The organism is Bradyrhizobium sp. CSA112 (assembly GCF_029051645.1).
GTDB lineage: Bacteria > Pseudomonadota > Alphaproteobacteria > Rhizobiales > Xanthobacteraceae > Bradyrhizobium.
Map to the genome: position 1 here is coordinate 168866 of NZ_JAACFS010000002.1, position 111901 is coordinate 280766.

Here is a 111901-nt window from a genome sequence, read left to right on the forward strand (position 1 = left end):
GATACTGGGCGTCTCGGGCTACATCACCAGGGCTTGGGCGGCGGGCGCATTCGCCGTCGGCAAATGCGGCGCCTATGGCCAGGCCTATGATTATCCCGCCGAGGCTCCCGCGCGCGCTGCAGCGTTGAAACAATGCAAGGGCAACTGCACCGCGATCACCATGAAGCGCGCCTGCGCCGCGTTCGCTGTCGACATGACCAACCCCTGCGGTCCCCACGGCTATGCCGTAAAGCCCAACATTTCGAGCTCGCTCAACGCCGCGACCAAGAAGTGCTACGAATTCGGCGGCAAGGAATGTGTCATCCGCGCCTGGGCCTGCGACGCCAAGGGGTGATTTTGCTATCGTTATTCCGGGGCGATGCAACGCATCGAACCCGGAATCTCGAGATTCCGGGTCTGGTGCTTGCGCACCATCCCGGAATGACGAGAAAGAAACAATGCAATTCGACACCAAGATCGCGGTCATCATCCGGACCGATCTCGAAGCGTGGCAGAAGCTCAACGTCGCTTCATTCCTGGCCGGCGGCATCGCGGCCGCGTTTCCCGAATGTATCGGCGAGCCCTATGGCGATGCATCCGGCACGAAATATCTGTCGCTGATCGGCCAGCCGATTGATCTACGGCGCCGACCGGCCGGCGCTTTCGCGCGCGCTCGAACGGGCGCTCGCGAGGAACGTTACGCCCGCGGTCTATACCGAGGACATGTTCAGGACCACGCACGACGCCGCCAACCGCGAGGTGGTCAAGGGCGTGATCCGCGCCGAGCTTAATCTCGTAGGCCTCGCAATGCGCGCCGAGCGCAAGGTGATCGACAAGATCGTCGACGGGCTGAAGTTTCACGGCTAGGCGTTTCGAGCAAGCCTGAGCTGTTGGCCGGCATTGTGCCATGGCTGCATCGTTGAAGGGTGACCTCAAAGCAGCCGCCGCGCTAACTGCCGAGTTGACTTGGTAACTCAATCGTCGGACCGGACATCGTTGGTGCAGTGCTCGCCGCGCCAAACAGTCGAGCTCATCGCAAGATGCTGGTCTGCCCGCCTAATCCGGCGCTGCGCAATTTAAAAGAAGAACCGAGGAACACCGGCCGTGACTGGCTTGTTCGTTCGTCGGGGCAGCACGAGGAGGCTACCATGAGGACACCTCAGCTCTCCGCATTAATGTTAGCTGTTCTTACCTTCAGCGCCGGCGCCGCGGAACCTCAGAAGCTGTGGGAGGCGAGTGGCTTCAAGAACCCCGAATCGGCGGTATTCGACCGAGCTGCGGGGGCCGTCTATGTTTCGAACGTCAACGGCGATCCGATGAAAAAGGATGGCAACGGCTTCGTTTCAAAGCTCGGGCCGGATGGAAAGGTCGTAACAATCGAGTGGGCCAAGGGACTCGACAGTCCGACCGGGCTCGCGCTTGCCAATGGCAAACTGTACGTCGCAGATGTGGACCGGATTGCGGAAATCGACCTCGCCAAGGGCGAAGTCCTGAACCGGTTCGAGGCACCCGGATCGAAGTTCTTGAACGACCTCGCGGCTGACAAGGGTGGACGGATTTACGCTTCCGATATGGTGTCAAACAGCATTTGGGTGCTCGACGGCGGCAAGCTGTCTCTCCTGTTGCAGGATGACGCGCTCGAAAATCCGAACGGGCTCCTCGTCGAAGATGGCCGGCTTGTGGTTGCGTCGTGGGGCAAGATGGCCCCGGACTTCTCAACGAAGGTGCCCGGCCGCATGAAGGCGGTCGATCTCGCGACGAAAAAAGTGTCCGATCTAGGTAGCTCGACACCAGTCGGTAATCTCGACGGCATCGAACCCGATGGCAAGGGCGGCTATCTTGCCACCGATTGGATGACCGGCGGGCTGCTCCGCATCGCGAGCGATGGCACAGCGACGCGCCTACTTCCACTCGCGAAGGGGAGCGCCGACCTCGGGATGGGACCGGATGGCATCGTCATTATCCCGATGATGATGGAGGGCACTATTGTGGCTTACAGGATCGATACACGCTGAGAATAGGAATGCGTCTGGCCTGAGCCGGAGCGCGGCTTCTGAAAACAGCGCCCCGGCCCACGATAGTCGCGACCACGCACGACGCCGCCAACCGCGAGGTGGTTAAGGGCGTGATCCGCGCCGAGCTTAATCTCGTCGGCCTCGCGATGCGTGCCGAGCGCAAGGTGATCGACAAGATCGTCGACGGGCTGAAGTTTCACAGCTAGCCGCGTCCGCACAAGCGCGGAAAGCCGAGCAGTAGCCGCTTTGCTCCTCAACCCTGCAACCCAACAAATCCACGCAGCTTTTTGACCGTTTCGTCGGCGTCCTTGGCTTCCTCGGTCGTGAGAACCGTGATCTCGCCGGTACGCCGGTGCAACACGCTGTGATGGATTGGCGCGCCTGACAGGCCGTCGACGTCCGACTTCACCGCGATGTCGTCGATGTCGTCGAGCGCGAACTCGACGGGTTTCTTTTTCCACAGCAGCATTTTTTGCTGCAGCGTTGCCTTGCCGAACTCCTTGTCGAGCGTCAGCGTCGTCGAGCCAGCTTTCAAAGTGAGCTTGCGTGGGGTTTCTTCGATATGAGTCATGGGCAGGTCCCCTGTCGGTTCCCTTTCACATGCCGATTGTCCGGTAACTCTAATCCAAAACACGGCGACCGAACAGGCTGGACGGCGCGGGCGGATGCCGCACCGGTTGCGGTTCGCTGCGCCGCGGCAGGCCCGCGTCGGGCAGCCTGTCGGCGCGGTCGCCGTTGCGGCCTCTGGCGGTCTTGCGGCACGGCCACGAAACGCAAATACTCCTTGTAAGTTGGGCTTCCGGTGGGAAGCCCGGCCAAGAAAGCCCCGGGAGCGGGTAACAGGAGCAAACACCATGGAGCGGGGAACCAGGCCCAATGCGGCCGACGGCAACAATTTCAGTACCAGCCGGCGCAGACTTCTAGCCAGCTCAGGCCTGGCTGCCATAGGCGCCGTCATGGGAGGCGCCATGCCACTCACTCGCAACGGCGCGGGCATTCCCCAAGCCCACGCACAGGCCGCTCCGCCCGCCGCGCCCCCGTCGGCTGCCGCGCCCGCCGCCGGCAAGGGCCCGCAGCACCTGAAATATCCAGGAAAGCACGAAGGGCTCGTCGTGCTCGGCGAGAAGCCACTGGTCGCCGAGACGCCGGAAAGCCTGCTCGATGACGACACCACGCCGATCGACAAATTCTACATTCGCAACAACGGGCAGATACCCGAGGAGACGAAGAATCCCGACGCCTGGAAAATCACCATCGATGGCGAGGTCAACAACAAGGTCGAGATCACGCTCGGCGAATTGAAATCGAAATACAAGGCGGTGACGCGGCGCATGGTGCTGGAGTGCGGCGGCAACGGCCGCGCGGGGTTCTCGCCGCCGGCGCGCGGCAACCAGTGGGGCAATGGCGGCGCGGGCTGCGCGGAATGGACCGGCGTGCCGCTCGCCGACCTGCTCAAGAAGGCCGGCCTGAAGCCATCAGCGAAATACACCGCACATTATGCGGCCGATCTGCATCTGTCGGGTGATCCGAGCAAGCCGAGCATCTCGCGCGGCGTGCGACTGGAGAAAGCGATGGATCCGAACACGATGATCGTATGGGCCATGAACGGCCAGCCGCTGCCGAACATCCATGGCGGGCCGGTGCGGCTGGTCGTGCCGGGCTGGTCGGGCTCGGCGTCGCAGAAATGGCTGACGCGCATCACCATCCGCGATCGCGAGCACGACGGCCCCGGCATGACGGAATTTTCCTATCGCACGCCGATCAAGCCGATGGTGCCCGGCGGCAAGGGCGATCCGGCGAACTTCCGCATCCTGGAATCGATGCCGGTGCGCTCGATCATCACCAACCCCGCGAACGGCGCCAAGTTCGCGGCCGGCACCAAGGAGCTGAAACTGCGCGGCGCGTCCTGGGCCGGCGATCTCACCGTCAAGCAGGTGGATGTCTCGCTCGATTTCGGCGCGAACTGGCAGCGGACCACGCTGGAAAAGCCGAAGAACAAATATGACTGGCAGCGCTGGACCGCGACCGTCAAACTGCCGACTGACGGCTATTTCGAGATCTGGGCGCGCGCCACCGATTCCAAGGGCGCGATGCAGCCGCATCTGGCCGGCTTCTGGAATCCGCAAGGCTATGGCGGCAATGCCATGCACCGCATTGCCGTGCTGGTCGGATGATGCGGCGTTTTGCGTGGCTCGCATTGGCCGGCATGTTCTTGATATCGCCGGCCATGGCACAGACGAGCTTCACGCCGCGCGACGAAAGCCCGGAGGAATTTGCCGCGGGCACAGGCCGCGATGAAACCTTCTACGCCTGCACCCCCTGTCACGGCTTCAGGCTGGTGGCGCAGCAGGGCATGACGCGCGCGCAGTGGGAGGATTCGATCAACCTGATGATCCGCCGCCACAACATGCCGCCGCTTGACGACAAGGATCGCGAAAAGGTCCTGAACTATCTCGAGACGGCCTATCCGCCGCGCGCGCCGGCGGGCAGGGGAGGCTGGGTGAACCCATTTGCCAAGTGAGTGCTCGTGACTCGCGCCCGGTTCGATGATCTCGAAGCATCAATGATTCGCGCACTGCGGTGACCATGCGTATTTGATGTTGCTGGTATGTGATTGCGCCGGGCATTTTATGCGAGGAGGTTCAAAATTAATGCACAGTGCGGGCTATTTGATCTCGCATTTGCTGGCACCAATACCTATCTGTCGATCAGGAAGGAATTCGCCCAGGGACAACTCCGATAAAGGAGCCATCCATGGCGAACATACTCACCACTGGGGCCGCGTATTCTGCCCCGATCAGCAAGCCTTCATTTTTAACCCGATTGTTGCGCGTTCAAATCGAGGCCCGGCAGCGACAGGCTGACCGAGCGGTCGAGCAGTACCTTGCTACCCGCGGGTTCAAACTGACTGACGACGCCGAGCGTCAGATCGAACGCCTGCTTTCCAACGCGGGACGTCAGCTATGATCACACTCATCATCGTGCAGTTGGCCACTAGGCTCGCGCGCTTCGGAGACGAAGCTCTTGCGACGTGGCACGAAGCTCAGCGACTTCGTCGTCTCCTTCCCGGCCCGACCGAGGAGTAGCGGCCTGGTCGGCGTGAAAAAACGTGTCAAAACGGGAATCCGGAGCTTCGGTTCCGACTGAACCAGAACCGAAGCTCGCTACGCTCTTGACGCAGCCGCACTCCAAGCCAGAATGGTCGGACGCTAGCGCTGGGAGCCGGTCAGATGAGGTTTTTGATTACTGCGCAGGATACCGCGGGAAAAGTCACTCTCAACCGGGAGTCAGTGCCGGCTGCGCTGAAAAAAGCCGAGGAACTGATCTCGGACGGTTGCTGGAACGTCGAGATAATGACGCCCGATGGAGGCACCTATCGCCCGGGCGAGTTCGATGCGTTGAGAGAACGGGTTGGCGCGGCCGGCCCCGATATGTCGCTCACCGCCTAGCTGCCGACGCCTATTTTAGGCCTTCAATGTCACCTTTGCGTCGGAAGCTGCTGATCGAATGCGTGTCCGTCAATCAGCCAGCAAGCAAGTCTGTACGCGATAGCTGCGTAGACTTTTCGCAAGCCGCGCTTTCCCCCATCCCTGCTGTCTCGCCGGAATTTACCCCTCAAGCGTAAATCCAACTCTCAACGTGACCTGATAGTGGCGAACGGCTCCATTCTCGATGTCGCCTCTCGTTTGCATCACTTCGAACCATTTCATGTCGCGAATGGTCTTTGCTGCGCGAGCGAGCGCATTTTGGATGGCGTCCTCGATGCTCTTTTCGGATGAGCCCACGAGGTCCAGGATCTTGTAAACATGGTCTTTGCTTTCGGCGGCGCGTGTTGGCATGGCGAATCTCCGGGTTATGTCGGTGGCAATCAGAGTATGTGACCGTGAGCCAACGCCATGCCCTCATGCGGGTTCCGATGGGAGGGCTATCGCAGATGACGGCGGCGAGCTAGCGAGCGCTCAAGTTTCCGCATCGTCACGGCCGGGCTTGTCCCGGCCATCCACGTCTTTTCGCACGCACGGAGATTAAGTCGTGGATGCCCGGGACAAGCCCGGGCATGACGAGTTTGTGGACACATCGAGCTTGTGATCTCCGCAGTCACATTCGCGGAGATCGAAACGCCGCTGCTACCGCACTGCGATCGGCGACACCGTCGAGCCCGAGCCGCCCTGAATCTTAAGCGGCTGCATCACGAAGGCGAATTCTCCGACGCCCTTTTGCGCGAGCTCATCGAGCTTGAGGTTCTCCAGGAGATGGATGCCGTTCACCACGAGCGCGATCTGGTGCACCGGAAGCGACAATTGCTTGTCGGGGTTGGGCGCGACCTCGACCGGCCAGTTGTCGGCGCCGAGCAGCATAGGGTCCTTTGCGGCTAGCCAGAGCGCGGCGGGCACGCCGATGCCCGGGCAGGATTTCACGTAGCGCGGGTTGTCCCTGCCGTAGAGCTTGCCCCAACCGGTATGGATGATCACGGCATCGCCGGGCTGCAGCGTCAGGTTTTGCTTCTTCAGGGCGCCCTCGAGATCCTCGACCGTGATTTCGTAATTGTCACCCAGCATTTCGACGCCTTTGAAGCCGGCGACGTCGATCAGGACGCCGCGCGTGAACAGCGTGCCCACGTTATGGATACCGAACTTCTTGAAGCCGGTGCGATCTGAGTTCTCGTCGACCTTCTGGCAATTGTACCAGCTATTGAGATGGGTCTGGTGTGCAAAGCCGTCGAACTGGGTGCCGACCTGGCCGAGCTCGGTGATGATGATCTCTTCGTTCGAGCCGCGCATGTTGGAGAACTGGTTCATGAACGTGCGCTTGGCGTGCATGTCGAAGCGCCGCGTTCCGAAGAACGCCATGCTGGAGCCGAGCACGTGGGCGAGCTCGATCACCTCGCCGGTCTTGATCAGCTTCGCAGCGTTCATCACGGCCGCGGGCTTCTGGTGATTGGCCGAACCGCGCTCGTCGGCCGCGCCCCATTTCGACGGACAGCGTTGGCTTTCCGCCGGAACGGTCCAGCTTGGTGCTTGCGCGTAAGCGGCGGTGGAAAACGCAAGCGTGATCACCGCACCCAATGTGAATGCTTTCATCTGTATCCTCCCGAGAGAGGGCGCTCTGGATACGGCACCCCTGGGGCAAATAATGCTGATACGATTGAGGCGGTTTCAAGCGACAATCCGTCAGGTCACGGTGAGGTTGTGCTTCCACGCATGCCTCGAAGTCCGTTATGATGATGTCAAATGGACGCGGGAGGCCCTTTGCCCCCACGCCAATCGACTTTCATTTTTGGGAGCAAGTACATCATGAAACGCCGTACGTTCCTTAAAGGCGGCGCCGTGGTCGGCGCGACGACGCTGGTTGCGGCACCCGCGATCGCGCAAGGCTCGCCCGAGATCAAGTGGCGCCTGACCTCGAGCTTTCCGAAGTCGCTCGATACCATCTTCGGCACGGCGCAGACCTTTGCGAAATACGTGGCCGATGCCACCGACAACAAGTTTCAGATCCAGACGTTTGCGGCAGGCGAGATCGTGCCCGGCCTGCAGGCGCTCGATGCCGTGAGCTCCGCGACCGTGGAGATGGCGCAGACGCCGCTCTATTTCTACATCGGCAAGGAGCCGGCGTTGACTTACGCGACCGGGGCGCCCTTCGGCATGAACCATCGCCATCAGCATTCCTGGTGGAGTTTTGGCGGCGGCGCCGACCTCTGCAACGAGGCGCTGAAGCCTTTCAAGGTGCACGCGATTCTGTGCGGCAACTCCGGTACTCAAATGGGCGGCTGGTTCCGCAAGGAGATCAAGACGGCCGACGATCTCAAAGGCCTTAAATTCCGCATCGCGGGCATGGGCGGCCATGTGCTCGCAAAGCTCGGCATCGTGCCGCAGCAGATCGCAGGCGGCGAGGTCTATTCAGCGCTCGAGAAGGGATCGATCGACGCCGCGGAGTTCGTCGGTCCCTATGATGACGAGAAGCTCGGCTTCTACAAAGTGGCGAAGTACTACTACTTCCCCGGCTGGTGGGAAGGCGGCGCCATGCTGCACATGATCGTGAACGAAGAGAAGTGGAATGCACTTCCCAAGCAATACCAGGCGATCCTCAATCAGGCCGGCTCGGCAGCGGGCGCGTGGATGATCGAAAAATATGACAGCGTCAATCCTGCCGCCCTGAAGCGGCTGGTCGCGGGTGGGGCCGAGCTGCGCGCCTTCCCGCAACCGGTCATGGAGGCCTGCTACAAAGCGACCCAAGACCATCTGAACGAGATCGCCGAAAAGAGCGCGCTGTTCAAGAAGACAAAAGAGAGCCACGACGCGTACATGAAGGAAGTGCTGTTCTACACGCAGATCGCGGAAAACTATTACGATAACTTCCTGCTCGGCAAAATGCGCAAGGGCTGAGGGCGCCTGGGAGCACGTTAGCCCGGATGGAGCGAAGCGCAATCCGGGGAACGGTATCGCGAGAGGATATGATCCCGGGTTGCGCTGCGCTCCACCCGGGCTACTCGGTCATCGGCGCGCTCGTGCAAATCCGAAGCCGCGGGCAGGGACACCGGCGCGGACAATCGCGCTGCGCGAAAAATCTAATTTGTTGAACGGATTCAATCTGATTTGGGCCGTCCAGTTATCGTTGCAAAAATATAGTTCTTCCCTTTCACCCCAAATCAGTGGCTCTTTCCGCCCTGTCCCGCCTCGGCAAGAGGGGCGTATCGCGATCGTCACGAACGCGAGGCGGGATGCGGTGGACGCAGCAGCGTCAGGCGCGAGGCGTGATCGCAGGGCGGGATTTCCCGTGAGCGAGCATAGCGCGCAGGACGTACGGCGCTGACGCGTACGGCAAAACCGTGTGGTCCTGACACCCGTGGCTGGTGCCAAGCTGCCGGTGGCGAATTTGATCCAACCGGATCGATTTGGCCATCAAGCCGGCAGCGATGGAGGCAAGACGAATTCGTCTCCAGGGAGAGCACGGCATAAGCCGTCAACCCATTGCGCAGGGAATGCCGGAGTGCTCCGGCTGTACCTGTATGCTCGTGTGCGCATCTCTCTGCATATTTGCACACGAGACCGCGGGTGCAGCAAGCACCCGGCATTCCCTGCTCCCTCTGTTTGAGGGAAAGGAATTTCAGCAAACCTCGGGCGCAGCGAGCGTCGCGAGAACGCGAATGCACACCCAACTGTCGTCGCCCGCCTTGTGCGCAATTGCGCACTGGGGCGGGTGACCCAGCATTCCAGAGACGTCAATGTTTGAACCGATAGACTGCGGCGTACTGGATACCCCGCCTTCGCGGGGTATGACAGTCGTCGTGGCGCTTCGGTATTTCACCGTCATTGCGAGCGAAGCGAAGCAATCCATTTCGCGGCTTGCGGAGACGTGGATTGCTTCGTCGCTTCAGCGCAAAATTGCTTTGCAATTTTGTCGCGAGCTCCTCGCAATGACGGAGATAGGCCGCCGCGTGCTGGATACCCCGCATGTGTGGGGTAGACGTGCCTTTGGCGAGGTCCAAATCCTGCCCGCCGGCAGCCGGACCGGGGATCTCACCGACATCAGTCACGGCCATGTGAAAGTCCCGGCTTTAGTTCGAAATTGACAATGACTGACCAGTCAGTCATAAATGATTCATGACAAAGGAAGCCGCCAAAAGCGCCCGGAAATCCGTTCCCAAACCGGCCAGCCGCCGGACGGGGGCGAGGGCATCGGCGGCGGGATCGAGCCCGTCGCCCAAGTCGGCCTCCAACCGCGCCGAGCGTGCCGCCGAGCGGCGCGGGGCCATCATCGAGGCGGCGATGGACGAGTTCATCGCGCGCGGATTTGCGGCGACGCGGCTCGACGATATCGCCAAGCGCGCCGGCGTCGCCAAGGGAACGATCTATCTGCACTTCAAGGACAAGGGATCGATGTTTGAGGAATTGATCCGGACCGCGATCGTGCCGCTGGTGACCCGCCTGTGGGCGACGCCGCCGCAGCCCGGAGCTTCGGTGCGCGACATGGTTGAGGGTTTCGCCAAAACTTTCATCGAGGAGGTGGCGACCACGCGGCGCGGCGACCTTGTGCGGCTGATCGTTGCCGAGGGGCCGCGATTCCCTGAAGTGGCCGACTTCTACTATCGCGAAGTGGTGTCGCGCGGGCTGGCCGGCATGCGCGCCCTGATCGAACTCGGCATCGCGCGCGGCGAGATCCGGCAGACGAACCTTGTGCAGTTTCCGCAGATCGTGGTGGCGCCCGCGCTCATCGCCGTGATCTGGCAGAGCCTTTTCAGCAAACACGCGCCACTGGACGCCCTCGAAATGTTTCGGGTGCATCTCGATCTGATTTTTGGCGAACGGAGAACGACATGACTTCGTCGCGAAGGATAGCGGTCCTGGCCGCGCTGGCGCTCGCCGCCGTGCTCACGGGCTGCAATGAGCGCAGGGATCCCGGCTTTCAGGGCTGGGTAGAGGCCGACATGATCTTCGTCAGCCCTGACGAAAGCGGTCGTGTGACAAAACTCAATGTGCGCGAGGGCGACGAGGTCAAGCCCGGCGATCACCTCTATTCGGTCGATGACGATTTGCAACTGGCGGACCTCAATCAGAACAAGGCAACGCTCGCCAATGCGCAGCAGACGTTTGATCGCGCGGCATCGCTGAGCAAGACCGGATCCGGCACGCAGGCGAACCTCGATTCCGCGACCTCGGCGTTGCGCGTGGCGGAAGCCCGCGTCAACACGTCCCAGACGCGGCTGGCGCGGCGGCGGGGCTTTGCGCCGGTCGGGGGCACCATCCAGCAGATCTATTTCCGTGAGGGCGAAATGGTGCAGGCGCAGCGGCCGGTCCTGTCGATCATGCCGCCCGGCAACATGAAGATCCGCTTCTTCGTGCCGGAAACGGAATTGCCGAAGCTTGCAATCGGCGACGAGGTAAAGGTCACCTGTGACAATTGCGCGCCCGATCTCACCGCGAAAATCTACTTCATCGCGACGACGGCGGAATACACCCCGCCGGTTATCTACAGCCTCGATGAGCGCAACAAGCTGGTTTACCTGATCCAGGCGCGGCCGAGCCGGCCCGACGTCTTGCGCGTCGGCCAGCCGATCAGCGTGTTTCTCCATCCCCGAACACCAGTGGCGGACAAGCGATGAGTTTAGCGCCGGCATCTGCGTCCGACATCGCGATCAACGTCGAGGGCCTGTCAAAATCGTTCGGCGGCCGCGAGGTCGTGCATGACCTCTCGATGCAGGTGAAGCGCGGCACGATCTATGGATTCCTTGGGCCCAACGGCTCCGGCAAGACCACCACCATCCGCATGCTGTGTGGGCTATTGACGCCAGACGCCGGCGAGGGGACCTGCCTCGGCTACGACATCCGCCGCGACGCCGACAAGATCAAGCGCCAGGTCGGCTACATGACGCAGCGCTTCAGCCTGTATCAGGATCTTTCGGTGCGCGAGAACCTCGAATTCGTTGCCCGGCTCTACGGCCTGCGCGACGCGCGGGCCGCGGCACGCGACATGATCCAGCGTATTGGCCTGAACGGCCGCGAAGAGCAACTCGCCGGCGAGCTTTCCGGTGGCTGGAAGCAGCGGCTGGCGCTCGGCGCCTGCACGCTGCCCAATCCGCAATTGCTGCTGCTGGACGAGCCGACCGCCGGCGTCGATCCCAAGGCGCGGCGCGATTTCTGGAACGAGATCCACGCGCTCGCCGCCGAAGGGCTGACGGTGCTGGTCTCCACCCATTACATGGACGAGGCCGAGCGCTGTCACGAGATCGCCTATATCGCCTATGGCCACCTGCTGGCCCACGGCACGGTGGACGAGGTGATCGCGAAATCGGCGCTGTCGACCTATACGGTGTCCGGCGATGACCTCAACGGGCTCGCGGCCGAACTCACCGGCAAGCCCGGCATCGACATGGTGGCGCCGTTCGGCACCAGCCTGCACGTCTCGGGGCGCGAAAAGTCCGCGCTCGAAGCGACCATCGCGCCCTATCGCAATACGAGGGGATGGCGCTGGGAGGACAGCGAGCCGTCGCTGGAAGACGTGTTCATCGATCTCATGAACCGCTCAAAGGACAATTTCCAATGAGTGCAACCGAGATGACCAACCAGGATCGCGGCGTCAGCGAGCGGCCCTTCGGCTTCTGGCGGCGCAGCTATGCGATGCTGGTCAAGGAATTCATCCAGCTCCGCCGCGACCGCGTCTCGTTCGCGATGATCGTGATGATCCCGGTCATGCAACTGCTGCTGTTCGGCTATGCCATCAACACTACGCCGCGCCATCTGCCGACGGCGGTACTGATCCAGGAGGACAGCGACCTGGCGCGCTCGGTGCTGAAGGCGCTCGAGAACACCCGCTACTTCCGCTTCACCCGCGAAGTGCACAGCGTCGCTGAGTTCGACGATCTCCTGCAATCCGGCAAGGTGCTGTTCGGGGTCGAGATCCCGCGCGGGTTCGAGCGCGCGGTGCGGCGCGGCGATCGCCCGGCGCTGCTTGTCGCGGCGGATGCGACCGATCCTGTTGCGGCCGGCTCTGCGCTCGGCGCGCTCGGCGCGGTGGTGCAGACCGCGCTCGCACATGACCTTCACATCGGTGATCCGCCGCAGCTCCCGTTCGAGATCAGGGCGCATGCCCGCTACAACCCGGCCGCGGAATCGCGGCTTAACATCGTGCCCGGCCTCGTCGGCACCATCCTGACCATGACTATGCTGATCTTCACCGCGTTGTCGGTGACGCGCGAAATCGAGCGCGGCACCATGGAGAGCCTGCTGTCGATGCCGATCAAGCCGGTGGAGGTGATGTTCGGCAAGATCATTCCCTACGTGATCGTCGGCTTCATCCAGGCCTCGCTGATCGTCAGCATCGGCGTTCTGCTGTTTGGGGTGCCCATCCTCGGCAGCGTGACACTGCTGGCCTTGCTGACGACGCTGTTCATCACCACCAACCTGTCGATCGGCTATACCTTCTCCACCATCGTGCAGAACCAGTTGCAGGCGATGCAGATGTCGATGATGTTCTTCCTGCCCAGCATTCTCCTGTCCGGCTTCATGTTTCCGTTCGCCGGCATGCCGGTCTGGGCGCAGTATCTCGGCGAGGTGCTGCCGCTGACCCACTACATCCGCATCGTCCGCGCCATCATGCTGAAAGGCGCCGCTCCTTCCAATCTGCAGTACGACACGATTGCACTCATTGCACTGATGCTGGTGGCGATGACGATCGCCGTGACGCGCTTCCGTCGCACGCTCGATTGAGGGTATATATTTCGCAGTCATTCCGGGGCACGCGCAGCGTGAACCCGGAATCTCGAGATTCTCAGGTGCGCAATTGCGCACCATAGTTCGATGCTACGCATCGCCCCGGAATGACAAAGGAAAGTAAGCAGTGAGGTTCTGGGGCAAAGGGAAGAGTGACCAAGACACCGGGGTATCGGCTGACTTCCAGCGCGCGTTGATGCACGAGGTCATGACGACCGAGCTGCTGCGGATCAAGGCGTTGATCGCAACAACCGCGCTGCTCGCCGTCATTCTCGGGACGGTCTACCTCTTCGCACCCGAAGCCGTGAGCCGCGTCTGGCACGGCAATTTGAAGCCGGAATATCTCTATTCGATCATCTTGCCGTTCATCCTGTTCGAATTGTGGGTGCATGGCCAGATCACCCGCCACATGCAGAAGGGCCGCGACCTGCCGGTGATCCGGCGCTACCTCGGCGCGCTGATCGAGACCTCGATGCCGACGGTCGCGCTGGCGCTGCACATTAACAGCATGGGCTCGGTGGCGGCGCTCGGCTTCGTGACGCCGATGACCTATTTCATCTTTATCATCCTCTCCACGCTGCGGCTGGACTTCTGGCTCTCCACTTTCACCGGCTCGGTCGCCGCCGTGCAGCTGTTCTGCATGGCAATGTTCTACCACCCGCCGACCGGCGTGGAGGCCGAGCCCAGCATCTACTATCACGCCGCGCGCAGCCTGATCATCCTGATCTGCGGTGTGCTCGCCGGTGCAGTCGGGCACCAGTTGCGGCGGCAATTCGAGGCGAGCATCAAGGCGGCGACCGCGCGCGACCGCATTACCAACCTGTTCGGCCAGCACGTCTCGCCGCAGGTGGTCGAGCGCCTGATGGCGGAGGGGACCAAGACCGACAGCGACATCCGCCGCGTCGCCGTCATGTTCGTCGATTTCCGCAGCTTCACGGCGGGCGCGCGCAGTCGCACGCCGCAGGAGGTCGTGGACCGGCTCGACGGTGCCTTTGCCGTGCTGGTCGATATTCTCGATCGCCACGGCGGCATCGTGAACAAGTTCTTGGGTGACGGATTCCTTGCGCTGTTCGGCGCGCCGCTGCAAGCGCCGGACCCGGCGCACCGGGCGGTCGCCGCGGCGCGCGAGATGCTGGGAGCCAATGAGCGGCTCAACGAAGGGACGAGCTGGCCGCTGCGCATCGGTATCGGCATTCACCTCGGCGAAGTGGTCGCCGGCAATATCGGCTCACCGCGGCGAAAGGAATACACCGTGATCGGCGACACCGTGAACTTCGCATCGCGGTTAGAGGCACTCAACAAGGACTTCAATTCGCAGTTCCTGATCTCGGAGGCGGTTCGCGATGCGCTGGGCGAAGCGTGCGGCGATGCCGTCTCGCTCGGCGAGGTCGAGGTCAGAGGCTATGAGCGGCCGATGGCCGTATGGCGGTTGGGATGATGGAGAATCGAAATGCAGCGGTGTTATATCACTGTGGACGTTTTCACCGATCGCGCCTTCGGCGGCAATCCGCTTGCCGTGGTGCTCGATGCTGGAGGGCTGTCGACCGAACAGATGCAGGCGATAGCCACCGAGTTCAACTATTCGGAGACGACTTTCGTGCTGCCACCGGCCGACAGCGCCCATGATGCAGAGGTGCGCATCTTCACCGTGAACCGGGAGATACCCTTTGCCGGCCATCCCAATGTCGGCACCGCCTTCGTGTTGGCGACGCTGGCGGAAAAACCACCGGCGCGGCTGTTGTTCGAGGAAAAGGCCGGCCTCGTGCCGGTCGAGATCGTGACCGAGCAGGGCAAGGTCGTCAGCACCGAATTCACGGCGCCGCAGCCACTGAAGCGGATGTCGCATCTCGGCGCCGAGCAGGCGGCAGCTCTGCTTTCACTGTCGGCGAGCGATGTGAGAACCAGCCGGCATCCGCCGCAGGTCATCTCGGTCGGGCTGTCGTTCCTGGCGGTCGAAGTCGCCTCACGCGAGGCGCTGCGCCGGGCCAGGCCCGATGCTGCCGCGTTCGCAAAAACATTCCCATGTGACGGCAGCGACGCCGTCTACTTCTATACCCGCGACGTACCGGAAGGCGAAAAACCCTGCGAGCTGCAGGCGCGGATGTTTCATCCCGGCGCCAGCGGCTTGTCGGAAGATCCCGCGACCGGCAGCGCAACCGCGGCCTGCGCGGCGCTGCTTGCCGATCTCGACGATACGACGAGGGACGGTGAACTGAAATTGAAGATCGGGCAGGGCGTCGACATGGGCCGGCCGAGCCTGCTGCTGACGCGTGTCCGCAAGCAGAATGGTGCGGTGGCCTCCATTCATGTCGGCGGCAGTTGCGTGAAGATGATGGAAGGGACGTTCCGGCTTGATGGCAAGGGGTGAGGTGCGATGGCGTCTCCCCGTCATTGCGAGCGAAGCGAAGCAATCCATGGCTCAGCACTGGGATAGATGGATTGCTTCGTCGCTTCGCTCCTCGCAATGACGGCGAGGCTACACCTGCGGGGCGACCAGATTCTCGACCTTCACGCCGTCGCGGTCCTCGATGATCTCGGCGATCCATTGCCGGTGGCAATGAGTGTGGTCGCGCTCATAGCAGAGAATGCAGACCGGCCCCGATTGCTTCACCAGCGCCGACAGCTCGTCGAGCTCCTCCTTGGCCTGAGCGCTCTTCAGGTGCCTGGAATAGATCCTGTGAAGGAGATCGAACTTGCCACTGCGCGCCGCCTCGCGGCCCTCCTTCGGCGTTCCCAGGCCCTTCAGGTGCAGATAGGAAATGCCGCGCTCATCGAGGCCGGCCGCGAGCTGAGTTTTGGAGAAGCCCGGCCGCCGCGAGGAAGCAACGGCGCGCACGTCCACCAAGAGCTTGACGCCCGACGCCTCCAGCTCGTCGAGCACAGCCTTCGCCGGCGTTTGCTCATAGCCGATGGTGAAGAGGCGTTTGGTCCTGCGAGCCATGTCGATATCCGGTGCGTTGATCTGTCATCGGGAAAGCTAGGGTCGTGCGCGGATGATTTCCATATGCCGCGTTGCCGCCGGGCGCGGTATGTCGCATAGTCCCTGCAAAGAGCCTATCGAAGGCCGCATGCACGGGGGACACGATGAACCGATTTTGCCGGACGCTGGCATGGCTAACCGCGCTCTTCGTTTGCGGCATTGCCGCAGCGCAGGCACAGACCGGCTATCCCGATCGGCCGGTGAAGATCATCGTCCCGATCGGTCCCGGCGGCAGTTACGACCTGGTCGGGCGGCAGCTTGCGGATGCGTTGTCGAAGCGGATGGGGCAGGCCTTCGTCGTCGAGAACAAGCCCGGCGCCGGCACTGTTGTCGGCACCCAGGCGGCCAGTCAGAGCGAGCCGGATGGCTATACGCTGGTGGTCGGCGGCCTCTCCAACATGGCCTTCAATTCGGCGCTGTATTCGAAGCTCGGCTACGATCCGCGCAAGGATTTCGTGCCGGTCGCGCTGGTGTACAAATTCGGTTACGTGATGGTCGGCCGCAAGGATCTGCCGCAGGCCAGCCTGCAGGACATCGTCGCCGCCGCCAGGGCCAAGCCGGGCTCGATTTCGGTCGCGACGGCCGGCGTCGGCACCGGCCAGCAACTGGTGGCAGCCGCGTTCATGAAGGCCGCGGGCGTGAAATTCCTCGAAGTGCCCTACAAGGGTTCGCCGCCGGCCTTCACCGATCTGCTCGCGGGCCGCATAGATCTGTTTTTCGATTCGAACGCCGCCGGGCTTCCCTACGTTCAGTCCGGCCAGGCGAAGGGCATTGCGCTGCTGTCGTCCAAGCGTAGCCCGCTGGCGCCCGATGTACCGACAATGTCGGAAGCCGGCGTAACCGGCCTCGATGTCGATTCCTGGCTCGGAATATTCGCACCTGCCAAAACCCCGCTGGAGACAATCGCAAAACTGCGCCGCGAAATCCGCGCCTCGCTGCCCGAACTCAGGGAGCGTTTTGAGAAGAGCGGCGGGGAGGCGTGGGACTTGCCGGACGACAAGCTCGATGCCTTCGTCGCCTCCGAATACGAGACCTGGACAAAACTGATACGCGAGGCCGGGATCAAGCTCGACTGAAGCCGGATTACTTCACGCGCTCGATCAGCTCCATCGCGCCCGCCGGTGCACGCACCTTGCCCTCGTGGATGACATAGGCAAAGACGTCGCGCGGCGCTTTTTTTGGCTTGGCGGCATCGACGCGCGGCAGATCATCGGGCTCGCCGCCGGCGGCCCAGGCCTGAAACCGCTTGGCCCAGGCGTCGAGCTGTTTTGGCGGATAGCAGGTCTTGAGCTCGTCATTGCCCTTCTGCAGCCGCGCATAGACGAAGTCGCTGAGGACATCGGCGATCGCGGGATATTTGCCGTGCTCGGCGAACACGACCGGCGTCTCGAACTTGCGCAGCAATGCGACGAACTCCGGCACGCAGAAACTGTCATGCCGCACCTCGACCACGTGACGCAGCGCGCGGCCGTCGAGTTTGCGCGGCAAGAGCTCGAGGAACTTGCCGAAATCGGCCTCGTCGAACTTTTTGGTCGGTGCGAACTGCCAGAGCACCGGACCGAGCCGGTCGCCGAGCTCCAGCACGCCGGAATCGTAGAAGCGCTTTACGGAATCGCCGGCCTCCGCCAGCACACGCCGATTGGTAGCGAAGCGCGGTCCCTTCAACGAGAATACGAAGCCATCGGGCACTTCACGCGCCCATTTGCGAAAGCTCTCCGGCTTCTGCGAGCCGTAATAGGTACCGTTGATCTCGATCGATGTCAGTTTTGACGCGGCGTAAGACAGCTCCTTCGCCTGCGCGAGCTTCTCCGGATAAAAGACGCCGCGCCACGGTTCGAAGGTCCAGCCGCCAATGCCGATATAGATGTTGCCGCCGCTTTTTGCGGTCGATTTCGAGGGCTTGCTCACGGGACAGCTCGTCGGAAATGAGGGGGAAGGGAGCTCGTGCATGTTAGCCAAGTCGGCCCAGATTGGCCAGTTTGCCATGGCGCCGGCTCATAGGCGTGATCCCGCGAAAAAGGCTCCAGAAGACCGGAGCCTCTTGCTTCTACTCGCCTGCATCACGCCGCTTCGCGTGAACCTCAGGACTTGCCGTGCGTCGTCGGCGCCTTGCCGGCCAGCCCCTTGAATGGGTCGAGCGTCTGCCGCGCAAGCCTGTTGTGGAGATCGCAGATCTTCTGCGACTCGGTGACCGATGTTTCATAGGCCCGCTTCACAAATTCGGTTTGAACCGTCATCGCCTTGTCGAGCGAGCGAACGCCGCTGAGCTGCTCGACAAACGACCCGAACTCCTCGATCGATTTCCTTGTGTAGTCACGATAGGCGTTAGCGATGGTCTGCAGACTCACCGGCGCGGGCTCCGCCGAGGACTCGACTGGTGCAGGCTCGACTGGTGCGGGCTGGATCGACGCGGCCTCGGCGGGCGCGGGCTCGGCCGGCGAGGGGGCCGGGGTCGGCTCCGGCTCGGGCGGCGCAGCTAGGGCATCGACTGGTTCGTCGACAGCCGGCTGATCCACCTTCGGGCTCTCCGCGTGAGCCGGTTCCGGCTGCAGTGGTTGATCTTGACCCGGGCTTTGCAATTCGACCGGCGCCGGGGTCACTGTCGGGCTCTCCTGGGGAGCGGCTTTTTTGGCCCGTTCCCCCTTGCCCTTGCGCCGTCCGGATTTCCCGGTCGGTTTGCCCTGGTCTGTATTCGACATCTTCTTCCCCTATTCCCTGTCAAATCAAAGGTCGAGAGTCCGCCATGTTTGCGATGGAATCGCGGTTCTTGCTTGTCAGTTGCGCGGCACTCGCGTGGTGAGATTTTGGAGGCTGCGCCGGCGGCCCGATTTGTCGATGGCTGACGCCGGGACTATTCCTCGACAAGCTTTTTCCATGATATCAGTTCCCGGTCAGGCGTAGGGGATAATTGAGTATGAATTCGCAGTCAGTCGCCGGTCTTTTGGGAGCCATCGTTGCGTCGATCGTGCTGGTGGTTGCAATCGCCTACGGGCCGATCGGTCAATATGGAAAGCCCGCCAAGCCGGCGAGCATCCAGCAACCCGCGCCGGCGGCTCAGCCGGTTCCCGCGACGCCAGCCCCGCGCGGGCCGGTGATTCGGGAAGTGCCGAATTAGAGGCGGGCAATGCCTCTTGCGGAATGCCCTGGGCATTCGTATCTGGCATCTAACGGCGGCGTTGACGCTTCATAGCTCCGGCGCTGGGACGACCATGAATGGTTTGGCTGCGCCGGATGTACGCGCGCCCTCTGTTCGTGGTCGTTGGCATTTTCAGAGAATTTTCAAGCGAAACAGGCCCCGGACTGATCTTGTGGCGGCCGCCGATTCGCCCGCGTCGGACAGACACCGGCTCGATTTTCGCCCCGTTTTCACCGTCCGGCCACCTCGTTCCCTTAGCTCGCCTTGGCATATCAGCCGGCTGCGGATATACGCTGGCGATCATGAATCAAGTCATCAAGCCGAGCCCCGAAACCCCGTCGCAGGCCGGTTTGCCCGAGCTTTCGGTCGTTGTCCCGACTTTCAACGAGCGCGACAATGTCACGGTCTTGTACCGGCGGCTGGAGGCCACGCTGGCCGGCATTGCCTGGGAAGTGGTCTTTGTCGATGACAATTCCCCTGACGGGACTTGGGAAGTGGTACGGGGGCTGGCGCGGAAGGATTCTCGCGTCCGCTGTATCCGCCGGATCGGACGGCGCGGCCTGTCGGGTGCGTGCATCGAGGGTATCCTGGCATCGAGCGCAGCCTATGCGGCGGTCATCGACGCCGATCTGCAGCACGACGAAACGCAACTGCCGAAGATGGTCAGCCTGCTGCAGAGCGGCGAGGCGGAACTCATCGTCGGCAGCCGCTATATCGAGGGCGGCAGCGCCGACAGCTTCAACAAGCAGCGGGCAGGGGCCAGCGCGCTTGCGACCGAGGTGTCCAGGCGCGTGCTGAACGTCGAGATTGCCGATCCCATGAGCGGCTTCTTCATGATTCGCCGCGACCGCTTCGAGCAACTGGCGTCGCAGCTCTCGACCCAGGGATTCAAGATCCTGCTCGATATCGTTGCGACCGCGCAGGGCAAGCTGCGCACAATCGAAATTCCCTACACGTTCGGCTCCCGCCAGCACGGCGAGAGCAAGCTCGATTCCATGGTGGCGCTGGATTTCCTCGGCCTGGTGCTGGCGAAGCTGACCAATGACGTGGTGTCGCTGCGGTTCCTGCTGTTCGCAATGGTCGGGGGCACCGGCCTTGTCGTGCATCTCACGGCGCTGTTCATCGCGCATGAGATCTTTCAGGCGCCGTTTGCGGAGGCGCAGGCCATTGGCGCGCTGGTTGCGATGACCAGCAATTTCATCCTGAACAATTTTCTCACCTATCGCGACCAGCGGCTGAAGGGATTTGCGATCCTGCGCGGCCTGTTGCTGTTCTATCTCGTCTGCGGCGTCGGGCTGCTCGCCAATGTCGGCGTCGCGTTCGCGATCTTTGATCAGGAACCGATCTGGTGGCTCGCGGGCGCCGCAGGCGCGCTGATGGGCGTGGTCTGGAACTACGCGATGTCCGGACTGTTCGTCTGGCGAAAGCGATGACCGGAAAATGAGTGCCAGCGAGGCGCGGGTTGTCCTCAACACGGGTCTTGCGATCCTGGGGCTGGTCGCGCTGCGCCTGATTGCCGCGGCGTTCACGCCGATCACCTTCGACGAAGCCTATTACTGGATGTGGTCGAAGCATCTCGCCGGCGGTTATTACGATCATCCGCCGATGGTCGCGGTGGTGATCCGGCTCGGGACCCTGATCGCCGGCGATACCGAATTCGGCGTGCGGCTGGTCTCGATCCTGCTGGCGCTGCCGATGAGCTGGGCGATCTATCAGGCCGCCGCCATCCTGTTCGGCAGCCGGCGCGTGGCCGCCTCGTCGGCGATCCTTCTGAACATCACGCTGATGGCCGCGGTCGGCACCATGATCGTTACGCCGGACGCGCCGCTGCTGGTGGCTTCCAGCCTCCTGCTGTTCGCGCTCGCCAAGGTACTGCAGACCGGCCACGGTGTGTGGTGGCTGGCGGTCGGCGCCGCCGCCGGTTGCGCGCTGCTGTCGAAATACACTGCGCTGTTCTTCGGGCCGGCGGTCCTGATCTGGCTGATCGCCGTTCCCAAGCTGCGGCACTGGCTGCTCTCGCCCTGGCTTTATCTCGGCGGGCTCGTCGCGCTCTTGATCTTTGCGCCGGTCATTCTCTGGAACGCCGAGCACCATTGGGTCTCCTTCATCAAGCAGATGGGGCGGGCGCGGATCGAGGAGTTCCGCCCGGTCTTCATCGCCGAACTGCTTCCGACGCAGATCGCATTTGCGACGCCCTTGGTGTGGGTCCTCGGCGCGATGGGGCTTTACGCGCTGTTCCGCCGCCGCGCCGGTGCGCCGCCGGCGCGCGCACTCGTCAACACGATGTTCTGGGTCATCGTTGCCTATTTCGTCTGGCATTCGCTGCATGCCCGCGTCGAGGCCAACTGGTTTGCGCCGGTCTATCCTGCATTCGCCGTTGCCGCGGCGGTTGCCGCGCATCTGGTCCAATGGGAGCCGCGCTGGCAGCGCCTGGTCGATTTCTGCCGGCGCTGGGCGGCGCCATGTGGCGTCCTGATGTTCGTCCTGCTGGTCGTGCAGGCCGACACCGGCGTGCTATCGGGCTATCGCCGCGATGCCACCGTGCGCAGCGTCGGCGTCGGCTGGCGCGAGACGGCCGACGCGATTGAAGCTGTGAGGGCGCGAACGGGAGCCACCTGCGTGCTAGCCTCTGACTACGGCACCACCGGCTGGCTTGCCTTCTATCTGCCGAAGGACACTTGCGTGTCGCAGCAGAGCCAGCGCTTCCGCTGGGTCAATATGCCCGAGCCCGATGCGATGAAACTCGCCGGTCCGTTGCTCTATGTCCGCGAGGTCTTCCGAGGCGATGCTCCGTTGAAGGACAAGTTCGACCGCGTCGAGAAGATCGGCGAGGTCGAGCGCAAGCGTGGGCCCTTCGTGATCGAGACCTATGCGCTGCATCTCATGCAAGGCCCGAAGGGCGACGTGTTCGACCGTACGCCGCCGCCGGAATTGCAATAGGCCGCGAAGCCGGTCACTCCGCGGCGTCGGGATGCGTGCGTTGATCGATCGTGGGATGTTCGCCGTGCCACAGCCACACCGTGAGGGTACCTGACCTACCGCGGATTTGCGCTTCGACGGGGCCGGCAAGGCTTCCAGTTTTCAGCCGGGCGCCGGTGCCTTCGGCCGCGATGCGCAGCGTATCGCTCAGTGCCAGCCTGACATCGTGGCGGGCCGCCACTTCCATCAGACGGCTCGCCACGTTCACGGTGTCGCCGGTTGCCGTGATGTGCTGATGGTTGCGGCCACCGAGCCGGGAGGCGACGATCGGTCCGAAATGAGCGCCGATCTTGAAGCCGATGCGTGCCGCGATCTGTGGCGGCAATGCTGCGATCCAGCGCTCGGTCTTGACGCAGAGTGCGATCGAACATTGCCCCGCGCGCGCGGCATCATCCGGTGCCGCCTCCGGCAAGCCAAACAGGATCATGGCGCCGTCGCCGAGGAAGCTCGTGATCACGCCGCCGCACCGCGTCACTTCCTTGTCGACCAGCGCGTGAAACTCCTTCAGCAGTCCCCTTGTGGCGTCGGGATCGAGCGTTTCGCTGAGTGAGGTAAATCCGGACAGGTCGACGAACACGACGGCGGCATTCTGCCTGACCGGCGCCACCAGGAAGTCGGGATCGCGCGTCAGCCATTCCTGCAGGCCCGGTGTCTGGAATTGTTCGAGCAACTTGTTCTGTGCGGCGAGATGCTGCGCGCTGCTCCGGCCCGACCATAGCTGCAACGTACCGAACAGGACGACCGGCGGCACCGCCGCGGCCATTGTCGTCGCGGCGTCGAGCCATATGCCGTACGCGAGAGCAACCGTGTTCGCGGCCGCCCACGCGAGCATCACGGCGCTGACCGCGAGGAGGCCAATCGCGTTTCGCCGCCACGCCAGCAAACCGACCAGCAGTATCGGGAGCAGGATCGTCGTAATGGCCTCGACGATGCGAACCGGCCGGTCGCGCACGACGCCGTCGCCTGCGACCAGATGCGTAATCGCGGTGGAAATGATTTCCACCCCCGGCATCAGTGAATCGAACGGCGTCGGAAAGAAGTCGCCGGCGCCGGTTGCGGTCGCGCCGAGCACGACGATCCGGCCCTCAATGGCTTCCTTGGCGACATTGCCGTCGATCAGATTTGCGGCGCTGACGGTGCGAATGGTGCGGCGCGGGCCGTAATAGGAAATCGGCAGCGCATAGTCGGAAGCGGTCGCGATCGGCCGGTCGCCGAACAGCAGGCGGTCGGGTTCGATCGTCAGCTTCTGGCCGATCGCAATGGATGCGACGCGAAGCGGAAACGACAACTCGATCTTGTCGTCTGTCCGGAACAGCATCGGGACCGACAGCGGCGTGCCGGTCTGGCCCGTTGCCACATTGGCGATGCCGACTTCCGCGCGGTCGGCAAATGCCGGCAGCGGCAGCAGGAAGCGCTCGGCCTTCGGCAGGCGGGCCAACGGCCCGTCGTCCTCTGCGGAAGGCTGCAGGATGTTTGAAAATACCGCAGCCGCTGCAAGCACAGTCGGACTCGCCGCCAATGATTGCGCGAGCGCGGCATCGCCATCGGCGGATCCCTTGTCGACCAGCAGCAGATCGATCGCGATGACCTTCGGCCCAAGCCGCGCGATCGCCTCGACGATTTTGGCTATCTCCGCGCGCGGCAGGGGATAGGCGCCGCTGAGCTTAACCATGGTGTCGTCGATCGCAACGATCGTGACGAGGTCCGGCGGCGCCTTTACGCCGCGCGCCAGTGTTCGCACATCGGTCAATGCCGACTCGAGCCGGTCGAGAAACCGCAAATGGCCGCTCGAATGGCCGAGCCATATCGCGCCTGCCCACAATCCCGTGCAAAGCAACGCAACCAGAATATGAAGACGTCGATGGCTCATTTGCCTGGCTTCTATTGTCCCAATCTTGCCATCAGGGCCGTAACGCGCGCAGGCGGCCAGCGCTTGACGATCAGGTCGCCTGATGTCTCGACGTCGACGCCGTCGCCGGGGCCAAGCACGACGCTGCCGCGCCCGGCGGATCGCGCGACGCTCACGCGGCCGTCGACGACGAAGACGGAGGTCTTTCCGCCCTCTGCGTCAACGGTCCATTTGGTGCCGCGCACCGCGGCAATCGCCTGCGGCGTCAGCACGTTGAACCTGACACGGCCCGGCTTCTTCGGAACCTCGAGCAGCAGGGCCTTGTTGCTGAGCTCGACGGAATCGACGTGGCCGTCGCGGTTGCGATCCCCGAGCTCGAACTTCGCGCCGCTTTCGGCCACGATCGTGATCGCCTTCTCGCAATGCAGGGTTTGCGTTCCCTGGGCCGTCTGCACGGACGTGCAGCCCAGTTTCGCTGGCTGGGCCAACGCATGTCCAGCCAGAAGGCCGAGGCTTGCGACAGCGATACTTCCGGCGCGTGCCAGCATTGTCATGGCAGCTTCCCCTTCGGGTACGGGCGAAACAGGTGGGTGATACGGTGCCGTATCACAGGGCCGACCTCCAGCGCAGAGCCATCGGCAGGCGATAGTATGTCTGCCTCCGGCGGTTAAGGTTCGGCGATAGCTCCCATGCAGAAAAATCCGCGCAAACGGCTCGAAAAATGGACGGAAACGGCGGTTGTAGACCGAATTTTTTGCCCGCGGCTGTCGGACCCATGACGCCCCGAGCGTCTTGTAACCGAGCAACCAACACCGAGGTCCTCCCATGTCCGGTTCCACACTGAAACCCGCCACTGAGCTCGCACGTGGAAGCAGCGTGCGCTTTCCCAACGAGAGCGCCGAGTATCGCCGCGCCCGCGAGCAATTGCTGACGGAAGAGATCGAACTGCGCCGCCACATCGAACGCGTCGCCGCCTTGCGCCGCGCGCTGCCGCCGGGTGGCGTGGTGACGAAGAACTACCAATTCGAAGGCGAGGGCGGCAAGGCGACGCTGTCGGATCTGTTCGGCAACAAGCAGACGCTCGTGATCTACAGCTATATGTTCGGTCCCGCGCGCGAGCAGCCGTGCCCGATGTGCACGTCCTTCATGAGCACCTGGGAAGCAAAGCTGCCCGATGTCGAACAGCGCGTGGCGTTTGTGTTCGTAGCGCGCTCGCCGATATCGCGGTTGATCGAGGCGAAGAAGGCGCGCGGCTGGACGCGGCACCGGATCTATTCGGATGCGTCCGGCGAGTACACGCGCGACTATGTCAGCGCCACGGATGCAGACGCGCCGGGCTACAATGTGTTCACGCGTCGCGACGGCAGCATCCGTCATTTCTGGGCTGGCGAAATGGGCCCGTCGACCGCCGACCCCGGACAGGACCCGCGCGGCGCGCCCGACATTGATCCGCTCTGGACCATTCTTGACACCACGCCGGAAGGGCGCGGCAAGGATTGGTATCCGCGGCTGAGCTATTAGCGCCCGCGGCGAGCAAAGCCATTCGTGGCAAGCTCGACGTCGTGATATCTCGCTGCGAACCGAACGGATCTATGTTGCGACGGACATGGAATGCTCCGAAGCCTTGAACGGAGCGTTTGCAGTGAAGAAGAAACTGATGCGATCCGATCCTTACCAAGAGCGCGCCAGGGCTTTGGCCGCCGAAGCCGGGCTCGACCCCGACGCGAAGATCGACCGCCCCGGCCAGCGGCCGATGCCGACCTGGTGCCTGTTTCGCGACGCCGCGCGCAAGGAAAAGCTCGCGCGGAACGCGGAGGCTGTTGCCACTGACATCGTCAGCAAGCCGCAGGCGGCGCAATATCAGAACAGCCCGCTGAAAATCTTCGGCAAACACGACGACGCAACGATCGCGCAGATGCGCAATTGCATGTCGGTCGGCAACGTAGTTGCCGGCGTCCTCTGCGCGGACGGGCATCTGGGCTATGCACAGCCGGTCGGCGGCGTGATCGCCTACGAGAAGCAGATCAGCATCTCCGGTGTCGGCTTCGACATCGGTTGCGGCAACATGGCCGTGCGCCTCGATACGCCGTTCAGCCAGATCGAAAGCAATGTCGGCACGATCATCAAGGATGTGCGCAGCGTGATTTCGTTCGGCGTCGGTCGCACCAACGACGAGCGCGTCGAGCATGAGCTGTTCGACGATGCGGACGCCTGGCGCGAATCCGACATGGGCGCCTACCGGCAAAAGGCGGCCTCGCAACTCGGCACCGTCGGATCGGGCAACCACTATGTCGACCTGTTGCGCGACGAGGAGGGCTTTGTCTGGATCGGCGTGCACTTCGGCAGCCGCGGCCTCGGCCATACCAGCGCCACCCGCTACCTCAAGGCTGCGGGCGGCAAGGACGGCATGAACGTGCCGCCCGCCGTGATCGACGAGGACAGCGAGATCGGACGGCGCTACATCGCGGCGATGCAGCTCGCTGGGCGTTACTCTTATGCCGGCCGCGAATGGGTGATCGAGCGCGTGCGCAGGGTCATCGGCGGCGAAGTCACCGACATGGTGCACAACCATCACAATTATGCGTGGCGGGAGAACCATGGCGGCAGGGATTTGTGGGTGGTTCGCAAGGGTGCAACCCCGGCATTTCCCGGCCAGCGCGGCTTCATCGGCGGATCGATGGGCGACGACGCTGTCATCGTTGAAGGCGTCGATAGCGAGGAGGCGAAGGCTTCGCTCTACTCGACGGTGCACGGCGCGGGCCGGTTGTTTGGCCGCAAGGAGGCCAAGCGCAGGTTCACGCGGGCCGAGATGGATGCCTGGCTGCAATCGCGTGGCGTCACGCTGGTAGGCGCCGACCTTGACGAAAGTCCGATGGCCTACCGCCGTCTGCCGGAGGTGCTTGCCGAACACGCCGGCTCGATCAGTGTGCAGCACACGCTGCGTCCGTTCGCGGTGGCGATGGCCGGCGAGAATGAGTTCGACCCGTTCAAGGATTGAGGCCAAACTTGGCCCGATGTGGGACACCCGGCGAGCCATAAGCCGGGTGTCCCTGTTTGGGACGAATCCCCGCCTCATTGCGAGGACAATTTCCTCAATAGTTCCATGGATTTGAGCCCGCCTTATATCCGCCCGCGTTTAAGCCGGATTTAACTAAAAGTCGCCTTAATGACGCTCTGTGCCTCTGCGAGATGCTGCAGGGAACGTCTCCGGACGCGGCATCAATGGGGGACTTGGTGGAATTGTTCTGGGCGTTGTGTGAATGAGTAAGCGTACGCGTGCGTTCGGCCCTGCGGCTCACAACCGCAGGAAATCCTCTCGCAAGGGCATTCCCCAATATTTCCTCGGCGGTGTTGCGATCGCAGGCCTCGTGCTGGGCTGCGCCTGGACCGTTTACACCAACGTGTTCGGCGCCGGCATCTATCCATCCGTGCACAGCGCCGCCTTCGAGGCGCCCGTCGCCAAGGACACGACCACCGTCGCTGCCCGCCCGGTGCAGCCGGCCTTCAACGAAATATTCGCATCGCTGGAGCAACGGCCGCTGGTAATGCCCGCGCCGGAGAATGTCGCGACCTCGCTGATGTTCAACGAACGGTTTGCAGCGGCGGCGGCGCAAGGCGCGCGGTCCAGATCTGTTGAGCCCCAACACGTCGAAACGACGAAGCTGGCCGAAGCTTCGCCGCCGGCCGAAGCGCCGAAGGCCGTTCAGGCGTCGAAGCCCGCCGAAGCGACGAAGCCGAAAGTTGCCACGCCTGCTACCAAGCTCGCCTTGAACGTTCCGGCTACGGCGCCGAAGGAGACCGAAGCCAAGGCTGCGGAGGACAAGACCGCGAAGGCATCCTCCGGCACTTCTGTTCGCGACATGGCGCAGCGCGCCAAGGCCGCCGTGATGTCGATTGCTTCCAGCGAGAAGCAGACCATGGTCGAAAAGCTCTGGGGCAAGCAGCCGGCGGCTGGAGGATTCCTGGCCTATGCATCCGCCGACGCCAGCGTCACCGGCAGCATCATCGATACACGAAGCCAGAACCCGATGATGGGTGGATCTCCGCCCTATGACCGCCAGACCGCGGTCTATGATATTTCCGCGAAGACGGTGTATCTGCCCGACGGCACCAGGCTGGAGGCGCATTCGGGCCTCGGCTCGAAGATGGACGACGTGCGCTATTCGCATGTGCGGATGCAGGGCGTGACGCCGCCGCATATCTACGAGCTGAAGCCGCGCGAGGCGCTGTTTCACGGCGTGCCGGCGCTGCGGCTGACGCCGATCGGCGGCGAGGACAAGATCCACGGCCGCGACGGGCTGCTCGCGCACACCTACATGCTCGGGCCGAGCGGCCAATCCAACGGCTGCGTGTCCTTCAAGGACTACTACGCCTTCCTCGACGCCTACAAGAACAAGGGCATCCGCCGCCTCGCGGTGCTGGCGAAGGTTCAGTAGGCGACGACGCCGCCTCAACGCGGATTCGAATTTCAAACAGCCTGCTGAGGTCATTCCTGGCTCGCGCGATCCAGCGCGCCGCGGACTGACCGCAATAACGGTCCGTTCGTCATTCCGGGATGCGCCACTTGGCGCAGGCCCGGAATCCATTTTGCCACCGGTTCTGCGGCTGGATGGATTGCGGGCTCGCGCTGCGCGCGCCCCGGAATGACGACTGAATATGCGTTCACGATCTCGCGACATGAACTGCCCGAGGTTTGCCTGAAACTTTCCGCCCTCTCCAATCAGAGGGCGCAGGGAAGACCGGGTGCGCGCTGGACCCGCGGTCTCGTGTGCAAATGCGCACAGCAAAAGCGCACAGGTCCAGCGGGGCATCCGGCCTTCCCTGCGCAATGGCTTTACGGCTTACTGCGAGCTCTCTACGGAGCTGGAACGAGACTCGATTGTGATTATATTGCAGAGTGAGTCTCGGCTCGACAACCAATCTGGCGCGAAGCGACATGTGTTCCGCAATGCTCGTCGAAACTCCACCGCCCTATGCGACCGAAGCATTCGTCGATGCCGGTGCGGCCGTTGCCCGTCTCGAAGAGATCTACGAGCGCAATACCCAGTTCCTTCGCGATCGCTTTGAAGCCTACGTCAATGGCGGGGCGTTCACGACGCGCGTGCGAGCCTGTTATCCGTTTGTGCGGATGACGACCTCGACCCATGCGCGGCTCGATTCTCGTCTCGCTTACGGGTTTGTCGCGGGGCCGGGCGTGCATGAGACCAGCGTGACGCGCCCGGATATTTTCCGCACCTATCTTACCGAGCAAATCGAGCTGTTGGTCAAGAACCACGGCGTGCCGGTTGAAATCGGCGAATCGAACGAGCCCATTCCGATTCATTTCGCCTATCGGCGGGACATCAACATCGAGGCGGCGCTGACTATTGCCGACAGCTCGGCCTTTACGCGAACGCTGCGCGACGTGTTCGATACGCCCGATCTTGCTGCCATGGACGATGCGATCGCCGACGGCACATTTGAACTGCCCCCCGGAGCACCCGAACCCCTGTCCCTGTTCCGTGCGGTGCGGGTCGATTACTCGCTGCGCCGGCTCTATCACTACACCGGCACCGATCCTGAGCATTTCCAGAATTTCGTGATCTTCACGAACTACCAGTTCTATGTCGATGCCTTCGTGCAACTGTGCCAGCACCGCCTCGCATTGGGCGAGATAGGCCCCGATGCCTTTGTTGCGCCCGGGAATGCGATCACGCACAACGCGCGGCTTGGCGGCGGCACGACCGGGACTACCCCCGAGCGCGCGCCACAGATGCCTGCCTTTCATCTCGTCGAGCCCGGCTATCGCGGCATTACCCTGATCAACATCGGCACCGGTCCGTCCAATGCGCGGAACGTCACCGACCACGTCGCGGTGCTGCGGCCGCACGCCTGGCTGATGGTGGGGCATTGCGCGGGCCTCAGGAATACGCAGCGGCTCGGCGACTACGTGCTCGCGCATGGCTACGTCCGCGAGGATCACGTACTCGACAATGAGCTGCCGCTCTGGGTCCCGATCCCAGCGCTTGCCGAGATGCAGGTCGCGCTCGAGGAAGCGGTCGGCGAGGTTACCGGGCTGACCGGCTTTGAGCTCAAGCGGGTGATGCGCACCGGAACGGTTGCAAGCGTCGACAATCGAAATTGGGAAATCAGCGGGCCGTCGGTCATTCGGCGGCTGTCGCAATCCCGCGCTGTCGCGCTCGACATGGAATCCGCGGCGATTGCCGCCAACGGCTACCGCTTCCGCGTCCCCTACGGCACTTTGCTGTGCGTCTCCGACAAGCCGCTGCACGGCGAAATCAAACTCGCCGGCATGGCCAGCGAATTCTACCGGCGACGCGTCGGTCAACATCTCGAGATCGGCCTGAAGGCGCTCGAACGGGTCAAGCACCAGGAATCCGAGCGCCTGCATTCGCGCAAGCTCAGAAGCTTTGCCGAAGTCGCATTTCAGTAGGCGATAGCGCGCTCCTTCGCTTGGCCATGGGTCGGGCTCGTTGTGATCCCGAGTGGCGCTACATTCCTCGCTCGTCATTCCGGGGCGGCGCGAAGCGCCGAGCCCGGAATCCACTTATCCAGAATCTCAGACCGATATTTGCGGATATAGATCGATCCACTGTGGATTGCGCTCTTCAATCAATCGGATCTTCCAGTCCCGCCGCCATTTCTTCAATTCTTTTTCACGCGTAATCGCCGTTACGGGATCATCGTAGATTTCGAACCAGACCAGTTTGTCGACGGCGTATCGCTTTGTGAATCCGGGGACGGCTTTGCTCTTGTGTTCATATACACGGCGAACGATGTCGTTCGTCACGCCGAGATAGAGCGTTCCGTATTTGTCGCTGGCGAGGAGGTAGACGTAGTAAGCCATGAGCGAGCGGATCAATGGATTCCGGGCTCGCGCCAAGGCGCGCCCCGGAATGACGAGGGACGCTATTGCCAGCGCTAGACAAAAATCAACATCTACTTCTCGCTCTTGCTCGATATCATCGCGCCGTAGACCAGCGATCGCAGTTCGGCATGATAGGCGGCGCGGACCGAGGGGCCTTGTACGAAGACAAGGCCGACCAGATTTTCCTTGGGATCGATGAAGTAGCGCGGCCCGGTGATGCCGCCCCAGAACAGGTCGCCAACGCTTCCCTGGAAGGGAGCGCCGCCGGCGCTTACCCTGACGGGATTGACCAGGCTCCAGGAAACCATCGCCCGGATGCGCAACTCCCCGCATTGTTCCGATTTGATCGGCCAACGCCCATCGCACGGTCATCGGGGAGAGCAGGTGGGTGCCGTCGAGCGTTCCGCCATTGGCGAGCAACTGCAATAGCCGGAAGTAGTCGCCCGTCGTGGATGCCATTCCGGCGCCGCCGGAAAGCCGCTTGGGCGCCCGCGTGACGTCCAGCCAGTCGAACACCCATTTATCCGGATCCGTCGGCAGCGGCCGTGCGTAGCGTGTGACCGCGCTGCCTTGAACGAAGAACGTGGTCTCGTCCATCTTGAGCGGATCGAGGACCAGTTCCTTCAGCGCGGCGTCGAGCGGCTTCTTGGTGATCCGCTCGACGATGTGGCCGAGCAGATCGGTTGCAATCGAGTATTCGAACGAGGAGCCCGGCGGAAACGCCAGCGGCAGAGTGGCGAGCTTCTGCAGCATCTCGTCGGCGGTCATGTTGTCGACGCGGTCGATGCCGAGCTCCTTGTATTTGGTGCGCAACGGATTGGGCGGGAAAAAGAAATAGGTAAAGCCGGCGCGGTGGGTCATCAGATCGTGAACCGTCGGCTGGCGCGCGGGCGCAACCAGTTCAGTCGTCACATTGCCGCCGGCGTCTTTCTTCTCGACGGATACTTTGAGATCCTTCAGCTCGGGAAGATAGGCCGCGATCGGCGCCATCACGGACAATCTGTTCTGCTCGAACAGGCGGAGCGCAGCCACGGTGGTAATCAGCTTTGTCGACGAGGCGATCGGATGGATCGAATTGCGCTGCATCGGAATGTTCTTGTCCTTGTCGGCCCATCCCACGGCCTCATGAAGGACCACTTGCCCGTCGCGGGCAATCAGGACGACCGCGCCCGGTATTCTTCCCTTGTCGACGTCGGCTTTCAGCCACGTCACGACCGCCTTCAGCTTTGCGGTATCGAATCCCGCGCGGGAAGCGGGTGAGGAGACGACTGCGTCGCGTGCGAGGGAAGGGATTGGCGCCGCCAGCGCGGTGCCCGCCGCCATCACGAGTGCCAAAGCGATGTTGCGCATGGTTGCTGCTCCCCCTGTTTCGAAGCCTGCTTCGGGGCGCAGGGCGCAGCCGGCGGCTTCTTTTATAGAGCGAGGCTAGACTAATTAGTACGACATCGCACTATATACCTTGGAATAGAATGCAGGTGATGCGATGCGGGATTTCGCGAGTGCGATATGGCGATGACAACGAAACGATTGCTGCGGATCGAGGCGGCTGACGGCGAACTGCTCGGCTTGTGGGAGATGGCGCCGGCAGGCGAGGCCGTCTATCCGCCGGTGCTGCTGATGCACGGCGCTTCGTTCGGATCGGCCCTGTTCGATCTTCCCGTTGCCGGATACTCGCTGATGCGGGAGCTCGCGAGCGGCGGCCGCTTCGTCTATGCGATCGATGTTCGCGGCTATGGTGCATCGGTCGCGCACGGTGTGATGAATGCGCCGCCGGACGCGCATCTGCCGTTTTCGCGGGCCCTGCACGCCGTCGAGGACATCGGCGCTGCGGTATCAGCCATTCTGCAACGGCGCGCCGTTCAATCGATCGATCTGATCGGATTCTCGTGGGGCTCGATCACCGCCGGGTGGTACGCCAGCGGACATATCGCCGAAGTACGCAGGCTGGTGCTCTACGCGCCGCTGTTTGCCGAGAAGAACGCGATGTGGCTGAGGCGGATCGGCGATCCCGCCGACACGCGTCGGCTGGCCGGCCATTTCGGCGCCTATCGTCTGATCACCAGGGATGACGTTGTCGCGCGCTGGGACGGGGATGTTGCCGGCGATCCCAGGGATGTGCGCGAGGATGGCGTGGTGGATTCGCTGTTTGAGACGCTGGCTGCGAACGATCCGCGTTCCGGCTTATGTCATCCGCCGGCGTTTCGTTGTCCGAACGGCGCATTTGCCGATCTGATCAAGGTGTTCAATGGCCATCCGCTGTACGACCCGCAGACGATCAGGGCTCGCGTTCTGCTGGCGCGGGGAGAATGCGATACCACCTCGACAAGGACCGATATGCTTGGGCTCGAAGCGGCCATCGGATCGAACGAAAAATCTTGTCTGGAAATAGCCGGTGGCTCTCATTTCCTCTGCATCGAGAAAAATCACATGCACCTATACCGGGCGATAGCGATCTTCCTGGCAGGAAGTTGAGTGGCAGCAATGGCGGGCAGAGCAGCAGCGAAGCGCGGGACCGGCAAGGCGGAAGCGTTGAACGTCGGGTGGCAGCCCGGAGAACGCGTGCTTCACGGATTGCTGCTCGAGGCCATCCTGAAGGACAATCCGATACCCGTTGCGTATCGCATGAACTACATCGCCAATTTCTACGTCGGCCCGCTGGTGGCCATGATGGAGCGGTCGTTCAAGCTGACGCGTTCCGAATGGATCGTCCTGTTTTGCCTGACGCGGCGGCCGCGCCTGAACGCCCAGCAGATCAGCATCGTGACCGGCCGACCCAAGACCAGCATTGCGAGTGCGGTAAAGCTGCTTCAGAAAAAAGGGCTGATCACCCGGAAGACCGATATCGCCGACAGCCGGCGGCGGGTCTTGCACTTGAGCGAATCCGGACAAGCCACCTACGCCGCGATCATAAAGAGCTTTGTCGAACGCGAAAAGCAGATGCTGGAAACGCTCGATCCGGCAGAGCGGCGCGAACTCGTCCGGCTGTTCGGCAAGATCATCGCTGCCGCCGACGCATGGGCCAAGCCGTATTGACCGGTGCGGTTTGCAGGCACGCAGGGTGAGGGGTAGAGCACTTGCCATGCGCCGGAATTGGAACCGCATTACCCCGTACTGTTACCGTATTACCCATGCGTATTTTACGGTTGCGTCCGGCGGCCCATTTGCATCTAACTACTTAAGCTCCCTGTGAGCAGAAGCCGTCTTGCAACCGAGCGGCGGGGTTTATTTGTTAGAGTGAGCGTGTTGACGAGTACGAGTAAAGAGCAGATTCAATTTATGTTAAAACCATCGTTTCGCGACACTCGAAATGGAGCACGCCCCAGACGCGTCACTGCAGGTTCCCCGCAGTGAAGCCTCGCGGCGGAATGGGCAATCGCCTTCTTGCAGCATTGCCTGCATCGGATTTCGATGTGCTGGAACCCGAACTTGAGATGATCGCGCTCGATCAGGATGCGGTCCTTTCGCAGGCGGGTGACGACATCGAGTACGTCGTCTTTCCCCACAACGGCGCGATCACCTTGATGATCGACATGGCGGACGGGCACACGGTTGCCACCGCGGCAATCGGGCGTGAGGGAGCCGTTGGCATGCTTTCGGTGCTCGGGCCATCACCTTCGGCCACGACAGCCGTCGTTCGCGCGGCCGGCACCGCCTCTCGGATCCCTGCATCGCGATTTCTTGGCGTCTTTAACCGCAGTCCCGCGATCCGACGCATGGTTCAGAATCACGTCAAGGCGATGTTGATGCAGTTCCAACTCGGCTTGGCCTGCAACGCGCTGCACCCGGTCGAAGCCCGCATGGCCCGTTGGCTGCTTCAGTTGCGCGACCGCGTCGACCATGATGTGCTGCCGCTCACCCAGCACGCGCTGTCGCAAATGCTCGGTGTGCGGCGTACGACCGTGACGCTCCTGATGCGTAATCTGCGCGCGCGCGGAGCGATCAGATCCGATCGACGAGGCCTGATCGAGATCGACCGGGCGCGGCTCGCGGCGGCGGCGTGCGAATGCCATCGGGCCATGCGTCTCGAAGTCGAGGAGATTCTCTCAACGAATTCGGACCAATCCCGGGCAAGGGGTTTGCTCGAAGTCGGGCGCATCCCCGGAATCAAATCGGGCAACGTCAGGTGAGCGCGTTTCGCGCGACCGATTGACTTTCTACGTCTGACTTTCCACGCACGCGACGTGCGCTGTGGCGTTCCGGGAAAAGCCCTTCAACGAGCGGATATTCCGCTCGATCAGGTTCCCTGCCGCCAATCACGTTCGAGGGCTTGCTCGGATGCGGCCTCGAGTTTCGCAAGCTCGCGCAGCACCTTCGCCGTTTGACGCAGCTCGTTGCGCTCGGGGCCAGGCTTCTGCCGTCGTGCTTCGGCGAGAAAGTCCTTGGCCTGCAGCAGCCAGGTTGAAGTTTCAGATGGGGTTTGCATGCGCGCCATGGTGTCTCTCCATCGCGATCGTCACTCTTGACCTCAGTCGACGATTACGCCGGGACGCCGGCGCTGCGATGCACCCGGATGCTCGGTTCGTCGACCCAGGCTTCGCGCGCAAACCAAGTGTGATCGGTGTGGCAGATCACGCAACGCGTGCGCGAGAAAAACACCGCGCGGCGCCCGAAGCTTTCGCGATCAGTCTTGATGCCCGTGGGAATCGCGTGTCCGGTTTGCGGACATTTGATCATCACCATACCCATGTCGCCCTCCATTGCGATCGTCATTGTAGTTTGTAGTTTCCTGCAAATAAGCACCGGCCGGTTGGATTGCGCCTGTTGTCGGTGCGGGTTACTTGGGGGGCATCGCGCACCTTGTTTGGTCGAGCAAGGCCAGTGGGGGCTGCATGCTCGCCGGGCTTTTTCCAACCGGCCGGATCCCTCCTTGGACCTGAACTGAGTGGATTTTTCAGTCTGCTTGGTGGAGAACCTTGGTGAAGTGCTTCCTGATCGGTTCACCCGTTTCGGTCGCAACCTTCTGGGCAAGCGCCCACAGTTCCCTGTTCTGGTCGGAAGCGGTATCAAACGCCTTGCGCGTTTGCGCCGCCGACAAGGTAAAGACATCAGTCGCTGACTTGCTGCCGCAGAGGTGGATCAAGAAGTCGAGCGCAGAGGCGGTATTGGCGTTTGAGATTTCAAACACCTTCAGCCCGTAGTCGGTCGCGCTTCTGGCGTTACCCGAATAGGTCTCGCGCAGCGCTTCCGTCATCCCCTCCGACGCGGCCCTGATCTTCTCAAAGCCTTCCCGCGCGCGGGCGAGGGCCTGCTCGTTGCCGCCGATGCCAGGCAAGGCGATCTTCGAGAAGTCCAAGAGCGGCATCCCGAAAACATTGGTTCCGTTCAGTGTCACTTTCATTTCGCTTTCACTCACGCAGCATTACTCCTCTCAAGCGAAAGCATTCTCCGCGACGCTCGCAGGCGTCACGAGAGCTCGCGCTCCGTGTTCGACCAGATTTTGGATGAGCTTTGATTTAGCCCCGACCCGATACGACTTTGGCCTAAGAGAAGCGGAGCGTCGGTTCGAATTGCGACTCTCGCAGAAATTTTTTTCGAGATTGTCAACGCATACGATCGTATATTTGCGGAGCGTTGTGCATAACAGGGATATCTCAGGGAGCAGGAAGCCTTTTCTTCAGCGTTGCGTTGCAGGCGAGGCGTCGGCGTTTGCTGTGTTGTGACGGGTATTTACATCGTCTGCCCAAACAAAAACCCCGGCATCGCTGCCGGGGTTTTGCATTCCTTGGATAGTCGCCGGAGTGGCTGGACTTAGAAGTCCATGCCGCCCATGCCGCCGCCCGGAGGCATGCCGCCAGCGCCGGCGCCCTGGTTCTTCTTCGGCAGTTCGGCGATCATGGCTTCGGTGGTGATCAAGAGAGCCGCAACCGACGCTGCGTTCTGGATCGCCGCACGAACCACCTTGGTCGGGTCGATGATGCCCTTGGAGACCAGATTGCCGTATTCGCCGGTCTGCGAGTCGAAGCCGTAATTGTACTGCTCCTTCTCGAGGATCTTGCCGACGATGACGGAACCGTCTTCACCGGCGTTGATCGCGATCTGGCGGGCGGGCGCGGAGAGCGCCTTGCGCACGATCTCGACGCCGGTCTTCTGGTCGTCGTTCTGGGTCCTGATGCGCTTGAGCTGCTCGGAGGCTCGCAGCAGGGCGACGCCGCCGCCCGGCACGATGCCTTCTTCAACCGCCGCACGGGTTGCATGCATCGCGTCATCCACGCGATCCTTGCGCTCCTTCACCTCGACTTCGGTCGCGCCACCGACGCGGATCACCGCGACGCCGCCCGCGAGCTTGGCCAGACGCTCCTGCAGCTTCTCACGGTCGTAGTCCGAGGTGGTTTCCTCGATCTGCGCCTTGATCTGGGCAACGCGCGCCTCGATGTCGGCCTTCTTGCCGGCGCCGTTGACGATCGTGGTGTTTTCCTTGTCGATCATCACCTTCTTGGCGCGACCGAGCATCTGCAGCGTGACGTTCTCGAGCTTGATGCCGAGATCTTCCGAGATCGCCTGACCGCCGGTCAGAACCGCGATGTCCTGCAGCATGGCCTTGCGGCGATCGCCGAAACCCGGAGCCTTGACGGCCGCGACCTTCAGACCGCCGCGCAGGCGGTTGACGACGAGGGTGGCGAGGGCTTCGCCTTCGACGTCTTCGGCGACGATGACCAGCGGCTTGCCGGTCTGCACCACGGCTTCGAGCAGCGGCAGCAGTTCGTTCAGGGAGGACAGCTTCTTCTCGTTGATCAGGATGTAGGCATCGTCCATCTCAACGCGCATCTTGTCGGCGTTGGTGACGAAGTAGGGCGAGATGTAGCCGCGGTCGAACTGCATGCCTTCGACGACGTCGAGTTCGGTGTCGAGCGACTTGGCTTCCTCAACCGTGATGACGCCTTCGTTGCCGACCTTGGCCATCGCTTTTGCGAGGAAGTCGCCGATTTCCTTGTCACCGTTGGCGGAGATGGTGCCAACCTGGGCGATCTCGTCGTTCGAGGTGACCTTCTTGGAGTTCTTGACGAGGTCGGCGACCACGGCTTCCACCGCCAGGTCGATACCGCGCTTCAGGTCCATCGGGTTCATGCCGGCGGCAACCGACTTGGCGCCTTCACGGACGATCGCGGCCGCGAGCACGGTCGCGGTGGTGGTGCCGTCGCCAGCCGCGTCAGCGGACTTGGAGGCGACTTCGCGCACCATCTGGGCGCCCATGTTCTCGAACTTGTCGTCGAGCTCGATCTCCTTGGCGACGGTGACGCCGTCCTTGGTGATGCGGGGTGCGCCGAACGACTTGTCGAGCACGACGTTGCGGCCCTTCGGGCCGAGCGTCACCTTGACGGCGTTGTTGAGGATGTCGACGCCGCGCAGCATGCGGTCGCGGGCATCGACACCGAATTTGACTTCTTTGGCTGACATATTTGGTTTCCCTGAGTTGATGCTTGTCTCTCACCCTGTCGGGGAGGCGCCTTGCGGCGCTCCTCAGGGTGAGCGTTGCAGGCGAAGCGCTTAGGCGGCCTTCTTCTTGGAAGCGGGGACGTCGAGCACGCCCATGATGTCGGACTCCTTCATGATCAGGAGCTCTTCACCGTCGATCTTGACCTCGGTGCCCGACCATTTGCCGAACAGCACGCGGTCGCCGACCTTGAGGTCGATGGGGATCAGCTTGCCGGCTTCGTCACGGCCACCGGGGCCAACGGCGACGATTTCGCCCTGCGAGGGCTTTTCCTTGGCACTGTCCGGAATGATGATGCCGCCAGCGGTCTTCTCTTCGGCGTCGATGCGCTTGACCACGACGCGGTCGTGAAGCGGACGGAATTTCATGCAGTCCTCCTAAGTTTCTGAAAATGTTGTCAGATTCTGGAATTTTGGCAGTCCGGGCCAGCGAGTGCCAGCTCGGCTGCGCAGGACATAGGCCAGACTTGTTCGGGGGACAAGGGCTTCTAGCAGAAAAATTGGCACTCAAATATGTCGCCTGCCAATTTCATTCATCATGATTAATCCGGCCGGCGGAGCCTCCGGATCCGTATTAGCACGTGCGGTAAGCTGCTGCTAACGCGCGAATTTTCAACACATCATTAAACATTTAGGCTTGTGATGGGTTGGTATCGTGCGTCACATTTCTCTCATGTGAGCGCATCTCCGCCGGGGTGGCTCGGTGTGTGGCCACCACGACAATGCGCTCCTGAAATGGAGGTATTGGCATGGTCTCGCGGGTTGGAGTTGCTTCCGACGACTTCCGGAAGCAGGTGCTGGGCTACGGGCTGACGACGGCGCAAATCCTGTATCGGATGCCGGATCATCCCTCATTGCTGCAGACCTATGTCTGGCAGAACTACGATCTCTGTCCGAAATTCCCGGCGCTGAAGGATTTCCTCGCCTTCTGGCAGGAAAAGCTTGATGGCCCGCTGTTTTCCGTAACGGTCGCGCATTCCAGGCTGATCAAGCCGGCCGAGTTGCGCGCGGTGGATGGCGTGTTTCGGCTGCATTGAGAAGGACGGGTAGGGTGGGCAAAGCGAAGCGTGCCACCATTGCAAGCCAAACGCCTGGATAGATGGTGGGCACAGCGCAAGAGCGCCTTTGCCCACCCTACGAAAATGAATTCGTGTTAGCCTCCCGCCACAAACAAAAGGGGAGGTACCCATGGCCAAGAAGAAAGTGGCGTCGCGCGCTGCGGCGCAGCCTGCTGTGAAAAAGAAATGGTCGGGCCACAAGACGGCAGCCAAGTCCTCAGCCCGCAAGACCATCAAGTCGAAGGCGAGGGGCGTTGCGGCGGCCAAGCCCAAACCGGCCAAGAAGGCGCGGCCGAAGCAGCGCATCGCCATCAGCCATTACCGCGAAGAAGATTTCAAAGCCGACGGCCTGCGCACTTACGCAAAGTACCGCGACCTCGGCATCGCGGAGGCGACGCACGGTTTGGCGCAGGCGCATGTGATCCGCCTGCAAGGTCCCTGCAATCCGGCGGAAGTTTCAAAACTGCATTACCATGATGTCGAATTCCAGATGGTCTACGTGCTCAAGGGTTGGGTAAAGACCTACATGGAAGGCCAGGGCGAGACGCTGATGAAGGAAGGCAGCACCTGGACCCAGCCGCCGCGCATCAAGCATCTGATCATGGATTATTCCGACGACGTCGAATTGCTGGAAGTGATTTTGCCGGCGGAGTTCAAGACGGTGGAATTGGCGAGTTAGCTGTCATTTAACTTGCCGTCATTCCGGGGCGCGCGCAGCGCGAGCCCGGAATTCATTTCGCCTCTCGTGCTGCGGCCCGATGGATTCCGGGCTCGGTGCTTCGCACCGCCCCGGAATGACGGCGAGAGTCTTAACTCAAAACCCCTACCACCGCGCCCATCAAACACGTCGTCAGCGTGCCCGATACGATCGACTTCAGCCCCAGCGCATTGATCTCCTCGCGCCGCTCCGGCGCCATGGTGCCGAGGCCGCCGATCATGATGCCGAGGCTGGCGAAGTTGGCAAAGCCGCACATCGCATAGAGCATGATCAGCCGCGAGCGCGGATCGAGCGTATCAGCGCCGAGCTTTGACAGCTCGACATAAGCGATCAGTTCATTGAGCACAGTCTTGGTGCCCATCAGGCTGCCCGCGGTGACTGCCTGCGGCCAGGGCAGGCCCATCAACCAGCACACCGGCGCCATCAGGTAGCCCAGCAGGCGCTGCAGCGAAATTTTGGCGCCGCCGATCTCGGGCAACAGCCCGAGCATGGCGTTGACGAGATAGACCAGCGCCACCAGCACCAGCAGCATGGCGACGATGTTCAGGAGAAGCTCAAGTCCCGCAGTGGTACCCTTGGCGATGGCGTCCATCGTGGAGGATGCATGCATGTCGGGATCTTCCAACGATCCGCCGGTGCGCTTGTCCGAAGTCTCCGGCACCATGATCAGGCTGACCAGGATGGCCGCCGGCGCGCCGAGGACCGAGGCAATGACAAAATGCGCCGCCGCATCCGGGATCAGCGGCGCGAGGAAGGTCGCGTAGAGCACCAGCACGGTGCCGGCGATGCCGGCCATGCCGCCGGTCATCACCAGGAACAATTCGCTACGCGTGAGCTGCGCCAGATAGGGCCGGATGAATAGGGGCGCCTCGACCATGCCGAGAAAGATATTGGCCGCGGTCGACAGTCCCACCGCACCGCCGACGCCGAGCGTGCGCTCCAATAGCCACGCCATGCCGCGCACGATCGGCGGCAGCACGCGCCAATAGAACAAGAGCGTCGTCAGGACGCTCATGACCAGCACGATCGGCAGCGCCTGAAACGCCAGGATGAAATCCGCGCCCGGCGCTTTCAAGTCGAAGGGGAGCGAGCCGCCGCCGAGATAGCCGAACACGAAGGAAGTGCCGGCGCGCGTCGCCGCCGAAATCGTGTTGACGGCGTCATTGATGGCGCCGAACGCCCTTGCCACCGGCGGCAGCTTGATCAGCACCAGCGCCGTGACGACGGTGACGGCAAGGCCAACCGCCATTTGCCGCAACGAAACCGCGCGGCGGTTTTCGCTGAGCGACCATGCGATCGCCAGCAACGCCAGCACGCCAAATGCCGATTGTAGTTGCAGCATGAATCCCCCAAAGCCAATGCTATTATGGGCGTAGGGGCGCCAATGACGCAATGCGTCATCGGCTGACGGCAGCGGCGGTCGCGTTGCTCGGCACCGCTGGTGCGAATAATTTTAGCAGGAGATAGGCGGCGAACGCAGGCGCGACAAATCCGGGTCCTGGAATTTGCAGTGTGCCCAACATCACTTGCAGCGCCGGGACCCAGAAAACGAGCTGGGCAAGGCGGCGTCCGGTTGCGTCGAGTTTTCCCTCCGCGAGCAGCACGACGCTTGCGAATGTCAGCGGCAGCAAATCGTAGGAGCCCAGATAGGGCGAAGCGCTCGCTGTGCAGGCCAGAAACAATGCCTGCAACTGCCTGGCATCGCCGTCTTTACGATAACGGAACGCGGCGGCTACGGCCGCGACGGCCGCAATGGCGAAAGCAAGCTGGATCATTTCACCGGCGCGATTGCCTACAAGCCCGCGCACGTTCATGAAAATACTCGACTGAAACGGCACCGCGGTGCCGGCAGGATCGCGCAGCACTTCGCGCTGCAACGGCATTGCCTTGGTGATGTAGTCATGCCAGCTCTCCGGACCGCCGATGGCGACGCTGATCGTGAACAATACAACCGCCGTCATCGCAGCCCACAAGAAAACCCGCCAGCGCCCAGACGCGATCAGCGCAAACGGAAACAACACGCCAAGCTGCGGCTTCACCGTGAGCAGCCCGATCAGCACGCCGGCGACGACAGGTCGCTTGTCGAGCGAAGCGAAGATCGCGAGCAGGGCAGCAGTCGTGAGCAATGAGCTCTGGCCCGAGAGCACGCAAAGCAAGGCGGCCGGCGAGACCAGAACCACCACGAGAGTACGCTCGTCGGCAACCTCCCGGCGCCCTGCGAGGTAGAACGCGAGAAGGCTGACCGAAAACCAGGCGATCAGGGCCGGGAAATAGGCAAGCAGACCGAACGGCGCCATCACGACAAGGGCTGTCGGCGGGTTCGGCCAGTTCTGTCCGGGATAGCCGGGGCCGAGCAGCTTGGCGAGCTCGGCATTGTAGGTCGCAAGATCGTAGAATCGGGCGGGATCGGCATCCAGGACCGCGTGCCCGTACATCCACAGGTTCAGGAAATCGCGTCCCAGTACCAGCGTGACCTTGTCGCGCGGAAACGGCCAGGTCCAGTTGGTGGTGCAAGCATAAGCCAACAGCGTTAGCGCGAACATCGCGCCGCCGAGCAGCAGCAGACCTCGTAGAAATTCTGCGTTTTCCGGGTCGTCGGTCTGGGGGACGAGAGTACCCAGAAACAGCGGCCTGCGCGAATGATCCGGATTGGACAGGCTCTCGTCTGGCATCGCGATCCGCCCCTGAATGTCTCAAATGGCCGGAAGCCGGCCGAAAATTCATGCGGCATGCAAATTATATGCTGCAACTTAAGATCTTCTTTAGGGGAAACCAGCAAAGCTAGGGGATGATCAGCATCAGACGTTCGATGCCCGACAACCGGTGCGGCAGCGGTTTCAACCGATGAATTGCGTCGTCATCCCTGCATACCGCGCGGCAGCCACGATCTTGCCGGTCATCAAGGCGATCGGTCCTGAAATAGAGATGATTATCGTCGTCGATGACGGCTGCCCCGAGGGTACGGCGCTCGTGGTTGCGAACCGTTGTTCTGATCCGCGTGTCGTCCCCTTGATGCACGATACAAACCGGGGCGTCGGCGGAGCCTTCCTGACGGGCATGCGTTACGCGATCACACATGGCGCTGATATCATCGTGAAGATCGATGCCGATGGACAGATGGACCCGTCACAGGTGCCGGCACTGATCCACCCCATCGCCAGCGGACAGGCTGACTACGTCAAAGGCGATCGCTTCTTCTTCCTCACCAATGCGGCGTCAATGCCGAAGGCCCGGCTGATCGGCAATCTCGCCCTGTCGTTCATGGCAAAACTGTCAAGCGGCTACTGGACCATTATGGATCCGACCAACGGCTTCTTTGCCATTCATGCACGCGTCGCAGAACTGCTCGACGATGAGCGGATCACAAAGCGGTTCTTCTTCGAAACCGACCTGCTGTTTCATCTTGGGCTGATCCGCGCCAAAGTCGTCGAGTTTCCGATGCGCGCGTCGTATGGCGAGGAAGTATCGAATCTGCGCATTTCGCATCAGCTCGCGCCGTTCTTCAGCGGACATCTACGCAATACCTTCCGCCGGATTCTGTACCGCTACTTCTTTCGCGAATTCTCGCTGGCGTCGATTCAGCTTGTCGCGGGCACTGCACTGTTCGGCTTCGGTCTCGTATTTGGATTGTACCACTGGTGGGCGGCGGGGGATCAACTGGTGCCGACCGGAACCATCATGATCGCAGCGCTGACTTTTCTGATCGGATTCCAGCTGATGCTGTCGTTCCTGAATTACGACATCAGTTCGAGCCCCCGCGAACCGTTGCACCCGTTTCTGATCCGGGCTCCGAACCTCGCCGCTGTCACAGACGATCTTGCTAAAGCAAGCGCACCGGAGGCGAGCGATGACGGCCCGCAGACGGTCCGCCGGCAGGCATAGCGCGCGATGTGCGCGACTTCTCTGGAACGGCTGAACGCGGAAACATTGACATCCGGCGAGGGCTCGGCCATTTGGCAGACCGGTCCGCTCGGCCTCGGCATGTCGTCCCTGCGAACGCAGGGACCCATGCCGCGTGATCTCTCATGTGCACACGAGCGGTAGAAGGCTCGTAGTCCAATTAGCGCCGCGGAGTATGGGTCCCTGCGTTCGCAGGGACGACATGCTGCGAAGTTTGCTAACCGCGTCCTACAAACGGCATCTTGGTTGCCATCACGGTCATGAACAGCACGTTGGCATCTAACGGCAGGCCGGCCATGTAGGCGACGGCGTCGCCGACCGCCTTCGCGTCCATGCGCGGCTCGTGCTTCATGGTGCCATCGGGCTGCATCACACCGGGGCCGGCGACCATGCGGTCCGTCATCGGGGTCGCGGCATTGCCGATGTCGACCTGGCCGACCGCAATGTCGTACATGCGGCCGTCGAGATTGGAAGCCTTGGTGAGGCCGGTGATCGCGTGCTTGGTCGAGGTATAGGCCGCCGAGAACGGGCGAGGGGCGTGCGCCGAGATCGAGCCGTTGTTGATGATGCGGCCGCCGCGCGGGTTCTGATCCTTCATGATGCGGAAGGCGTGCTGCGTGCACAGGAACGGCCCGGTGAGGTTGGTGTTCACCACCGCCTGCCACTGTTCGAGGCTGAGATCCTCGAAATTCACCGGCGGCGCGCCCATGCCGGCGTTGTTGAAGAGGACGTCGAGCCGGCCGTAGGTTTCCATCACCTTGGCGAACAGCGCTGCGATCGAACCGGGGTTGGTCATGTCGGCGGAGACGCACAGGCTCTTGCCGACATTGTCGCCGAGCTTTTTGGTTTCCTCCAGCATCTCCATGCGGCGTCCGGCGAGTACCACGGTGAATCCCGCATTCATCAGCGCCAGCGATGCCGCGCGTCCGACGCCGGTGCCTGCACCGGTGACGAGCGCGATCTTGTTTGTTGCGTCGGCCATTGTTTCCTCGCCTTCAGTTTTTTGTTTCTGTTTCGGATTTGTAGGGTGGTCTTGGAATATTCTGGTGCGCCGCGCGCAGCGCCGCCGACCAGCGGGAACGGAGATCGTGGAAATAGGGCTCGCCCGCCTCGATGCGGTGGTTGAGGTCGGCCTCGCAGGCATCCGCGCGCACCACCAGAACGTCGATCGGCAGGCCGACGCCGAGGTTGGAGCGCATGGTCGAATCCATCGAGATCAGGCCGGTCTTCAGCGCCTCATACAGTTCGACGTCGTAATGCATCGCGCGGTCGAGCACCGGCTTGCCGTATTTGTGCTCGCCGATCTGCAGGTACGGCGTGTCGGTGGTGCATTCGATGAAATTGCCGGCGGTGTAGACCATGAACAGCCGCATCCGCGAGCCCTTGATCTGTCCGCCGAACAGGAAGGAGACGTCGAAGCTGACGTCTTCGGATCGGAGGGCCGGACCTTCGGTGGCATGGACCAGGCGGATGGCGCGCCCGATGCGCTGCGCCGCCTGGAACATGGTCGGCGCGTTCATCAGCGTCTCGAGCTCGCCGGTGTTGTGGTCTTCGACGCCCTCGGTCAGCGTCGAGAGCACCGACTGGCTGATCGCCAGATTGCCGGCACTGGCGATCGCCATGATCCGCTCGCCGGGTTTGGAGAAAATATGGAGCTTGCGGAAGGTCGAGACGTTGTCGAGGCCGGCATTGGTGCGGGTATCCGCGATCATGACCAGACCGTCCCGCACCAGAATTCCGCAACAATAGGTCATGCCAAGTCCCCGAACGCATCTGTTTTTGGGCGGCCAAACTAGTAGCCAATTTCGCGGGGGCATCCAACCCCAAATCCCCGTGGCGCGGGATGCGCCGGCCGGATATTGATTAAATCCGCCGCCTCCGGCACGCTGGCTCTCCCACAAGAACAAGAAACATTGGGAGGCCATCATGCGCGCCAGCCGGCTGTCAGGCGAACTCACCTTCTCTTTGGCGACGCTTTGCATCGCATTGCTCACGGCGGTTCCCGCCGCGGCGCAGAAGAAGGGCGGCACGCTGCGGCTCTATCACAACGACAATCCACCCTCGACCTCGCTGCACGAGGAAGCGACCATCGCCTCGGTGACGCCGTTTGCGGCTGTTTTCAACAACCTCGTCGTGTTCGATCCCGCCAAGGTCCACGAGAGCGTCGATACGGTTATTCCGGATCTGGCGGAAAGCTGGTCCTGGGATTCCACCAGCACGAAGCTGACCTTCAAGCTGCGGCAGGGCGTGAAATGGCACGACGGCCAGCCGTTCACGGCCAAGGACGTGCAGTGCACCTGGCGGATGCTGATCGGCAAGACCGAGACCAAGGACTTTCACCGCAATCCGCGCAAGGTTTGGTACACCAAGCTGCAGGATGTCTCCATCAACGGCGATCATGAAGCAACCTTCGAGCTGAACGAACCGCAGCCGAGCCTGCCGGTATTGCTCGCCAGCGCGTTTTCGCCGGTCTATCCCTGCCATGTGCCGCAGCAAGTCATGCGAACCAGGCCCGTCGGCACGGGACCGTTCAAATTCGTCGAATTCAAACGCGGCGAGTCCGTTCGCCTGGTGCGCAATCCCGACTACTGGAAGAAAGACCGTCCCTATCTCGATGAGATCACGTTCCGGATGATCGACAGCCGCGCCACGCGCATGCTGGCCTTTGCGACCGGCGAATATGACATCACCTTTCCCTCCGACGTCAGCGTTCCCTTAATGCGCGACATGAAGGCGCGGGCGCCGCACGCGATCTGCGAGATGACCACGACGGGCACGCAGATCAATTTGATGGTCAACCGCGTCAATCCGCCGTTCGACAATCCGGACATCAGAAAAGCCATGTCGCTGGCGCTGGACCGCAAGCCCTTCAACACGATCCTGATGGAGGGGCTGGCGCGCATGGGCGGGGCGATGCTGGCCAAGCCCGAGGGCGAGTGGGGCATGCCGCCGGAAATGGTGTCGTCGCTGACGGGGTATGGCCCGGAGAGCGAGAAGAACATCGCCGAGGCGCAGGCGATCATGCAGAAGCTCGGCTACAGCGATTCCAAGCCGCTGCCGATCAAGATCCAGACGAGGAACCTGCCGACCTATCGCGACCCCGCCGTGATCCTGACCGACCAATTGAAGAAGATCTACATTGTCGGCGAACTCGACATTCTCGATACGCCGCGCTGGTACGCGCGGCTGGCGAAGAAGGATTACACGATCGGGCTGAACATCACCGGGGTCAGCGTCGACGACCCCGACGGCAATATCGTCGAGAATTACTCCTGCAAGTCGGAGCGCAACTACACCCAGTACTGCAACGCCGAGGTCGACCGGCTGCTGGCGGCGCAATCGGGCGAGCTCGACATGGAAAAGCGCAAAAAGATGGTATGGGACATCGAGCGGCTCCTGGTCGAGGACGCGGCGCGGCCGATCATCCTGCACAGCACAGCCGGCAATTGCTGGCAGCCCTATGTGAAGAATTTCCAGCCGCACGCCAACAGCCAGTACAACAATCTGCGGTTTGAGGATGTGTGGCTGGATAAATAGTATTTCCCCTCATGGTGAGGAGCGCGTAGCGCGTCTCGAACCATGAGGCCCCGATCGCGCCTGCGGCCCATCCTTCGAGACGCCGCTTCGCGGCTCCTCAGGATGAGGGGAGTTTGTGGTGCTTACTACGACTGCGACTGGCTCTGCCACTGGCCCGGCCGCCCGGCCTGTTCGACCTTGACTGCCACCGTCAGCGTTTCGGTGCCGCCGCCGTAGCGGGTGCCGCGCACCGGTGCGGCGCCGAGGTAATCGAGCCCGATGGCGACGCGGACATGGGCGTCGGTGGTACAGATGCCGTTGGCGGTATCGAAGCCGACCCAGCCGAGGTCAGGTACATAGGCTTCCGTCCAGGCGTGGCCCGCCTGCTGATGGATGGTGCCGTCGGAGCGCAGGAAGTGTCCGGAGACGAAGCGGGCCGGCACGCCGCCGGAACGGGCGCAGGCGATGAAGATGTGGGCGTAGTCCTGGCAGACGCCGCGCTTGAGCGCAAAAGCTTCCGCTGCCGACGTTCCTGAATTGGTGGGGTCCTCATCGAACGTCATATGCTCGTTGATCTGCACCATCAGCGCATGCAGGAAGCCGAGCACGTCGCCGTCGGATTCCGAGCGCAGCTCGCGGGCGAAGGTCGCCATCGCCGGATTGACCTCGGTCAGCGCGGTCTGGCGCAGGAACAGGCCCGCCGGGAAACGCTCGTCGGTGCCGCGCAGTACGCCGCCGGTGTCGTGCGTTTCGATCAGGCCCTCGACATGGATGGTGAGGTCGGCGATCGCGCCGTGGGTGAGAACATGCGTGACGTTGCCGAACGCGTCCTGATGCATGTCGAGGCGGGAGTCCGTCGACACGTCGATCTGCCATTCGGCGACATACTGTCCGTCATGGCTGCCGGGCGTCATGCGCAGGATCTGGATCACGCCGGAGGCCGGTGGCTCGTAGCGATAGCTGGTGGAGTGGGCAATTCGCAGGCGCATTGGGCGTCTCTTCGTTCGTGCCGTCATTCCGGGGCGATGCGAAGCATCGAACCCGGAATCTCGAGATTCCGGGTCTGGCGCTTGCGCGCCATCCCGGAATGACGGTGCCTGGTTATATCAAATACTGCCTGGTGATGATCTCACCGAGCCGCGCATTATCAGCGATGAATTCCTGAATGAATTCATGCACGCCGTGCTGGAAGATATCGTCCATATGGCTGTGTTCAAGCCGGTTGCGCACCCCGCGGGCGTGGCGCTGGGAGGCGCCCTGGCGGCCATAGGCGACGCCGATCTGGTCGAGGTTGCGCACCAGATTGCTGTAGCAGCTTGCCAGCGAGCGTGGCAGCGTGTCGTTGAGGATCAGGAGGTCGGCGATCAGCCACGGTTTCAACGTCTCGCGATAGACCCAGTGATAGGCTGTCAGCGCCGACACCGAGCGCAGGATCGAGGTCCACTGATAGTAATCCAGAGGGCCACCGACATGCTCCTCCTCGGGCAGCAGCACATGATATTTCACATCGAGAATGCGAGCGGTGTTGTCAGCGCGCTCGAGGTGCAGGCCGAGCCGCGAGAACCAGTAGGCGTCGTTGCGCAGCATGGTGCGGTAGGCGGAGCCGTCGAACCTCAGCGAGGTCTCCTGCACGAAGCGCAGGAATCGCGCCAGTTCTTCGCGGCTCGATGTGCCCTTGCCCCAGAGCTCCCCGAGCTCGATCCAGGCCGAGTTGATGGTGTCCCACATCTCCGAGGTCAGCGCGGTGCGCACCGAGCGCGAATTGAGCCGCGCCGCCTCGATGCAGTTCTTGATCGAGGACGGGTTGGACGGCGAGAACGCCAGATACTCGACGACGTTCTGCTCGTTGGCTTCCTGATAGACGTCATAGAAGCTGGCGCTGACGCCAGCCGTCAGCAGCGCCGATTCCCATTCATTGGTCTTGCCGATATAGGTGGCGGGGAGGGCGGTCACGCGCAACGTCGCGTCGATCGTGCGCGCGATATATTCGGCGCGCTCGACATAGCGGGCCAGCCAGTAGAGGTTTTCGGCGGTGCGCGACAGCATACGAAGATTTCGCTCTCTATTCGTCCAGTATCCAGGTGTCCTTGGTGCCGCCGCCCTGGCTCGAATTGACCACCAGCGAGCCTTCCTTCAGCGCCACCCTCGTCAGCCCGCCCGGCACGATGGTGACGTGCTTGCTCCCCGTCAGCACGAACGGGCGCAAATCGACATGGCGCGGCGCGAGGCCGGAGGCGGTGCAGGTCGGGCAGGTCGACAGCGCCAGCGTCGGCTGGGCGATGAAACCCTCCGGCTCGCGCTTGAGCTTGTCGCGGAACGCCTCGATCGTCGCCTTGGTCGCGGCGGGGCCGATCAGCATGCCGTAGCCGCCGGAGCCGTGGACTTCCTTCACGACGAGGTCGCTCAAATTGTCGAGCACATACGCGAGGTCTTTCGGCTCGCGGCAGCGCCAGGTCGGCACGTTCTTCAGGATCGGCTCTTCGCCGAGATAGAATTTCACGATCTCCGGCATGTAGGAGTAGATCGCCTTGTCGTCGGCAATGCCGGTGCCGACCGCATTCGCCAGCGTCACGTTGCCGGCCGCATAGGCCGACATCAGCCCGGGGACGCCGAGCGCCGAATCCGGGCGGAACGTTAAGGGATCAAGGAAGTCGTCGTCGACGCGGCGGTAGATCACGTCGACGCGCTTTAAGCCCTCGGTGGTGCGCATGAACACTTCGTCGTTCTTGACGATGAGGTCGCGGCCCTCGACCAGCTCTATGCCAAGCTTGTCGGCGAGGAAGGAGTGCTCGTAATAGGCGGAATTGTAGACGCCGGGCGTCATCAGCGCGACCGTCGGCTCGGCTGAGGCCGATAGCGGCGCCACCGAGCGCAGCGCCGACAGCAGTTCGTCCGGATATCGTTCCACAGGTGCTACGCGGTGACGGGCGAACAGGTCCGGAAACAGCCGCATCATGATTTCGCGGTTTTCCAGCATGTAGGAGACGCCCGAGGGCGTGCGCGCATTGTCCTCCAGCACGATGAAGTTGTCGGCGTCGACCCGGACGATGTCGATGCCGGCGATATGCACATAGACGTCGTGCGGCACGCTCTGGCCGTTCATCTCCGGACGGAACACCGGGTTCTGAAAGATCAGGTCGTCGGGAACGATATTGGCGCGCAGGATATCGCGGCCGTGATAGATGTCGCGCAGGAACATGTTGAGCGCGCGGACCCGCTGCTTCAGGCCCTTCTCCAGCACCGTCCATTCCTTCGCCGACATGATTCGCGGGATCACGTCGAAGGGGATCAGCCGTTCCTGGGCTTCGGCGTCGCCATAGACGGCGAAGGTGATGCCGATCCGGCGGAACAGCAGTTCCGCCTCCTGGCGGCGATATTCCAGGGCGTCCGGAGGCGTCTCCTTCAGCCAGCGGGAGAGCTCCCGATAGGCCGGGCGAAGCTCGCCGCCAGGCCCGTTCATTTCGTCGAAGGCAACTGCCATAAATCCTGACTATCTCTCGAAGCCACGCGGCACAGTGCATGACTTCACGGGATGGTAGCAAGGCTCGGGCCAGCGCGATATGCATTGGCTTGCGGCATTTCGTGTGGGTAGCCGGCCGCACTGCCCTAAAAAAAGGCTGCCGGGTGCTTATTTCGGCAGCAAACCCCCGTGACTTCAATGCGTTGCTTGCGCAAAGTACGGGGCAGGTGGGGAGAAGTCATGAGTGAGATCGTCACGGCGGGTATTCTGGTCATTGGCGACGAGATCCTTTCCGGCCGGACCAAGGACAAGAACATCGGCTTCATCGCCGAGTACCTGACCAATATCGGGATCGACCTCAAGGAGGTCCGTATCGTCGCCGACGACGAGGCCGACATTGTCGACGCCCTTAATGCACTGCGGCATCGCTACACCTATGTCTTCACGACCGGCGGCATCGGCCCGACCCATGACGACATCACCGCCGACAGCGTCGCCAAGGCGTTCGGCGTCGGGATCGACCATCACCCGGAGGTGGTGGCGCGCTTCCGCGAGCGCTGGAGCGAGCAGGATCTGAACGAGGCGCGGCTGCGCATGGCGCGCGTGCCAGACGGCGCCGAACTGATCCAGAGCGCCACCATTCTGGCGCCCGGCTTCAAGCTCGGCAACGTCATCGTGATGGCCGGCATTCCCTCGATCATGCAGGCGATGATGGACATCGTTTCGCCGAAGCTGAAATCTGGCGTGCGGATGCTGTCGGACTCGGTCCGCGCCAATGCGCGGGAAGGCGACATCGGCGGTCCCTTGCGCGAGATCGCGATCGCCCATCCCGACACGATCATCGGCAGCTATCCGTTCATGGATGAGGACAAGAAGCCGAACACCAATCTTGTGGTCCGCTCGCGCGATCCCGAAAAGCTCAACGCCGCGATGAATGCGGTGAAGGAGATGCTGGCGAACATCCCGAGGTAGCGATGCGAGTGATCCGGTTTTAAAAAGCTACGGAGAACAACAGTGACAAATCGTGCTGGAGCGCGCTCGTGATGGCGCCGCCGGAGAAGGCCTTTCCGGTCTCCTGGGACCAGTTTCACCGCGACTGCCGGGCGCTGACCTGGCGGCTCAACGAGGTCGGGCCATTTAACGCCATCATCGCGATTACCCGCGGCGGGCTGGTGCCGGCGGCCATCGTTGCGCGTGAGCTTGGCATTCGCGTGATCGACACCGTCTGTATTGCGAGCTACGACCACACCAGGCAGGGCGACCTCAAGGCGCTCAAGGGTGTTTCGGCCGACGTAGCAAAACTCGGCGGCGGCACAGGGAAGGGGCTATTGATCGTCGACGACCTCGTCGACACCGGCAAGACCGGGCGGCTGGTTCGTTCGATGATGCCGGACGCGCATTTCGCAGCGGTCTACGCTAAGCCGCAGGGCAAGCCGCTGGTCGATACTTTCATCACCGAAGTGTCGCAGGACACCTGGATTCACTTTCCCTGGGACACCGCGCTGTCGTTCCAGCCGCCGATCCGCGACGGGGCGGGGTGATGTATCGTCATTCCGGGGCGATGCGAAGCATCGAACCCGGAATCTCGAGATTCCGGGTCTGGTCCTTCGGACCATCCCGGAATGACGGAGTATAGTCGAACCCCCTATGCCCCTCCAAAACCGCGTCACGCCGACAGGCGACATCATCGCCACCCCGCATCGCGGCCTGTTCACCGGCAATCGCGGCATCATCCATGATCCCGCGACCAAAACCTTATTGAGGAAGCGCTGGTCGAGCCCGGCCTGGATCACCTGCGTCTGTGAGTTCAGGGGATGGCGGCGCAAGGTTATGGGCGGGCGGAGCTGGACCGAGCTGTTTTTTCTCGACGAAGCCACCGCATTCGCGGCCGGCCATCGTCCCTGCTTCTTCTGCCGCCGCGACGATGCCAACCGTTTTCGCGCGGCGTGGGAGGCGGGCAATGGCGTTGCGGACATTCGCGCGCGGGAGATGGATGCCGTGCTGCATCGCGAGCGGCTGGACCGCGGCAAGAAGCGGCTGCATCCGCTGCCGATGCCGGCGGCGCAATTGCCTGATGGTGCGATGGTGCAGGCGGGTGAGGAGAATTTTGTGATTGTGCAGGGCAGGGCGCTGCAATGGTCGATGGTGGGTTACAGCGAGGTGAACGGTGAAATCGAAAATGCGATGCTGCTGACACCGCCATCGACGCTGCGCGCGCTGGGCGCGGGTTATCGGTGCGTGCTGCATCCGAGTGCGTGTAGTTAGCGAAGGTGGTGCCGTTTGCGCGGTCTGCCCTCTCTCCCGCTTGCGGGCGCTTGCGGGAGAGGGAACGGAAACGTCACCCCAGCTTCTGCCGCGCCAGCTTCGCCCCCGCACCCAGCGCCGCCAGCTTCGCTTCCGCGATATCCCGCCGCATCGGGGCCATGCCGCAATTGGTGGTCGCGACGATGTTGCTGAGCGGCACGAATTTCGACACGGCCTCGATCACCTTCACGACGTCTTCCGCCGTCTCCACCGTGTCGCTGGCGACATCGATCACACCGGCCTGGACGACCTTGCCCGGGAGCAGCGCCAGCAAATCCAGCGGCACTTTCGAATTGCGGCACTCGATCGCGACCTGCTGGATCGGACTCTTGGCGATCGCGGGGAAGATGTCCTCGTATTGGCGCCACTCGTTGCCAAGTGTCTCTTTCCAGTCGGTATTGGCCTTGATGCCGTAGCCGTAGCAGATGTGAACGGCGGTGGTGCAGGTCAGGCCTTCGGCGGCGCGCTCCAGCGCTCTTATGCCCCAGTCGGAGACTTCGTCCATGAAGACGTTGAAAGCGGGCTCGTCGAACTGGATGACATCGACGCCGTCGGCCTGCAGCGCCTTGGCTTCGTTGTTGAGGAGTTCGGCGAAGGCGAAGGCCATCTTGACCTTGTCGCCGTAGTACTGGTCAGCGACAGTATCGGCGATGGTCATCGGGCCGGGCAGGGTGAATTTCAGCTTGCGGGTGGTGTGGGTGCGGGCGACGCGGGCTTCGTCGGCATGGACGCGGCCCTTCAGCGTCAGCGGCGCAACGACCTGCGGCACCATCGCCTTGTAGCGGTCTTTGCGGATGCCCATCTCGACCTTGTGGGCGAAATCGATACCCTCGACCTTCTCCAGAAAGCCATGGACGAAATGCTGGCGGGCCTGCTCGCCCTCGGTGACGATATCGACGCCGGCATCTTCCTGCAGCTTGACCGCCAGCATGGTGGCGTCGCGCTTGGCGCGGGCGAGCTCGTCACCCTTTGATTTCCAGGGTGCCCACAGCGTATTCGGCTCGGCCAGCCATTCCGGCTTCGGCAATGAGCCTGCGATCGTGGTTGGAAACAGCATGGGAGCCTCCCGTTTGGTCGTGATTGAGCGCCTGTCTGCCATGTCTTATGATCGAGGTACAGAACAACAAAAGTCGTCCAAAAGCGCGAAGCACGTCTTCAAGCAAAATCCTGGCTAGGGCGCAAGGAAGGGGCGAGGCAAGGGGAGCCATGATCGACCTGCACTACGCGCCGACGCCTAACGGCTGGAAAATCTCGATCATGCTGGAGGAACTCGGGCTTCCCTATCAGGTCCCGTCAACATCCGGGCCGGCGAGCCGAACGTCAAGCGCTGGTACGCTGAGGTTCGCGCCCGGTCGAAGGTGCAGGCGAGTCTTGCGATCGGCAAGTTCGTGAAGGAGCCGTTCGACGAGGAAGCGCGGCGGAATATGTTCGGGCAGCGCGCGAAGGAGCTGGCGGGGAGGAAGTGACACTGCAACCCCTCGTGGTGAGGAGGCGCGCAGCGCCGTCTCCGGACGATGCTGCGCATCGCCGGGCGAACCATGAGGCCACAGACGGGCCTTAATCCTTCGAGACGCGCGCGTTGAGCGCTCCTAAGGATGAGGATCAAGAAAACCAATCACAAGGAAAAATCCCATGCTCGAATTCTTCTTCGACTGCTCCAGTCCCTGGACCTATCTGGCCTTTCACAACATCCAACCGCTCGCCAAAGAGCTCGGCGTCGAGATCAATTGGCGGCCGATCCTGGTCGGCGGCATCTTCAATACGGTCAACCCGAGCGTCTATGCGCAGCGCGAGACGCCGGTGCCGCTGAAAGCGCGCTACATGAAGAAGGATCTCGCCGACTGGGCGCGCTCGGCGGGGCTTACGATCAAGATGCCGCCCACGGTGTTCCCGGTGAACAGCGTCAAGGCGATGCGCGGCTGCGTCTGGCTTGGCCAGGACATGGTGCCGTTCGCCACCGCCGTGTTCGAGGCCTATTGGGGCGACGACAAGGACATCTCGCAGGATTCGGTGTTGACTGAGGTCTGCAAGAAGGCCGGCATCGACCACGTCAAATTCTTCGACGGTATAGGCCAGCAGGCGATCAAGGACCAGCTCAAGGCCAATACGGACGAGGTAATGGCGCGCGGCGGTTTTGGTTCGCCGACGATCTTCGTCGACAAGACCGACATGTATTTCGGCAACGACCGCATGCCGCTGATCCGCGAAGCGCTGGAGCGGGTGAAAGCGCGGGCCGCCTGATGCCGAAAGCTGTCGTCTGCCGCGAGCTCGGTCCGCCCGAGAGCCTGCGTCTGGAAACCTTTGCTGCGGCGCCCTTGGCGCCTGGGCAGGTGCGCATCGCTGTCCGCGCAGCCGGCATCAATTTTCCCGATATTTTGATGGCGGCGGGCGAGTATCAGCTCAAGCCGCCGCTGCCGTTCACGCCGGGCGTCGAAGCCGCCGGCAACGTGGTCGAGGTCAACGCGGCCGAAGGCGTCGCAGTCGGCGACAGGGTCATCGTCAAGATGCGGCACGGCGCCTATTCCGATGAGGCGGTCGCTAGCCCCTCGCAGCTCGTAAGACTGCCGTCGACGTTCGACTACGCGGAGGGCGCGACGTTTCTGGCTGGCCATGGCACGGCCTACCACGCGCTCATCGATCGCGGCCGGCTTCAGCCGGGCGAGGTGCTGCTGGTGCACGGCGCGGGGGGCGGCGTCGGTCTCGCCGCTGTCGAGATCGGCAAGATGCTTGGGGCGACCGTGATCGCAACCGCTTCGAGCGACGAAAAGCTTGCGATTGCGAAAGCGAGGGGCGCCGATCATCTCATCCGCTACGACCGCGAGCCGTTCCGCGACGCCGTCAAGCGCATCACCGACGGCCAGGGCGCGGATGTGGTGTTCGATCCCGTCGGTGGCGAAACGTTCGAGAATTCGATGCGCTGTATCAACTGGGGCGCGCGGCTGCTGGTCATCGGCTTTACCGGCGGCATCGGGCTCGCGAAGACCAATCTGTTGATGATCAAGGGCGCCAGCGTGCTCGGCGTCCGCGCCGGCGAGGCAGTGCGGAGAAACCCTGCGCTCGGCGAGGTCAGGATCAAGGCCCTGACCGAATGGGCGGAAGCGGGAAAGGTCCGGCCCAACGTCTCACACCGGCTGCCGCTGGAGGATTATGCAAAGGCGATGCGGCTGTTGATCGACCGCAAGGCGATCGGCAGGGTGGCTCTCACCATGGGATGACAACGGAGGTTTCCTCACCGCGCTTCGGCATATCGCAAGCACGTCCGTACGATCTGACCGCAGGCTGCATCCTGTGCGTTGCCGATATCGGTCGCACCGGCATACTGTACTTGCGCGACCTTGCCAGCGACGAAGCGGAGCTGAACGCGACAGTAGCCTGTTGGAGGCTGGCCGCCGATGTTTAGCCCGGGCGGGATTGTAACAGTGGGGGGCAGTACCCCGCCGGGAGGACTGGTCGCGTGCTCATACATCCAGATTTCGCCACGGCCGTCCTTTGTCGTGCCCGTGGGCAGACCGGCACACATGCGGATCGCCGATTGGTCGAGACCAACTAGGCTCTCCCGGCCTCGCCGCGCCCATTCGGCCTCCCGATCGGCACAGCCGGCGAGGACGAGGGGTGCCAAAATGAGCATCCGCAGGCGAAAGCGCATCGGTATCGGTCCGGTAGTTGGATTGGATGACAATATCGCAGGGCGATGTCGCAATTGCAGCGGGACGGGAGCGCGGCTCCATGCTCAATGAACATGGATCAAAAAGCGACGTGCGACGTTAGCTTGCCCGCCACCGATCGACCGACCCTAGCGTAGACCTGCGTGCCTCGGCTAGATCTCGCGAAAGCTGCCGGTTCGAACAAACGCAATCGTCTGCTCGATCGCAACGCGATTTCGCACCAGCCAGGGATGCGACGCACCGATCACGATGTGACCTGTCATGCCGTCGAGCCTGGTATTCGCCACCGACACCCGTCCGTCATGCGGCTTCGGCAGGAATGCCGAGGCGATCGGATAGATCGAACGGTTTCCGGCGATGATGCCGACGGGATAGTCGACCGGCGGAAACAGCGCTTCGATGGCGGCGTCGCGCTGGGTGCCGAGTTGCTGTCCCGCCGGTCCGAAGAAGGTGCGGTAGGGTCCGAAATTCTTCAGTCGGTCGGCGATCTCGCTGCCGCTGTTCGGCGTGCCGATCATTACAATGCGGCCCAGACGCTGCGGCCGGTGTCGAGCGATGTAGACGCGTGCCAGCAGTCCACCCATGGAATGGCACACGAAATGGACGGAACCGGCGACGCCATCGGCAAAGCGCTGGATGGAAGGATGGATGTCCTCCGCCAGCGCCTCGAGCGCCCTTCGGCGGCTCGCATAGTCCAGGTTAAGCGCCGTCAGCCCGGCAGCCTCGATTGCCGTCTTCATTCTTCGAAACGATCGCGCCGTCCTGCTGATGCCATGCAGCAGGATGACGCCGTCTCGCGTCGCGTCGGCCGAAGCCGGCCGGTCGCTCACTTATATTCCCGCTCCGTCCACCAGGGGAAATAGTCGGGCATGTCGCTGGAAACCTTGTTCTTGAATTGCGCCGGGCGCTTTTCCAAGAACGACACCACGCCTTCCTTGACGTCCTCCGAGCGGCCGCGAGCGTAGATGCCGCGGCTGTCGACCTTGTGGGCTTCCATCGGGTCATCGGCCCCCATCATGCGCCACATCATCTGCCGGATCAGTGCCACCGACACCGGCGCGGTCTTGGCGGCGAATTCCTTGGCGAGCGCGCGTGCGGTCGGCAGCAAATCGTCCGGCGGCACCACCTTGCTGACGAGGCGGCCGGCGAGTGCTTCCTGCGCCGGGAAGACGCGGCCCGAATAGCACCATTCCAGCGCCTGCGAGATGCCGACGATGCGCGGCAGGAACCAACTCGAGGCGGCTTCCGGCACGATGCCGCGCTGGGAGAACACGAAGCCGAAGCGCGCGGCCTCCGAGGCGATACGGATATCCATCGCGAGCTGCATGGTGACGCCGATGCCGACGGCAGGGCCGTTCACCGCCGCAATCACCGGCTTCAGGCTTTTGAAGATCCGCAGCGTCACCTGGCCGCCGCCGTCGCGCACCTGGGGATCGCTGTAGTCGACCAAACCATTGGCGAGGCGCTTCACCGGCCCACGCCGCGCGTCGCGGTCGAACGTGTTGGCGCCGGAGGAAAGATCGGCGCCGGCGCAGAAGCCGCGGCCCGCGCCGGTCACGATGATCGCGCGGACATTGTCATCCTTGTCGGCCGCATCGAACGCGGCGATCAATTCCTGCTGCATGGTGCCGTTGAAGGCGTTGAGCTTGTCGGGCCGGTTCAGTGTGATGGTGAGAATCTGATCGTCGACCTCGTACGTGATGGTCTCATACGCCATAGGGGTTCCTTCCTTATGTTCTTGTTTGACTGCTCAACGCATCGTCATGCCCGGCCTTGGGCCGGGCATCCACGTCTTTCTGTCCATCGACAGCGTAAAGAGGTGGATGGCCGGGACAAGCCCGGCCATGACGGGGGTATCCAGAATCTACGCCTTCGGCGGCGATGGCCATGGCCGTTGCGGGCCGCGCAGGCCCTCGAACGCCTTGGCCATGCCGAGCACGCCGAGATCGTCGAAGCGGCGGCCGATGATCTGCACGCCGATCGGGAAGCCCTTGCTGTCATTACCGCCATTGATCGAGACGGCCGGATTCTCCGACATATTCCACGGCACGGTGTAGGCGATGTGCTCGAACGGCTTGTCGGGGTCGTTGATCGGTGCGGCGAATTCGGCGGGGAAGTTCACCACCGGCGATACCGGAGAAACTACATAGTCCAGGTCGTGGAATAGCTTTGCTGCCGCCGCGCGGATCGCCATCGTGGCGTTGAAGCCCCTGATGACGTCCACGCCGGAAAGTCTTGCGCCGGCCTCCGCCCATCTGAGGATGTAGGGCAGCGCCTTGCCTCGTTCCTCGGGCGACAGTTTCGAAAGATCGTCCCACAACCGGGCCCGCCAGAAATTATCGAGCCCGTCGAGCATCTCGCGCGTCAAAATGCCGTCGACTTCGGTCACGACGGCGCCGGCGGATTCGAACGCCTTGGCCGCACTGACGACAACGCTTCGCACTTCCTGCTCAAGCGGCTGGCCGGTGCCGGGATCGAGCATCAGGCCGATGCGCAGCTTGCGCGGTGACTTATCGAGTGTCTTCCAGTGAATGCTGCTGTCGGCCGGCAGGCTCATGCCGTCGCGGCGATCGGGTTTCGCCAGCACGCACATCATCAGCGCCGCATCGTCGACGGTGCGGGTCATGGGACCTGCGACGCGGCCGACATAGGGCGGATCGATCGGAACGCGCCCGAGGCTCGGCTTCAGCGCGACGAGACCGCACCAGCAGGCCGGGAGCCGTACCGAGCCGCCGATGTCGGTGCCGAGATGCAGCGGGCCGTAACCGGCCGCGGCTGCCGCGCCTGCGCCGGCGGAGGAGCCGCCGGGATTCTTGGCTAGGTCCCACGGGTTGCGGGTGAGGGGATGGAAACTGGAAAGGCCGGACGACAGCATGCCGTAGTCCGGCATCGTCGTCTTGGAGAAGATGATGGCGCCGGATTCACGCAACCGCGCGGCGGGCGGCGCATCCTTCTCTGCCGGTACCAGCCTGACACTGGCAGCACCCAGCGGGATCGGCTGGCCCTTGGTCGCGATATTGTCCTTGATGGTAACAGGCACGCCGTCGAGCGCGCCTGCGGGCTCTTCCCTCTGCCAGCGATCGGTCGAAGCCTTCGCGGCAGCGCGAGCGCCGTCGGGATCGAACAAATAGAGCGCCTTGATGTGCGGCTCCCACGCCGCGACATGCTCAATCACTTCGTCCAGCACTTCCGACGGCGAGAACTGCCTGGCGCGATAGCCGGCGATCAGGTCGGTGGCGGAGAGGTCGTGCAGCGAGGTGACTTCTTCCTCGGGGGCTGGTTTATGCATGCGAACCTACCGGGAGTCGGGTTTCGATAATGCGGGCGAACATGCTGGCGCCGATCGGCAGGATCTTGTCGTCGAGCACGTAGCCTGGATTGTGCACCGGCACCGAGCCGTCATGGCCGATCCAGAAATAGGCGCCGGGCACCACCTGCATCATGTCGGCGAAATCCTCGCTTCCCATCTTCGGCGTCGCGCGCGTGAAGACGTTGGACGGATCGACCACGGTCTTCGCCACCGCCTCGACCACCCTGGACTGCTCTTCCTTGTTGACGAGGACGCTGAACGTGTCGCGGATGTCGATGGCTATTTCGCACTCGAACGTCGCGGCAACGCCCGCGCAGATCTTGCGCATGCGGTCGCGGACCAGCGCGCGCACGCCGTCGTCGAAGGCGCGCACGGTGCCGCCAAGCCTGGCGTCGCCGGGGATCACATTGTTGGCAGAGCCGGCATGGATCTGGGTGACCGACAGCACGGCCGCCTTCAGGGGATCGACGTTGCGGCTAACGATGGTCTGCAGCGCCTGCGCAAGCGTGGTCGCGATCACCACCGCATCCTTCGACCGCTCCGGCATCGCGCCATGCGCGCCGTAACCCTGGATGGTGATGTCGAAGAAGTCGGCGCCGGCCATCGCCGGTCCCGGCAGGATCGCGATCTCGCCGTAGTTCAGGTCGGGCGCATTGTGCAGCCCGTAGACCTCGTCGCAGGGAAATTTCTGGAATAGGCCGTCCTTGATCATGGCGCGTGCGCCGCCCAAGCCTTCCTCGGCCGGCTGGAAGATGAAATGGACGGTGCCGTCAAAATTCTTGGTCTCGGCCAGATAGCGGGCGGTGCCGAGCAGCATCGTGGTGTGGCCGTCATGGCCGCAGCCGTGGAAGCGGCCGGGAATGGTCGAGCGCCATTTCAGGTTGGTATTCTCCTCCATCGGCAGCGCGTCCATGTCGGCGCGCAGGCCGATGCGCTTGCCGCCGTTGCCCTTGCCCGTGAGGACGCCGATCACGCCGGTGCCGCCGAGGCCGCGGTGGACCTCGATGCCCCATCCCTTCAGCTTCTCCGCGACGATGCCGGAGGTGCGCACTTCCTCAAAACCGATCTCGGGATGGGCATGCAGATCGCGTCTGATGGCGGTGAGTTCCTCGGCATAGCCGTCGATGCGTTCGATAGTGGGCATGTCTGTTATCCCGTGACTGAAGCGGTTGCGCGTAATGGGGCGGATGGGGTGAAGGCGGGGCCGTTCGGCTTGATGCGGATGCCGGGACGAAGCCGCGTCCAGGGGAGAGTAGCTGTATCGGCCGGCATCGCGCCGGGGGCGGCGCAGATCAGGAGTTTTTCGGCGATCGGTTCGAAATCGGCGCGGAAATGCACCGAGCTCTTGTTGACCAGGATTTTCTGTTCGGTCGGCTCGATGCCGACATAGCGGTACATCGATTGATCGGCGAGCTGCGCCTTGTAGGAGCCGACGACCACTCTGACGTCATCGATGCGCAGGCAGGCCGACGGCCCCATGTCCATGTCGCGCCCGCCGTAGTAGGGGCCTGGCGCGACGAACTTTCCGTCCGACAGCTTTTCGACGACGAAAGTTTCCTTGTATGGCGCATCGCCTGATATGCCCGACTTGCCGCCGAGATCGAGCGTGACCGTGGCGCCGACGCCCGCCGCATGCGCGGCCCTAGCCGACTCCGGATCGTAGATCACACCGGTCGCGGCACGGGACGCCTTGTTGCGTACCAGCGCACGCAGCATGCCCGTGGTATCGGAATCGCCGCCGGCCCCGGGATTGTCCTGGGTGTCGGCGATAATGATCGGCCTGGTCGCCGATTTCGCCAGCTCCATGGCGAGGCGCACGCCATCATCGGGCGAATAGATGCGGCCATCAAAATCGTCCTCATGGCTCTCAACGAGCGCGACGATCTTGTCGGCTGCGGCGTCGGCGTCGGCCTGCGTCTTTCCATAGGCGAACACGCTCGGGCCGCAATGTGCGAAATCCGCCGCCGGAAAGCCGGGCGCAAAGGACAGCGCCGGCACCGCGTCGCTTTCGAGCGCGGCGAGCTTTTCATAGATGCCCCGGGTCGGCTGGTCGTTGGTGCATTGCCAACTGATCGGGATCAGGAACGGCAATTGCCGGAACGCTTTTGCAAAACGCTGCTTCGTCTTGAGCATTAGCGCCAGGTGTCTTGCACAGGCGCGGCCGGTATCGGCCATGTCGATGTGGGGGTAGGTGCGGTAGGCGATCAGTGCATCGGCATGCGCGACCATTTCGGGCGAGACGTTGGCGTGGAGATCGAGGCTTGCGACCAGCGGCAGATCGGTGCCGATCACCTTGCGCACGCGGGCGAGAATTTCGCCTTCGCCGTCGTCATAATGTTCGGTCACCATGGCGCCGTGCAGATCGAGATAGACGGCATCGATCGGTCCGGCCGCAGCGATGCCGTCGACCATCTCCTTCATGATGCGTTCGAAGGCATCCTTGGTGACGTGCGCCGATGGGCTGGCGGCCGCGGAGATCGTAGGCTTCAGCTCCCAGCCATTGGCTTCGGCCGCCTCGACGAAGCCGGCAAGGCCGACATTGATCTTGCGCATGACCTTGAGCACATCGGAGCCGTGAGCCATCGCCGGCCAGCCGCCGCCGTGAACGAAATCCTGGTAGGTCGCCCTGGTCGGCGCGAAAGTGTTGGTCTCGTGCAGAAAGCCGCCGACGGCGATGCGAGTCATTTTACCTCAGCCAGTGATTTTGGTTGGGGGACGTTAAGCGGGACATCGTGGCAAGCGCAAGCAGTGAAGCAATTCCGTTTTGCATGCCGCGTGGTACGGAATAGCTACGCGAAGCAAAACGAATTTGAGAGCTCGTCATTCCGGGATGGTCCGAAGGACCAGACCCGGAATCTCGAGATTCTCAGGGGCGCAAGGGCGTCCCATAGTTCGATGCTGCGCATCGCCCCGGAATGACGGTGAGCTTGATTATTCAGCCGCGACTTCCACCGGCCGGAAATTGGCAAAATCCCAGCCTCGTCCCGGCGCGGCATCGAGGAGGGCGCGGGTATAGGCCTGCTGCGGATGGGTCAGCACCTGCGCCGCCGGGCCCTGTTCCACAATCCGGCCATGTTGCATCACGGCGACGTCGTCGCAGATTTGCGCGGCGACACGGAGGTCATGGGTGATGAACAGCAGCGCAATACCCAGCCGCTGCTGGATTTCGTCGAGCAGTTCGAGCACCTGCGCCTGCACGGAGACGTCGAGCGCCGACACGGCTTCGTCCGCAACGAGAACGTCGGGATCGAGCGCCAGCGCGCGCGCAATCGCAATGCGCTGGCGCTGGCCGCCGGAGAACTGATGCGGGTAGCGCGAGATCGCATCCGCCGGCAGATCGACCAGTTCGAGCAGTTCGCGCGCCTTTGCCAGCGCTTCCGCGCGCGGCATGCCGTAATTGATCGGGCCCTCTGCGATGGTTTCGCCGACGGTGACGCGCGGATTGAGCGAGCGGTAAGGGTCCTGGAAGATGATCTGGATCTTCTTGCGGTGCGGCTGCAATAGCCGCCGTGACAGCTCGGAGATCTCGCGGCCGGCAAGACGCACGCCGCCTGAAGTGGGATCGATCAGGCGGACGATGCAGCGCGCCACGGTCGACTTGCCGGAGCCGCTCTCGCCGACGATGCCGAGCGTGCGGCCCTTGCGCAGGGTAAGGGTGACGTCCTTGGCGGCCGCGACCTCGCGGGCTTTGCCGAAGAAGGAGCGCTCGCGATAGACCTTGCCCAGTTCGTTGGTTTCCAGCACGACGGGCTCTTCGGTCTCCGCCCGCGGCGCCCGCGGCACCAGGCTCGGCACCGAAGAGAGCAGGTTGCGGGTGTATTCCATCGCCGGCGTGCGCAGGATGCCGTCGAGCGTGCCGGTCTCGACCAACCGGCCGTAGCGCATCACGGCGACGCGGTCGGCGATCTCGGCGACGACGCCCATGTCGTGGGTGATGAACAGCACCGCGGTGCCGTGATCGCGCTGCAGGTCGCGGATCAGGGTGAGGATCTGCTTCTGCGTGGTGACGTCCAGCGCCGTCGTCGGCTCGTCCGCGATCAGGAGTTTCGGTTCGAGTACCAGCGCCATCGCAATCATGATGCGCTGGCGCTGTCCGCCGGACAGCCGGTGCGGGTAGGAGGCGAAGATGCGCTCCACGTCGGGCAGCCGGACGTGCTCCATCATCGCCAGAATCTTCTGGCGCCGCGCGCGGGCGTCGAGATCGGTATGAACGCGCAAGACTTCGTCGATCTGACGGCCGACCGGGACGACCGGGTTCAACGCCGTCATCGGCTCCTGGAAAATCATCGCCATCCGGGTGGCGCGCAATTGGCGCAGCCGCCGGTCGCTGGCGGTCAGCAGTTCCTCGCCGACCAGCTTGACGCTGCCGCTCGAGGGCACCAGCGCGCCTTTCTGCAAGAGCCCCATCACGGTCAGCGAGGTCACGGACTTGCCGGAGCCGCTTTCGCCGACCACGCACAGTGTCTCGCCTTCGCGTACCTGTAAGGAGACGCCGTCGATGATGCGCTGGCCGGAAGGATTCTTGCCGAGGCCGACGACGAGATTGTCGATGTCGAGAACGATGTCTTTCATCTTGTATTTCTCAGCCGTCATTGCGAGGAGCGCAGCGATGTTCAGGGGTTGTCATTCCGGGGCGATGCGACGCATCGAACCCGGAATCTCGAGATTCCGGGTCTGGTGCTTGCGCACCATCCCGGAATGACGGCTTCAATTGTATTGAAGCCGTCATTTGCTGGCCTCGCGCTGCTTCATGCGCGGATCGAGCGCATCGCGGGCGGCATCGCCGATCAAGTTGACGCTCAGAATGGCGATCGACAGCAGCAGGCCCGGCCAGAAGATCAGCGACGGCTTGACCTGGAAGTAGGCGCGGCCCTCGGCCATGATGTTGCCCCAGGTCGGCGTTTCCGGGCTGATGCCGGCGCCGAGGAACGACAGGATCGCCTCGGTGAGAATGGCGGAAGCGCAGACGTAGGTGCCTTGCACGATCAGCGGGGCCACCGTGTTCGGCATCAAATGCCGCCACATGATCTTGGGCAGGCTGGTGCCGACCGAGATCGCGGCTTCCACATAAGGCTCCTCGCGCGCCGACAGCACGACCGAGCGCACCAGCCGCGCTACGCGCGGAATTTCGGGGATGGTGATCGCGACCATCACTGTCATCAGGCTGGCGCCGGACAGCGACACCACCGCGATCGCGAGCAAAATGCTTGGGATCGCCATCAGGCCGTCCATCACCCGCATCATCACGGCGTCGACCCATCTGAAGAAGCCGGAGACGAGGCCGATCACGAGCCCGATGCCGATGGAGAAGATCGCCGCGCCAAGGCCGATCAGGAGCGAAATCCGCCCGCCATAGATGATGCGCGACAGCACGTCGCGGCCATAAGCGTCGGTGCCGAGCAGGAACTGCGCGCTTGATGGCTTCAGCCGCTGCGCCGGCGCCAGCAATTGCGGATCGTGCGGCGCAAGCAGCGGCGCCAGAATGGCTATGGCGATGATCAGCGCGAGACACACGGTCGCGACCGCAATGATCGGCGTCGCCGTGAGGAATCCCAGTTTCGGCCGGAATGGCGTGGTGACCGGGATTGACGGTTCGGGAAGGGTATCGATCGCCATCAGTAGCGAATCCTCGGGTCAAGCAGGGTGTAGGCGACGTCGATCAGCAGATTGACGGTGACATAGATCAGCGACGTCAGAAGGATCATCGCCTGGATTACGGGATAATCGCGCGCCAGCACGGCGTCGACGGTGAGGCGGCCGATGCCAGGCAGGTTGAACACGCTCTCGGTAACGACGACGCCGGAAATCAGCAGCGCGAAACCTGTTCCGATCACGGTGATGACGGGCACGGCGGCGTTGCGCAGCGCGTGGTGCAGCAGCACTCCGGTCTCGCTGATGCCTTTGGCGCGCGCGGTGCGGACGTAATCCTCCCCCAGCACGTCGAGCATCGCTGCCCGCGTCATGCGTGCGATCAGCGCGACATAGATAAAGGACAGCGTGCAGGTCGGCAGGATGATGCGCTCGAAGAACGGGCCGAAGCCTGCCGTGATGCTGCGGAAGCCCTGCACCGGCACCCAGCGCAGTTCGATCGCAAAGATCTGGATCAGCATGTAACCGATCACGAACACCGGCACGGAGAAGCCGACCACCGACAACCCCATCACGAAGCGGTCGATCCAGGTGCCGTGTTTCCACGCGGCGACGACGCCGAGCGGCACCGCTACGACGATCGCCAGGATGATGGTGGAAAGGGCAATCGAGATCGACGGCTCGACGCGCTGGCTGATCATCTTCAAGACCGGCACGTTCGAGATCAGCGACACGCCGAGATCGCCTTGCAGCAGCTTTCCGATCCAGGTGAAGAACTGGGTGTAGAGCGGTTCATTGAGGCCGAGCGAGGTGCGGATGCGATCGAGCTGTTCCGGCGTCGCATTATCGCCGGCCAGAATCGCGGCGGGATCGCCGGGCGTCAGCCGCAGCAAGAGAAACACAAACAGCGCGACCACGCCCATCACGGGAATGGCGGCGAGAATGCGGCGAAGCAGATATCCGAGCATCTTGATCCGTTAGTTGTGGGTGAATTGGGCAGCGCCGGTTCTGAACGTGATCTCCGAGCCGCCAGCGTAGCATTTCAGCAAGTCCCGTGCCATTGCGCCTGCGTTTTTTGCGATGCAGCTAAGCGGTTAGAGAGCTCTCCACCGTCATTGCCTGCGACAAACGCAACGCGTTTGCGCAAGGGAGCGACAGCGACGAAGCAATCCAACTTTCTCAACGCGGCACCATGGATTGCTTCGCTTCGCTCGCAATGACGGTGGAGAGACCACCATCACTCCAGATTGCTTCCTCGCTTCGCTCATCGCAATGACGGTAAGAGTGTAGCCCGGGTGAAGCGAAGCGAAACCCGGGGCGGTATCTCCCGGATTGCGCTTCGCTCCATCCGGGCTACGCCTCAACAATCCATTACTCCAGTGTCGCCAGGAGTCCCGCCATCAGGCGGCCGCGTTCGGCGAGGCTGTCGACCTCGATATGCTCGTTCAGCGTATGGGCGTCGGCGCCGCGGACGCCGAGGCCGTCGAGCGTCGGTATGCCCATGGCGCCGGTAAAATTGCCGTCGGAACCGCCGCCGGCGCTGCCATGGGGCAGCTCGATGCCCATCTGCGCGGCAACCCCGCGCGCCTTTTCGTATAACGCCATGGTGCCGGCATCAGGTTCCCACACCGGGCGGGTCACGCCGCGCGTTACGGTAAAGGTCACATCGTTGCTGTTGCCGGACAGCGCCAGCATGCGCTCGATGCCGCGATCGAGATCGGCCTGGCGCTTGGCCATGCTCAGGGCCTCGCCGGTGCAGGTGGTGGCGACGCAATTGACCCATTGGCCGCCATGCACGATGCCGACCGAGAATGTACAATCTTCGGTCGTCATGCCGTCGATCGCTATAATCTGGCGTGCCATTTCGCGGATCGCGGAGCGGCCGGACGAGAGCGTCGCGCCGGCGTGGCTCGGCCGGCCGACGGCTTCCAGATTGAAACGCGCAATTGCATAGCGCCCGGTGACGACGCCGTTATTGGGCCGTCCCGGCTCCGGCACCAGCACATATTTGTTGCGCGCGGCCTCTGCCTCGATGATGTCTCGGGTCGAGGGCGTGCCGACTTCCTCGTCGGGCGTGAACAGCACGGTGATCGGCAGCGGCGTCGTAAAGGCAGCGCGCGCGAGTTGCCGGATCGCTTCCAGCGAGAGGTAATTGCCGCCCTTCATGTCGAAGATGCCGGGGCCGAAGCACTTGTTGCCCTCGCGCCGCCATTTCAGCTTCTCGATCGTGCCGACCGGGTGGACGGTGTCGAGGTGGCCGGCGATCAGGATGCCGGGCTCTCCTTGCTTGGGATGCGGAAAGCGGGCGCGAACGCAGCCGGCAAAACCCTGGCGGCCGGCGATGCGCTCGATGGTCGCACCCATGATCGCCATGTCGCGCGCGGCGAGGTCGAGCATGCGCTCGACCGCGCTTGCGTCCCAGGTCGGGCTTTCGCATTCCACCCAGCCGCGCAGCCCCTGCAGCATGGCCTCGGAATCAAAGGGAAGATTGGCTGGGTTCATAGACTTCTCTTGGTTTTCTTATGTTGGTTTTCGAACAAGCGGGCACCGGGCCTCGCCGCATACGAGAATGATCTCGTGCGGATTTGTAAAGTGAAACATGAACGCGGGGCTGCGCGCATCCGAAGGGGCGGCCACGCCATCAAAGCCGATTGACGCGCCCCGCGCTTGATGCAAGTCTTCAAATATCCAAGATTTACAGCGTGTTAGTTCGCCCAAATAACGAACCGCATGCATAATGAATCAGCGGGCTTTGACCAGTTTCACGTCAGGAGAAATCGAATGTTCCACATCATGCGTTGGAAACGTCCCACGATAGCATCCGCTCTGTCGGTGCTTGCGCTTTCGGTGGCGCTGACATCGCTGGCCCCGATGTCGCAGGTCATGGCGAAAGGCAAGACCATCACCGCGGTGATGCATTCCGACCTGCGCGTCATCGATCCCGGTTTCACCACCGCCTACATCACCCGCGACCATGGCTACATGGTCTACGACACGCTGCTGGCGACCGACTCCAATTTCAAGATCCAGCCGCAGATGGCCGATTGGAAGGTCAGCGATGACAAGCTGACTTACACCTTCACGCTGCGCGACGGCTTGAAGTGGCACGATGGCCAGCCGGTCACGGCGGAAGATTGCGTCGCCTCGCTGAAGCGTTGGGGCCGCAACGACACGATGGGCCAGAAGCTGATGGATTTCGTCGCCAGCCTGGAGCCGATCGACGCCAAGAGCTTTGCGCTGAAACTGAAGGAGCCCTACGGCCTGGTGCTGGAATCGATCGGCAAGCCGTCGTCCTACACGCCGTTCATGATGCCGAAGCGGCTAGCGGAAACGCCGGCCGGGCAGCAGATCAAGGAGCAGGTCGGCTCCGGTCCGTTCAAGTTCGTGCAGGCGGAGTTCCAGCCAGGCGTGAAGGCGGTCTATGAAAAGAATGCCGACTACGTGCCTCGCAAGGAGCCGCCGAGCTGGACCTCTGGCGGCAAGGTGGTCAAGGTCGACCGCGTCGAATGGATCACCATGCCGGACGCGCAGACTGCGGTGAACGCCCTGCAGTCGGGCGATATCGACTTCATGGAGAATCTGCCGTTCGACTTGCTGCCGGTGCTGGAGGCGAACAAGGACATCAAGGTCGACGTTCTCAACAAGTTCGGCTTCCAGACTCTGGGACGGATGAACTATCTCCATCCGCCCTTCGACAACGTCAAGGTTCGCCGCGCGGCCTTTCTGGCCATGAAGCAGAAGGACGTGCTCGATGCGCTGGTCGGCAATCCCAAGTATCAGAAGCTCTGCGGTGCGATCTTTGTGTGCGACACGCCGCTGGCGAGCGACGTCGGTGCCGAGAGCCTGGTCAAGGGCAATGGCATGGCGGAGGCGAAGAAGCTGCTCGCCGAGTCCGGCTATGATGGCACGCCGATCGTGATCATGGCGCCCGGCGACGTCGTGACGCTCAAGGCGCAGCCGATCGTCGCAGCGCAGTTGCTCCGTGATGCCGGCTTCAAGGTCGATCTGCAGGCCACCGACTGGCAGACCGTGGTGACCCGCCGCGCCAGCCAGAAGCCGCCGAAGGAAGGCGGCTGGAACATGTTCTTCACCAACTGGGTCGCCGCCGACGTTTCCAATCCCGTGGGCAACGCTTCAGTCTCCGGCCGCGGCAAGAACGGCGGCTGGTTCGGCTGGGCCGAAGATGCCAAGATCGAAGAACTCCGCGACAAGTTTGCGCGTTCCGGCTCTGCGGATGAGCAGAAGAAGATCGCTGCCGACATCCAGAAGCAGGCCTACGAACAGGTGATCTACATTCCGCTCGGCCAGTATCTGATCCCGAGCGGCTGGCGCAAATCGCTCACCGGCATCGTCGACGGCCCGGCGACGCCGGTGTTCTGGAACATCGACAAGAGCGAGTAGGGGCGCGCGACGGTTCAGGTCAGACAACAGAAAACGCGACGGAGGTTGTCCTCCGTCGCGTTTTCGTTTGTTCAGCTACCGTCAACGTTCAGCAATGGCTGTCGCGCACCAGTTCCGGTCCGTCGTTCAAAAGCGGCGGCTGGATTTGCGGCGGTTGAGCTTGCGGTGGCCGCTCATTCCGCGGCGGTTTGCGCCTGGTGGCGGCAGGCTTGTCCTGATGTTGTTCGTCGGCCATTTGTCATGCTCCATTTTGTGCATGACAACATTTTTATCGGCAGTGCGTTCCTTTAGACCGGATGCGCGGCGAGATGTTCCAGCATTAATTCGCACACACGCTCCGGCGCCTGATCCGCCGCAAAATGCCCAACGCCGGGCAGCACTTCGAAGCGGTAGGGCGCGGCGATGAAATCCACCGTGCCTTCGGCAGCGGTGCGGCCGACGGTGTCGTCGGCATCGCCCCAGATATAGAGTGTCGGCACGCGGATCGGACCGAGCGGGCCGCGGATCGCGCCGCGGGCGCGATACCAGGCGAGCGCCGCTTCCATCGCTTGCTTGTTGCCGAGCACGGCGAGATGCATCTCGATCGCCTCAGCGGGAACGCCATTGGCGGCCAGACGCTCGCGCAGCCATCTGGCATCGTCCGCCAGCACGATATCTGCGGCATCGGCTTCGAGAAATGCCTTGTGGTGCTTTGAGCGTTGCGCCTGCTCGCCGTCGGTTGCCAGTGCGCGGTTGAACGCATTCGGATGCGGCCTGGACAGAATGGTGAGCGAGGCCAGCCGCTCGTGATGGCGGTCGGCGATGCCCCAGGCGATGCTGCCGCCCCAGTCGTGGCCGGCAAGATGAAAACGCGCACCCCCATAACCCGCAGCCGCCGCGATCGCCATCGCGTCGTCCATCAGGCGGTCGATCAGGTAGTGCGAGAACTCGCGCGGATCGGGCCGGGCGCCGGGCGAATAGCCGCGCTGGTTCGGCGCAATGGCGCGATAACCCATGTCGCCAAGGGCTGTGACCTGGCCGCGCCAGCAATGCATCGATTCCGCAAAACCGTGCAGCAGCAGCACCAGCGGCGCGCCGGGTGCGCCCGCGGTGATGGCATCGAAGACGAGATGCGGCGCGATCGCGATTTTTTCGCTGTCGGGCATGAGGCGATCCTGCACAGGCAATCGGGCCGATCCATGGTGGGACATATTCCAGCGGGCCGGCCGGAATTGTGCAACCCGGGAAAAGTGCTGTATTGGAGGCCGCACCAGAGGCCCGAGGGGACGGAACGTTTGCATTATCTGAGGTCGATACTATTCGATGCCGCCGTGGTGATCCTGACGGTCGTCGTTTCGCTGTCGGTGCCGTTCATGGCGCTGTTCAAGGCGAGCAGCGCGACGGTGCGCGCGGTCTCCCAGGTGTGGGTCAACGGCATCCTGTTCCTGATGAAGTACGTGATAGGGCTGGACTATCGCGTCGAGGGCCGCGAGCACGTTCCCAACGGACCCTGCATCATCGCCTGCAATCATCAGTCGCTGTGGGAGACCGCGGCGCTCTGCGTGATCTTCCCCGATGCCAGCATCGTCGCCAAGAAGGAACTCCGGAAGCTGCCGATGGTCGGCTGGTTTCTCGAGCACTATCCGATGATCCTGGTCGATCGCTCGGCAGGCCGCCATGCGCTGCGGCAAATGGTCGACGAAGCAAAGCGCGCGGTCGGCGAGGGGCGTCAGGTGCTGCTGTTTCCGCAAGGCACGCGCCAGGCGATCGACGAGCCCGTGAGGTTTCAGTCGGCCGGCATCTCGGCCCTATACACGAACCTCGACGTCCCGGTCGTGCCGGCCGCGTGCAATTCCGGCCTGTTCTGGGGCAAGAAGACCCTGATCATGCACCCAGGCACGATCACGCTGTCGTTCCTGCCGCCGATCGCGCCGGGCCTGCCGCGCAAGGAATTTCAGGAGAAGATGGAGCGGATGATTGCCGAAGAGGCGAGCCGGTTGCTGACGGTGAGTGAGGCGAAGGTCCGCTAGCGCGCGCGCCGCGCCGCGAGCCAGCCGCCGAGCGGTGCCAGGAACGCCAGGCACCAGATGAACTGCGCAATCCTCGGCGCGACGAAGGCTGTGGCCGTTCCGATCACGAACACGACGAGCGGGACCAGCGCCGTTGCCAGCAGTGGCGGTTCGCTGCGGCCCCGCAGGGCGAGAATCCACAACAGCGCGTTCAGCGCAGCGATCAAGGTGAGGTGGAATCCGTAGAGCACCGCGACCACGCCTTCGAGCCGGTAATTGCCATAGAGGCCGTTCGTCACCGGCAGAATGATGATCGACAGCAGGAAGAACAGATTGAGGAAAACCACGCCTCGTCCGCCTTCCGGCGCGACCGCAAGCCGCCGGTGATGGCTGAACCAGAACAGGCCGGCGACCACGAAGCTGATCGTCAGCGCGATGACGGGTTGCGCGTAGACGCGCATTACATCGTGCCAGCCGGGCGCGCTGGTGAAACTGCTGGCCTTCGGCAGATCATAGGCGAGGAGTGTCATGGCAACGCCGAAGATGGTGTTGCTCAGCATCTCCAGCCGGCGCATTTCGAACAGACCGACTTGCGGCAATGTGATCCCCCAGTGTCAACGGTCCGTCGTCGCCCTTCGCTTCGCTCAGGCTATGCCGGACACGCTTCGCCCTGCGGGGCCCGCATGGCTGCGCCACGCGTAGCCCGTCAGGGCGGTGGCTTGCCGAGCCGTAGCTCGCGGACACAAGCCCGCCTTCGCCTGTCGGCTTCGGCGCACCAGCCTTCACTCGCTTCGCGAGCGAAGGCTGGTGCGGGCGGCCGGACTCGAACCGGCACAGTGATTACTCACCGAGGGATTTTCTTACCTGCTACGGCTTTCGCCGCCCGAACCTCGCACGTTGTGCACGGCCCGGTTTGGGGTCTGGACTATACCTTCACCATAACGCGTCCGCGTCGTAGGTGCTGCCCGTCTAGTCTCTACACCTTCCCTGACAAAATTTGCTCAGGGCTTGGCTCGGGATTGCCTGTCACCGGTTTCCCCGAGTTTGAGCAGTTCTACACCCCAGGTTTCCCCGAGGGCACTCAACCATTTAAGTCCCTTGCGTCTACCGATTCCGCCACGCCCGCTTTGACTACCAAATCAGATACTTAGCGCGTTTGCCGGAGAAGTGGAATTGGCATGTTCCCCGGCGCAACGCACCCTTTGCTTTAAGCGAGCGCGTCTGCCAAAGCAAAGCCTCAATGCGGACACTTGTGCCTGTTTTAGGCAATCTCAACGTAATCCACGTAACGAAGGTCCGATGCCCAACTCGCCGTCCCACTGCCGGTTATTCTCGCGCTGCTTTGCCGCGCTGGCGTTGGTTGCGCTCGGGGCCGGCCTGTCCGGCTGCGCCGGGATGAGCGAGACCATTTCGCCGGCCTTCGCCGATCCGGCCAAATACGATCTCTACGATTGCAAGCAGCTCGAGCCGGAGCGCAAGAGCCTTGCCGCCCGCACGGCGGAATTGCAGGGTCTGATGACGAAGGCCGAAACCGGCGCCGCCGGATCCGTGGTGGCGGAGCTTGCCTATCGCAATGACTACATTGCGTTGCGCGGACAGTCGAAGCTGGCCGAAGAAGCCTGGCAGAAGAACAGGTGCCAGGACTCGAAGCCGGAAGCGGCGCCGACCACGTCGGCTCCCGCGAAGGGCGACCGTCCGAAGGCGAGTCGTGCTGGAAATTAAGGTACGGGCTTTCCAAGCGGAAATTCGAGTTTCCGCTCACAGCCGCCAATCATAGATCCAGTCCTGCCGCGCCAGCATGCGCTGTGGGCCCATCGCCTTGATGGCGAGATCGCGCGCCAGCGCCAGCGGCCCGGTGAGATGATAGATGCGCCCCTGTTGCCGCGCGGCGCGCCGCACCCGCAATACGCGGCCGCGCCGCAGACGGCCGTAGCGCTTCAGCGTCGCCGGGATGCCCGCGATATTGTCACCCGGGCTTTCGCTCAAACATTTGGCGAGCACAGCAGCATCCTCGATCGCCATCCCCGCGCCTTGCGCGGCAAACGGCAGCATCGCATGCGCGGCATCGCCGAGCAGTGCGATCGAGCCGTCCGTCCATTCGCCGATGTCGGGCAGCGTGAACAACGCCCATCGCCGCCACCCGTCGACGGCGCCGATCAGCATCCGTGCGGTTGCCGGCCAGCGATGCGAGGCGAACGCGTTCTTGAGTTCGTTGGCGTCGCCAGGCGCACTCCAGCCCGGCCGGTTCCAGGTTCCCGGCACGATCGCGACCACGTTGATCTGCCGCGCCGCCGAGATCGGGTAGGCGACGAGATGCGCGTCCGGCCCCATCCAGAGCTGGATCCGCGGCGAGGTGTATTCGCGCGGCAGCGTCGTCGCATCCAAAGTTCCGCGCCAGGCGATCAGGCCGGAAAATTGCGGCTGCACCTGCGGGAACAGATGGTTCCGCACCGCCGACCAGATGCCGTCGGCGCCGACCAGCGCCGCCGCCAGCTCCTGTTGCCGCGCATCGCCCCGGCGCTGAACCACGGTCAGCCCCTTGGCATGCAAGGTCACGTCCTCGAACTGGCAGCCGAGCCGCAGGTCGATGTCCGGATGGTCGTTGACCTGGGCCTGCAGGGCGCCTTGCAGATCGGCGCGGTGCATCACCCAGTAGGGCGCGCCGGCGCGGAGGCTGGCTGCCTCGCCGAGCGGCAGGCGGGCGATCTCGCCGCCCGCCCGCGCGCTCATGATACTGATGGCCTCGGGCGTCACCGCGCGCGGCGTGAGCCGCGGCCGCAGGCCGAGATCGACCAGGATTCTGCTGGCGTTGGGCGAAAGCTGCAGGCCGGCGCCGGCTTCCTCCAGCCGTTCGGCCTTTTCCAGTACGATGACGCGAAAGCCTTTGGCTGCGAGCGAAAGCGCTGCCGTCAGTCCCCCGATCCCGGCACCAGCAACGATGATGGTGCGCGCGGCAGCCACCGAAAGGTCAGGCGACCTTATCCTTCAGGACGCATTCGGGCGGGCGGGCTTCACCCGCGCCGAGGTCGGCGGCAAAGCGGTACAGCGTGGAGCAATAGGGGCAGATGATCTCGTTGTCGTTGCCGAGGTCCAGAAACACGTGCGGATGGTCGAACGGCGGATTGGCGCCCACGCACATGAATTCCTGCGAGCCGATCTCGATTACAGCGACTCCGGCGTCGTTATGGAAATGCGGGACGACATGATCGGACATCAGTTTCACCTTGGATAGCAGCGATGGGCGGACGCAATCAACGCAACGCAGCAGATTCGAAATGCCGCGCACCATAGTGGGGGGTGCCGATGATTCCTAGAGCCGATTCCTGAGCGATTCTTGGAGGTCCCCGCCGCATACTTGCTCATGCAAATTCGACACAATCTTGTCGTCGGAGAAAAGCCCTTCTTTCGTCGGGGCAGTTGTGTCTTAAAAACGGCATACCATCTTGAGAAAGACGATAAATTAGGTTTTTGGATGAGGCGGTTGCGGCTCGGTTCGGCTTTGGCAGGTGCGTTAGGATGCTTGGCGCTCAGCGTGGCGGCGTGCGCGGCGCTGTGGCCGCACGCCCGCGAGGCCGGCGCCATTCTGGCGGCGCAGGACGACCCCTCGGCGCTGTCCGATATCCGCATCAGTTCCGCCCTGCGGAGCAATCAGGCGCTGGTCGCCGAGAATATCGAGGCGGCCCTCGCGGAGGGCGATGCCGATCTCGCGAGCAGCTTCGTCGAGCTCGCCCGCGACAAAGGCATTGTCGTCAGCGACGAGCTGTCGAAGCGCGTCAGCGATGCCGTGACAGAGGCAGGTTCGGCGTCGCATTTTGCCAAACGCTTTGCCACGGGCCTGGTGACCGGCAATGCCGACGACGTCGCGAGCCTGTCGGGCACGGTCGCCGGCGATCTCTTCGTGTTCGGCGACATCAGGGACATCGTGCGCGAAAGCAAGCATCTGGCGACGGGCGAGGAAGTGGACCGGCTGATATTGGGCCTGGCCACGGTAGGCCTCGCCGTGACCGCCGCCACCTATGTATCCGTTGGCGGCATGGGGCCGGTGCGCGCCGGTCTTTCCATGGTCAAGGATGCCCGCAAGCTCGGTCGGCTGGGCGAGGGGCTGACGCAATGGGCCGGCCGCTCGGCGCGCGAGGTCGTCGATGCGCCTGTGCTGCAGCAGGCGGTCGCGAAGGGCTCGGTGTTGCGGCCCGGCCAGACCATCAGCGCGATCAAGGCGGCGTTCCGTGCTGAGAAGGCCGGCGCGCTGGTGCGGCTGGCGAAAGACATCGGACGCGTCGGTGAAAAAGCCGGCACGCGCGGGGCGCTCGATACGCTGCGCATCGCGCAAGGGCCGAAGGACGTCGCACGCGCCGCGCGGCTTGCCGAATCCAAGGGCGGCCAGACCCGCGCGATTCTGAAGGTGCTCGGCCGCGGCGCGCTGCTGCTGGCTGCCGGGACGTTCAATCTCACGATGTGGGTGTTTAGTGCGCTATTGGCGCTTTTCGGTTTTCTGTCGTCGATCAAGGCGACCACCGAGCGGGCTACCGAAGCGTGGCTGCGTCGCAAGAAGGCGCGGCGATTAAGACAGCAGGCGGCGGCAGGTTTGCCGTCCGGCCCGGCTCTGGCGGGCGTTGTCGCGCAGGGTTAGACTTGCAGCCATTGCAAGCTCGCCCATTCCAATCCCCCAAAAAAGTGGAACTGATGATGCCGAGTTTTCACAACGGCGCTGTCGAAATTGCCTATCTCGACGAAGGCGAGGGCGATCCGATCGTTCTCGTGCACGGCTTTGCCTCCAGCAAGAACGTCAACTGGGTCTATCCGACCTGGGTTTCCGACTTAAGGAAAGACGGCCGGCGCGTGATCGCGCTCGACAATCGCGGCCATGGCGATTCCGAAAAGCTCTACGATGCCGCTGATTACGAAATTGCGATCATGGCAGGCGACGTCATCGCGCTGCTGGATCATCTGGCAATCGAGCGCGCCGACATCATGGGCTATTCGCTGGGATCGCGCATGACGGCGATATTGGCGCGCGAGCAGCCGCAGCGGTTGCGCTCGGCGATCCTCGGCGGCATCGGGATCGGGCTGATCGAGGGCGGCGGCCCCGGCGAGAATGTGGCCATAGCGCTGGAAGCGCCGTCGCTGGAGGACGTCACCGATCCGGTTGGGCGGACTTTTCGCGCTTTCGCCGAGCAGACCCGTTCCGACCGCCGCGCGCTTGCCGCCTGCCTGCGCGGTTCGCGGCGATTGATGACATCGGAAGAGGCCGCGGCAATCAGCGTGCCGGTCCTGATCGCGGTCGGCACCAAAGACGAGATCGCGGGCTCCGCGGCCGCATTAGGGAAAATCATTCCGGGCGCCGAGGTGCTCGACATTCCGAACCGCGATCACATGCGCGCGGTCGGCGACAAGGTCTACAAGACCGGCGTCACCGACTTTCTGTCACGCCGGCAATGAGCGATCGCGCGACGCCTCGTCAGCGGTGAAATGCCGGATAGCGGCGATCAGCACCACCGTGGTGGCAAGCCACGCCATGCGTGCGCCGTAACGATCATGCGGACCTGATATCACGGCGCAGATGAACGCGTTGCCGAGCAGGGCTGACGTGACCGTTCCGGCGAGCAAAGTGAGGTCATCGAACCGCCGGCGCAGCACGCCGTGGCCGAACAGGATCGCGGCCAGCAGCATCGACGCCAGCGCGACCGGAACGTGAATCCGGTTGATCGCGGTGAAGTCGAAATGCCGGCGCTGCTGCTGTGCCGCGCGCATCGGCTTCACCTGTGCGGGAAGAAAGCGCTCGACAATTCCGTAGGTATGGCCGAGCCAGCCATCGGTGCCTTCGCCGGTTCCTGCCTGGACCAGTTGCTGCACTGTGGCCGTCAGCGCCGCCTTGGCCTGCCAGGCTGGATACTCCGCGATCGAATGCAACACGATAAAGCTCATCTCGTCGTTCAGTCCCTGAAAGCGGCCGAGCCTGTTAAACATGCTGTTGCCCCACAGGAACTGGTCTGCTGTGGCCGGAAGCTGATCGCGATAGGGGCAGAGCTTGAAATTCTGCTTCGGACAATGATCGCGCAAATATTGCGCGACGATGCCGTCCTGCAGCATCCGTCCAAATGCAACGCCATAACCGCCGGGCGTCCACGCCAGCTTCCCGGACAATGCGTAATTGGTCGCCAGCAACATCGCTGCACCCGCAACGAGGGTGAGGCTGCCCTGCGTCAGTCCGGCAACGGAAATCCGCCCGCGCAGAAAAGGGCGCGCGATCCAGCCTATGCAGCACAGTCCGAGCAGCACCGCGAGCGTTGCGCTGTGCGTCGCCGCGGCGAAAGCAATGAGGCCGAACAACAGGCATTTTTCCGGGATCGAAGTCCGTTTCCCATGCGCGGCCAGGATGAAGAGCGCCAGCACGGACAGGCCGGCGAAAATGTCGGTCAGGAGCGTGCTGGCCAGCCAGGGCAACGAGGTGGTCAGTACCAGCACGAGGCTCATGGCCAGGAGCCGCAACGGCTGGGACATGCCGAACACGCGCAACGTCAACTGCAGGATCCACAGCGTCGCCAGCGCGTTGATTCCGAGGTTGAGCCAGAAGCTCGAATCTTCGCCGAAATGAAGATAGAGGCCGAACGTGGTGGAGCGGCTGGGCACCAGGTAGCCTTCGTACCACCGCGCCAGGTAGCCGCCGGTATCCCACTGGAGCAGGGGATAGCCATTCCACAGGGCGGGAGCCAGCAACATCAATGGGATGGCGATGGCGGCGATCCAGGCCGACCGCGAGTCCGCAGCAGTCCGCGCCCGCAATACCTGCGTGCTAGTGTGGCTTTCCCCCATCAGGGCAGCATCCGCCGAATGGCGGGTCTGCCGAAATTCACCAATAGTCGGACGCCGGCCGGCTTGATTTCCCGAAATCGCTGACCACCTTGAACTGACCCTAGGGGGATTCGGCGGGGGTTTACTTTGCCGAAGCCTGCCGGGGACAGCCGTCCGCCCGCCGTGCTATAATATCAATGAAACCAGTGAATTTGCGAGAGCAATCATGGCAGTGCATCAGGTCAATCCGCAAGCGTCGAAACTCGCCGCGCTCGATCCGGTCTGGGACCGCATCCGCGGCGAGGCGGAGGACATCGTCCGCCGCGAGCCCGAGCTCGCTTCCTTCATCTATTCGACCGTGCTGCATCACGAGCGCCTCGAAGAGTCGGTGGTGCATCGTCTCGCCGAGCGGCTCGATCATTCGGCGCTATCGGGCGATCTGATCCGCCAGACCTATGACGAGGCGCTGCGCGACGAACCCGATCTCGGCAACGCGTTTCGCGCCGACCTCGTCGCGGTCTATGACCGCGACCCCGCAACCTCGCGCTTCATCGATCCGTTGCTCTACTTCAAGGGCTTTCATGCGCTGCAGACCCATCGCCTGGCGCACTGGCTCTACCAAAAGGGCCGCAAGGATTTCGCCTATTATCTGCAGAGCCGGTCATCGGCGGTGTTTCAGACCGACATCAACCCCGCCGCCAGAATCGGCCGCGGCATTTTCCTCGATCACGCGACCGGCTTCGTCTGCGGCGAGACCGCTGTCATCGAAGACGACGTTTCGATCCTGCACGGCGTCACGCTGGGGGGCACCGGCAAGGAGAACGAGGACCGCCATCCGAAGATCAGGCGCGGCGTGCTGATCGGCGCTGGCGCAAAAATTCTCGGCAATATCGAGATCGGCCATTGCGCGCGCGTCGCCGCTGGCTCGGTGGTGGTCAAGCCGGTGCCTCACAACGTCACGGTGGCCGGCGTTCCCGCTAAGATCGTCGGCGAGGCCGGCTGTGCGGAGCCGTCGCGCACCATGGATCAGATGCTCGGCGCAATCGGGCTTTGATTTTCCACACATTCTGCCTGCGGTCTTTGTGAAGTTACGCGCATAGCGTTTTCAAGCGAAGCGTGAAGAAAACGCGTCAAAAACAAGGAATAGAGCCTCGGTTCTGATCCAATCAGAACCGAAAAGGCTCTGGCGGTCTGCGCCGTCTCGTCCTAAAACCTCCCCGGAAATTTAGAAAATCCGATTGGAGACCGCCGTGGACGTTCAGGAAGTCAGGAAGCTCGACGCCTATCTCAAGCGCGTATTCGGCAATCCAAAGATCCGCGTCGTGCCGCGGCCGAAAAAGGACGACTCCGCCGAAGTCTATATCGGCGAGGAGTTCATCGGCGTGCTGTTCGTCGATGACGAGGACGACGATCGCTCGTTCCAGTTTCAGATGGCGATTCTCGAGGAAGATCTCGCCGACGTCGGGTGAGGCGCTGCCGCGACCTTGTAGGGTGGGCAAAGCGTAGCGTGCCCACCAATTGTCTTTCTCGTATTGCAAGTGTCATGGCGCAATTGCGCCTGTCAGACCTCATCCTGAGGAGCCGCGATAGCGGCGTCTCGAAGGATGAATGGCACTAGCGGGGCCACATGGTTCTCCCGGCGATGCGAAGCATCGTCCGGTGACGGCGCTAAGGCGCCTCCTCACCATGAGGGTCGAGTGATTGCTGCGACGCCGGTACACTATCCCTTCGGCCCACGCATCTGCGCCGTCAAGCGATCCATCGCATTCGCAACGTCACGCCATTGCGACAGCCAGCTCCGTGGAAAGCGGAACGTCAGGTCGGCGCCATCGACGCGGCGCTCGCTCAGGCACATGCCGGGCGTCGGGCCATCGCGCGAGCAGCGCGCGTTGAGGCTCGGCGTAGCGGCGGAGAACAGGTCCTCGTTGGCGTAGGGTGAGCCATCGCGAAAGGTGCGCATCGTCAATCCGGCATCGATCGGAGTTGCGGCCTGTTCGAGGTAGCGCGGATAGATCGTGCGGACCCGCGTGTCCGGCGCCAGCGTGTCGCGGTGGGCCGATATCGACAGGAATATCCGGTCGATCGGCTGCACCTTATCCTCGATCGTATCGGCGCTGACGTGCTTCGGCGCATCCGGCGGCTCCAGCAACGGGAAGACGAAGCTGAGATCGACCCGCTCCTGCGGTCCGGAATGCCGCTGGATCTTCCGGCGGATCGCCGCTGCCGGTACGTTGAAGAGCGTGGCGCCAACACTGACCGGCAACCGTTCCGGAGCGCTGGCAGGGCGCGCTATCCAGGTCGGCCACAGCAAATAGGCGACCAGCGCAACGGCGCCCGCGGCGACAGCTATCGCGGCTATGATCAGGACCCTGTGCGAGCGCGGGTCGCTGCGGGTGTCGCGGGCGAGGTGCTGGGCCGTCGAAAGCAGGGTCATGAACGAAGCGTCGGTCGAGGAAGGGCGGGGCGAATCATCCCGCGAATATGCCATGGGGCGGATGATTTCCGCATAATTTCGCAGGGTTTCCGGCCTCGGCAGCCATGCGCAAACGAGATCCCGGCGGCCCCGTTGTTAACCTTTCCTTAAGGATACTGTGGCGGCCGCCGGCCAATTTTGCCAAAGCAGGGCGCGCTGTTTGTCGAGTTAAGGGAAGTTGCCATGTCGCCCGATGCGTTGAATTCCCTGTTCTCCCTTTGCATCGGCTTTGCGTTCGCCGGCGTGCTCGCCAGCGGCTATCAGGCGATGGCGGAGCGACCGGCTGGGTTCGGGCTGCTTGGCGAAGGCGTGGCGCCGAAGACGTTTGCGGCCGTGCCGTTTCTGGTCTTTGCCGCACCGTTCATCATCATGCGCAACACGTTGCGCGGCGCGAAGATCGAGCGCCGCCGCTTCGAATTCGTGATGATGGCGACCGTGCTGTCGGGCTTCTGGAGCATGATGTCCGGCACGTTCTTCCTGATGACGCTGCGTGCCGCGGGTTTGCTGACCTGAGACCGGCGGGCCTGCTCGCTTGATCCGGCGCCTGCGGCTGTGCGAAGGTCCCCGCCAACGGAGACCTTTTTGTTATGGCGATCTACGAACTCGACGGGCAGGGACCTGAACTCCCCGCGGACGGAAATTATTTCATCGCAGATACCGCCGTCGTGATCGGCAAGGTGCGCCTTCTGAATTCCGCCAGCGTGTGGTTCGGCGCAGTGCTGCGGGGCGATAATGAGTGGATCGAGATCGGCGAAGGCTCCAACGTGCAGGACAATTCAACCTGCCATACCGACCGCGGCTTTCCTCTCACGATCGGCAAGAACTGCACCGTCGGCCACAACGTCATCCTGCACGGCTGTACGCTCGAAGACGACGCGCTGGTCGGGATGGGCTCGATCGTGATGAACGGCGCGCGGATACGCCGCGGCAGTATTGTCGGCGCGGGATCGGTCATCACCGAAGGCAAGGAGTATCCGGAATATTCGCTGATCATCGGTTCGCCGGCGCGCGTCGTTCGCACGCTCACGCCGGAGCAGGTGACGGCGATGGGAAGCGCTGCAAAGTTCTACGCGCTCAACGGCCCACGATTCAAAAACGGATTGAAGAAGATCGGCTGAACACGGCGGCCTGTTCTCCGGTTCCGCATCGGCCGCTTTCGCGTGCCGCGGGAGCGCTTCGTTCACGTGTCGCTTGACCGGGAACTGCGGTTCCATGGGAGCCTCCCCGTATTACTACCGGTTGCAACCTTAAACCTCCGATAGTTCAAGCGGCTTAGGCTTTATCGTTCTGGAGCGATGGCCGATGGATGCGCAACCCTGAAGGCCCGACCTCGCACTGTGCCGGAGGCCGGATCGATGAAAAGAATAACAATGACTGGGCTCGCCGGTTGGACGAGCGATCTTACCGTTGCCGAGAAGATCTATGGCATCGCTGCCGGGTTGATGGTCGAGACGACCGTCCTGATGGCGATGTCGATCCAGTCGGTGCGGCTGCAAACCGGATATCGGCATCTGCAGGCATCATCGGCCCAGGCCGCGACCAATGTCGGCCAGGTCAACGGCCTGATCTACGCCATCGTCATGGAATCGCGCGGCATCTACATGTCCACCGACCGGGTGAAGGTGAAACAGTACGGCGACGAACTCCTTAAGCGCAGCCGCGAACTGGCCGGCGTGATGGAGCGGTGGAAGGAAACAGTTCGCGCCGACGATGTCGAGCAGTTCACGGCCTTCAAGCGCCGGATCGATCAGTTCATCGACTTCCGCAGGGAGCTCGTGCGGCGTGCGTTCGAAATCAGCCCGGCGGCAGGCCGCGAATGGCGCGACAACGACGCCAACCGTGCGCTACGAACCCACCTCAACAACGACCTCGAGGCGCTGGCGCGGATCTACAATGATCGCACCACCGAAGCCGCGGATCTCGGCGACCAGGGCCGTTACGCGGCCTTCTATCTGTTCGCCCTCGGGCTTGGTGCGCTGATGTTTGCCGGATTCAACGTGCTCGTGATGAGACGGTCCGTCGTCGGGCCTTTGCATGAAATCACCGAGGCAACCGCCCGGATCGCCGCCGGCAACATCAATTCCCGGATCCCGCATTACTCACGCGGCGACGAGATCGGGCGCCTGGCCTACGCCGTGCAGAATTTTCGTGACGCCGTGAGTCGCAACGTCGAGCTCGAGGAACTCGGAGCCGGTACCGCGAAGCAGCGCGACGCGGCCATGGATGAGCGCGACAAGTTCAACGACAAGTACCAGGCCACCAAATGGCAACTGACCGCGGCCATCAACAGCATGCCGCAGGGCCTGATCATGTTCGACGGCAAGGCGCAGGTGCTGGCGCTGAACGATCAGTACCGAAAGCTCTATGGTCTGCCCGCAACGATCAAGGCGAGCTCCTCGCTGGAGGATATCCTCAAGCATCGGGTCGATAGCGGACTGTTCGAAGGCGACATCAAGCAATATCTCGCCGCGATCGTCGACCGCATCGCGAAGCGGCAGCCAACCTCCTATGAAATCAACCTCAGTGACGGCCGCGTGATCAAAGTCTATGAGCCCCCCTGGACGGTGGCGGCTGGGTGTCGGTGCAGGAAGACGTTACCGCGCAGAGGAAAAGTCAAGGAATTCTGGAGCGGACGGAAGAATTTCTGGCGGCGATTGTCGAAAACGTACCCGAGGGAATTCTGGTCAAGGACGCGCGCAACCTGCGATACCTGTTCGTCAACAAGGCGGCTGAGGAAATGATCGGCATGTCGCGCAGCGAGATCATGGGAAAGACGCCGCGAGAGCTGTTTCCCATTCAGGCTGCCGAATTGATCGAGAAACGAGACCGCCAGTTGCTTGAGCGAAAGCAGCAGCTCGAGGCAATCGTCGATACCGTCGATAACCCCGTCAGAGGCAGGCGCACTATTGCAGTGCGGCGGCTTCAGATCGGCGGTCCGGACCGTGAATCCCACCTGTTCGTCAGCATGGTCGAGGATCGGACCGGCCAGACCGAAGTTGCGGCTCAGACCGGAGTTGCGGCGTAACGATCGCTTCGAGCAAACGCTACGAGCCGCTCAACTGCCTTCGCGCTTGGTCGCCTCGCGGGCGCTGGCGACCTTTTCATGGCCGGCGGCCCAGAGGGCATGCTCCTCGCTGCCATCCTGATACGGGTTGGCTTCCGCTGGGATCTTCTGGCGTGCGGCGTTCTGGCCTTGCTCGAAGGGGTCCGGGTCGGAATTCATGATGGCGTCCTTGCTGTTCTCGACCTTGTCTTTTTCGGCGTCGCGTCCTTGGAAAGCCTCGCACTCTTTCGCAGCGCATCCTTGAGATCGATCGGAATGCCGTGCTTCTTGAGCAGGTCCGCAAAGGCTTCGTCGGCCAGTTCCTGAAACGTCGCCATCCGGTCGCGCGCAAGCTGGGTGAGCTTGTCGAGCGTGTCGTCGTCGAAGGCGATCAATTTGCGCAAAACGTGACCACTCCGGGCGTCGAGCGGATGTGAATGAATGATCGGGCAGCGGTTTCGTTCCGGCAGGAACAACCGCGGGACGCCATCGTTGCTCCGAAAAGGAGAATTCCCATGAAGCTGGCATCTGCAACCGCCGCAGTTGCGGCGATCACAATCCTGATATCCCCGATCCCATCGTTTGCCCAGAGCACGGGCGGATCCGCGGGTGGGTCATCAGCCGGTAGCAGCAGTGGCAGCGCCACGGGCGCGCCGAGTGCGGGCTCTATCGGGGCCGGCACGACCGGGACGGGCACGCAAGGCATCAGCGGCGTTCCCGGGCCTGCCGCTCCCAATGCCGGTCAAGGTCCAGGCGGCACGGCGAACCCATCCGGGCTTGCGTCGCCACCTCCGCCAGGCACCAACAGTGCCGGCACCGCACAGTCGTCAGGCGGCGGCGCAACGACCGGCATGGGATCACGAACGACGACCGGCGATGCCGAGATCAATGAAGAGAACAAACAAGTCGACCGCAAGATCAAGGGCATCTGCCGCGGCTGCTGATATCGCTTTCCGGCCCGCTCAAGGAAGAGCGCAAAACAGCCCAAAATAGCTCAAGCCATCTCCGAGAAATCGTTCTAGACTTGACGCCGGATCCGCGAGGATCCGGCGGCGAGTGCGTCGACTTCGTCGAGGCCAAGACCACGGCGGGATGAAAAGCCGCGCCGCGATGTTACCGAGACCGTTGTTTGGAGGAATGCCGTTCGCGTCACATCGGGGGATGTTGAACATGCTCACAGCGCCTGCGTTGACATTGATGTTCTTGATTGTCGTGATTGCTCTGGCTGCAGCTTTCGTCTGGATGTTCTGGGAGCTTGAACAGAGGATGTCCAAGCCGCATCGGATGGCGAGACCGCATCGCCCGGGCGATCGTCTCGGATAGCCGGCCTGACACCGCGCACAGCGGCCCAACAATCTGTCTCGAATAAAGACTCAAACCAGCCAGGCGTCTGCGATCGTTCGGACCGCGCTGTCCGATCTGCTGCTGCCGGCGGCCGGTGATCTGCTTGTTGGCGTCGAATTCAAGCACCAGCTCCGCAAGACTATCTTCGATGGTACGCCTGTCGCGGAGGGCAGTGCCGACGTCGCGCAATTGGTGATGGGCTGGAACGGGCGCTGGTCGGACAATTTGGGCACCAACAACCTCGATGTTCGCTTCAAGTCGAATCCGGGAGGCGTTCTGTCCGGCAACAATTCGCAAGCCTGGAGCGCCTTCACCAACGGACGCGTCACCGACGCGCAGACCAATCTCGTCACCGCCGAGTTTGGCCGCGTGACGCCGCTGCCAAAGGGCCTGTCGCTGAAATCGGAAGTTTCCATGCTGGCATCTTCCAAGCCGCTTCCGGACACCGAACGCATCGCGCTCGGCGGGATGAGCGCCGTGCGCGCACTTGCAGGCGTCGGTGAGCTATTGAAGGTTCTTGCAAGCCGCGACGTTGAAGGGGACCAAAAAGAACAAGGCCGTCGACGCAGTATACCGTCAACGACCTTGCCAGCCCCGGATATTGAAATCGGCTCACGCCATCCGGTGAATTACAGGATGCCCGGGATCCTCACGGGGATATGTGAACCAGTTCACAAAGGCGGAAAAAAGTTGCGGCAACGCTTGCCGCAACGGTGGAAAATATCCCGCCGCAAGGCTGCATTGATGTCACGGCCGCTCGTTGTCTCCCAAGATACGTGTAATCGCGGTCCTTGTGAGGCGGCCAGACGGGCAGAGTATTGATCGACGTGTAAATTCGGGCCGGCCGCACGTCAGCCCCTGCGCGGGGCCTCATTGCCAAACGCCGTCCAGACCGGTCAGCCGCGGGCCTTGGCGCGGCCGCGGTTCACGCTCCGGCTTGCGCGGGGCTTTGCCTTGGCTGACCGGTTATGCGGCGCGGGAGCCGCGGAGGGCTCGGAGGCCTGCGCGCTGGCAAAGGATTGCCGCAAGCCGTCGATCGCTTCGGTGAGCGTTCCGACCTGCTCGGAAAGCTTCCTGTTGTCGGCCTGCTGCGCGGCGAGCAGGCGGCGCACGGTCAGCAACTGATCCTGCACGACCTGCAACTGATCGATCGATTCCTGCTGCGTCGCTTCCAGGCCCTTGGTCTTCTCTATCAGTTGCTCGGACGCCTGCGCGGCGCGGGCCTGCAACTGCCGGGCCGCAACCGCGCGATCGGTCTCGGGGGCGCCGCCGGTATAAGCGCGCCACAGGGCGATAGAGCTTACTCCAAGCACAACGACAACGAGGGCCGCAGCGGCGATCGCAATCGGCTGCCCGCCGAAACGCGCGATGGGGCTGGCACTCCGGGGGTCGAGTTCGATCATGCGACTCCAGATCCGGACGTGATTCCAATGTTCCCAAATAGCACAAGCCGGACGGCGCTAAAACCCGGGATTTGCCAGGCGAGCCTGGGATTCCGGGCAAAACCCCTTGCGATCGGCTGCGGGAGCGGTGCCCGGAGGGGGCCTGGGCTAGCGGATCTGCGCCCGGATGAATTGGCCGGCATAGGCTAACGCGCGACGGCCGTCCTCGAGATGCGCATTCCAGACCGGCCACGCATGGATCATGTGCGGCCAGATTTGCAGCGTTACATCGGCATCGGCCGCTCCTGCTGTTTGGGCAAGCCGCGTGGCGTCGGCGAGCAGTGTCTCGGCCGATCCGACCTGAATCAGGATCGGCGGAAAGCCCGAGAGATCGGCCAACAGGGGCGACATCAGCGGATCCAGGCGATTGATGGATGGCGGCGCATAGGCATCCGCGAGTTCATCGAGATACGCCTTGTGGATCAGCGGATCGATGCCGTCCTTGGTCGCGAGCGTGTCGCCGGACATGGTCAGGTCGGTCCACGGCGAAATCAGCCACGCGCAGGCGGGCAGCGGTTCTTCCGCCGCGCGAAGCCGGTTGATGAGCCCTAGCGTCAGGTTGCCGCCTGCGCTGTCACCGCCGACGGCAATACTCGCCGCAGCAATACCTTGCCGGCGCAGGAAGCGCCACGCGGTGAGCGCGTCTTCATGGGCGGCGGGGTAGGGATGTTCAGGGGCAAGCCGGTAGTCGATCGCGAGCGTGCGCGTACCTGCCGCGCGCCCGGCCTCCGTCACCAGTCGGCGGTGGCTCACAATCGAGCCGGAGCAATATCCGCCGCCGTGGAAGTACAGCAGCACGCGCTTCGGCTCGCTACCGGGTGCGATCGACCACTCGCCGGCGACACCGTCGCAATCGACGGCCTCGCATCGAACGTCCGGCGCTACCGGCCAGGTCGATCCGACCTCGTCGAGGCGCTGCCGTCGCTCCGACCAGCCGACCGGCCGCGGCTTCGAGCCCAGCAACGCGCGGATGGCGTCGATCTCGCTGTGAGCCAAGGTGGTCTCTCCCGATTGGGGACGCGTATCATTGCACATCGGTCGTGCGGTGCAAAAGTAACCGAAATGAGCGAGTAGGCGCCCAAAATTTTTGTCGGGTCCCTTGAAACCAAATGGCGGTTTTCTAATTTTTTTGCTGCCGCCGCTGGGCGGTCCGGGCGCCTGATGGGCCCGGTCTGAGACGGGCACCGGTCGTGTCCGGTGCCGCTCGTATCCAACTTGCTCTCTGGAGGATTTGGCTATGCGCACGTACGACTTCACTCCCCTCTGGCGCTCGACCATCGGCTTCGACCGCCTTTTCGACTTCGTCGAAACCGCGCAACGCGCGGGCGAGGATAACTACCCTCCCTACAATATCGAGCGGCTGGGCGAAGACCGCTATCAGATTTCGCTGGCCGTCGCCGGCTTCGCGGTCGACGAGATTTCCGTGACCGCCGAGCAGAACACGGTGACGATCGAAGGCCGCAAGGCCGAGAAGGACGAGCGCGAATATCTCTATCAGGGTATCTCTGCGCGCCCCTTCAAGCGCCAGTTCAGCCTTGCCGACCATGTGGAGGTGAAGAGCGCCTCGTTCGAGGATGGCCTGCTGCGGATCGAGTTGTATCGGGAAGTCCCGGAAGCGATGAAGCCGCGCCGCATCGCGATCAATGGCGCGGCGCCGGGCAATGTGCAGCAGATCGAGGCGAAGGCAGCGGCTTAAGCCCATCACGCCTTGCGAAGGAACCGAAAGGCTCTCGCCCGAACAGTGCGGGCGGGAAGCGTTTTCCACCTTTGGGGAGACACCGATGATCGACCAGACCTATAACGTGTTTGATCTGAACGCCGTGCTGCATCCGGGAGCCGTGTTCGATCACCCACGCGACGTGGTCGCGGATGCTACGCTTTCGCTGGGCGAAAAGCGCGCGATCCTCGCGTCCTGGGCCTCGGATGCGGCGGCAGTGACTTCGAATCCCGCGCTCCGCGAACTGGCCGGGACGAGGCGCATTGTGACAATCGATGAGGTTCTCGAAGCGCTCTCGATGCTCGACCACAAACCGCCGGGACCACCCGGCGGTAAGCCGATGCGGCGAAAATCGACCTCGCGGGTAGCGCTGGCGGCGTAGGCTTCGAGCGACCAACATCCCCAAAAAGGTGCGGCCACCCTTTGGGGGAAGGGTGGCCGCGCGCGAACCGGTCTGGGACGGGGAGGGGTGGGGATGTGACCGGGTCGCGGGTTCGTAAAATCCTTCTCTCGTTATCGATCGCGTGACGAAGCGGTGGCGACCGCAGGGCGGCTGTCACCGAGCGAGACCCAGATATTCGGATCGCTCTGCGACTGACGCTTGACGAAGCGGTAGCCGGTCTCCGTCCAGGCCAGGACGTTTTCGTTCTGGTTATCGAGAACGAATTCGCCCTTGTCGGTCTTCACCGTCAGCACCGCGTGGCCTTCGCCCTTCTTGTCGCGCACCACCGTGATCAGCAGCGCTTCGCGCGGCCATCCGGCGTCGATCAGCATCTTGCGCTTCAGAAGCACATAGTCCTCGCAGTCACCGTAACCGTCCGTCGGCAACGACCATTTCTCGATCACACCCCAATGATCCATGTCGGTGATCGGCTTGACGGTCTCATTGACCCACTTGTTGACCCGCAGCAGATCCCGCCACGCCGTCTGCGACATCACGATGTCGCGTGGCTGTGACACGCCGCGGCATTCGCTCGCGTTCTCGGCGCAGAATTCGACCCAGCCGATCGGCGAACGCGCGGCCTCGCCAAGGCTGGCATAGAGAGCGTCGCCGGCTTTCGCCTGGACGCTCATCGAAGCGTTCATCCCCAACAGGACGGCGATAACCGCCAGTCCCTTCCCCTGTCCCCTGAACAACATGTGGCCCCCGTTTCTTGTTGGGACCACGTTTCGCACAAAGGATTTGCGCTGCAGCTAAGTCAGGCAAGTACATTTGACGTGAATACTAGTAAAAGGCGCGGCGAATTCGATCTATACTTGAATCGAATTCGACTAAAATTTGATACAACTGCAATTGATTCAAATTTTACGTGTTAACGCCGCTGCGCTGCGATAGCAGCGGATGCGCCCGCAAAAGCGTCCGGCGTTAACCGACTTTGGCCGGTGCCGGATGGGAAAAGGCGGCATCCGGAAACGCGGATACCGCCTTTTGAAGCTGAAAAATCAGGGATTTTTGGCGGCCGGCGCTTTACCGCGCGGTAACTGCGTCTTCGAGCGTCTCGGCAACCTGCTCGTGGACGAACTCCAGCGCGAAGCCTTCTTCGAGATTTCGCACCACTCGGGACTGGACCTTGCCGAGCATGACCAGCGATTTGAGAGGCGGGCGGTTCTCCGCGGCGATCGCGGCGCCCGACAGCGACAGGTCGATGATGCGGCAGGTCATCTTGCTGCCGTCCTCGAGCGTGAGCAGGGCGATCGGATTCCGCGGCACGATACGGTCGTGACGGCGATCTTCCGGCAGATTGAGGATATCGCGGTTGGCGAGCCAGGTGAGCTGGGCGGCGAGCTTGTCGCGCTTGCGCGCGGTCGCGCCCACCGTCATGGCAAAGCCGTTGTCGATGATGCGGGTGATCTTGCCCTCGACCCGGCCGATGTGGTCGAGATAGGCGATCACGCGGTCGCCGACATTGCCGATGCCGGGCGCCAGCAGCGCCAATCCGCCCGGCGACATGTTGATAATCTGGCAAGGAAATTCGCGGCGATCCGGCAGCATGTAGCGGCCAAGCAGGTGGACCTTGACGCGCTGAAAGCGCCGTCGCTCCTCAGCGGACGGGACCGTGGTTGTTTTCTTTTGCGCAAACGACATCTTCGCCACCAGACAGCCGGTCTTTCGGCGTCAGGAAGACCCTAAGGCCGGCAGGGTTAACGATGTGTTAGCGGCGGTTGCATGAAGTGCTCAAGATTTCCCTACGGACAATTTGGCGCGGCCATAAGCGATCGGCGCACGAGCGACGCGGCCCTCGGATTGTACTGGCGCGTTCATACGACGAACGGGGGCATCATGGAGTTGCGCGCGGTGGCCTTAGGATTACGCTCGCGCCCGGCCAGGCCCGGCCGAAAATGCTAGCGGACGGAGGAACAGGATGCCGGGAGTGAAGCGGGAACGCGACGACAGCGTCGGCGTACTGACGTTGGATGAGCCTGAAACCCTGAATGCGATGACGCCCGATCTGTTGGGCGATCTCGCGACAGCCATTGGCGAGATTAACGATGACCCGCAGGTGCGGGCGCTGGTGTTGACCGGCGCCGGGCGCGGCTTCTGCTCGGGGCAAAATCTCAAGGCCGCGCAAATCCTCGGCGACGACATCGCGGCCGGCGTGATGAAGTATTACTGGCCGGCATTCAAGGCATTGCGCGAGTGCCGCGTGCCGGTCGTGGTCGCCGTCAACGGCGTGGCGGCGGGCGGCGGGTTCAGCCTAGCGATGGCGGGCGACATGATCGTTGCCGCGCGTTCGGCGCGCTTCATTCAGGTGTTCAGCCGCATCGCGCTGGTCCCCGATCTCGGCTCGACCTGGATGTTGCCGCGTCTCGTGGGCCGGCAGCGCGCTCTCGAATTGATGATGACCAACGAGCCGCTCTCGGCCGATCAGGCGAAAGAGTGGGGATTGGTCCGTGAAGTGTTCGATGATGCGGCGCTTCAGGGCGGCGCGCTTGAGCTGGCGCGCAGGCTCGCGAGCGGGCCGACGCGCGCCCTCGTCGCGACGCGCCGCCTGATCGACGAGAGCGAACACGCCAGCTATGCCGATCAGTTCCGCCGCGAGATCGAAACGCAGGCCGAGATCCGCCTGAGCGCGGACGCTGTGGAAGGGCGCAATGCCTTTCTCGAGAAGCGTGCGGCCGTGTTCACCGGACGCTGAGAAAGGACCAGCCATCGTGCGGATCGAGAATGTTGCCGACCTCATCGCCGAAACATTGGCCCGCGCCGGCGTCAAACGCGTCTTTGGGCGTGGTCGGCGATAGTCTGAACGGCCTCGGCGGCAAAGACCAATCTGCTGTCGCGCCAGGAAGTGTACTCCGGGGCAACCTTTAATTCGGCTGGATGGCTGTTCAGTGTGCTAAACAATAAGGCTCCATGTCCAAATGGCTTAAACAGTTCCTGTTTGGAATTTGGGGTCTTCTGCTGATCCCACCGATCACGCCTGTCCTCAAAAAATGGCTGGAGGAAAACGTCTTCTCCGATCCTAACGATGTGGCCACGACGGTTTTTCGTAACGCAGTGGCCACAACCGCTTTTGATAACCTTCTCGCACTGGGTCAACAGCGTTGGTTTACATTTGCGGTGGTCTTTTTGACCGGGGTCGTATTTGGCGTCTCGTTGGAATGGTTGAACCGAAAGTCGGATCAGAAGAAAGCCTCCGAGCTTCGGAGCCTCGGCTCTAAATTTCGCAGTCTTTCAGATAGCCTCAAAATTCGGACCGCGTCGCCAGGATGGCCGGACAATGTGAGTGATCTTAAACCTGCAATCGCGTCTGCATTTGGCTCCGCCAGGAAGTTTCATCTGTGGACTCCGGATCAGCACCTCTACCAATTGCCGGATGCGTCATTCCTTTGTGAATACTTCAGATGTGTCGGTAAGCTTTTGGAGGATGGACAATTTGACAAGGCCAACAGGGAGGCGCTCTCCTGGAAGCCATTCCTTGATAACGTGACACTGTCTTGAGTTTCCGCAGGCTCAGCCGACCTGGCCCACGAACTGTTGCAGTTCCGGCGTCCGTGGCGCGGCGAACACCTCCTTTGGAACGCCTTCTTCATGCACCTTGCCATGGTGCATGAATACGAGCTTGGTGCCGACGTCGCGGGCGAAGCGCATTTCATGCGTGACCAGGATCAGCGTCATGCCCTCGCGCGCCAATTGCTCGACCACGCGCAGCACCTCGTTGACCAGTTCGGGATCGAGCGCCGAGGTGATTTCGTCGCATAGCAGCACCTTCGGCCGCATCGCCAGCGAGCGGGCAATGGCGACGCGCTGCTGCTGGCCGCCGGATAGTTCGCTTGGATAGGCGTCCATCTTTTCCGACAATCCCACCTTGGCCAGCACTTCGGCGGCAGTGGTGCGGGCTTCCGTCTTCGACATCTTGTTGACGACGGTCGGCGCCAGCATGACGTTCTCGGCTGCCGTCAGATGCGGAAACAGGTTGAACTGCTGGAACACCATGCCGACATGACGCCGCAGTTCGCGCAGATTGGTACTCGCGCCGCCGACCTCGATCCCGTCGGCGACGATGGCGCCCGACTGATAGGTCTCCAGCCCATTGATGCAGCGAAGCAGCGTGCTCTTGCCCGAGCCGGAGCGGCCGATGATCGCGACCACGTCGCCCTTGGCGATGTCGAGCGAGACGCCTTTCAGCACCTCGTTCGGACCGAAACTCTTCCTGACGTCACGAATGCTAACGAGCGACATTGAGGCGGCCTTCGATTTTCTTCGCCCACCAGGACAGCGGGAAACACAAGCAGAAATAGATCAGCGCGACCAGCGAGTAGACCAGGAACGGGCGGAACGTCGCGTTGTTGAGCATGGTCCCGGCCTTGGTCAGCTCGACGAAGCCGATGATCGAGGCGAGGGCGGTGCCCTTGATGACCTGCACGGAGAAGCCCACGGTAGGGGCGACCGCGATGCGCGAGGCCTGCGGCAGGATGACGTAACGCATCTGCTCGATGTAGCTGAGCGCAAGGCTGGAGGACGCCTCCCACTGGCCCTTCGGAATGGATTCCACGCAGCCGCGCCAGATCTCCGCCAGGAACGCGCTGGTCCAGAACGTCAGCGCCAGCGTCGCCGCCGCCCATGGCGAGACCTCGACGCCGAACAGCGCGATGCCGAAGAAGAACAGGAATAGCTGCATCAACAGCGGCGTGCCCTGGAAGAACTCGATGTAGATCTTGGTGAACCATTCCAGCGGCGCGATCCGCGACGTCCGCATGAACAACAGGATCAGGCCTACTATGCCACCGCAGAAAAATGCGATCAGCGACAGCACGATCGTCCACTGCGTGGCGACCAGAAGGTTGGAGAGGATGTCCCAGAAGCTGAACTGCAGCATGGCTCACCTCGCCTTGAAGATGACGCGGCCGAGCGCGCGCAGCAGCGAGCGTGTCAGCAGGGCGAGCAGGAGGTAGCCCAGCGCGACGAGCAGATAGACTTCGAAGTTGCGGAAGTTCCGCGACGCTACGAAGTTCGCGGCATAGGTGAGGTCTTCCGCCGAGATCTGCGACACCACCGCCGAGCCGAGCATGACGATGATGATCTGCGACGACAGCGCCGGATAGATTTTTCGAAATGCCTGGTTGAGGACGATATGGCGCAGCACCTCCCATTTCGACATCGCAAGGCTCAATCCGGCCTCGATGTGCCCTTTGGGGACCGCCTCGATGCCGGCGCGGATGATCTCGGTCGAGTAGGCGCCGAGATTGATCACCATGGCGAGGAAGGCGGCGGTGGTTTCGCTCAGTTTCAACCCCAGCGCCGGCAGGCCGAAGAAGATGAAGAACAACTGCACGATGAACGGCGTGTTGCGGATCAGCTCGACATAGACCGCGACGATGCGGCCGAGCCAAACGGGGCCGAACGTGCGCGCCGCGGCGCCTGCGGTGCCGACGGCAATGCCGGCCGCCGTCGACACAACAGTCAGCACGATCGTGAAGAGCAGCCCGTACAGAAGCACGTTCCAGTAGGGCAGCAGTTCAGCGAATTGCAGCTTGTAAGACACCGCGGCGTTCCCAGCGCTTCGCCTCTAGAAGCCGGGCGGTAACGGCGCCTTCAGCCACTTCTCCGACAGTTTCCCGATCTCGCCCGACGCCTTCGCCTTGGTGATGACCTCGTTGATCTTGGCGAGCAGCGCCGGCTCGTTCTTGTTGAGTCCGACATAGCAGGGGCTGTCCTTGATCACGAATTTCAGCGCCGGCGCGCGGGCGGGGACCTTCTCGGCAATGGCGGCGGCGACCGTGTTGCCGGTGGCGATCAGATCGACCTGGCCGGACACGAAGGCGGCGATCGTCGCGTTGTTGTCCTCGAAGCGCTTGACGGTGGCGTCCGGCGCCAAGGCGGTCAGCGCCTGTTCCTCGATCGCACCGCGGGTGGCGCCGATGGTCTTGCCCTTGAGATCGGCCGCGCTTGCGACCGCGATCGCCTTGGTGCCGAACACGCCGGAGAAGAACGGCGCATAGGCGATCGAGAAGTCGATGACCTTTTCGCGCTCCTCATTCTTGCCGAGGCTGGAGATCACGAGGTCGGCCTTGTTGGTCTGCAGATAGGGAATGCGGTTGGCACTGGTCACCGGGATGATCTCCGTCTTCACCCCGAGTTCCTTGCCGATCAGATGGGCCATGTCGATGTCGTAGCCCTGCGGCTTGAGATCGAGGCCGGCGGAACCGAACGGCGCAAAATCCTGCGGCACGGCGATCTTGATCACCTTTGACTTCATGATGGAGTCGAGGGCGTCGGCATGCGCCTGCGTTGTCACCGCAGCAGTGGCAAGTGCAGCGGCAAGCAACAGTTTCTTGAAAGGCATTCTAACATCTCCGAGGTTACGCCAATTCACCGCCTCCGAAATCGCTCTCGGTGCGTATCATTCGGCTGATGTGGCCCGGCTCCACGTCGCGGTTCGACCCTGCCTGACGCCTCGCATTTAGGCAATGCTCGGCGTTGCTTTTTTTGAAGGCTTTTTGTGGGTTGTTTTTGTGCATGGTCACGCGACCATGCATTGTGCTGCGGCGTTCAGTAAACCGATCGGTTCGCGACTACCGCAGCCCTTCATACACCATGAAGCCGCGCGCGATCGCGAGCTTGCGCAAGGCGCGGGGAACGAGCTTTTGCGGCCGGTGCAAATAACGCCACGACGTCACCTTGAAATCCCTGATCGTGCCGAGGTCGTTTTCGAACGGCGCCAGCAATCCGGTCAGGCTGATCGGCGCATGCGCGCGGTTGTTGAATGGCAGCAGCAGCAATTCCAGATGCGCCGTCGTGCCGTCTTCCGAGGTCGCGGTGATGCCGGCAATCGCCGCCAGCATTTCTTCGGCGACGTGGTTGATGATGTCCTCGATCTCGCGGCGGCTGTCCGCCGTGAACAGCGCTACGAGGCTCGCATCCTTCAAGTCGCGGCCGAGCAGGGCGCAGACCCGCGTTCCGGCGACGCGAAACGGGTAGCCGGCCTCGTTGTCGTAGGACAGAACGAAGATGTCGCCGAGTAGCTCGCGCACCGCGCCGGGTTCGATCTCGCTGCGGTCCGGCGCCCGGGCATCGCCGCGCTTCGCATCCCAATAGGCGAAGAACTCGCGGCTCGATGGGTGTTTCATCTCTTAATCCTCGCCCCCGGGGTTGCTTCGGCGAGACACATCTGTCCCGCTTTTGCGCACCACGGCTTCCCTTGCTTGTTGTGCAGGACAGGCTTTGCAGCGTCCATGCCGCCGACGCGATTTGGCCGCGCGAGGCGCGGCTTTGCGTTGTTAACGTTAAATTAACTATGAGGTTGGCGAAGCCGGGGCGACGTGCGTAGTGTGGAACGCATCCGATAGCGCCGGCTTATAGGAAAAAGTCTCGGCGCAGTTGGTACACAGGCTGGCGTCAAAACAGTTTGGTCATCGCGCGGGGAGGGGCGGGGATGTGATCCCGGCTCCAGGGGCGCGAAAGACTGGCGAGACAAGGGAGAGCTTTCTCAGGGCTCTCCCTTTTTCTCTGGGTGGCGAGCTCGTGTCCCGGACGCGGCGCGGCACGAAGTGGTGCGACGCAGAGCCGGGACCCATAACGGCTCGTGGCTCCCGGCTCTGCGTCGCACCGCCAAGGCGCTGCGCCGCGTCCGGGACAAGGAAATAGCCCCGATTGTGCACTTGCACAGGGCGGGCAAAGCCGCCTATCTGGACCAATACGCCGCGAAGCCACCTTGCAAGGTCCTAGCCCCTTGGAATCCCAGCCTTACTCATCCCCGGTCGAGCCGCCGGACGCCCCGCGTGAGCCGATCCTGACGCTGCCGGGCGCCCTGACGGCCTACATCGCGCTGATCGCTGCGATTCATTTGCGGGTGCTGCTGCCGGTGGAGCTCGAAAACTGGACCATCGACGTCTTCGGTTTCATTCCAAAACGCTACGATTCGACGCTGCTTAACATCACCTTTCCCGGCGGGGCGGGCGCCAAGGTCTGGACCTTCGTCACCTATTCGCTGCTCCATGCCAATCTCAGCCATATCGGCTTCAACGTGCTGTGGCTGTTGCCGTTCGGCAGCGCGCTGGCGCGCCGGTTCAGCCCTGTCAGGTTCTTCGTATTCATGGCGGTGACGGCCGCGGCGGGCGCACTGGCACATCTCGTCACCCATGAACACGCGATCGCCCCGATGATCGGCGCCTCAGCCTCGGTATCCGGCGCGATGGCGGCTGCCATCCGCTTCGCCTTCGTGCGGGGGAGCTTTCTGTCGTTCAGCCGGGGGGATGCGGATGCCGCGGCGAAAGTTCCAGCGCTGTCGCTGGCCCGGGCGCTGCGCAACCCGCGCGTGCTCGGATTTCTGGCGGTGTGGTTCGGCGTCAACATCATCTTCGGGCTCGGGTCGATTTCGATCGGCGCCGAAGGCGCCAGTGTTGCCTGGCAGGCGCATATCGGCGGATTTCTCGCCGGCCTGATGTTGTTTTCGCTGTTCGATCCGGTGCCGCGTGCGACGCGGCATGCAGCGGATGCTTCATCGCCGGACGAGGCTGGCCGCGTCTGATCGCCGCTTGCGGCGAAGGACGATTTCATCCATCATCCACATAAAGTTGTAACGCAAGCCAATGCCGCTGCCGTACCAGGACAGCCGCGCTTGCAGGCCGTGCCTTGAAATGAAACCGGCGCGGAACTGTCGCGAACAAGTCGGGCTCTCGGGGCGCGAACGGATTCAGGAGGCGACAATGACGGTACGTTCAATTCTCGACACCAAGGGCCATCACATCCTGAGCGTCGAGCCGGACGTAAAGCTTTCGGCTGCGATCAAGATCCTTGGCGAACGCAAGATCGGCGCCGTGCTGGTGATGAACCAGGGGCACCTCGAGGGTATCCTTTCGGAACGCGACATTGTCCGGGTGCTGGGCGAGCGCGGCGCCAGGGTGCTCGAGGAGCCGGTCAGCGCGGTCATGACGAGCAAGGTCGTGAGCTGCCGCGAGTCCGATACCGTTTCCGGGATCATGGAGATGATGACGATTGGCAAGTTCCGCCATTTGCCCGTGGTCGAGGATGGCAAGGTGGTCGGCCTGATTTCGATCGGCGACATCGTAAAGCGCCGCGTCCAGGAGTACGAGGCCGAGCAGGAAGCGCTGCGCGACTACATCAAGACGGCCTGATCGTCATTCCTTCTCGGCCTTTTCGATCGCCGGCCCGGCTTCGCCTGCTGGCGGCGGCGCCAGAATGTGGATCGCTTCCTGAATCGAATCGATGGCGCGCTCGGCCGCACGCACGCCGTGAGCGATCAGGTCGTCGGCGCGATGAAAATCGAACCAGCCGATCTTGCCGACGCGGGGCGAGATCAGCAGATCCGGCGGATCGCCGGCAAGCCGTGCGCGGGTGATGCGGTCCTGCATAATGTTGAAGGCATCGACCATCACCGAGGAGATGCCCGGCCGCCCGCCGCCGCCGAAGAACTCACGCTTCATGGTGCGCTCGGCGGAAAAGAATTTTCCGATGCCGCGTTTCCGCGGCTCGGGTTCGGACACCATTTCCGGCATCACCGATACCGAAACGCCCGCTGTCTGGCCGTGGGAATAGATCGTCGTGGCGTGCGCGAAGACGTCGCTGGAAAGATTGGCGGCAATGACGATCTCTGCGCCGAGCGCGCGTGCCGCCGACACCGGCACCGGATTGACCAGGGCGCCGTCGACCAGCCAGCGGTCGCCGACCAGGATCGGCGAGAATATTCCGGGCAGCGCGTAGGAAGCGCGCATCGCATCCACCATTGGGCCATGGGTCAGCCAGATCTCGTGGCCGGTGCGCACTTCGGTCGCAACGGTGGCAAATTTCACCGGCAGATCCTCGATCAGGCTCTGGCCGAGCGCCGCCTCCAGTTGGGCCGCCAGCTTGGCGCCGCCGATCAGGCCGGATCCGTTCAGGCGGATGTCGAGATAGGAGAGGACGGTTCGCGGCTGCAGGCTGCGCGCCCATTCTTCCAGGGTATCGAGATGTCCTGCGGCATAGGCGCCGCCGACCACGGCGCCGATCGACGTTCCAACCACGACATTGGGCATGATTCCGTGGGCCACCAGCGTGCGGACGATGCCGATATGGGCAAAGCCGCGTGCGGCGCCGCCGCCTAGCGCGAGTCCGATCACCGGCCGGCGGATACTGCCGAGTCCGACCTTGTCGTGGGCCTTGTCCTGGGCATCGGAGCTCCTTTGGCCGAGGCCGATCCAGCTATCCAACACGCCAACCCCTCCTGCGGCTTTGAAGGATATCCGCCGCAGCGTGGCCGCGCCAGAATTTCCGCCAGTCCCTTCCGTAAGCATGGTTTATGCCCGGCCAAATCGGGCTAGACGGGGATTGTGACGGGGCCGCGACCTCGGGATCAACATTGGGTGTTACCCCGCTGACCCCGCTTCCGTAACCTCCCGGGGGCCGAACCGGCCGTGTGGTGGCTTGAATTTGCCGCGTTTTCGGTGAAAAGCATGGCCATGATTTCGTGGGGTGACGGTATCGGTGGATACGGGCGGGGCGGATGGCCTTTCCCGGCGCTGGCGCTCGCCTTAATGCTGGCTGCTTTGCTTCCGGCTCCGGTCTCGGCCCAGTGGTTCTCGGACCGCCCGCCGCCGGTGCCGCCCGCCGTGGTTCCGGATGCCCAGACCGGGCCTGCCATGAATCTGGCGCCGCCATCGGGCACGGCGACGAACCCATCGCTTCCCGCGCCGCTGACCCAGCCCACCATCGTTCAGCCGTCGCTTGCCACGGTGCCACCGGTGGTGCCGCCGCCAGGGGCTGCGACCGCAGGCCAGGCGGTGCTGTCGCTGACGGCGCGCTACGGCAAGGATCTGCCTGTTATCAACGGCGGGCTGGTGTGGCGGGTGTTCGCCGACAAGCCTGACGATACCGGCACGTTCAAGCTGATCCGCGAGGAGCGCGGCGCGACTCCGAACATCGTGCTGCCGCCCGGCAATTACGTCGTTCACGTCGCCCTCGGCCTGGTCAGCGCGGTACGTGCGGTGAGCCTGAAAGCGGAGACCGATCGCGTGGCCTTCGTGCTTCCGGCTGGCGGACTACGTATCGAAGGCCGCGTCGGCACCAGCAAGATTCCACCGAACCAGATTTCGTTCGCGCTCTACAAGGGCAGCCAGTTCGAAGGCGGCGCCGGCGCAGAGCGTTCCTCGCTGGTGCCCAACGTGGCCGCAGGCGACGTCGCGCTGCTGCCGGAGGGCACGTACTACATCATCTCCAACTATGGCGATGCCAACTCGGTCGTGCGCTCCGACATCCGAGTCCAGGCCGGCAAGCTGACGGACGTGACCGTCAGTCACCGCGCGGCGGTGATTACGCTGAAGCTCGTCAGCGACAGAGGCGGCGAGGCGCTCGCCAACACCGCATGGTCGGTGATCACGCCGGGCGGCGACGTCATCAAGGAATCGATCGGCGCGTTTCCGCGCGTGGTGCTGTCCGAAGGCGAATACCGGGCGATTGCCAAGAACGAAGGCAAGGTGTTCGAGCGTGCCTTCAACGTCGTCAACGGCGTCGACGGCGAGGTCGAGGTCGTCGCGCGCTAGACGACTAACCATCGCACAACTTAAAACTGTCATAATCGCCATATCGGCGTACCGCTGCCGCAATTTTTTACACGGCCTTAAACCCCGCTGCATTGGATGCCCCGGGATTGAGTGCGCTTAGGCGGGGCAGGTTATGGTTGCGGCCGACAGATCATCGAAAAAATCGTCAGAAAAATTCAATACCGAGATGTTCGCCGACGTCCCGGTCCTGAAGCGCAAATGGCAGGCTGCCTTGCGTCCGGGCGACAAGCTGCCGCGCTACGAGGACGTCATGCTGGGCAGCCTCGGCCGGCTGGCAGATCATGTCGTGCTGATTCGGAACGACGACGGTGCGCTCGCCGTCTCGCATAGCGGCCGCTATATCCAGCAATGGCTCAATGACGATCGTTGGGACGTTCCGCTCAGCGCATTGCCGCCGGATTGCGCGACCGCGCTTGGCGAGGCCGCATCTCACGCACTGCAGAACGGTGGACCGCACCTCGCTATGGCGCACTGCGTGCGCGACGGACTGGTTCGGACCTATGACGTGCTGGCGCTGCCGACGTCGTCACGCTGGGGCGGCACCCTGATCGGCGCCTATGTCAACGAGCGCGACGCGCAATTCAACCTGCTCGACACGATCTTCTCCGCGACCGACGAGGGCGTGCTGTCGTTGGCTGCGGTTCGCGATGCGAATGGTCGTCCGTCCGATTTTCAGATCGTTCATCTCAATCAGGGGGCCGCGCGGCTGCTGCGGCAACCGTCGACGGAATTGTTGTGGCGACGGCTCGCCGCGGGCGGAAACCTGCTGTGCACGCCAGATGTGATCCGGCGTCTGCGCGACATCATCGTCAGCGGCAATGGCGGTCAGATCGAAATCGACAGCGAGGACCGCTGCCTGCGGTTGGGCGTGACCGCGTTCGGCGACATGCTCTCGTTGACGGTCTCCGACGTCACGGCGCTGAAGCGACGCGAGGTTTCGTTCCGCCTGCTGTTCGACAACAATCCGATGCCGATGTGGGTGTTCGATGCCGAAACGACCCGGTTCCTGAACGTCAACGACGCGGCCATACGGCATTACGGCTACCCCCGCGAAAGCTTCCTGCAGATGCAGCTTCGACAGATCTGGCCGGAGGATGAACGGGCCAGCCACAGCCAGGCGCTGCAGCAGCTCGGCGACGTCTATCATTCGAGCCGCGACTGGCGGCATCTCAAGGCCGACGGCAGTGAAATTCATGTGCTGACATTCGGACGCCGCGTCGCTTTCGACGGACGCGACGGCTATCTGGTGGCCGTCGTCGATATTACCGAGCGCCGCGAGACGGAGGCGCGGATCGCTCACATGGCCCATCACGACGGCCTGACCAACCTGCCGAACCGCGACTTCTTTCAGGAACGCCTTTGCCAGGCGCTCGAGCGGGCGGCGTCCAGCAACCGGCGCGTACCGGTGCTGTGCGTCGATCTCGACCTGTTCAAGAACGTCAACGATTCATTCGGCCACCCGATGGGCGATCGTCTGTTGAAGCAGGTGGCCGAGCGGTTGAAGTCCGAGGTTCGCGGCGACAATCTCGTCGCCCGGCTTGGCGGCGACGAATTCGCCATCGCGCTGGTCTCGGAGGTGTCGCCGATCGAGGTGAGCGACTTCGCCGACCGGCTGATCGGCGTTTTGAGCGCGCGCTACGACCTCGATGGCATCGAGGTTGTCGTCGGCGCCAGCGTCGGCATTGCGCTCTCGCCCGGCGATGGCGCAACCTGCGAGGAATTGATGCGCAACGCCGACATGGCGCTCTATCGGGCGAAGTCCGACGGCGGCAGCGTCCATCGCTTCTTCGAGCGCGAGATGGACCGCCAGGCACAGAAGCGCCGCGACATGGAGCGTGACCTGCGCCGGGCCTTCGCCAATGGCGAATTCGAATTGCACTATCAGCCGCTGGTGGATACTGCCGCCAACCGGATCAGCGGGTTTGAATCGCTGCTGCGCTGGCGCAATCCGGAAAAGGGCATGGTCTCTCCGGCCGATTTCATTCCGGTCGCCGAGGATATCGGATTGATCGTGGCGCTGGGCGAGTGGGTGCTCCGCGAGGCCTGCTCCGTGGCGTCGAACTGGCCGGAAGACATCAAGGTCGCGGTCAATCTGTCGCCGGTCCAGTTCCGCAGCCGCAACCTGGTTCAGGCGGTGATTTCGGCGCTGGCGCATTCCGGCCTGTCGCCGCGGCGGCTTGAGCTTGAAATTACCGAGTCGGTCTTCCTGGCCGAGACCGAAGCCAATCTGGCGATCCTGCATCAGCTTCGCGAGCTCGGCGTCAGCATATCCATGGACGATTTCGGCACCGGCTATTCGAGCCTGAGCTATCTCCGGAGCTTTCCGTTCGACAAGATCAAGATCGACCGCTCTTTCGTGAAAGACCTCGCCGAGCGTACCGATTGCGTCGCGATCGTACGCGCCATCTCTGGTCTCGGCCGCAGCCTGAACATCACGACCACGGCTGAAGGCGTCGAGACCATGGACCAGCTCGACTGGCTGCGCGCCGAAGGCTGTAACGAGGTGCAGGGCTTTCTGTTCAGCGCGGCGAAGCCAGCATCCGAACTCGAGGCGCTGCTGTCCGCGTTCAGCGCCCGGGGCCTCGAAGGCCGCGTAAGCGCTCGTCATGCCCGGGCTTGACCCGGGCATCCATCCTCTTTGCAAGAATCTTCTCAAGAGTGATGGATTGCCGGGTCAAGCCCGGCAATGACGGTCAAAGGGATTCTTAGAACCGCGTCACGATATCCGACAGTGCCGGGCGAGGGCGGTCTTCGGCGGGCTTTGACGGTATGCCGATATGGATGAAGCCGGCGAGTTTTTCGTCCGCCTTCAGTCCGAGCCCGTCGAGGACGTCGCGGTCGAAGGCGAACCAGCCGGTCAGCCAGCACGCGCCGTAGCCAAGCGCGCTGGCGGCGTTGACAATGTTCATCGCGCTGGCGCCGGCGGACAATTCCTGCTCCCACGCCGGCACCTTGGGGTGCGGCCGGGTAAAGCTCACAACGGCGATGACCAGCGGCGCATCCATCAGCCGGCGCTTTTCGATCTCGATGTCGGCGGCCGGGGCAGAGGGATTCTTTTTCGCGAACACCCGCGCAATGACGTCGCCGGCCCGCGCCCGGGCGTCGCCCTCGAACACGATGAAGCGCCACGGCGTCAGCTTGCCGTGGTCCGGCACCCGCGCGCCGATGGTCAGGATGGTCTCGAGTTCGGCCGCGGTCGGGCCGGGGCCGCTCATCTCGCGGGGCTTTACGGAGCGGCGGATCTTCAGGAGTTCGATGGCGTCAGGCACAAGGGTCGCTTTCGTCGGAAGTGGCTGTGCCAGAGATAGTGGCACAGCCGGTCCAGCGGAAGCCGATTTAGACCGATTATGATCAGATCGCCGCCCGCGCCCGCTTCACGTCCGGCGGCGTCGCTTCCTCGACGAGAGCGGCCAGCGCCTCGGCGGTCGGCATGACGTTCTGCCCATCGCTGCCGAGCCGGCGGATGGAGACCGAATGGGTCTCGGCTTCCTTCTTGCCGACGACGAGCAGGGCAGGGATCTTCGCCAGCGAGTGCTCGCGGACCTTGTAGTTGATCTTCTCGTTGCGCAGGTCGATATCGACGCGGAGTCCCGCGCGCCGCGCGGCAGCCGCAACCACCTTGGCGTATTCATCGCCTTCGGAGGTGATGGTCGTGACCACCACCTGGGTCGGCGCGAGCCAGAGCGGGAAGTTGCCGGCAAAATGCTCGATCAGGATGCCGATGAAGCGCTCCATCGAGCCGCAGATCGCGCGGTGCACCATCACCGGCGCCTTCTTGGACCCGTCGGCGTCGATATAGAACGCGCCAAAGCGCTCCGGCAGGTTGAAGTCGACCTGCGTGGTGCCGCATTGCCAGTCGCGGCCGATGGCGTCGCGCAGCACGTATTCGAACTTGGGCCCGTAGAACGCGCCTTCGCCCGGGTTGATTGCGGTCTTGATGCGGTTGCTGCCGCTGGCCTGAATTTCAGCCAGCACGGTCGCCATCACGCGCTCGGCATGATCCCACATCTCGTCGGTGCCGACGCGCTTCTCCGGCCGGGTCGAGAGCTTGACCGTGAGCTCGCCCTCGAAGCCGAAATCGGCGTAGGTCGACAGGATCAGGTCGTTGATCTTGAGGCACTCGTCGGCAAGCTGCGCCTCAGTGCAGAACACGTGCGCGTCGTCCTGGGTGAAGCCGCGCACGCGCATCAGGCCATGCATCGCGCCCGACGGCTCATAGCGATGCACCACGCCGAATTCGGCAAGGCGCAAGGGCAGGTCGCGGTAGCTCTTGAGGCCATGCTTGAAGATCTGCACATGGCCCGGGCAGTTCATCGGCTTCAGCGCAAACCAGCGCTTGTCCTCGGCCTCGTCGCCGGCCGACTGCGCCGCGAACATGTTCTCGCGGTACCAGTCCCAATGGCCCGAAGTCTCCCACAGCGCTTTGTCGAGGATCTGCGGCGCGTTGACCTCGTCGTAGTCGCCGGTCAGTCGGCGGCGCATATAGGCGATCAGCGCCTGGAAGACGGTCCACCCCTTCGGGTGCCAGAACACCACGCCGGGGCCTTCTTCCTGGAAGTGGAACAGGTCGAGCTCACGGCCGAGCTTGCGGTGGTCGCGCTTCTCGGCTTCCTCGATCTGCTTGAGGTAGGTGTCGAGCTCTTCCTGCTTGGCGAACGCCGTGCCGTAGATGCGCGTCAGCATCGGGTTGTTGGCATCGCCGCGCCAATAGGCGCCCGCAACCTTCATCAGCTTGAACGCGTTGCCGATCTTGCCGGTCGAATTCATATGCGGGCCGCGGCAGAGATCGAACCAGTCGCCCTGGAAATAGATCTTGATCGGCTCGTTGCCGGGAATGGTGTCGACCAGTTCGACCTTGAAGGCCTCGCCCTTGTCGCGGAACACCTGCTTGGTCTTCTCGCGATCCCACACTTCCTTGGTGAAGGGCTTGTCGCGCGCGATGATCTCGCGCATTCGCTTTTCGATCGCGGCGAAATCTTCCGGCGTGAACGGCTCGTTGCGAAAGAAATCGTAATAGAATCCGTTCTCGATCACCGGGCCGATGGTGACCTGCGTGCCCGGCCACAGCGACTGCACGGCTTCCGCCAGCACATGCGCGCAGTCATGGCGGATCAGTTCCAGCGCGCGGGGGTCTTCACGGTTGATAAGCTCGATCTTCGCATCGTGCGAAATCGGGTCGTTGAGATCGGCGACCACCCCGTCAAGCGCCATCGCCACCGTTCGCTTGGCCAGCGAGGGTGAGATTCCCTTGGCGATGTCGAGCCCAGTGATGTCCTTGGCATACTCGCGTTTTGCGCCGTCCGGGAAGGTGAGGGTGATCTTTTCCAAGGGCTCGGCCGGTTTCAAATTCGCAAGGCCAAATTGGAACCCCGATGCGGGTGCATTGCTGTCAGGCATTGGCATCTCCTAAAGCTCACTCCTGCGAACGAGCGCAGGTAAGCGGAAAGCTGCGGTATAGCAGGCGATTCGGCTCCTGCAATCGGGCAATTTGCTAAACAGGGCGTGATGGAAGCAGCCGCGGGCGCTATATCCGGGGCCTCATTGCCCCCGGAAAGGCGGATTGCTTCTTCAAGCCCGACAATGCGCGCAGAGCCCGCGGGACGTCAGCGCGTCAAATTAATAAATCTCATGACGGTGATGACAAATAGTCCGGCATCGCGTCCTTTTCTTGACGCAGCTCGCCGCGTACATGCACGTGCATGAAACATGTGCCCGTGCCCGTCTACACCGAACGCCGCTTCGCTCCCACAGCATTGATGCTTGGCAATGTGGTCATCGGCTGCGCAGTGCTGGCGCCGGCGGGCATGCTCGGCGAGTTATCTTCCGGTCTTGACGTCAGCATTCGTACTGCGGGTCTTCTGATCACCTTCGGCGCGATCATGCTCTGCGTCGGTTCACCGGTTACGGCGTGGCTGACTTCCAGGATCGAGCGCCGCCCCTTGCTCACAGTGACGCTCGGCGTGCTCGCCCTTACCAACTTCGCTTCCGCCCTGGCGCCCGACTACACCAGCCTGCTCATCATCCGCCTGGTCATGCTCGCGGTCGGCGCGCTCTATACGCCGCAGGCGGCCGGGACAGCCGCGCTGATCGTGCCGGAGCAAAGCGCGGCAGCACCATCGCCTATATCTTTCTCGGCTGGTCGCTGGCGGCGGCGGTCGGCCTGCCGCTGATCACGTTGATCGCCAGCCGATACGGCTGGCGCGCGGCCTATGGCAGCATCGGCCTGGTGGGTTGCGTGAGTTTCATCCTTCTGGCTTGGCGCCTGCCGCGCGGGCTGATGGGCGCGCCGGTCGACCTCAAGACCTGGGCCGCTATTGGCCGCAACCGGCTGATCGTGCTGTTGCTGTCGATTACCACGCTGCAGATGTCCGGCCAGTTCGTGGTGTTCACCTTCATGGGTCCGCTGCTGGCGAGGCTGACGGGCGCAGGGCCCGACGCGATCGGGCTGGTGTTCGCCGTCTATGGCGTGTGCGGCGTTATCGGCACGGCGATCGGAACCCGCATTGTCGATTCCTGGGGTGCGTGGAAGACCTCGCTTCTGTTCACCTCGGTGTTGCTGGCAGGCCTCGCCGGCTGGGCGTTGAGCGCCGGGATCTATCCGTTGATGGCCGTGTCCGTCGCTATCTGGGGCCTGGGCTTTGCTTCCACCAATTCGATGCAGCAGGTGCGGCTGGTCGGCGCGGCGCCTTCGCTCGCATCCGCCTCGGTGTCGCTCAACACATCGGTCCTCTATATCGGGCAGGCGGTAGGATCGGCGATCGGCGGCTTTCTATACGCACACGATCTGCTCTACGCCGCGGGCTATGTCGGGGCGGCCTTCGTCGCGCTGGCGCTGGTGACGGTGATTCTAACCAAGCCGACCAAGGTCCAAGAGAGCGCACCGCACTGATCCCGGCCGAAGGTTTTGACATCCCTGCGCGAGTTCCATAAAGGTAATGTTATAACATTACGTTTGTGGGCTGTAAGTAATGGAAAAGATTGGCGATTGGGATGGAATCAGGAGGCGGATCGGACGCCGAACGCGGTTCTTGGCAGCCTTCTTGGCAGTGCTGGCCGCAGCATCCTTTGCCGGGGGCGGTCCACGCCCCGCCATTGCTCAAGCCGTCCCCCAGGCTGTCCTGCCTGCGATCACGGTGGAAGGACGGCCAGCCACCAAGCAAAAGCAGCGAACGAGCAAGCGCTCGCAGGTGCGGGCTGCGTCCATCGCACGCCTGGCGCAGACCGGCGCGGATCGAGCGCCGCAAGGCCCAATCGACGGATGGCCGGGAGGCTTGCCGCGCGATCACATCCGTTCGACGACCGATCTCAACATACCCAATACGACCGGATCGCGACTGCCGGGCACGGCTCGCGACATCGCCGCCAGCGTGGAGAGCATCAATCAGGCGACGATGCAGGAGCGAGGCAGGACCAGTTGGGTGGACGCCCTGCAAGGCCTGACCGGCTTCACGTCCGCCGTCCGGCCAGGAGCTGCCGGCGTCGCATCGACACGCGGGTTCACCGAGAACGGCGTCGCGGTGCTCTATGACGGAATCCGTGTCACCAACACCACGATCAGCACGCGTAACTACGACAGTTTTACTTTCGATAGGGTAGACGTGCTGCGCGGACCGGCGTCGGTCCTTTACGGTGAAGGCGCCATCGGCGGCGCCGTCAATCTCGTTCGCAAGCAACCGAGCGGGGTTAACGAGCCGTTCGAAACAATCTCCTCGCTCACTACGCGCGAAGGCGTCCGCCAGGCCGTGGGAAAGGGAGGTCCGCTGGGGAACGGCTTCTCTTATCGGCTCGACGGCGTCGTCAACGGCTACAACGGCCCCGTCGATGATAACCAGGTCAGATACGGCAATGTCGCAGGCGCCTTGCGCTGGGACGTGACGCCGCAATTGTCATCGACCGTCGATTTTGACTACATGAAATCGAAAATCGAGAACGCGTATTGGGGCACGCCCCTAGTGCGAGGGCAAATCCGCTCCGATCTCCGCGAGGTCAACTACAACAACCTGCCGAACAACAAATACGACGACAGCGTGCTGTGGCTGCGCTGGAACACGACGTACGACACCGAGGAGCTAAAGATCCGCAATCGCTTCTGGTCCTATCAATCCGATCGCGATTGGATCAACACATACCGCTTTGCCTACATTCCCGCAGGCGGCACCTGCTCTTTCCGCGGGCAGAACCTCCTCAACAACACCGGTACGGACCAGGTCTGCCGGCAAACGTGGGAGAATCTCGGCTACGACCATCGCTTCGTTGGCGATCGTTTCGACGTGAACTGGAACGGTAGCTTGGCAGCGATGCCGCTGTCGACGGTCATGGGCGTTGAGGTTGCAAGCACGCGATGGGACAGTCCGCGCAACGAGGTGACATCGCTTCAATTCGTCGATCCCTACAATCCCGCGCCGACGGACTTCTTCACGCGAGGCACTGCACGAACGCAAAACGTGCGCGCGGACCTGACGCAGAAGGCGGTTTTCGGCGAGGCGCGCCTGGAAGTGCTCAAGGGGGTCAAGATTGTTGGCGGGTTTCGGGTCGATCAAATGGAGGTGGACTACAATCGGCAGCCGACGAACCAGCTCTACAGCAAGACGTTCGAACCCAGCACCTATCGCATGGGTGCATTGTGGGATATTCGCGCCGACACGACGCTCTACGCGCAATATGCAACTGCGGTTGAGCCGCGCTTTGCGCTGTTCACATTGGGCGTCACCGACACCCCCTTCAGCCTCACCAATGCGCGCCAGGTGGAAGGCGGCATCAAACACGCCTTCGCGAACGGGCGAGGTGAGCTGTTGGCAGCCGTCTATCACATCGAAAAGACCGATATCCCCTCGACCGATCCGCTGACGGGATTCACGGTTCAGGTGGGCAAGCAGTCATCCCGCGGCTTTGAGATTTCCGGCAGTTACCGCCCGATGGAGACTTTGCGTCTCGAGGCGAACTTTGCCTACGTAGATGCCCGGTATGACGAATATCGAACCAGTACGATCGCGAACTACACGGGCAATACGCCGCCGAATGTGCCGCAGGTCGTGGCGAATTTTGGTGCCACGTGGCAGCCGTTCACAAATTGGGCGGTCGGCGGGTGGATCAATCACAAGGCCTCCATCAAGGCTGACGATGCCAACCTGGTGACGTTGCCGTCTGCCACCACCGCGGATGTTTTTGCCACCTACCGTTTTGCGCAAAACGCCGACCTGACGTTCCGCGTTCGCAATATCACCGACGCGGTCTATGCAGCGTGGGCCACGGACGCGAATTACGTCATTCTTGGCGCGCCGCGGACCTTCGAGCTTTCTCTCCGTACACGGTGGTAGGCAGGTCCAGGAATGCTCGTTAGCAGCGGGCGCCGATCGTTCACGGCGCCAATCATTCAATGGCTCACGCCATCCCCTCCGATCGCAAGCAGGTCCGAGGGGACGCCCTCTACCTTGATACGCTGTCGCTCGGCGAGGGTTGTTGCGTCGAGAATTGCCACTTCGCCCGTACGCGGGTCGGAGACGGCGACATACGGGCCGATGGAAGCGATCCGCGGGCGGACGGTGCTCTGATCCATCGCATAGCGCCCGGTAACGCGTGTTTGGGCTTCGATCGTGCCGGTCAACGGGTTGATGCCGAGAAGGGTACCATCCTCAACGATGACGAAGAGCCGGTCTCCCGACTCCGGATGGAGATTGAAGTCCATCCTGCGCGCCGGCAGAGCGATGAATTGGAAGTCCCCATCCGCAGCAGAAGGATCGACGATGACCATGCCGTCGAGACCGAAATCACCGGCAACGAATGTAAATCCGGTTGCGCCGGTCATGCGGCGGATCAAGCGTCCAGGCGGTAGCGAAGCTGGATAGGGGAGCCGGCGACTGACGACGTCGTTGCGTGCCATCTCGAAGATCGCAACGCCATCTGCACATCCGAAGACGACGAAGCGGCTCGTCGTCGCTTCGCCGTGCAAGCTTGGGCATTCAATCCGGTGCGGCTTTGCCGTGTCCTCGCTGCGGAGTTCGATCGCATCCGGAAGGCCTTCGCCTGCAGGTGAATGGTGACGGCCAAACGCCTTGCGACCGGAACGGCCACGCCGTGATGCTTGACGCCCGTTTCGGCATGCTGAATGCGTTCCATGCGGCCCGCGACGAAGTCTTGCTCGTTGAAAATCTGGGCTGTTCCGTCGCCGTCCAAAAACACAGCAACACGGACGTTGTCGTGCGTGAGATGCGAAGGGCGCAAGCCGCGAAGCCGCGAAGGCAGAAGCGCTGGAGCGGAGATCTTTATGTCGGCATGATCGCCGTGGCTCCCCAGCTCAATGCCGGCGTCGATGACAGCGACTTCATCCGCTTCGGGCTGCACGGCATACGCATAACGGCCAGAGGGTCCCGCGTGGAGCCGCGCCGGACTTGCCAGGGGCAGTGCGGCAAGCAATTGGCCGTTTTCGAGATCATAGATCTTGAGTGCCGCCGCCTTGGCATCGGCAACCACGAGCCGAAAAGCCTGCGCGGTGCCCGCAGCGTGGGTGCGATGTTCGGCTGCGGGCCCGTGCGCCTCGCTGGTTGCGCCGGACATTCCGCAAAGAACCATCGCGATAGCAAGAAGTCGGCGCATCACTGTCCCGTAAGATGGAATGTGCAATGTTATAACGTAACAGACACATGCGGCAAGATCTCACCGCGAGCCTGATGGTACGGCGAGGCGAGGCTATCGGTTGGCGTATGGCGTGCTGGCGACCCGCGTCAAAGCGGGCGTTGCCGC

The 111901-nt window shown here is 62.8% G+C and carries 112 protein-coding genes and 4 pseudogenes (2 of these 116 cut by a window edge); 61 read left to right on the forward strand and 55 right to left on the reverse strand.

Features of this window, described 5'->3' with window-relative positions:
• The 4 genes and pseudogenes from GWE18_RS05685 to GWE18_RS05700 form a co-directional block, all read left to right on the forward strand.
• Positions 1-334, forward strand: the 3' portion of a protein-coding gene (locus tag GWE18_RS05685) for a DUF4189 domain-containing protein (RefSeq protein WP_275185150.1). It extends 56 nt beyond the left edge of the window; the window shows 334 of its 390 coding nt (coding positions 57-390); its start codon lies off the left edge, out of view; it ends in the stop codon at positions 332-334.
• A 103-nt stretch (positions 335-437) separates the two neighbouring features.
• Positions 438-846: pseudogene (locus GWE18_RS05690) on the forward strand (DUF2000 family protein).
• Between the two features lie 137 nt (positions 847-983).
• On the forward strand, positions 984-1994 hold the full coding sequence (locus tag GWE18_RS05695) for an SMP-30/gluconolactonase/LRE family protein (RefSeq protein WP_275184827.1): 1011 nt from the start codon (positions 984-986) through the stop codon (positions 1992-1994).
• Between the two features lie 71 nt (positions 1995-2065).
• A pseudogene (locus tag GWE18_RS05700) lies at positions 2066-2200 on the forward strand (DUF2000 family protein); the annotation flags it as partial.
• A 47-nt stretch (positions 2201-2247) separates the two neighbouring features.
• Here the strand turns inward: GWE18_RS05700 and GWE18_RS05705 are convergent.
• Positions 2248-2565: a hypothetical protein gene (locus tag GWE18_RS05705; protein ID WP_275184828.1), complete on the reverse strand. Its 318-nt coding sequence runs from the start codon at positions 2563-2565 to the stop codon at positions 2248-2250.
• A gap of 397 nt (positions 2566-2962) precedes the next feature.
• Here GWE18_RS05705 and GWE18_RS05710 point away from each other — a divergent pair, with 397 nt between their 5' ends.
• The 4 genes from GWE18_RS05710 (at position 2963) to GWE18_RS05725 (ending at position 5443) form a co-directional block, all read left to right on the forward strand.
• The gene (locus GWE18_RS05710) at positions 2963-4168 is read left to right on the forward strand and encodes a sulfite oxidase (RefSeq protein ID WP_275184829.1); all 1206 of its coding nucleotides are present in this window, start codon (positions 2963-2965) and stop codon (positions 4166-4168) included.
• A gap of 53 nt (positions 4169-4221) precedes the next feature.
• Positions 4222-4515 carry a hypothetical protein gene (locus GWE18_RS05715; protein ID WP_275184830.1) on the forward strand — a complete coding sequence of 98 codons (294 nt, stop codon included), beginning with the start codon at positions 4222-4224 and terminating at the stop codon, positions 4513-4515.
• Between the two features lie 233 nt (positions 4516-4748).
• Positions 4749-4961: a hypothetical protein gene (locus tag GWE18_RS05720; RefSeq protein ID WP_275184831.1), complete on the forward strand. Its 213-nt coding sequence runs from the start codon at positions 4749-4751 to the stop codon at positions 4959-4961.
• Between the two features lie 263 nt (positions 4962-5224).
• Positions 5225-5443 (forward strand): hypothetical protein, encoded by a 219-nt coding sequence (locus GWE18_RS05725; protein WP_275184832.1) that lies wholly within the window; start codon positions 5225-5227, stop codon positions 5441-5443.
• Positions 5444-5602: 159 nt separating this feature from the next.
• On the opposite strand, the gene GWE18_RS05730 is transcribed toward GWE18_RS05725, so the two are convergent.
• Together GWE18_RS05730 and GWE18_RS05735 are read right to left on the reverse strand one after the other, a co-directional pair.
• Positions 5603-5833, reverse strand: coding sequence for a dodecin (locus tag GWE18_RS05730; RefSeq protein WP_057852415.1), 231 nt, complete (start codon positions 5831-5833; stop codon positions 5603-5605).
• 288 nt (positions 5834-6121) lie between these two features.
• A complete protein-coding gene (locus GWE18_RS05735; protein WP_275184834.1) occupies positions 6122-7075 on the reverse strand; it encodes a cyclase family protein in 954 nt (317 codons plus the stop codon).
• A gap of 213 nt (positions 7076-7288) precedes the next feature.
• Between GWE18_RS05735 and GWE18_RS05740 the strand changes: the two genes are divergently transcribed.
• The 8 genes from GWE18_RS05740 to GWE18_RS05775 all read left to right on the forward strand — a co-directional run bounded on the left by GWE18_RS05740 (position 7289) and on the right by GWE18_RS05775 (position 15569).
• The gene (locus GWE18_RS05740) at positions 7289-8377 is read left to right on the forward strand and encodes a TRAP transporter substrate-binding protein (protein ID WP_275184835.1); all 1089 of its coding nucleotides are present in this window, start codon (positions 7289-7291) and stop codon (positions 8375-8377) included.
• Between the two features lie 839 nt (positions 8378-9216).
• Positions 9217-9564 carry a hypothetical protein gene (locus GWE18_RS05745; RefSeq protein ID WP_275184836.1) on the forward strand — a complete coding sequence of 116 codons (348 nt, stop codon included), beginning with the start codon at positions 9217-9219 and terminating at the stop codon, positions 9562-9564.
• A gap of 31 nt (positions 9565-9595) precedes the next feature.
• Positions 9596-10312 (forward strand): TetR/AcrR family transcriptional regulator, encoded by a 717-nt coding sequence (locus GWE18_RS05750; RefSeq protein WP_275184837.1) that lies wholly within the window; start codon positions 9596-9598, stop codon positions 10310-10312.
• Complete coding sequence (locus GWE18_RS05755; RefSeq protein ID WP_275184838.1) at positions 10309-11094, forward strand: efflux RND transporter periplasmic adaptor subunit; 786 nt, start codon at positions 10309-10311, stop codon at positions 11092-11094. The genes GWE18_RS05750 and GWE18_RS05755 overlap by 4 nt, the downstream gene beginning before the upstream one ends.
• Positions 11091-12035, forward strand: coding sequence for an ABC transporter ATP-binding protein (locus GWE18_RS05760; RefSeq protein WP_275184839.1), 945 nt, complete (start codon positions 11091-11093; stop codon positions 12033-12035). Before GWE18_RS05755 ends, GWE18_RS05760 begins: the two co-directional genes overlap by 4 nt.
• Complete coding sequence (locus tag GWE18_RS05765) at positions 12032-13198, forward strand: ABC transporter permease (RefSeq protein ID WP_275184840.1); 1167 nt, start codon at positions 12032-12034, stop codon at positions 13196-13198. Before GWE18_RS05760 ends, GWE18_RS05765 begins: the two co-directional genes overlap by 4 nt.
• Positions 13199-13397: 199 nt before the next feature.
• The gene (locus GWE18_RS05770; protein ID WP_275185151.1) at positions 13398-14639 is read left to right on the forward strand and encodes an adenylate/guanylate cyclase domain-containing protein; all 1242 of its coding nucleotides are present in this window, start codon (positions 13398-13400) and stop codon (positions 14637-14639) included.
• 12 nt (positions 14640-14651) lie between these two features.
• Entirely contained in the window at positions 14652-15569 is a 918-nt protein-coding gene (locus GWE18_RS05775) for a PhzF family phenazine biosynthesis protein (protein ID WP_275184841.1), read from the forward strand.
• A gap of 108 nt (positions 15570-15677) precedes the next feature.
• Here GWE18_RS05775 and GWE18_RS05780 read toward each other — a convergent pair whose 3' ends face one another.
• Positions 15678-16142, reverse strand: a complete 465-nt coding sequence (locus GWE18_RS05780; protein WP_275184842.1) for a DUF488 domain-containing protein — start codon at positions 16140-16142, stop codon at positions 15678-15680.
• Between the two features lie 143 nt (positions 16143-16285).
• On the opposite strand from GWE18_RS05780, the gene GWE18_RS05785 reads away from it, so the two are divergent.
• A complete protein-coding gene (locus tag GWE18_RS05785) occupies positions 16286-17257 on the forward strand; it encodes a tripartite tricarboxylate transporter substrate binding protein (protein ID WP_275184843.1) in 972 nt (323 codons plus the stop codon).
• A gap of 7 nt (positions 17258-17264) precedes the next feature.
• On the opposite strand, the gene GWE18_RS05790 is transcribed toward GWE18_RS05785, so the two are convergent.
• Both GWE18_RS05790 and GWE18_RS05795 read right to left on the reverse strand, forming a co-directional pair.
• A complete protein-coding gene (locus GWE18_RS05790; RefSeq protein ID WP_275184844.1) occupies positions 17265-18089 on the reverse strand; it encodes a DUF72 domain-containing protein in 825 nt (274 codons plus the stop codon).
• A 173-nt stretch (positions 18090-18262) separates the two neighbouring features.
• On the reverse strand, positions 18263-18781 hold the full coding sequence (locus tag GWE18_RS05795) for a phasin family protein (protein ID WP_275184845.1): 519 nt from the start codon (positions 18779-18781) through the stop codon (positions 18263-18265).
• A gap of 314 nt (positions 18782-19095) precedes the next feature.
• Between GWE18_RS05795 and GWE18_RS05800 the strand changes: the two genes are divergently transcribed.
• The 3 genes from GWE18_RS05800 (at position 19096) to GWE18_RS05810 (ending at position 22257) form a co-directional block, all read left to right on the forward strand.
• Positions 19096-19296, forward strand: a complete 201-nt coding sequence (locus tag GWE18_RS05800) for a hypothetical protein (RefSeq protein WP_275184846.1) — start codon at positions 19096-19098, stop codon at positions 19294-19296.
• A gap of 323 nt (positions 19297-19619) precedes the next feature.
• Complete coding sequence (locus GWE18_RS05805; RefSeq protein WP_275184847.1) at positions 19620-20750, forward strand: glycosyltransferase family 2 protein; 1131 nt, start codon at positions 19620-19622, stop codon at positions 20748-20750.
• A 7-nt stretch (positions 20751-20757) separates the two neighbouring features.
• Positions 20758-22257, forward strand: coding sequence for a glycosyltransferase family 39 protein (locus GWE18_RS05810; RefSeq protein ID WP_275184848.1), 1500 nt, complete (start codon positions 20758-20760; stop codon positions 22255-22257).
• A gap of 13 nt (positions 22258-22270) precedes the next feature.
• Here GWE18_RS05810 and GWE18_RS05815 read toward each other — a convergent pair whose 3' ends face one another.
• Both GWE18_RS05815 and GWE18_RS05820 read right to left on the reverse strand, forming a co-directional pair.
• The gene (locus GWE18_RS05815; RefSeq protein ID WP_275184849.1) at positions 22271-24166 is read right to left on the reverse strand and encodes an adenylate/guanylate cyclase domain-containing protein; all 1896 of its coding nucleotides are present in this window, start codon (positions 24164-24166) and stop codon (positions 22271-22273) included.
• 11 nt (positions 24167-24177) lie between these two features.
• On the reverse strand, positions 24178-24699 hold the full coding sequence (locus GWE18_RS05820) for a FecR domain-containing protein (RefSeq protein ID WP_275184850.1): 522 nt from the start codon (positions 24697-24699) through the stop codon (positions 24178-24180).
• Positions 24700-24970: 271 nt separating this feature from the next.
• On the opposite strand from GWE18_RS05820, the gene GWE18_RS05825 reads away from it, so the two are divergent.
• The 4 genes from GWE18_RS05825 to GWE18_RS05840 all read left to right on the forward strand — a co-directional run bounded on the left by GWE18_RS05825 (position 24971) and on the right by GWE18_RS05840 (position 30578).
• On the forward strand, positions 24971-25666 hold the full coding sequence (locus GWE18_RS05825; RefSeq protein WP_275184851.1) for a DUF899 family protein: 696 nt from the start codon (positions 24971-24973) through the stop codon (positions 25664-25666).
• 136 nt (positions 25667-25802) lie between these two features.
• On the forward strand, positions 25803-27143 hold the full coding sequence (locus GWE18_RS05830; protein WP_342804233.1) for an RtcB family protein: 1341 nt from the start codon (positions 25803-25805) through the stop codon (positions 27141-27143).
• A 262-nt stretch (positions 27144-27405) separates the two neighbouring features.
• Positions 27406-28581 (forward strand): tlde1 domain-containing protein, encoded by a 1176-nt coding sequence (locus GWE18_RS05835; protein ID WP_275184853.1) that lies wholly within the window; start codon positions 27406-27408, stop codon positions 28579-28581.
• 512 nt (positions 28582-29093) lie between these two features.
• Complete coding sequence (locus tag GWE18_RS05840) at positions 29094-30578, forward strand: AMP nucleosidase (RefSeq protein ID WP_275184854.1); 1485 nt, start codon at positions 29094-29096, stop codon at positions 30576-30578.
• Positions 30579-30704: 126 nt separating this feature from the next.
• On the opposite strand, the gene GWE18_RS05845 is transcribed toward GWE18_RS05840, so the two are convergent.
• The gene (locus GWE18_RS05845) at positions 30705-32363 is read right to left on the reverse strand and encodes a serine hydrolase (RefSeq protein ID WP_275184855.1); all 1659 of its coding nucleotides are present in this window, start codon (positions 32361-32363) and stop codon (positions 30705-30707) included.
• A 162-nt stretch (positions 32364-32525) separates the two neighbouring features.
• Between GWE18_RS05845 and GWE18_RS05850 the strand changes: the two genes are divergently transcribed.
• The 3 genes from GWE18_RS05850 (at position 32526) to GWE18_RS05860 (ending at position 35140) form a co-directional block, all read left to right on the forward strand.
• A complete protein-coding gene (locus GWE18_RS05850; protein ID WP_275184856.1) occupies positions 32526-33485 on the forward strand; it encodes an alpha/beta fold hydrolase in 960 nt (319 codons plus the stop codon).
• A 9-nt stretch (positions 33486-33494) separates the two neighbouring features.
• Entirely contained in the window at positions 33495-34046 is a 552-nt protein-coding gene (locus GWE18_RS05855) for a MarR family transcriptional regulator (protein ID WP_275184857.1), read from the forward strand.
• 332 nt (positions 34047-34378) lie between these two features.
• On the forward strand, positions 34379-35140 hold the full coding sequence (locus tag GWE18_RS05860) for a Crp/Fnr family transcriptional regulator (protein ID WP_275184858.1): 762 nt from the start codon (positions 34379-34381) through the stop codon (positions 35138-35140).
• A 107-nt stretch (positions 35141-35247) separates the two neighbouring features.
• On the opposite strand, the gene GWE18_RS05865 is transcribed toward GWE18_RS05860, so the two are convergent.
• The 5 genes from GWE18_RS05865 to GWE18_RS05885 form a co-directional block, all read right to left on the reverse strand.
• Entirely contained in the window at positions 35248-35445 is a 198-nt protein-coding gene (locus tag GWE18_RS05865; RefSeq protein WP_275184859.1) for a hypothetical protein, read from the reverse strand.
• Positions 35446-35489: 44 nt separating this feature from the next.
• On the reverse strand, positions 35490-35699 hold the full coding sequence (locus tag GWE18_RS05870; protein WP_275185152.1) for a hypothetical protein: 210 nt from the start codon (positions 35697-35699) through the stop codon (positions 35490-35492).
• A gap of 205 nt (positions 35700-35904) precedes the next feature.
• On the reverse strand, positions 35905-36366 hold the full coding sequence (locus GWE18_RS05875) for a phasin family protein (protein WP_275184860.1): 462 nt from the start codon (positions 36364-36366) through the stop codon (positions 35905-35907).
• A gap of 395 nt (positions 36367-36761) precedes the next feature.
• Positions 36762-38408, reverse strand: coding sequence for a chaperonin GroEL (gene groL / locus GWE18_RS05880; RefSeq protein ID WP_275184861.1), 1647 nt, complete (start codon positions 38406-38408; stop codon positions 36762-36764).
• A 90-nt stretch (positions 38409-38498) separates the two neighbouring features.
• Positions 38499-38813 (reverse strand): co-chaperone GroES, encoded by a 315-nt coding sequence (locus tag GWE18_RS05885; protein ID WP_057852438.1) that lies wholly within the window; start codon positions 38811-38813, stop codon positions 38499-38501.
• Positions 38814-39193: 380 nt separating this feature from the next.
• Between GWE18_RS05885 and GWE18_RS05890 the strand changes: the two genes are divergently transcribed.
• Entirely contained in the window at positions 39194-39481 is a 288-nt protein-coding gene (locus GWE18_RS05890; protein ID WP_275184862.1) for an usg protein, read from the forward strand.
• Positions 39482-39632: 151 nt separating this feature from the next.
• Positions 39633-40181 (forward strand): cupin domain-containing protein, encoded by a 549-nt coding sequence (locus tag GWE18_RS05895; protein WP_275184863.1) that lies wholly within the window; start codon positions 39633-39635, stop codon positions 40179-40181.
• A 130-nt stretch (positions 40182-40311) separates the two neighbouring features.
• Here GWE18_RS05895 and GWE18_RS05900 read toward each other — a convergent pair whose 3' ends face one another.
• Positions 40312-41562, reverse strand: coding sequence for a nucleoside transporter C-terminal domain-containing protein (locus tag GWE18_RS05900; RefSeq protein WP_275184864.1), 1251 nt, complete (start codon positions 41560-41562; stop codon positions 40312-40314).
• 55 nt (positions 41563-41617) lie between these two features.
• Entirely contained in the window at positions 41618-42892 is a 1275-nt protein-coding gene (locus GWE18_RS05905) for a glycosyltransferase family 87 protein (protein WP_275184865.1), read from the reverse strand.
• A 172-nt stretch (positions 42893-43064) separates the two neighbouring features.
• Here GWE18_RS05905 and GWE18_RS05910 point away from each other — a divergent pair, with 172 nt between their 5' ends.
• Positions 43065-44102, forward strand: coding sequence for a glycosyltransferase family 2 protein (locus tag GWE18_RS05910; RefSeq protein WP_275184866.1), 1038 nt, complete (start codon positions 43065-43067; stop codon positions 44100-44102).
• A 235-nt stretch (positions 44103-44337) separates the two neighbouring features.
• Here the strand turns inward: GWE18_RS05910 and GWE18_RS05915 are convergent, their stop codons facing one another.
• Positions 44338-45102, reverse strand: a complete 765-nt coding sequence (locus GWE18_RS05915) for an SDR family oxidoreductase (RefSeq protein ID WP_057852443.1) — start codon at positions 45100-45102, stop codon at positions 44338-44340.
• A 13-nt stretch (positions 45103-45115) separates the two neighbouring features.
• Complete coding sequence (locus GWE18_RS05920; protein WP_275184867.1) at positions 45116-45874, reverse strand: proteasome-type protease; 759 nt, start codon at positions 45872-45874, stop codon at positions 45116-45118.
• Positions 45875-46046: 172 nt separating this feature from the next.
• Here GWE18_RS05920 and GWE18_RS05925 point away from each other — a divergent pair, with 172 nt between their 5' ends.
• A complete protein-coding gene (locus GWE18_RS05925; protein ID WP_275184868.1) occupies positions 46047-47657 on the forward strand; it encodes an ABC transporter substrate-binding protein in 1611 nt (536 codons plus the stop codon).
• Positions 47658-47782: 125 nt separating this feature from the next.
• Here the strand turns inward: GWE18_RS05925 and GWE18_RS05930 are convergent, their stop codons facing one another.
• From GWE18_RS05930 to GWE18_RS05940, 3 genes are all read right to left on the reverse strand, one after another.
• A complete protein-coding gene (locus tag GWE18_RS05930) occupies positions 47783-48625 on the reverse strand; it encodes a transglutaminase family protein (RefSeq protein WP_275184869.1) in 843 nt (280 codons plus the stop codon).
• 112 nt (positions 48626-48737) lie between these two features.
• On the reverse strand, positions 48738-49682 hold the full coding sequence (locus GWE18_RS05935) for an alpha-E domain-containing protein (protein ID WP_275184870.1): 945 nt from the start codon (positions 49680-49682) through the stop codon (positions 48738-48740).
• A gap of 16 nt (positions 49683-49698) precedes the next feature.
• Positions 49699-51117 carry a circularly permuted type 2 ATP-grasp protein gene (locus tag GWE18_RS05940; RefSeq protein ID WP_275184871.1) on the reverse strand — a complete coding sequence of 473 codons (1419 nt, stop codon included), beginning with the start codon at positions 51115-51117 and terminating at the stop codon, positions 49699-49701.
• A gap of 219 nt (positions 51118-51336) precedes the next feature.
• Here GWE18_RS05940 and GWE18_RS05945 point away from each other — a divergent pair, with 219 nt between their 5' ends.
• The 3 genes from GWE18_RS05945 (at position 51337) to GWE18_RS05955 (ending at position 53361) form a co-directional block, all read left to right on the forward strand.
• Positions 51337-52068, forward strand: a complete 732-nt coding sequence (locus tag GWE18_RS05945; RefSeq protein ID WP_275184872.1) for a molybdopterin-binding protein — start codon at positions 51337-51339, stop codon at positions 52066-52068.
• Between the two features lie 71 nt (positions 52069-52139).
• A complete protein-coding gene (gene gpt / locus GWE18_RS05950; protein WP_275185153.1) occupies positions 52140-52637 on the forward strand; it encodes a xanthine phosphoribosyltransferase in 498 nt (165 codons plus the stop codon).
• A gap of 106 nt (positions 52638-52743) precedes the next feature.
• Positions 52744-53361: a hypothetical protein gene (locus GWE18_RS05955; protein ID WP_275184873.1), complete on the forward strand. Its 618-nt coding sequence runs from the start codon at positions 52744-52746 to the stop codon at positions 53359-53361.
• A 73-nt stretch (positions 53362-53434) separates the two neighbouring features.
• Here GWE18_RS05955 and GWE18_RS05960 read toward each other — a convergent pair whose 3' ends face one another.
• On the reverse strand, positions 53435-54457 hold the full coding sequence (locus tag GWE18_RS05960; protein ID WP_275184874.1) for a methionine synthase: 1023 nt from the start codon (positions 54455-54457) through the stop codon (positions 53435-53437).
• Between the two features lie 149 nt (positions 54458-54606).
• On the opposite strand from GWE18_RS05960, the pseudogene GWE18_RS05965 reads away from it, so the two are divergent.
• From GWE18_RS05965 to GWE18_RS05975, 3 genes and pseudogenes are all read left to right on the forward strand, one after another.
• Positions 54607-54866 (forward strand): annotated as a pseudogene (locus tag GWE18_RS05965) (hypothetical protein).
• Between the two features lie 166 nt (positions 54867-55032).
• Positions 55033-55641, forward strand: coding sequence for a 2-hydroxychromene-2-carboxylate isomerase (locus GWE18_RS05970; RefSeq protein WP_275184875.1), 609 nt, complete (start codon positions 55033-55035; stop codon positions 55639-55641).
• Positions 55641-56615, forward strand: coding sequence for an NADPH:quinone oxidoreductase family protein (locus GWE18_RS05975; RefSeq protein ID WP_275184876.1), 975 nt, complete (start codon positions 55641-55643; stop codon positions 56613-56615). Before GWE18_RS05970 ends, GWE18_RS05975 begins: the two co-directional genes overlap by 1 nt.
• Before the next feature lie 602 nt (positions 56616-57217).
• Here GWE18_RS05975 and GWE18_RS05980 read toward each other — a convergent pair.
• From GWE18_RS05980 to GWE18_RS06020, 9 genes are all read right to left on the reverse strand, one after another.
• Positions 57218-57895 (reverse strand): alpha/beta fold hydrolase, encoded by a 678-nt coding sequence (locus tag GWE18_RS05980; protein ID WP_275184877.1) that lies wholly within the window; start codon positions 57893-57895, stop codon positions 57218-57220.
• Positions 57892-58782 carry a crotonase/enoyl-CoA hydratase family protein gene (locus GWE18_RS05985; RefSeq protein ID WP_275184878.1) on the reverse strand — a complete coding sequence of 297 codons (891 nt, stop codon included), beginning with the start codon at positions 58780-58782 and terminating at the stop codon, positions 57892-57894. The genes GWE18_RS05980 and GWE18_RS05985 overlap by 4 nt, the downstream gene beginning before the upstream one ends.
• Positions 58783-58929: 147 nt before the next feature.
• The gene (locus GWE18_RS05990) at positions 58930-60354 is read right to left on the reverse strand and encodes an amidase (protein WP_275184879.1); all 1425 of its coding nucleotides are present in this window, start codon (positions 60352-60354) and stop codon (positions 58930-58932) included.
• On the reverse strand, positions 60347-61519 hold the full coding sequence (locus GWE18_RS05995; protein WP_275184880.1) for a M20 aminoacylase family protein: 1173 nt from the start codon (positions 61517-61519) through the stop codon (positions 60347-60349). The genes GWE18_RS05990 and GWE18_RS05995 overlap by 8 nt, the downstream gene beginning before the upstream one ends.
• Before the next feature lie 5 nt (positions 61520-61524).
• Positions 61525-63060 (reverse strand): M81 family metallopeptidase, encoded by a 1536-nt coding sequence (locus GWE18_RS06000; RefSeq protein WP_275184881.1) that lies wholly within the window; start codon positions 63058-63060, stop codon positions 61525-61527.
• A 246-nt stretch (positions 63061-63306) separates the two neighbouring features.
• Positions 63307-64947, reverse strand: coding sequence for an ABC transporter ATP-binding protein (locus GWE18_RS06005; RefSeq protein ID WP_275184882.1), 1641 nt, complete (start codon positions 64945-64947; stop codon positions 63307-63309).
• 153 nt (positions 64948-65100) lie between these two features.
• Positions 65101-65991, reverse strand: a complete 891-nt coding sequence (locus GWE18_RS06010; protein WP_275184883.1) for an ABC transporter permease — start codon at positions 65989-65991, stop codon at positions 65101-65103.
• A complete protein-coding gene (locus GWE18_RS06015; protein WP_275184884.1) occupies positions 65991-66932 on the reverse strand; it encodes an ABC transporter permease in 942 nt (313 codons plus the stop codon). Before GWE18_RS06015 ends, GWE18_RS06010 begins: the two co-directional genes overlap by 1 nt.
• A gap of 403 nt (positions 66933-67335) precedes the next feature.
• Positions 67336-68466, reverse strand: a complete 1131-nt coding sequence (locus GWE18_RS06020) for a M20/M25/M40 family metallo-hydrolase (protein ID WP_275184885.1) — start codon at positions 68464-68466, stop codon at positions 67336-67338.
• Between the two features lie 279 nt (positions 68467-68745).
• Between GWE18_RS06020 and GWE18_RS06025 the strand changes: the two genes are divergently transcribed.
• Positions 68746-70365, forward strand: a complete 1620-nt coding sequence (locus GWE18_RS06025; RefSeq protein ID WP_275184886.1) for an ABC transporter substrate-binding protein — start codon at positions 68746-68748, stop codon at positions 70363-70365.
• An 88-nt stretch (positions 70366-70453) separates the two neighbouring features.
• Here the strand turns inward: GWE18_RS06025 and GWE18_RS06030 are convergent, their stop codons facing one another.
• Both GWE18_RS06030 and GWE18_RS06035 read right to left on the reverse strand, forming a co-directional pair.
• Complete coding sequence (locus tag GWE18_RS06030; RefSeq protein WP_275184887.1) at positions 70454-70600, reverse strand: hypothetical protein; 147 nt, start codon at positions 70598-70600, stop codon at positions 70454-70456.
• Between the two features lie 52 nt (positions 70601-70652).
• Positions 70653-71510 carry an alpha/beta hydrolase gene (locus tag GWE18_RS06035; protein ID WP_275184888.1) on the reverse strand — a complete coding sequence of 286 codons (858 nt, stop codon included), beginning with the start codon at positions 71508-71510 and terminating at the stop codon, positions 70653-70655.
• A gap of 129 nt (positions 71511-71639) precedes the next feature.
• On the opposite strand from GWE18_RS06035, the gene GWE18_RS06040 reads away from it, so the two are divergent.
• A complete protein-coding gene (locus tag GWE18_RS06040) occupies positions 71640-72374 on the forward strand; it encodes a lysophospholipid acyltransferase family protein (protein ID WP_275184889.1) in 735 nt (244 codons plus the stop codon).
• Here the strand turns inward: GWE18_RS06040 and GWE18_RS06045 are convergent.
• The gene (locus tag GWE18_RS06045; protein WP_275185154.1) at positions 72371-72958 is read right to left on the reverse strand and encodes a TMEM175 family protein; all 588 of its coding nucleotides are present in this window, start codon (positions 72956-72958) and stop codon (positions 72371-72373) included. The genes GWE18_RS06040 and GWE18_RS06045 overlap by 4 nt on opposite strands.
• A 694-nt stretch (positions 72959-73652) precedes the next feature.
• On the opposite strand from GWE18_RS06045, the gene GWE18_RS06050 reads away from it, so the two are divergent.
• A complete protein-coding gene (locus GWE18_RS06050; RefSeq protein ID WP_275184890.1) occupies positions 73653-74075 on the forward strand; it encodes a twin-arginine translocation pathway signal in 423 nt (140 codons plus the stop codon).
• A 36-nt stretch (positions 74076-74111) separates the two neighbouring features.
• On the opposite strand, the gene GWE18_RS06055 is transcribed toward GWE18_RS06050, so the two are convergent.
• Both GWE18_RS06055 and GWE18_RS06060 read right to left on the reverse strand, forming a co-directional pair.
• Complete coding sequence (locus GWE18_RS06055; protein WP_275184891.1) at positions 74112-75314, reverse strand: FAD-dependent monooxygenase; 1203 nt, start codon at positions 75312-75314, stop codon at positions 74112-74114.
• Between the two features lie 7 nt (positions 75315-75321).
• A complete protein-coding gene (locus GWE18_RS06060; RefSeq protein ID WP_275184892.1) occupies positions 75322-75567 on the reverse strand; it encodes a zinc-finger domain-containing protein in 246 nt (81 codons plus the stop codon).
• A gap of 258 nt (positions 75568-75825) precedes the next feature.
• On the opposite strand from GWE18_RS06060, the gene GWE18_RS06065 reads away from it, so the two are divergent.
• The gene (locus GWE18_RS06065; RefSeq protein ID WP_275185155.1) at positions 75826-76983 is read left to right on the forward strand and encodes a hypothetical protein; all 1158 of its coding nucleotides are present in this window, start codon (positions 75826-75828) and stop codon (positions 76981-76983) included.
• Between the two features lie 56 nt (positions 76984-77039).
• Positions 77040-77792 carry an alpha/beta hydrolase gene (locus GWE18_RS06070; RefSeq protein WP_275184893.1) on the forward strand — a complete coding sequence of 251 codons (753 nt, stop codon included), beginning with the start codon at positions 77040-77042 and terminating at the stop codon, positions 77790-77792.
• Here GWE18_RS06070 and GWE18_RS06075 read toward each other — a convergent pair.
• The gene (locus GWE18_RS06075; protein WP_275184894.1) at positions 77778-79166 is read right to left on the reverse strand and encodes a hypothetical protein; all 1389 of its coding nucleotides are present in this window, start codon (positions 79164-79166) and stop codon (positions 77778-77780) included. The two genes, GWE18_RS06070 and GWE18_RS06075, sit on opposite strands and share 15 nt — an antisense overlap.
• Positions 79167-79371: 205 nt before the next feature.
• On the opposite strand from GWE18_RS06075, the gene cysE reads away from it, so the two are divergent.
• Together cysE and GWE18_RS06085 are read left to right on the forward strand one after the other, a co-directional pair.
• Entirely contained in the window at positions 79372-80199 is an 828-nt protein-coding gene (cysE, locus tag GWE18_RS06080) for a serine O-acetyltransferase (RefSeq protein WP_275184895.1), read from the forward strand.
• Between the two features lie 196 nt (positions 80200-80395).
• Positions 80396-80614: a DUF3126 family protein gene (locus GWE18_RS06085; RefSeq protein WP_025590201.1), complete on the forward strand. Its 219-nt coding sequence runs from the start codon at positions 80396-80398 to the stop codon at positions 80612-80614.
• A gap of 251 nt (positions 80615-80865) precedes the next feature.
• Here GWE18_RS06085 and GWE18_RS06090 read toward each other — a convergent pair whose 3' ends face one another.
• Complete coding sequence (locus GWE18_RS06090; protein WP_275184897.1) at positions 80866-81579, reverse strand: hypothetical protein; 714 nt, start codon at positions 81577-81579, stop codon at positions 80866-80868.
• A gap of 222 nt (positions 81580-81801) precedes the next feature.
• On the opposite strand from GWE18_RS06090, the gene GWE18_RS06095 reads away from it, so the two are divergent.
• From GWE18_RS06095 to GWE18_RS06110, 4 genes are all read left to right on the forward strand, one after another.
• Positions 81802-82131, forward strand: coding sequence for a hypothetical protein (locus GWE18_RS06095; RefSeq protein WP_275184898.1), 330 nt, complete (start codon positions 81802-81804; stop codon positions 82129-82131).
• 74 nt (positions 82132-82205) lie between these two features.
• Positions 82206-82736 carry a gamma carbonic anhydrase family protein gene (locus GWE18_RS06100; protein ID WP_275184899.1) on the forward strand — a complete coding sequence of 177 codons (531 nt, stop codon included), beginning with the start codon at positions 82206-82208 and terminating at the stop codon, positions 82734-82736.
• A gap of 237 nt (positions 82737-82973) precedes the next feature.
• Entirely contained in the window at positions 82974-84359 is a 1386-nt protein-coding gene (locus GWE18_RS06105; RefSeq protein ID WP_275184900.1) for a PAS-domain containing protein, read from the forward strand.
• Positions 84299-84643 (forward strand): PAS domain-containing protein, encoded by a 345-nt coding sequence (locus GWE18_RS06110; RefSeq protein WP_275185156.1) that lies wholly within the window; start codon positions 84299-84301, stop codon positions 84641-84643. The genes GWE18_RS06105 and GWE18_RS06110 overlap by 61 nt, the downstream gene beginning before the upstream one ends.
• Before the next feature lie 30 nt (positions 84644-84673).
• On the opposite strand, the gene GWE18_RS06115 is transcribed toward GWE18_RS06110, so the two are convergent.
• Together GWE18_RS06115 and GWE18_RS06120 are read right to left on the reverse strand one after the other, a co-directional pair.
• On the reverse strand, positions 84674-84841 hold the full coding sequence (locus GWE18_RS06115) for a hypothetical protein (RefSeq protein ID WP_275184901.1): 168 nt from the start codon (positions 84839-84841) through the stop codon (positions 84674-84676).
• Entirely contained in the window at positions 84838-85065 is a 228-nt protein-coding gene (locus tag GWE18_RS06120) for a hypothetical protein (RefSeq protein ID WP_057852507.1), read from the reverse strand. The genes GWE18_RS06115 and GWE18_RS06120 overlap by 4 nt, the downstream gene beginning before the upstream one ends.
• 111 nt (positions 85066-85176) lie before the next feature.
• Between GWE18_RS06120 and GWE18_RS06125 the strand changes: the two genes are divergently transcribed.
• Entirely contained in the window at positions 85177-85605 is a 429-nt protein-coding gene (locus tag GWE18_RS06125) for a hypothetical protein (protein WP_275184902.1), read from the forward strand.
• A gap of 205 nt (positions 85606-85810) precedes the next feature.
• Here GWE18_RS06125 and GWE18_RS06130 read toward each other — a convergent pair whose 3' ends face one another.
• Positions 85811-86194, reverse strand: coding sequence for a hypothetical protein (locus GWE18_RS06130; RefSeq protein ID WP_275184903.1), 384 nt, complete (start codon positions 86192-86194; stop codon positions 85811-85813).
• Between GWE18_RS06130 and GWE18_RS06135 the strand changes: the two genes are divergently transcribed.
• The gene (locus GWE18_RS06135; RefSeq protein WP_275185157.1) at positions 86147-86827 is read left to right on the forward strand and encodes a hypothetical protein; all 681 of its coding nucleotides are present in this window, start codon (positions 86147-86149) and stop codon (positions 86825-86827) included. The two genes, GWE18_RS06130 and GWE18_RS06135, sit on opposite strands and share 48 nt — an antisense overlap.
• Before the next feature lie 74 nt (positions 86828-86901).
• On the opposite strand, the gene GWE18_RS06140 is transcribed toward GWE18_RS06135, so the two are convergent.
• Positions 86902-87408 (reverse strand): hypothetical protein, encoded by a 507-nt coding sequence (locus GWE18_RS06140; protein ID WP_275184904.1) that lies wholly within the window; start codon positions 87406-87408, stop codon positions 86902-86904.
• Positions 87409-87555: 147 nt separating this feature from the next.
• Positions 87556-88443, reverse strand: a complete 888-nt coding sequence (locus GWE18_RS06145; RefSeq protein WP_275184905.1) for an alpha/beta hydrolase — start codon at positions 88441-88443, stop codon at positions 87556-87558.
• Positions 88444-88684: 241 nt separating this feature from the next.
• Between GWE18_RS06145 and GWE18_RS06150 the strand changes: the two genes are divergently transcribed.
• Together GWE18_RS06150 and GWE18_RS06155 are read left to right on the forward strand one after the other, a co-directional pair.
• Positions 88685-89143 carry an Hsp20 family protein gene (locus tag GWE18_RS06150; protein ID WP_275184906.1) on the forward strand — a complete coding sequence of 153 codons (459 nt, stop codon included), beginning with the start codon at positions 88685-88687 and terminating at the stop codon, positions 89141-89143.
• 85 nt (positions 89144-89228) lie between these two features.
• Positions 89229-89546: a hypothetical protein gene (locus GWE18_RS06155; RefSeq protein ID WP_275184907.1), complete on the forward strand. Its 318-nt coding sequence runs from the start codon at positions 89229-89231 to the stop codon at positions 89544-89546.
• Positions 89547-89677: 131 nt separating this feature from the next.
• Here GWE18_RS06155 and GWE18_RS06160 read toward each other — a convergent pair whose 3' ends face one another.
• Together GWE18_RS06160 and GWE18_RS06165 are read right to left on the reverse strand one after the other, a co-directional pair.
• On the reverse strand, positions 89678-90304 hold the full coding sequence (locus GWE18_RS06160) for a transglutaminase-like cysteine peptidase (RefSeq protein WP_275184908.1): 627 nt from the start codon (positions 90302-90304) through the stop codon (positions 89678-89680).
• A 328-nt stretch (positions 90305-90632) separates the two neighbouring features.
• Positions 90633-91250, reverse strand: coding sequence for a PilZ domain-containing protein (locus GWE18_RS06165; protein WP_057843932.1), 618 nt, complete (start codon positions 91248-91250; stop codon positions 90633-90635).
• Positions 91251-91527: 277 nt separating this feature from the next.
• Between GWE18_RS06165 and GWE18_RS06170 the strand changes: the two genes are divergently transcribed.
• Together GWE18_RS06170 and GWE18_RS06175 are read left to right on the forward strand one after the other, a co-directional pair.
• Positions 91528-92301 carry an enoyl-CoA hydratase-related protein gene (locus GWE18_RS06170; protein WP_275184909.1) on the forward strand — a complete coding sequence of 258 codons (774 nt, stop codon included), beginning with the start codon at positions 91528-91530 and terminating at the stop codon, positions 92299-92301.
• A 215-nt stretch (positions 92302-92516) separates the two neighbouring features.
• Positions 92517-93104 (forward strand): hypothetical protein, encoded by a 588-nt coding sequence (locus GWE18_RS06175; protein ID WP_275184910.1) that lies wholly within the window; start codon positions 92517-92519, stop codon positions 93102-93104.
• Between the two features lie 12 nt (positions 93105-93116).
• Here the strand turns inward: GWE18_RS06175 and GWE18_RS06180 are convergent, their stop codons facing one another.
• From GWE18_RS06180 to GWE18_RS06200, 5 genes are all read right to left on the reverse strand, one after another.
• Entirely contained in the window at positions 93117-93845 is a 729-nt protein-coding gene (locus GWE18_RS06180) for an amino acid ABC transporter ATP-binding protein (protein WP_275184911.1), read from the reverse strand.
• Complete coding sequence (locus GWE18_RS06185) at positions 93832-94482, reverse strand: amino acid ABC transporter permease (protein ID WP_057852486.1); 651 nt, start codon at positions 94480-94482, stop codon at positions 93832-93834. The genes GWE18_RS06180 and GWE18_RS06185 overlap by 14 nt, the downstream gene beginning before the upstream one ends.
• 3 nt (positions 94483-94485) lie before the next feature.
• Positions 94486-95148 carry an amino acid ABC transporter permease gene (locus tag GWE18_RS06190; RefSeq protein ID WP_275184912.1) on the reverse strand — a complete coding sequence of 221 codons (663 nt, stop codon included), beginning with the start codon at positions 95146-95148 and terminating at the stop codon, positions 94486-94488.
• 24 nt (positions 95149-95172) lie between these two features.
• Positions 95173-95949, reverse strand: a complete 777-nt coding sequence (locus GWE18_RS06195; RefSeq protein ID WP_275184913.1) for a transporter substrate-binding domain-containing protein — start codon at positions 95947-95949, stop codon at positions 95173-95175.
• Positions 95950-96178: 229 nt separating this feature from the next.
• Entirely contained in the window at positions 96179-96733 is a 555-nt protein-coding gene (locus GWE18_RS06200; RefSeq protein WP_275184914.1) for a PAS domain-containing protein, read from the reverse strand.
• Between the two features lie 602 nt (positions 96734-97335).
• Here GWE18_RS06200 and GWE18_RS06205 point away from each other — a divergent pair.
• Together GWE18_RS06205 and GWE18_RS06210 are read left to right on the forward strand one after the other, a co-directional pair.
• Positions 97336-98133: a rhomboid family intramembrane serine protease gene (locus tag GWE18_RS06205; protein ID WP_275184915.1), complete on the forward strand. Its 798-nt coding sequence runs from the start codon at positions 97336-97338 to the stop codon at positions 98131-98133.
• A gap of 178 nt (positions 98134-98311) precedes the next feature.
• Positions 98312-98740, forward strand: a complete 429-nt coding sequence (locus tag GWE18_RS06210; protein ID WP_057852491.1) for a CBS domain-containing protein — start codon at positions 98312-98314, stop codon at positions 98738-98740.
• Positions 98741-98743: 3 nt separating this feature from the next.
• On the opposite strand, the gene GWE18_RS06215 is transcribed toward GWE18_RS06210, so the two are convergent.
• A complete protein-coding gene (locus GWE18_RS06215) occupies positions 98744-99814 on the reverse strand; it encodes a patatin-like phospholipase family protein (protein ID WP_275184916.1) in 1071 nt (356 codons plus the stop codon).
• 246 nt (positions 99815-100060) lie between these two features.
• On the opposite strand from GWE18_RS06215, the gene GWE18_RS06220 reads away from it, so the two are divergent.
• A complete protein-coding gene (locus tag GWE18_RS06220) occupies positions 100061-101140 on the forward strand; it encodes a hypothetical protein (RefSeq protein ID WP_275185158.1) in 1080 nt (359 codons plus the stop codon).
• 133 nt (positions 101141-101273) lie between these two features.
• Complete coding sequence (locus tag GWE18_RS06225) at positions 101274-103781, forward strand: EAL domain-containing protein (RefSeq protein ID WP_275184917.1); 2508 nt, start codon at positions 101274-101276, stop codon at positions 103779-103781.
• An 85-nt stretch (positions 103782-103866) separates the two neighbouring features.
• Here the strand turns inward: GWE18_RS06225 and GWE18_RS06230 are convergent, their stop codons facing one another.
• Both GWE18_RS06230 and thrS read right to left on the reverse strand, forming a co-directional pair.
• Positions 103867-104430 (reverse strand): nitroreductase, encoded by a 564-nt coding sequence (locus tag GWE18_RS06230; RefSeq protein WP_275184918.1) that lies wholly within the window; start codon positions 104428-104430, stop codon positions 103867-103869.
• Between the two features lie 82 nt (positions 104431-104512).
• Positions 104513-106558 carry a threonine--tRNA ligase gene (gene thrS / locus GWE18_RS06235; protein ID WP_275184919.1) on the reverse strand — a complete coding sequence of 682 codons (2046 nt, stop codon included), beginning with the start codon at positions 106556-106558 and terminating at the stop codon, positions 104513-104515.
• A gap of 302 nt (positions 106559-106860) precedes the next feature.
• On the opposite strand from thrS, the pseudogene GWE18_RS06240 reads away from it, so the two are divergent.
• A pseudogene (locus GWE18_RS06240) lies at positions 106861-108050 on the forward strand (MFS transporter).
• Between the two features lie 139 nt (positions 108051-108189).
• Positions 108190-110478, forward strand: coding sequence for a TonB-dependent receptor (locus tag GWE18_RS06245; protein WP_275184920.1), 2289 nt, complete (start codon positions 108190-108192; stop codon positions 110476-110478).
• A 56-nt stretch (positions 110479-110534) separates the two neighbouring features.
• On the opposite strand, the gene GWE18_RS06250 is transcribed toward GWE18_RS06245, so the two are convergent.
• Positions 110535-111110, reverse strand: a complete 576-nt coding sequence (locus GWE18_RS06250) for a hypothetical protein (protein ID WP_275184921.1) — start codon at positions 111108-111110, stop codon at positions 110535-110537.
• A gap of 125 nt (positions 111111-111235) precedes the next feature.
• On the opposite strand from GWE18_RS06250, the gene GWE18_RS06255 reads away from it, so the two are divergent.
• A complete protein-coding gene (locus GWE18_RS06255) occupies positions 111236-111829 on the forward strand; it encodes a hypothetical protein (protein WP_275184922.1) in 594 nt (197 codons plus the stop codon).
• 18 nt (positions 111830-111847) lie between these two features.
• Here GWE18_RS06255 and GWE18_RS06260 read toward each other — a convergent pair whose 3' ends face one another.
• Positions 111848-111901: the final stretch of an alpha/beta hydrolase gene (locus GWE18_RS06260; protein ID WP_275184923.1), read on the reverse strand. It continues 1272 nt past the right edge of the window; 54 of the gene's 1326 nt are visible here — the last part of the coding sequence; the start codon falls outside the window, past its right edge; it ends in the stop codon at positions 111848-111850.

What these genes read in the sequence shown, in the direction of transcription:
- GWE18_RS05705 (WP_275184828.1), bottom strand. Translation starts at nt 2,565, where the DNA reads ATGACTCATATCGAAGAAACCCCACGCAAGCTCACTTTGAAAGCTGGC.
- GWE18_RS05710 (WP_275184829.1), top strand. Translation starts at nt 2,963, where the DNA reads ATGCCACTCACTCGCAACGGCGCGGGCATTCCCCAAGCCCACGCACAG.
- GWE18_RS05715 (WP_275184830.1), top strand. Translation starts at nt 4,222, where the DNA reads ATGGCACAGACGAGCTTCACGCCGCGCGACGAAAGCCCGGAGGAATTT.
- GWE18_RS05720 (WP_275184831.1), top strand. Translation starts at nt 4,749, where the DNA reads ATGGCGAACATACTCACCACTGGGGCCGCGTATTCTGCCCCGATCAGC.
- GWE18_RS05725 (WP_275184832.1), top strand. Translation starts at nt 5,225, where the DNA reads ATGAGGTTTTTGATTACTGCGCAGGATACCGCGGGAAAAGTCACTCTC.
- GWE18_RS05730 (WP_057852415.1), bottom strand. Translation starts at nt 5,833, where the DNA reads ATGCCAACACGCGCCGCCGAAAGCAAAGACCATGTTTACAAGATCCTG.
- GWE18_RS05735 (WP_275184834.1), bottom strand. Translation starts at nt 7,075, where the DNA reads ATGAAAGCATTCACATTGGGTGCGGTGATCACGCTTGCGTTTTCCACC.
- GWE18_RS05740 (WP_275184835.1), top strand. Translation starts at nt 7,289, where the DNA reads ATGAAACGCCGTACGTTCCTTAAAGGCGGCGCCGTGGTCGGCGCGACG.
- GWE18_RS05745 (WP_275184836.1), top strand. Translation starts at nt 9,217, where the DNA reads ATGTTTGAACCGATAGACTGCGGCGTACTGGATACCCCGCCTTCGCGG.
- GWE18_RS05750 (WP_275184837.1), top strand. Translation starts at nt 9,596, where the DNA reads ATGACAAAGGAAGCCGCCAAAAGCGCCCGGAAATCCGTTCCCAAACCG.
- GWE18_RS05755 (WP_275184838.1), top strand. Translation starts at nt 10,309, where the DNA reads ATGACTTCGTCGCGAAGGATAGCGGTCCTGGCCGCGCTGGCGCTCGCC.
- GWE18_RS05760 (WP_275184839.1), top strand. Translation starts at nt 11,091, where the DNA reads ATGAGTTTAGCGCCGGCATCTGCGTCCGACATCGCGATCAACGTCGAG.
- GWE18_RS05765 (WP_275184840.1), top strand. Translation starts at nt 12,032, where the DNA reads ATGAGTGCAACCGAGATGACCAACCAGGATCGCGGCGTCAGCGAGCGG.
- GWE18_RS05770 (WP_275185151.1), top strand. Translation starts at nt 13,398, where the DNA reads ATGCACGAGGTCATGACGACCGAGCTGCTGCGGATCAAGGCGTTGATC.
- GWE18_RS05775 (WP_275184841.1), top strand. Translation starts at nt 14,652, where the DNA reads ATGCAGCGGTGTTATATCACTGTGGACGTTTTCACCGATCGCGCCTTC.
- GWE18_RS05780 (WP_275184842.1), bottom strand. Translation starts at nt 16,142, where the DNA reads ATGGCTCGCAGGACCAAACGCCTCTTCACCATCGGCTATGAGCAAACG.
- GWE18_RS05785 (WP_275184843.1), top strand. Translation starts at nt 16,286, where the DNA reads ATGAACCGATTTTGCCGGACGCTGGCATGGCTAACCGCGCTCTTCGTT.
- GWE18_RS05800 (WP_275184846.1), top strand. Translation starts at nt 19,096, where the DNA reads ATGAATTCGCAGTCAGTCGCCGGTCTTTTGGGAGCCATCGTTGCGTCG.
- GWE18_RS05805 (WP_275184847.1), top strand. Translation starts at nt 19,620, where the DNA reads ATGAATCAAGTCATCAAGCCGAGCCCCGAAACCCCGTCGCAGGCCGGT.
- GWE18_RS05810 (WP_275184848.1), top strand. Translation starts at nt 20,758, where the DNA reads ATGAGTGCCAGCGAGGCGCGGGTTGTCCTCAACACGGGTCTTGCGATC.
- GWE18_RS05815 (WP_275184849.1), bottom strand. Translation starts at nt 24,166, where the DNA reads ATGAGCCATCGACGTCTTCATATTCTGGTTGCGTTGCTTTGCACGGGA.
- GWE18_RS05820 (WP_275184850.1), bottom strand. Translation starts at nt 24,699, where the DNA reads ATGACAATGCTGGCACGCGCCGGAAGTATCGCTGTCGCAAGCCTCGGC.
- GWE18_RS05825 (WP_275184851.1), top strand. Translation starts at nt 24,971, where the DNA reads ATGTCCGGTTCCACACTGAAACCCGCCACTGAGCTCGCACGTGGAAGC.
- GWE18_RS05830 (WP_342804233.1), top strand. Translation starts at nt 25,803, where the DNA reads ATGCGATCCGATCCTTACCAAGAGCGCGCCAGGGCTTTGGCCGCCGAA.
- GWE18_RS05835 (WP_275184853.1), top strand. Translation starts at nt 27,406, where the DNA reads ATGAGTAAGCGTACGCGTGCGTTCGGCCCTGCGGCTCACAACCGCAGG.
- GWE18_RS05840 (WP_275184854.1), top strand. Translation starts at nt 29,094, where the DNA reads ATGCTCGTCGAAACTCCACCGCCCTATGCGACCGAAGCATTCGTCGAT.
- GWE18_RS05845 (WP_275184855.1), bottom strand. Translation starts at nt 32,363, where the DNA reads ATGCGCAACATCGCTTTGGCACTCGTGATGGCGGCGGGCACCGCGCTG.
- GWE18_RS05850 (WP_275184856.1), top strand. Translation starts at nt 32,526, where the DNA reads ATGACAACGAAACGATTGCTGCGGATCGAGGCGGCTGACGGCGAACTG.
- GWE18_RS05855 (WP_275184857.1), top strand. Translation starts at nt 33,495, where the DNA reads ATGGCGGGCAGAGCAGCAGCGAAGCGCGGGACCGGCAAGGCGGAAGCG.
- GWE18_RS05860 (WP_275184858.1), top strand. Translation starts at nt 34,379, where the DNA reads ATGGGCAATCGCCTTCTTGCAGCATTGCCTGCATCGGATTTCGATGTG.
- GWE18_RS05865 (WP_275184859.1), bottom strand. Translation starts at nt 35,445, where the DNA reads ATGGCGCGCATGCAAACCCCATCTGAAACTTCAACCTGGCTGCTGCAG.
- GWE18_RS05870 (WP_275185152.1), bottom strand. Translation starts at nt 35,699, where the DNA reads ATGGGTATGGTGATGATCAAATGTCCGCAAACCGGACACGCGATTCCC.
- groL (WP_275184861.1), bottom strand. Translation starts at nt 38,408, where the DNA reads ATGTCAGCCAAAGAAGTCAAATTCGGTGTCGATGCCCGCGACCGCATG.
- GWE18_RS05885 (WP_057852438.1), bottom strand. Translation starts at nt 38,813, where the DNA reads ATGAAATTCCGTCCGCTTCACGACCGCGTCGTGGTCAAGCGCATCGAC.
- GWE18_RS05890 (WP_275184862.1), top strand. Translation starts at nt 39,194, where the DNA reads ATGGTCTCGCGGGTTGGAGTTGCTTCCGACGACTTCCGGAAGCAGGTG.
- GWE18_RS05895 (WP_275184863.1), top strand. Translation starts at nt 39,633, where the DNA reads ATGGCCAAGAAGAAAGTGGCGTCGCGCGCTGCGGCGCAGCCTGCTGTG.
- GWE18_RS05900 (WP_275184864.1), bottom strand. Translation starts at nt 41,562, where the DNA reads ATGCTGCAACTACAATCGGCATTTGGCGTGCTGGCGTTGCTGGCGATC.
- GWE18_RS05905 (WP_275184865.1), bottom strand. Translation starts at nt 42,892, where the DNA reads ATGCCAGACGAGAGCCTGTCCAATCCGGATCATTCGCGCAGGCCGCTG.
- GWE18_RS05910 (WP_275184866.1), top strand. Translation starts at nt 43,065, where the DNA reads ATGAATTGCGTCGTCATCCCTGCATACCGCGCGGCAGCCACGATCTTG.
- GWE18_RS05915 (WP_057852443.1), bottom strand. Translation starts at nt 45,102, where the DNA reads ATGGCCGACGCAACAAACAAGATCGCGCTCGTCACCGGTGCAGGCACC.
- GWE18_RS05920 (WP_275184867.1), bottom strand. Translation starts at nt 45,874, where the DNA reads ATGACCTATTGTTGCGGAATTCTGGTGCGGGACGGTCTGGTCATGATC.
- GWE18_RS05925 (WP_275184868.1), top strand. Translation starts at nt 46,047, where the DNA reads ATGCGCGCCAGCCGGCTGTCAGGCGAACTCACCTTCTCTTTGGCGACG.
- GWE18_RS05930 (WP_275184869.1), bottom strand. Translation starts at nt 48,625, where the DNA reads ATGCGCCTGCGAATTGCCCACTCCACCAGCTATCGCTACGAGCCACCG.
- GWE18_RS05935 (WP_275184870.1), bottom strand. Translation starts at nt 49,682, where the DNA reads ATGCTGTCGCGCACCGCCGAAAACCTCTACTGGCTGGCCCGCTATGTC.
- GWE18_RS05940 (WP_275184871.1), bottom strand. Translation starts at nt 51,117, where the DNA reads ATGGCAGTTGCCTTCGACGAAATGAACGGGCCTGGCGGCGAGCTTCGC.
- GWE18_RS05945 (WP_275184872.1), top strand. Translation starts at nt 51,337, where the DNA reads ATGAGTGAGATCGTCACGGCGGGTATTCTGGTCATTGGCGACGAGATC.
- gpt (WP_275185153.1), top strand. Translation starts at nt 52,140, where the DNA reads ATGGCGCCGCCGGAGAAGGCCTTTCCGGTCTCCTGGGACCAGTTTCAC.
- GWE18_RS05955 (WP_275184873.1), top strand. Translation starts at nt 52,744, where the DNA reads ATGCCCCTCCAAAACCGCGTCACGCCGACAGGCGACATCATCGCCACC.
- GWE18_RS05960 (WP_275184874.1), bottom strand. Translation starts at nt 54,457, where the DNA reads ATGCTGTTTCCAACCACGATCGCAGGCTCATTGCCGAAGCCGGAATGG.
- GWE18_RS05970 (WP_275184875.1), top strand. Translation starts at nt 55,033, where the DNA reads ATGCTCGAATTCTTCTTCGACTGCTCCAGTCCCTGGACCTATCTGGCC.
- GWE18_RS05975 (WP_275184876.1), top strand. Translation starts at nt 55,641, where the DNA reads ATGCCGAAAGCTGTCGTCTGCCGCGAGCTCGGTCCGCCCGAGAGCCTG.
- GWE18_RS05985 (WP_275184878.1), bottom strand. Translation starts at nt 58,782, where the DNA reads ATGGCGTATGAGACCATCACGTACGAGGTCGACGATCAGATTCTCACC.
- GWE18_RS05990 (WP_275184879.1), bottom strand. Translation starts at nt 60,354, where the DNA reads ATGCATAAACCAGCCCCCGAGGAAGAAGTCACCTCGCTGCACGACCTC.
- GWE18_RS05995 (WP_275184880.1), bottom strand. Translation starts at nt 61,519, where the DNA reads ATGCCCACTATCGAACGCATCGACGGCTATGCCGAGGAACTCACCGCC.
- GWE18_RS06000 (WP_275184881.1), bottom strand. Translation starts at nt 63,060, where the DNA reads ATGACTCGCATCGCCGTCGGCGGCTTTCTGCACGAGACCAACACTTTC.
- GWE18_RS06005 (WP_275184882.1), bottom strand. Translation starts at nt 64,947, where the DNA reads ATGAAAGACATCGTTCTCGACATCGACAATCTCGTCGTCGGCCTCGGC.
- GWE18_RS06010 (WP_275184883.1), bottom strand. Translation starts at nt 65,991, where the DNA reads ATGGCGATCGATACCCTTCCCGAACCGTCAATCCCGGTCACCACGCCA.
- GWE18_RS06015 (WP_275184884.1), bottom strand. Translation starts at nt 66,932, where the DNA reads ATGCTCGGATATCTGCTTCGCCGCATTCTCGCCGCCATTCCCGTGATG.
- GWE18_RS06020 (WP_275184885.1), bottom strand. Translation starts at nt 68,466, where the DNA reads ATGAACCCAGCCAATCTTCCCTTTGATTCCGAGGCCATGCTGCAGGGG.
- GWE18_RS06025 (WP_275184886.1), top strand. Translation starts at nt 68,746, where the DNA reads ATGTTCCACATCATGCGTTGGAAACGTCCCACGATAGCATCCGCTCTG.
- GWE18_RS06030 (WP_275184887.1), bottom strand. Translation starts at nt 70,600, where the DNA reads ATGGCCGACGAACAACATCAGGACAAGCCTGCCGCCACCAGGCGCAAA.
- GWE18_RS06035 (WP_275184888.1), bottom strand. Translation starts at nt 71,510, where the DNA reads ATGCCCGACAGCGAAAAAATCGCGATCGCGCCGCATCTCGTCTTCGAT.
- GWE18_RS06050 (WP_275184890.1), top strand. Translation starts at nt 73,653, where the DNA reads ATGCCCAACTCGCCGTCCCACTGCCGGTTATTCTCGCGCTGCTTTGCC.
- GWE18_RS06060 (WP_275184892.1), bottom strand. Translation starts at nt 75,567, where the DNA reads ATGTCCGATCATGTCGTCCCGCATTTCCATAACGACGCCGGAGTCGCT.
- GWE18_RS06065 (WP_275185155.1), top strand. Translation starts at nt 75,826, where the DNA reads ATGAGGCGGTTGCGGCTCGGTTCGGCTTTGGCAGGTGCGTTAGGATGC.
- GWE18_RS06070 (WP_275184893.1), top strand. Translation starts at nt 77,040, where the DNA reads ATGCCGAGTTTTCACAACGGCGCTGTCGAAATTGCCTATCTCGACGAA.
- GWE18_RS06075 (WP_275184894.1), bottom strand. Translation starts at nt 79,166, where the DNA reads ATGGGGGAAAGCCACACTAGCACGCAGGTATTGCGGGCGCGGACTGCT.
- cysE (WP_275184895.1), top strand. Translation starts at nt 79,372, where the DNA reads ATGGCAGTGCATCAGGTCAATCCGCAAGCGTCGAAACTCGCCGCGCTC.
- GWE18_RS06090 (WP_275184897.1), bottom strand. Translation starts at nt 81,579, where the DNA reads ATGACCCTGCTTTCGACGGCCCAGCACCTCGCCCGCGACACCCGCAGC.
- GWE18_RS06095 (WP_275184898.1), top strand. Translation starts at nt 81,802, where the DNA reads ATGTCGCCCGATGCGTTGAATTCCCTGTTCTCCCTTTGCATCGGCTTT.
- GWE18_RS06100 (WP_275184899.1), top strand. Translation starts at nt 82,206, where the DNA reads ATGGCGATCTACGAACTCGACGGGCAGGGACCTGAACTCCCCGCGGAC.
- GWE18_RS06105 (WP_275184900.1), top strand. Translation starts at nt 82,974, where the DNA reads ATGAAAAGAATAACAATGACTGGGCTCGCCGGTTGGACGAGCGATCTT.
- GWE18_RS06115 (WP_275184901.1), bottom strand. Translation starts at nt 84,841, where the DNA reads ATGAATTCCGACCCGGACCCCTTCGAGCAAGGCCAGAACGCCGCACGC.
- GWE18_RS06125 (WP_275184902.1), top strand. Translation starts at nt 85,177, where the DNA reads ATGAAGCTGGCATCTGCAACCGCCGCAGTTGCGGCGATCACAATCCTG.
- GWE18_RS06140 (WP_275184904.1), bottom strand. Translation starts at nt 87,408, where the DNA reads ATGATCGAACTCGACCCCCGGAGTGCCAGCCCCATCGCGCGTTTCGGC.
- GWE18_RS06150 (WP_275184906.1), top strand. Translation starts at nt 88,685, where the DNA reads ATGCGCACGTACGACTTCACTCCCCTCTGGCGCTCGACCATCGGCTTC.
- GWE18_RS06155 (WP_275184907.1), top strand. Translation starts at nt 89,229, where the DNA reads ATGATCGACCAGACCTATAACGTGTTTGATCTGAACGCCGTGCTGCAT.
- GWE18_RS06160 (WP_275184908.1), bottom strand. Translation starts at nt 90,304, where the DNA reads ATGTTGTTCAGGGGACAGGGGAAGGGACTGGCGGTTATCGCCGTCCTG.
- GWE18_RS06165 (WP_057843932.1), bottom strand. Translation starts at nt 91,250, where the DNA reads ATGTCGTTTGCGCAAAAGAAAACAACCACGGTCCCGTCCGCTGAGGAG.
- GWE18_RS06170 (WP_275184909.1), top strand. Translation starts at nt 91,528, where the DNA reads ATGCCGGGAGTGAAGCGGGAACGCGACGACAGCGTCGGCGTACTGACG.
- GWE18_RS06175 (WP_275184910.1), top strand. Translation starts at nt 92,517, where the DNA reads ATGTCCAAATGGCTTAAACAGTTCCTGTTTGGAATTTGGGGTCTTCTG.
- GWE18_RS06180 (WP_275184911.1), bottom strand. Translation starts at nt 93,845, where the DNA reads ATGTCGCTCGTTAGCATTCGTGACGTCAGGAAGAGTTTCGGTCCGAAC.
- GWE18_RS06185 (WP_057852486.1), bottom strand. Translation starts at nt 94,482, where the DNA reads ATGCTGCAGTTCAGCTTCTGGGACATCCTCTCCAACCTTCTGGTCGCC.
- GWE18_RS06195 (WP_275184913.1), bottom strand. Translation starts at nt 95,949, where the DNA reads ATGCCTTTCAAGAAACTGTTGCTTGCCGCTGCACTTGCCACTGCTGCG.
- GWE18_RS06200 (WP_275184914.1), bottom strand. Translation starts at nt 96,733, where the DNA reads ATGAAACACCCATCGAGCCGCGAGTTCTTCGCCTATTGGGATGCGAAG.
- GWE18_RS06210 (WP_057852491.1), top strand. Translation starts at nt 98,312, where the DNA reads ATGACGGTACGTTCAATTCTCGACACCAAGGGCCATCACATCCTGAGC.
- GWE18_RS06220 (WP_275185158.1), top strand. Translation starts at nt 100,061, where the DNA reads ATGATTTCGTGGGGTGACGGTATCGGTGGATACGGGCGGGGCGGATGG.
- GWE18_RS06225 (WP_275184917.1), top strand. Translation starts at nt 101,274, where the DNA reads ATGGTTGCGGCCGACAGATCATCGAAAAAATCGTCAGAAAAATTCAAT.
- thrS (WP_275184919.1), bottom strand. Translation starts at nt 106,558, where the DNA reads ATGCCTGACAGCAATGCACCCGCATCGGGGTTCCAATTTGGCCTTGCG.